The following is a 112,650-nucleotide window of genomic DNA, read 5'->3' as shown; positions in this document are numbered from 1 at the left end:
CTCGATGGCTCGTCTGCTCCACGCGTTCTGACGGCGTGTTCGCTTGATGGACGAACCTGAACCAGTGTTGCCCGGCCTCCCAAAGTCCGGGCCGACGCTCAATGAGTTGCCAATAGGTCGTCACCCCGATCGCTGCCAATCCGGCCGCATACGTATTCAGATTATGCGCTGGCCCTTCGCTGTGGTCTGTGGCGCGGCGGCAACACGCGTTGACAGCGAAGGGCGAAGGGTCTGTGGTCAGGCAAATGGCAGGTCAATGCCGGCGAGAGGAAGGACGGGGCAGGCAGGTGGCGGGGCAGCGTAGGACGACGTCGTTCGACATCGCTCACCTCGCCGGCGTGTCGCAGCCGACCGTCAGCCGGGCCTTGCGCGGCAGCCCAACGGTGAGCGCAGCCACGCGCCAGCGGATCGAGGCGATCGCCAAGCAGCTCAACTACACCGTCGATCGCACCGCATCGGGGCTGCGCACCGGCCACACCCGGACGCTGGCGCTGTTGCTGTTCAAGGACGCAGCGCCCGGCGGGTCGCTGATCAACCCGTTCTTCCTGTCGATGCTGAGCGCGATGATGACCGCCTGTGCCGAGCATCGCCACGATTTGCTCGTCTCGTTCCAGGAAATGACCAGTGACTGGCACGTCGATTACGAGGACAGTCACCGCGCCGACGGGATGATCCTGCTCGGCTATGGCGATTATGAAAGCTATCGCTGGCGGCTCGACCAGCTGGTGTCGCGCGGCACGCATTTTGTGCGCTGGGGTTCGGTGCGGCAGGGGCAGCCGGGGCTGACGATCGGGTCGGACAATGTCGCCGGCGGGCGCATGGCGACCGAGCATCTGCTGGCCCGGGGCCGCCGGCGGATCGCCTTCCTGGGCGATGCGACCGATCACCATCCCGAGGATTCGGATCGCTATCGGGGCTATGTCGAGGCGCTGGCGGCGACGGGGATCGTGGCCGACCCGGCACTTCAGGTGATGGCGCTGGCGAGCGAGGAGGACGGCGCACGGGCGGCGGCCGAGTTGTTGGCGCGCGACCTGCCGTTCGATGCGGTGCTGGCGGCGAGCGACGTCGTCGCGCTGGCGGCGATGCGCGTCTTTGCGGGGGCAGGGCTGGCGGTGCCCGAACAGATCGCGGTGGTCGGGTTCGACGATATTCCCGCCGCCGCCATCGCCCACCCGTCGCTGACGACGGTGGTACAGGATACCGGCCTTGCCGGACGCACATTGGTCGAGACGCTGATCGCGCGGATCCGCGGCGATGCGGCGCCGGGCGTCGTGCTGCCGACGCACCTGGTGGTGCGCGGGTCGACCGGAGGGATTTGACACCTATGCTCGATCGTTCGTCCGAGAAGCCGCGTCAGGGCGCGCTCGGCCTGTGGAATATCTCGTTCGGCTTCTTCGGCATCCAGATCGGCTTCGCGTTGCAGAACGCGAACATGAGCCGGATCTTCCAGTCGCTGGGCACCAGCCTCGACGACCTGCCCGCGCTGTGGGTGGCGGCGCCGCTGACCGGGCTGCTGGTGCAGCCGGTCATCGGCCACATGAGCGACCGGACGTGGCTGGGCCGGCTGGGCCGTCGGCGACCCTATTTCCTGGCGGGCGCGGTTCTTGCGGCGCTGGCGCTGGTGGCGATGCCCGAGGCCAAGGCGCTTTGGTTCGCGGCGATGATGCTGTGGCTGCTCGACGCGTCGCTCAACGTGTCGATGGAGCCGTTCCGCGCCTTCGTCGGCGATATGCTGCGCAAGGACCAGCACGGCGTCGGCTATGCGGTGCAGACCGCGTTCATCGGCGCGGGCGCGGTCGTGGGCTCGATCTTTCCCTGGGTGCTGGAACGGCTGGGCGTCGCCAACGATGCCGCACCGGGGCAGATTCCCGATACGGTGCGGATCGCCTTCTGGTTCGGCGGCGCGGCGCTGTTCGCGGCGGTGCTGTGGACGGTGGTGACGACGCGCGAATACGCGCCCGACGAGATGGCGGCGTTCGACGGGGCGGCGGATCATGGCGGGGCCGAGACGCTTCGCCTGCTCGCGCTGCGGACCTATGGCGCGAGCGTCGGCTGGGCCGTCGCGGGCGTAGCCGTGCTGGCGCTGGTTCGTGCCTTCGCGCTGAAGCAGGAGATGTACCTGCTCGGCGCGCTGCTGATCGGCTATGGCGCGGCGAGCGGGATCGCGATCGCGCGGGCGAAGGGCGGCAAGGGCGCGGGCATGCTCGGCCATATCGTCGGCGACTTCGCGGGCATGCCGCCGATCATGAAGCGGCTGGCGCTCGTCCAGTTCTTTACCTGGTCGGCGCTGTTCATCATGTGGATCAACACCACGCCGGTGGTGACGCAGTATTTCTTTGGCGCAGCACCGGGCACGGCGGCGTTCCAGCGGGGCGCCAACTGGGTCGACGTGCTGTTCGCGACCTACAACGGCGTCGCCGCGGTGGCGGCGCTGACGCTGCTGCCGTGGCTGGCGCGACGGATCGGGCGGGCGCGGACGCACTTGCTGGCGCTATTGTGCGGTGCGGCCGGCTTCGCGAGCTTTTTCGTGATCCGCGATCCGCAGCTGCTGATCGCCAGCGAAATCGGGATCGGCATCGCCTGGGCTTCGATCCTCGCCATGCCCTATGCGATCCTGGCGAGCGCGCTGCCGCAGCGGAAGCTGGGCGTCTATATGGGGCTGTTCAACGTCTTCGTCGTGGTGCCGCAACTGCTGGTGGCGACGGTGATGGGGCAGATCATGAAGGCGTTCTTCCCCACCGAGCCGATCTGGACGATGGCGTTCGCGGCAGCGGTGATGGCGGCAGCGGCGCTCGCGATGCTGCGGGTGCGGGAAGATTGATCCTGAATTCGTCATCTCGGCTCAAAGTCGGGGTGACGGGTGCTACCGCGTCAGCACGACCGTGGCCGCCAGGCCGCCGCCGGGACGGTTGGTGAGGGTGACGTCGCCGCCCGCCTCGCGTGCGATGGCGCGGGCGAGCGCCAGGCCAAGGCCGATCCCGCCGGTATCGCGGTTGCGCGAGGTTTCCAGGCGGGTGAAGGGATCGAAGACGTCGTCCAGGCGATCCGGCGGAATGCCGGGGCCGTCGTCCTCGACGACGATCGCGACACGGCGCGGCGACGGTTCGATCCGCACGATGGCGCCGCCGCCATATTTCACTGCATTCTCGATCAGGTTGCGGACCGCGCGGCGCATCAGCGACGGGCGGATGCGCAGCGGCAGGCGATCCGCCTCGACGAACTCGACCGGCGCACCGAGATCGCGGAAGTCCTCGACCACCGCATCGACGAGCGCGGCGAGATCGGTTTCGGTCATCGGCTCACTCGGCCGGCCGAGCCGCGCGAGCGACAGGATGTCGTCGAGCGTTCGGTTCATCTCGTCGACGGTGTCGGCCATCCGCGCGCGGTCGGTGTCGTCGTCGACCGATTCGATCCGCACGCGCAACGCGGCGAGCGGCGTGCGCAAGTCGTGGCCGATCGCGCCGAGCATCCGGTCCTTCTCGTCGAGCATCGCGCGCACCCTGAGGGTCAGCGCGTTGAAGGCGGCGATCAGGCGGGCGATGTCGTCGGGTCCGTCCGCCGATAGCGGGGCAGGGGGATCGCCGGCGCCGAACTGCTCGGCGGCGGCGGTCAGCTGGCGCAGCGGCAGCGACAGCCGGCGCGCGATCCACAGCACCGGCAGCAGCAGCACGACGAACAGCACCCCGGTTTGCCCGGCGAGCCGCCAGACGAGGCCGGGGTCGCGCCGCACCCACGGCAATCGTTGCACCAGCCATTGTCCGCCCGGCCGCTGCAGCGCGATCACCAGCGTCGCGCCGTTCTCTTGCAGCCAGGCTCGGCGCCTCGCCGGCAGGCGGCGTGCAAAATCGTCGGATTGGTCGAAGGGCACGATCGCCGTGTCAATGCGGCCGACGGGAACGCCGCTTTCGATCAGAGCGCCGCGCAGCGTGCTCGCGATCGCCGGCTCGTCGGGAGCGTGGACACGCACGGGGCTGGCGGCAAGCAGGCGGACGCGGCCGCGGTCGGTGCGGATCGGGCGGCCCTGCGCCATGCGCTCGATCGCGTCGACGAAGCGGGTCGCGGCGGGGCCGGCGACCTGTTCGAGCGCGATCTGGCGCCGCTCGCGCAGGAGCATTGCGAAGTTGATCGCCTGCGCCACGAACAGCGCGAGCGCGACCAGCAGCGCCATCTGTCCGGCCAGGCTGCGCGGCCAGATGCGGATCACAGGCGGGTGACTTCGGCGGCGAGCGTATAGCCGCCGCCCCACACCGTCTTGATGATGTCGGGGTTCTTGGGATCGGGCTCGATCTTCTTGCGCAACCGGCTGACCTGGTTGTCGATCGCCCGGTCGAACGCCGCCGCCTCGCGTCCCTGGGTCAGATCGAGCAGCTGATCGCGGGTCAGCACCTGGCGTGGGCGCGTGACCAGCGCGAACAGCAGGTTGTACTCGCCGGTCGACAGCGGCACCGACACGCCCTCACGATCGACCAGCGCGCGCTCGCCGGTCTTCAGCACCCAGCCGGCGAAGGCGTAGCTGCCGCTTTCGGGCGCATGCTGGCGGCTGCCGCCCGCGGTCAGGCGGCGGAGCACGACCTTGGCGCGGGTCGCCAGTTCGCGCGGGCTGAACGGTTTCACGACATAATCGTCGGCGCCCATCTCCAGCCCGACGATACGGTCGGTTTCCTCGGCCTTCGCGGTCAGCAGGATCACCGGCGTGTCGCTGCTCGCGGCGATGTGGCGGCAGAGCGACAGGCCGTCCTCGCCCGGCATCATGATGTCGAGGATGACGAGGTCGATGGCGTAGGCGGCAAGGCGGGTGCGCGCGCTTTCCGCATCGCCCGCCTGGGTCACGCGAAAGCCCTGGCGCGTCAGATACTGCGCCAGCGGCTCGCGGATCGAGCGCTCGTCATCGACGAGGAGCAAGTGCGGCGTGTCGCCCATCGCCTCGGCGCTTAGCATGGATCGGCTCCACGAAAAGGGGCCGGGCGGGCGAAAGGGCCCCGCCCGGCACTCGGTTACTGGCCCGGCGGCGGCGTGTTGCCATCGGCCCCGGAGCGCCCGTCGCGCTGGGCGCGGCGCATGGCCGCGAAGTTCGCCATCTCGGTGGCATCAAGCTTGCCGTCGCGATTGGCATCCATCCGGTCGAAGCGGGCGGTGGCGCGGGCCTCGTACTCGGTCTTGGTGATCGCGCCATCGCCGTTGGGATCGGCCTGGCGCCCCATGCCGGGGGCGCGCTTGTAGCCGCCCGGCGGCGGCACCGCGCCGTCCTCGCCGTTGGCGCGGCGGCTGCGCATCGCCGCCATCTCGTCGGCGCTGATCGTGCCGTCGCGATTGGTGTCGAGCCGATCGAAGCGCGCGTCGGCCTGGGCGATCACTTCCTGGCGGGTGACGACGCCGTCGCCGTTCGTGTCGGCGCGCATCATCATGCCACCGCCGCGCGGGCCGCGCGGCATGTCGGGCTGCTGCTGCGACTGCGGCGCGGTCTGCGCCGAGCAGGCCGCCGCGGCGAGACCGCTGGCGGCGAGCGCGAGGGAGAGGATGGTCTGGCGCATGGGAACTCCGGTCAGCCGGGATGATCCCCGGTCGATCGGCATTTGGGCGATGGCCGTCGCGCAGGTTTGTCGGGCACGCGGGAATTTGTCGCAGATTGTCGCTGCGTTTCATCCTCCTCCGCCAGGGGAGGTGGCTTGCGCAGCAAGACGGAGGGGGCGGAAAGCGACCAGCTATCGAGAAGCTCGTGCTTCCTCCCCCTCCGTCACGCCTTCGGCGCGCCACCTCCCCCTGGCGGGGGAGGATTATTTACCCGAAGATCGCGACGCTCTGCATCTGTTCGGCCACCGGTTCGCCCGCGGCGTTCCAGATCGCCATCGACTGGCTCGAACTGCCCTCGCGCGCATAGTCGGTGCGGGCGCGCAGCAGCCACCAGCCGTCCTCGGTCCTGGGGGCGGGGCCGAGGAGGTTGAGCTGCCACGTCATCGAACTGAGCGGCACCGGCCTGCCGACCAGCTTCAGCGCCGCGGGGGGAAGGCAGTCCGCGACTGCGATCAGCTCGACCATCGGGTCAAGGCCGTCGCGATCAGCGAGGCGGACCCAGCGCAGCCATTCGGCGGGATCGCCGCCGTCGCGCTTGTCGACCAGCTCGAAATTCTGCGTGAAGGGCACCTGTGCGGTGCCGCGATAGGTGCGGTCGTCGGGGCCGGGACGGGGGAAGTCGGGGCGCTCGCCGGTGGCGTGGTCGAGCATCGAGGGCACCGCGCCCATGAAGACGAAGGTCGCGCGCAACCCGAGCCCCGCGTCGCTCGTCACATCGGCCTGGACGAAGGCGGCGTTGCGGCCGCGGCGCAGGCGGGTGGCGGTGATCGTCACCGCGCCCGACAGCGGGCCGATGAAGGCGACCAGCGCGGAGCGGAGCGGGGGGAGGTCGGCGTCGCTATGCTGCGCAGCATGAAGCGCGAGCGCAGACGACAGGCCACCATAGGCGGTGCGTCCCTGAAGCCAGTTATCGGGAATGTGGCCGCGCCATGCATCCTCGCCAATGGGCTCGAGCGCATCGATGATCGACGTCAGCGTGGTCATAGCGTCCCCTCCGCCAGCGCATCGCGCAGTTCGCGTTTCAGCACCTTGCCGATCGCGCTGCGCGGCAACTCGTCCGTGGCGTGCAGTGCCGCCAGCCGCTGGGTGCGGCCGAGGCGGTCGTTGGTCCAGGCGAGGACGGCGTCGAGCGGCACCTCCTCGCGCAGTACGACGATGCCGACCGGCGTTTCGCCCCATGCCTCGCTCGGCACGCCGATGACGGCGGCATCGGCGACCGCGGGATGCTGGCGCAGCACGGCCTCCAGGTCGGACGGGTAGATGTTGAACCCGCCGGAGATGATGAGATCCTTCTTGCGGTCCATCAGGATCAGGAAGCCGTCCTTGTCGAACCGGCCGACATCGCCGTGGCGGATGTAGCGGCGGCCCTCGGCGTCATACCATTCGGCGTCGCGGGTCGCGCCCTCGCGGCCATGATAGCCGTTCATCATCGCCGGCGAGCGGCCGACCACCTCGCCCATCTCGCCGGGGGGCACCTCGTTACCGTCCTCGTCGATCAGGCGGATCTCGTGGCCCGGCATCGGCTGGCCGACGGTGTGGAGCTTGTCGGGATGCGCCGTCGCGTTGAGGCCGCACGATGCGCCGCCCTCGGTCATGCCGTAATATTCGACGAGCAGGCCGGGCCAGCGCGCGACGACGTCGGCCTTGAGCGCCGCCGAGAAGGGGGCGCTGGTCGAGGTCTTGAAGCGGAAGCTGGAGAGGTCGAAGCCGTCGAAGTCGGGCAGCGCCATGATCCGCTGGTACTGGACCGGCACCAGCATGGTGTGGGTCGCCCGGTGCGCCTGCGCCAGTTCGAGATAGCGGCGGGCATCGAACTTGCCCATCAGCACGACGGTGCCACCCCAGCCGAGCGTCGGCAGGAAGCTGACCAGCGTCGTGTTCGAATAGAGCGGCGTCGCGATCATCGTCACCGCGTCGGCGAAGCCGGCGGCGGCATTGCGCGAAAGATGCTGCCAGCGCATCGCGTGGCTCTGGACGATGCCCTTGGGCGTGCCGGTGGTGCCCGACGAATAGATGATGTTGAAGGCATCCTCGGGGTGGATGTCGGGCTCGCTGGGCCTTGCGCCCTCGGGGGCGAGCCATTCCTCGAACGCCGGCGTGTCGAGCCGGATCGCGCGCGCCGTCAGCGGCTCGTCGGCGAGGGTGGTGGCGTTGACGGCGTCGAGGAACACCAGCGGCGCAGCGCTGTCGGCGATCATCGCGGCGATGGCGCCCGGCGTCGCGCTCGGCGACAGCGGGGTGGCGACGCAGCCGGCGCGCAGCGTGCCCAGGGAGACCGCGGCATAGTCGACGCTGGGTGCCGCGACGACCGCGATCGGTGTGCCGGTGCCGATGCCGTCGCGCTGCAGGGCCGCCGCGACCCGACTCATCCTGGCATCGAGCTGCGCATAGGTCAGCGTACGCGTCTCGTCGGCGACCGCCGTCTTGCCGCCACGCTCGGCGGCGTGGGCCGCGATCAGTTGCGGCAGGGTGGCGAAGTCGCTGGCGAGCAGATCGGCGGCTGTCATCGCCGCCACGGCTAGGCGAAGCCGGGCACGAATGCCATACGCGATCTTCGAAAATGCTGGAAGGAACGAGGATGGCGGACGCGATGGACGGCACGGTGGCGATCGTCACCGGTGGTGGCACCGGGATCGGCGCGGCGGTGGTCCGGCGGCTGGCGGCACGGGGCGTGCGCTGCGTCGTCAACTATGCGCACAGCCGCGACGAGGCGGAAGCGCTGGTCGCCGACATCGGCAACGGCAGCATCGCGGTGCAGGCCGACATCGTCGAGGATGCCGCCTGCCGCGCGCTGGTCGCGGCGGGGGTCGACCGCCTCGGCCGGGTCGACTTCCTCGTCAACAATGCCGGACGCACCAAGCATGCGAACCACGAGGATCTCGACGCGCTTGATGCCGAGGATTTCGTCGACATCTATCGCCTGAACACGATCGCGCCGTTCCAGATGGTCAGGGCCGCCGTGCCGCATCTGCGTGACAGCGGGATGGGCGCGGTGGTCAACGTGGCCTCGGTCGCCGGCGTGTTCGGGATGGGATCGTCGGTCGCCTATGCGGCGTCGAAGGGCGCGCTCGACACGATGACGCGCAGCCTGGCTCGCGTGCTGGCGCCGCAGATCAGGGTCAACGCGGTCGCGCCGGGCTATGTCGGCACCGGCTGGTTCGAGAAGAAGCTGGGTGCGGAGCGGTTCGCCGCGCTCAACGAGCGGATCGCTGCCGCGACGCCGATGGCAATCGCAGCGACGCCCGAGGATATCGCCGAACCGATCGTGATGCTGCTCGATCCGGCGACGCGGGTCATCACCGGCGAGACGGTGTTGCTCGACGCCGGCGCGCATCTCGATGTCGGCCTGTCCCGCCGCCCGGGCCGGGAGCATTAGGCGGACTCGTCTTGGTGCTTTGCATCGCGAGCCGGACGTGCGATGATGAGCCATACCCGATGTTCGGAAAATGACACGGTGGGAGAGAGTGATGGCGAGCGTCGCGGCGATCGACGAGACGGAGACCTTTCGCGCCGAGGCGCGCGACTGGCTGGCGGCGAACTTCCCGGCGAGCCTGAAGGGCACCGACAATGCCATGTCGGCGATCGACGGCCCTTCCGAGGAGACCGCCGACCAGCGCGCATGGCGCGAGGCGATCGGCGAGAAGGGCTGGGGCGTGCCGATCTGGCCGCGCCAATATGGCGGCGGCGGGCTGAGCCGTGCCGAGGCGCGCGTGCTGCAGGAGGAGATGGCGCGGATCGGCGCCTATAATCCGATCGGCGGTATGGGCGTGATGATGTTCGGGCCGACGCTGCTCGAATATGGCACCGAGGCGCAGAAGCAGGAGCATATTCCTGCGATCGCGAAGGGCGAGGTGCGCTGGTGCCAGGGTTATTCGGAACCCGGCGCCGGCTCCGACCTGGCGGCGCTGCAGACCTTTGCCGAGGACAAGGGCGACCACTACCTCGTTAACGGGCAGAAGACGTGGACGAGCGGCGGGCAATGGGCCGACAAGTGCTTCGCGCTGGTGCGGACCGACAAGTCCAAAAAGCATGAAGGCATCAGCTTCCTGCTGATCGACATGGATGCGCCGGGCGTCGAGGTGAAGCCGATCCGGCTGATCTCGGGCTCGTCGCCGTTTTGCGAGACGTTCTTCACCAACGTGAAAGTCCCCAAGGAGAATCTGGTCGGGCGCGAGGGCGAGGGCTGGACGATCGGCAAGCGGTTGCTCCAGCACGAGCGATCGAGCCTGTCGGGCGGCGGCGGATCGGCGGGGCGGCTGCTGGCGGGCAAGCCGGTCAGCGAGCTTGCCAAGGAATATCGCGGTACGGATGGCGAGGGGCGGCTCGCCGATACCGACCTGCGCTCGCGGATCGTCCGCCACGAGATGGACCAACGCGCCTTCATGATGACGCTGCGCCGCGCCGCGCTGGAGGCGAAGACCAACCAGGGGCCATCGGCGGCGACGTCGATCATGAAAAACGTCGGTGCGCGGATCACCCAGGACAAGGCGGAACTCGGCATCGAGATCATGGGGATGAACGGCCTCGGTTGGGAAGGCGAGGGGTTCAGCGAGGCGGAGCTGAACCAGACGCGCACCTGGCTGTGGGGCAAGGCGGTGTCGATCTATGGCGGATCGAGCGAGATCCAGAACAACGTCATCGCCAAGCGCATCCTGGGGATGCTCGACCATCAATGACCGTCCGTTCGTGGTGAGGAGAGGCTGAGCGCAGTCGAAGCCTCGTCTCGAACCACATGTCCTTCGAGACGCCGCTTCGACTTCGCTCAGCGGCTCCTCAGGACGAACGGAATTGCGAGATCAAAGGAAAAATCATGGCCGTTCTCAACGACGAACAGGTGATGCTGCGCGATATGGCGCGCGAGTGGGCGGACCATGAATCGCCGGTCGCGGCATTCCGGCGGCTGCGCAATGCGGCGACGGGTGTCGGCCACGATCCGCAAGCGTGGAATTCGGTCGGACAGATGGGATGGGCCGGCGTGGTCGTGCCCGAAGAATATGGCGGTTCGGCGTTCGGCTATCTGTCGCTGGGGTTGGTGATCGAGCAGCTGGGGCGCAATCTATCCGCGACGCCGCTCGCATCGACCGGTCCGGCGGCGACCGCGATCGCGATGGGCGAGGACGAGGGCGCGAAGGCGGAATGGCTGCCGCGGATCGCCGATGGCTCGGTGATCGCGACGCTCGCGATCGACGAAGGGCCGGTGCATGGCGACCAGGCCTACTCCGCCCGAGTCGAGGACGGGCGGCTGAGCGGCACCAAGGCGTTCGTGGCCGAGGGCGACGGGGCCGCCCTGTTCGTCGTTGCGGCGACGGACGGGCTATACCTGGTGGCGGACGGCGAGGGCGTCAGCCGGCGCACGCGGGCAATGGCCGACGCGCGCAGCCATGCCGACGTCGTGTTCGACGGCGCGCCGGCGATCCGGCTGGGCGGGCCCGAGCTGACCGCCGCGATCGTCGACCGGGCGACGATCCTGATTACCGCGGAGATGCTGGGAATGGCCGAGGCGGCCTTCGCCACGACCAACGACTATCTCAAGACGCGCGTCCAGTTCGGCCAACCGCTGTCGACATTCCAGGCGCTGCAGCATCGCATGGCCAAGCAGTTCACCGAGCTGGAGCTGATGCGATCGGTGGTCGAGGGCGCGCTGGAGGCGATCGATGCCGGCCGGTCGGATATCGACCAGACCGCCAGCCTGGCCAAGGCGGTGGCAAGCGAGACGCTGAAGCTGGTCAGTCGCGAGATGGTGCAGCTGCATGGCGGAATCGGCATGACCGACGAGCATGACGCCGGCTTGTATCTGAAGCGGTCGGCGGTGCTCGAGGCGATGTGGGGCAATGCCGCCTATCATCGCGATCGCTTCGCCCGGCTCAACGGCTATTGAGGGCTCTTCATTGCCGCTGTGGCAGGGGTGACATTCGCTTTTGGTAGAGGCTGGGAATAGGCCCATTCATGTCGGTCGTGCCGACCCGTGCGTGGTGACACGAACGGGGGCGAGCGTCCGTCAGCCGATTTGCCAGCGTCGCTGCCCTAGCTCGATTTGGCGTTGTCGAAGACAGGGTTTGGCCGAAACGGTTTTTCTGTCTGCGCGTGACATGGTGGCCACACTCCTACGCAGTTCGAGCAAACCGCCGTTTTCGACGCTTGACGTTTGGGGCATGCGCCTGTCTATTCGAGCCAACGGTACGGGAACGATCGAGCTTCCCGGCCGATCAGGGAGAGTGAGATGGCCAAGACCAGCTTCCTAGCCGCGTGCGCGCTGTCGGCGCTGGTGATCGCGGCGCCGGGATATGCGCAGACGCAAACGTCGACCTCGACGGGCGTCAGCCCAGCGAACCCGGCGCCGGCGACGCAGGACGCGTCGGTCGATGCGACGCAGCAGGCCGCCGACAACAACAGCCCCAGCGGCGCCGACATCGTCGTGACCGCGCAGGGCCGTGCCCAGGCGCTGGCCGACGTGCCGGTCGCGATTTCGGCGATCACTGCCGACACGCTCGCCAATTCGGGTGCCAACGACATCCGTCAGCTGAACCAGCTGGCGCCGTCGCTGCTGGTGTCGTCGACCGGTTCGGAAGCCAACGGCTCGGCGCGCATCCGCGGCATCGGCACGGTGGGCGACAATCCCGGCCTGGAAAGCTCGGTCGCGGTGTTCATCGACGGCGTCTATCGCTCTCGCTCGGGCATCGGCCTGAACGAACTGGGCGAGATCGACCGCGTCGAAGTGCTGCGCGGTCCGCAGGGCACGCTGGGCGGGCGCAACTCGTCGGCGGGCCTCATCTCGATCATCAGCAAGGCGCCGTCGTTCGACGCGATCTCCGCCGGTGGCGAAGCGACCTACGGCAATTATGATTTCTGGCGCTTCATGGGCAACGTCAACGTGCCGCTGGGCGACCGCGTCGCCGCGCGGGTCGACGGCGTCTACGTCAAGCGCGACGGCTTCTATCGCGACTCGATAAACAATACCGACGTCAACAACCGCAACCGCTACTTCCTTCGCGGCCAGTTGCGGCTGGAGCCGACCGACGACATCAACATCCGCCTGATCGCCGACTATACGAAGCGCGACGAGCGTTGCTGCGGCGCGACCTATGTCGATCGCACCGTCAACCCGTACATCGGCAACCTCAACGAGCCGGTGACCTCGGTAAACGCGGGCCTGGCGGCGGGCAGCGCCGGCAACAACATGGTCAACGTGCTGCGCGATCTCGGCCAGCCGCTCAACCTGATCAATCGTCCCGGCTACAGCCGCGAGCTGTCGGTCAGCCCGGGCCGCAGCTATGCCGGTCAGACCAAGGATTACGGCTTCTCGGGACAGGTCGACTGGAATTTCGGCAACACCAAGCTGACGTCGATCACCGCCTATCGCGACTATAAGTCCGACCAGGGATCGGACACCGACTATAGCCGCGTCGACATCCTGTATCGCGCGGCCGACGGCAATTCGTCGCGGCAATTCAAGACCTTCACCCAGGAACTGCGGCTGAACGGCTCGCTGTTCGGTGACAAGCTCGACTGGCTGATCGGCGGCTTCTTCGCCAACGAGGATCTGCGCGTCACCGACAATCTGCGGTTCGGCAGCCAGTATGGCCGCTTCGCGACCTGCCGTGCGATCTCGGGCGGTGGCCTCGCCGCCTTCTACAACCCGGCATCGGCGGGCTGTATCTCGGCACAGGGCCGTGCGGCGCTGCCGGCGGGCGCGCTCGCGGCGTCGGGCATCAACGCGGCAACGGGCGCGGCGCTGCTGGCAGCGTTCGACCGTCTCGACAGCATCAACGATCGCGGCTCGACGCTCGACGTCTACAACCAGAACAGCCGCAACTACGCGCTGTTCACGCATAACATCTTCCACCTGACGAGCCGGCTCGATCTGACGCTGGGCGTTCGCTACACCAACGAGCGCAAGAAGTTCGACGCCCGGTTCGGCAACGACAACACCGCCTGCGTCGCCAACCAGCAGGCGCTGTCGGCCTTCCTGGCGACGCCGCTGGCGGCGACCGCCGCGGGCATCATCGGCCTGTCGTGCCAGGGCAACTCGACGGCGGAGCTGAACGGCGTTGCGATCAACAGCCGCCGCAACGAGGACCAGTTCACCGGCACCGGCATCCTGTCGTGGAAGCCGATCGACGACCTGCTGCTCTACGGCAGCTTCTCGAAGGGCTATAAGGCAGGCGGGTTCAACCTTGACCGGTCGGCGCTGAAGCTGCCGATCGCCTCGTTCGCGTCGTTCGGCGGCGGCAGTGCCCAGGCCGGCGCGCAGGCGCTGGTCGGGGCGCTGCAGTTCGCGCCCGAGACGGTGAATTCGTTCGAGATCGGCGCGAAATACGCGACCGGCCCCTTCACGCTCAGCGCCGCGGCATTCCGCCAGGATTTCAAGAACTTCCAGCTGAACACCTTCGACGGCAGCGTCTTCATCGTCCAGAACATCAACGGTTGCTCCGACAGCCTGGGCGGTGCCGATCGCGACCAGAGCAAGTTCACCGCGGCGTCCAACTATAATGCGGCGGCGGGCACGTCGGGCTCCTGCGCGTCGGGCAGCGTCGGCTATGGCGTGCGGGCTCAGGGCGTCGAGCTCGAAGCCTCGCTGGTGCCGGCGCGCAACTTCCGCGTGGCGCTGGGTGCGACGTTCACCGACACCAAGTATCGCGACAACCTCGTCGGCACCGGCGCCGGTGCGCCGCTCAACCAGTCGCTGCGCAAGCTGCCGGGATCGGAGCTGTCGAACGCGCCGCGGATCGTCACCACCACCTCGGCGTCGTGGACGCCGGATATCGGCAGCTCGGGCCTGTCGGCGCTGTTCTACGTCGATAGCCGCATGACCAGCGACTATAACACCGGCTCCGACCTGTTCCCGCAGAAGATCCAGGACGGCTTTGCGCTGGTCAACGCCCGCATCGGCATCCGCGGGCCGGACGAGCGCTGGGCGATCGAAGTCTGGGCGCAGAACCTGCTCAACCAGAACTATGCGCAGGTGGCGTTCAACTCGCCGTTCCAGGAAGGCGGCGTGTCGGCGGCGTTCCAGGATCCGCAGTATCCGGGCGGTCGCCAGCTGTTCTCGCAGTATCTGGCCGAGCCGCGGACCTATGGCCTGACCCTGCGCGGTCGGTTCTAAGGCTTAAAGCTATCCTCACCCTTCGCCGCCTGCGGCGGTATTTTCCCTCTCCCGTCGGGAGAGGGAAGGAGGCGCGAAGCGCCGGGAGGGTGAGGGCAGCGTCGTCGTCCAACGCTTCTGGGGAGAAGCGGCACGTTACCGGGGGCGTACGGAGGAGCATCATGCCGGCCGCCACCCGTCCCGAGATCGACGCCACGCTGGCGCTGCGCCGCCGCGGGCTGACGCTCGCGCTGCTGACGATCACCTATTTCTTCAGCTACATGGACCGGCAGATCCTCGCGATCCTGCTGGAGCTGATCAAGGCCGACCTGAAGCTGGACGATACCCAGCTCGGGCTGCTCTCCGGCCTGGCCTTCGCGCTATTCTACGCGGTGCTCGGCATCCCCGTCGCGCGGCTGGCCGATCGAACCAGCCGGCGCGATATCATCGCGGTCAGCCTCGCGATCTGGAGCGCGATGACCGCGGCGTGCGGGCTGGCGCAGAACTTCGTCCAGCTGCTGCTCGCGCGGATCGGCGTCGGCATCGGCGAGGCCGGGTCGAGCCCGCCAAGCCATTCGATCATCGCCGACCTGTATCCGCCCGAAAAGCGGGCCGGCGCGATGGCGATCTATTCGCTGGGCGTCGTGCTGGGCGCGGGCGTCGGCACCTTCATCGGCGGGACGGTCGCGCACGCCTATGGCTGGCGAGCGGCGATGCTGGCGATCGGCCTGCCCGGCGTGGCGCTGGCGATCATCGTCCGGATGTTCGTCGTCGAGCCCAAGCGCGGCCTCTCCGATGTGCAGCGGGTGGAAGACCAGCAGCCGGTGCCGAGCCTTGGGCAGGGTTTCGCGTCGCTATGGCGCAATGCCGCGGCGGTGCATCTGGTGATGGGCGTCACCATCACCTCCCTGGTCGGCTATGCGACGACGGGCTGGGGGCCGAGCTATATGCAGCGGTCGCTGGGGCTGTCGCTGCTCGACGTGTCGCTCTACGTTGCGCCGATCGGTACGCTGCTGGGCGCGGCGTCGGCGGTGTTCGGCGGGCGGCTCGCCGATCGGCTGGCGGCGCGGCACGGCATCCATGTCCAGAGCTGGGTGGTGATGGGGATGAAGGCGCTGGCGGTGCCGCTGGTCGTGGCGTTCATCCTGGTCGACGATCCGCTGCTCGCGATTGCGTGCTACTGGGCGTCGCTGCTGTTCGCCAATTCCTATCTCGGCCCCAGTTTCGCGCTGATCCAGGGACTGGCGCCGCTGCGGCTGCGTGCGCTGTGGGCGGCGATAACGTTGCTGGTCATCAACCTGCTGGGGCTGGGGCTTGGGCCGATGCTGGTCGGGATCGTCAGTGACGCCCTGCGGCCGAGCATGGGGGCGGATTCGCTGCGCTATGCCTTGCTGGCGGTGTATGCGCTGACGCCGCTGGCGCTGTTTCATTACTGGCGGGCGGGGGTGTTGCTGAAGCGGGCTGGGTAGCGCTCGTCAGGTTCAAAGTTCGTTCGTGCTGAGCGAAGTCGAAGCACAGGAGCCAGGCGTTGCCGCTCGCGGCATGTCCTTCGACTTCGCTCAGGACGAACGGACGTCGGGGGGGTGGATCAGCCCGCCGCGCGATCGTCGAACAGGCCAAACAGTAGCGTCGAGGCATACATGGCGACGGCGCGCTCGCGGGGCATGGTGCTGGCCCATTTGCGCATGTCGAAGGCGGCATTCTGGAGCGCCATCAGCGCTTGCGCCGCGACCAGCGAGTCGACGGGGCGGATCGATGCTTCGGCGATGCCGTCCATCATCGTGCCGGCAAAGCGCCGCGCGATGCGGTTCGAGCGGTCGACCATCGCGGTGCGGACCCCCGCCGGCAGTCCCGAGAGCGCGGTGGTGCGCAGCAGCGGCGCGCGCTCGGCGAACTGGACGTCGAGGAGGGTCGCGATCGTGCTCGACAGGCGATGCCAATGGCTGCCCCCCATCGTATCGGCACGGCGCTGAGCGGCGCCGATCGTATCGAAACTGCGCGCGTAGCAGGCGATGACGAGATCGTCCTTCGCGTCGAGATGGTGGTAGAAGCTGCCCTTAGTGACGTTCAGCTCGCTGGCGATCCGCTGGACGCTGGCACCGCGATAGCCAAGTTCGTTGATGAGCCGCGTCGCTGCCAGCAGGAACGCCTCGCGCCCGCTGTCGCCGTCGCCGTGATCGAGGTCGATCGGCGTCGGCGCCCATTCGGCCCTCGGCCCGGCGATACCGTGCGCGAACACGTCCATCAGCCGCGCCTCGACCCGGTCGTACTGGTCGGGATCGTAGCGGTTGAGCCAGATCGGCAGCCAGAAGGTGTTTTCGAGCAGGACGTGCGCGCGGGCGCCGTACAGGTCGGTATGCGCGCGATCGGGTGCGGGACCCCAGAGCGCGCGGGTGCGGCGGAACACCTCGCGCCAGCCGGCCATCAGCCGCCCGCGCACCGGATCCTCGGTCGCGCGCAGATCGGACAGGACGGCGAAGGCGCGCTCGTCGCCCGCCTGGATACGCGCCAACCGCTGCATGTTCAGCGACAGGAAGCGTTCGACGCGCGCGCGTGGGCTGGGTTCGGCCGCGGCATCGTCGAGCATCGCCAGCAGCGTGTCGAGCGTGTGCTCGAACGCCGCCGCCGCCAGGTCTTCCTTGCGCTTGAAGTAATAGGTGACGCTGGTGGTGTTGAGGCCGACGCGGCGCGCGACATCGGCGAAGGTCATGCCCTTCGCGCTTTGTTCATTGATCGCCTCGGCCGCAGCGGCGAGGATGGCGTCACGCTTCGCCCGAAAGCGCTTCGTCCCCTGTGCCTCGTCGCCGGCCAGCCCCTCTGGTCCGCCCATGAAGGGCACCCTATCAGCTTCGTTTCGAAGAAACAGTGTTTTTTGCGGAGCCCCGCGGATCGCCGCAAAAAGGCGATGAGCGATGCGTGAGAGCGCTTTACCGAAAACGCGGTACGGTCTAGACCCCGATCGAAACCGGAATGGGAGAGGATGCCATGGACTTCACGCTGAGCGAGCGGGAGACCTTTTTCCGGGATCGCGTGAAGGCGTTCATCGACGCCGAGATTCGCCCCCGCCAGCATGATTTCGATGCGCAGGCGCACGAGGGCGACCGGTGGAAGGTGATCCCGGTGATCGAGGAGGTGAAGGAGAAGGCCAAGGCCCAGGGCCTGTGGAATTTCTTTATGCCGCCGCATTCCGGCCAGCGCCATGTCGACGACAGCTTCGAATTCCGGGGCACGCAGCTCACCAACCTCGAATATGCACTGTGCGCCGAGGAAATGGGCAAGATCGGCTGGGCGTCCGAATGCTTCAACTGCTCGGCGCCCGACACCGGCAATATGGAGGTGCTCCACCGCTACGGCACCCGCGCGCAGAAGGACCGCTGGCTGACGCCGCTGATGGAGGGGAAGATCCGGTCGGTCTTCCTGATGACCGAACCGGCGGTGGCGAGTTCGGACGCGACCAACATCGAGACGCGGATCGAGCGCGACGGCGATCACTATGTCATCAACGGCCGCAAATGGTGGTCGTCGGGCGTCGGCGACCCGCGCTGCCAGGTCGCGATCCTGATGGGCAAGACGAACTTCGAAGGCTCGCGCCATCAGCAGCAGTCGATGCTGCTCGTCCCGATGGACGCGCCGGGCGTCAAGATCGAGCGGATGCTGTCGGTCTATGGCTACGACCACGCGCCGCACGGCCATGGCCAGGTCTTGCTCGAGAATGTTCGCGTGCGCGCCGACGAGGCGATGCTGCTGGGCGAAGGGCGCGGGTTCGAGATCGCGCAGGGTCGGCTCGGGCCGGGACGCATCCATCACTGCATGCGCACGATCGGCATTGCCGAGGAGGCGATCGAGGCGATGGCCAAGCGGACGCTGAGCCGTGTCGCCTTCGGCAAGCGCATCGCCGACCATTCGGTGTGGGAGCAGCGGATCGCCCGCGCCCGGATCGACATCGAAATGACTCGGCTGCTGTGCCTGAAGGCCGCCGACATGATGGACAAGGCGGGCAACAAGGCCGCGCAGCTCGAGATCGCGATGATCAAGGTGCAGGCGCCCAACATGGCGCTGCAGATCCTGGACGATGCGATCCAGGCGCATGGCGGCGGCGGCGTCAGCCAGGATTTCAAGCTGGCGCACGACTGGGCCGCGGTGCGCACGCTGCGCTTCGCGGACGGGCCGGACGAGGTCCACAACCGGGCGATCGCGCGTAACGAGTTCGGCAAGTGGGGCGACTGGAAGGCCGAGCTGCCGATGCGCGATCCGCAGATGCAGCGGTAACGACAACACCCTCACCCTTCCGGCGCGTTCCGCGCCTCCCTCCCTCTCCCGCCGGGAGCGGGGGGGCCGCCCGACGCAGCCGGGCGGGAAGGGTGAGAGCGGGAGGAGATATAGAATGAAAGCCGCCGTCCTTTTCGAACCCAAGACACCGCTGTCGATCGAAAACGTCCAGATCGACAAGCCCGCCCCCCGCGAGGTGCTGATCCGCACCGTGGCGGTGGGTGTGTGCCGGTCGGACCTGCATTTCGTCGATGGCGCCTATCCGCATCCGTTGCCGACGATTCCCGGCCATGAAGCGGCGGGGATCGTCGAGGCGGTGGGCGAGGGTGTGTCGACGGTGAAGGTCGGCGACCATGTCGTCACCTGCCTGTCCGCCTTTTGCGGCCACTGCGAATATTGCGTCACCGGGCACATGTCGCTGTGCATCGACCCGGGCACCAAGCGGCCGCGCGGGTCGGCGCCGCGGCTGACGATGGGGGATCGGCCGATCGCGCAGATGCTCAACCTGTCGGCCTATGCCGAGATGATGCTGGTGCATGAGCACGCCTGTGTCGCGATCGATCCCGACATGCCGCTCGACCGTGCCGCGATCCTGGGCTGTGCGGTGACGACGGGCGCCGGTGCGGTGTTCAATGCGGCGCGCGTGGTGCCGGGCGAGACGGTGTGCGTAGTCGGTTGCGGCGGTGTCGGCCTTGCCGCGGTCAACGCCGCCAGGATCGCCGGTGCGAGCAAGGTGATCGCGGTCGATCCGGTCGGCGACAAGCGCGACCTGGCGATGAAGCTCGGCGCGACGCACGCGGTGGATGCGACGAGCGCGACCGCGGCGGACGAGGTGGTCGAAATCAGCCGCGGCGGCGTCCATCATGCGATCGAGGCGGTCGGGCGGCCGCAGTCGGCCGAGACGGCGGTCAAGGTGTTGCGGCGGGGCGGCACGGCCACGATCCTGGGGATGATGCCGCTCAGCGAAAAGGTCGGGCTTTCGGCGCTCGACCTGCTCGCCGACAAGTCGGTGCAGGGCGCACTGATGGGGCGCAACCATTTCCCGGTCGACCTGCCGCGGCTGGTCGATTTCTATCAGCGCGGGCTGCTCGACCTCGACACGATCATCGCCGAGCGGATGCCGCTGGAGCGGATCAACGACGCGTTCGACGAGCTGCGCAAGGGCGACACGACGCGGACCGTCATCACCTTCGGGTAAGGGCTACAAAGGTGGAGACGAGGGGATGAGCGAAGCCGCGGCCGGCATGGTCGGCACCGTTGCGGTCGAGGCGAAGGACCAGCTCGATTTCACGCGGCTGGGCCAGTGGCTGGAAGCGAATGTTCCAGGCTTCACTGGGCCGTGGAGCTACACTAAGTTCGCGGGCGGCCAGTCGAACCCGACCTATCTCGTTACCGCGGCGAGCGGGCGCTATGTGCTGCGCCGCAAGCCGTTCGGGCCGCTGCTGCCCTCGGCGCATGCGGTCGATCGCGAATATCGCGTGATCGCCGGGCTGCATCCTACCGGCTTTCCCGTGCCGCGCCCGTTCGGGCTGTGCGAGGACGACGGCGTCATCGGCACCAGCTTCTATGTGATGGAGATGGTCGAGGGGCGGACGATCTGGGACGGGTCGATGCCCGACTTGGCGCCGCCCGAGCGGCGCGCGCATTACGAGGCGATGGTCGATACGCTCGCGCAGCTGCACGAGACCGATTATGTCGCGGCGGGGCTGGGCGAGTACGGCAGGCCCGGCAATTACTTCGAGCGCCAGGTCGCGCGTTGGACGAAGCAGTATCGCGCCGCCGAGACAGAACGCGTCGAGCCGGTCGAGCAGTTGATCGAGTGGCTGCCGCGGACGCTGCCCGAGCAGACGCGCACCTCGATCGTCCATGGCGACTACCGCGTCGACAATATGATCTTCGCGCCCGATGGCCCGCGCGTCGTCGCGGTGCTCGACTGGGAGCTGTCGACGCTGGGCGATCCGCTGGCCGATTTCTCGTATTTCCTCATGAGCTGGGTGACCGAGCCCGAGGGGCGATCAGGGGTGTTGGGCATGACCGGACCCGAGACGGGGATCCCGACGATCGACGAGATGGTGACGCGCTATTGCGCGGCGACGGGGCGCGACGGTGTGCCCGACCTCAACTGGTATTTCGCCTACAATCTCTTTCGGCTGACCGGGATCGTCCAGGGGATCAAGCGGCGTATTCTCGATGGCAATGCGTCGAGCGCGGTGGCGGAGAAGACGGTGACGAAGCTGCCCGCGCTGGCGGCGGCGGCGTGGGACTTTGCAAGGAAGGCTGGGGCGTGATGGGGACCGACGCAATCCTCCCCCGGAGGGGGAGGGGGACCGCCGCGCAGCTGTGGTGGAGGGGTAGTTCGCCTCGGATGGTGTCGCCTGGGGTGAATACCCCTCCACCAGCCTTCGGCTGGTCCCCCTCCCCCTCCAGGGGAGGAATGGCATGAGCGGCCTCTTCGACCTGACCGGCAAGGTCTGCGTCGTCACCGGTTCGTCGCGGGGGATCGGCAAGGCGTCGGTCGAGGCGCTGGCGGCGCAGGGGGCGAAGGTGGTCGTCTCCAGCCGCAAGCAGGACGCGTGCGAGGCGGTCGCGGCGGAGATCAACGCGCAGCAAGGAGAGGGCACCGCGATCGCGGTCGCCGCGAGCCTGGGCGACAAGGCGCAGCTTCAGCGGCTGGTCGATGCGACGATCGCGGCATTCGGTCGGATCGACGTGCTGGTCTGCAACGCCGCGTCGAACCCTTATTACGGGCCGCAGGCGGGGATCAGCGACGACCAGTTCCGCAAGATCCTCGACAACAATATTGTGGCCAACCACTGGCTGATCGCGATGGTCGCGCCTGCGATGCGCGAGCGGCGCGAGGGATCGATCGTCATCGTCTCGTCGATCGGCGGGCTGCGCGGGTCGGAGGTGATCGGCGCCTATTGCATCAGCAAGGCGGCCGACATGCAGCTCGCACGTAACCTGGCGCACGAGTTTGGGCCCGACAACGTCCGCGTCAATTGCATCGCGCCGGGGCTCATCAAGACCGACTTCGCTCGGGCGCTGTGGGAAGACGAGGACCGCGTCGCCGAGCGTAACCGCACCACCCCGCTGCGCCGGATCGGCGAGCCGGACGAAATCGCCGGCGCGGTGGTCTATCTGGCGGCACCGGCGAGTGGGTTCATGACCGGACAGGTGATGGTGATCGACGGCGGGGTGACAATCTGATCCTTCTTCACCGTTCGTCCCGAGCGAAGTCGAGGGACGTGTTGCGGATCAGCCGCACGGTGTCTCGACTTCGCTCGACACGAACGGAGGGGTGAGTGGCCCGTTTCGACAGTAAATCGATCATCGTCACCGGCGCAGGCTCGGGCATCGGCCGCGCCGCCGCGCAGCAATTCGCGGCCGAGGGTGGACGCGTCGTCGTCGCCGACGTGACCGAGGGCGCCGACGAGACCGTAGCGATGATCGCAGACGCCGGCGGCATCGCGCGCGCGATCCGCATGGATGCGGGCAGCGAGGAGGACGTCGCGCGAACGATCGCGCTCGCCTGCGACGCCTTCGGCGGGCTCGACGTGATGTTCGCCAATGCGGGCATTTCCGGCGGAATGGCCAACATCTTCGACACCGACGTCGCGCTGATCACCGAGGTGCTGCGCGTGAACCTTATCGGGCCCTATCTCGCGATCAAGCACGCCGCGCCGCGGATCGCCGAGCGCGGGCGGGGGGCGATCGTCCTGACCGCCAGCGTCGCCGGCATCCGATCGGGTGCGGGGTCGCCGGCCTATTCGGCGTCGAAGGCGGGGGTCATCAACCTGGCACAGGTCGCGGCGCAGCAGCTGTCGGGATCGAACATCCGCGTCAACGCGATCTGCCCCGGCCTGACCGAGACGGGAATGACCAAGCCGACGTTCGACTACGCCCGCGACGCAGGCAAGATGGACCGGGTCGGCCGGCTCAATCCGCTGCGCCGGGGCGCGCAGCCTGAGGAGCTGGCGAAGGTCGCGCTGTTCCTGGCATCCGACGACGCCAGCTATGTCAATGGCCAGGCGATCGCGGTCGACGGCGGACTCTCGTCGAGCCATCCGGTCACGCGGCAGGAATATGGCAAGACGGCTGTCTGAGTGACTTGAAGCGGCAACGCGGCGCGCGCAGGATCGCGCCATGCCGCTTCGACTCGCCGCGCTCGCCTTCGGTCTCACCCAATCGGCGACGCCGGTGCCGCCGCCGATCGTCACCGCGCCGCCGGTGCCCGAGCGGCAGCTGTTGGCGTGGATGCCCGGCACCGTCACGTGCGCCGGCATGGCGGTGCAGGCGGTGCGGATGCGGCGACCCTATCTGGCGCTGATCTATCCCTTCGCCGATCAGCCCAAGCCGGTCGATTATCGCTTCCGCCTCGATGCGAGCGGGCGGCCGCTGTCGATCGAGCGGGTGGTGACCGCGGGCTATGTCCCCTATGCCGACGACATCGGTCCCTCGCTGGCGGCATCGCGCTTTTCGGCGGGCGGCGAGCGCAAGGACTGTCGGATCAGCTATACCGCGCGGCGGACCAGTTATGCCGACACGCCGGTCGACGACCTGATCTCGTACACGCTCAACCCGATCGAGGGACGGTTGCCGCGCGAGGGCTGGGCGGCGATCTTTCCCGCGACGGCGACCTGCGACAAGGCGCCGCGGCCGGCGCCGCTGAACCAGGTGTTCCCGGACTTCGACAAGGTGGCAGCAACGCCCGGCGTGCGCGACTGGACGATGCTGGCCTATGATCTCGATGCCGGGGGCAAGCCGACCGGGGTTCGCGTGCTGACGGGCACCGGGAATGCGGCACTCAACGATGCGGCGAGCGTGGCGCTGGAGCAATCGCGCTATACCAATGGTCCCAAGACCGGGTGCCGCTTTCCCTATTACCGCGTGGCGGGGGTGCTGGAGGCGCCGGTCCCGCCCGAGAAGGAGAGCGTCTGGCCCGTCGGTGCGACGTGCCCGCGCGAGATCGGGTGGGCGAAGCGACCGCCGCTTCGCTATCCCGATCCCTATCGCAAGCGGTCGATCGAGGGATGGGCGCTGATCGGCTTCGACGTCGCGCCCTGGGGCGGGACGGGAGCGATCACGGTGCTCGCCAGCGAGCCATCGGCCGATTTCGGTGTTGCGGCGACCCAGTTGATCCGCGAGGGCGTGGTGGCGGTATCGAAGACGGGCTTCACCGGCTGCGTCGAGCGGGTGCGGTTCGCGATGGGCAAGCCGGGGATGACGCCGAATACCGACGGGGATTGATCGAAGCGGATCGTGTTACGTCGGTCCTCACCCTTGCCGCCTTCGGCGGCTGTTCCCTCTCCCGGTGGGAGAGGGAGGGAGGCGCGCAGCGCCGGAAGGGTGAGGGTCGGATAGATCCTACACCTCGCGCTTGCGGATCAGTCCTTCCTGCGCGACGCTGGCGACGAGGCGGCCGTCGCGGGTGAAGATGCTGCCGCGGTTCATGCCGCGGGCGTGGCCGGCCCAGGGGCTGTCCATCGCATAGAGCAGCCAGTCGTCGGCGCGGAAATCCTCGTGCAGCCAGATCGAATGATCGAGGCTGGCGCACTGCATGCCCTTGGTCGTGAAGCCTACGCCATGGGGGATCATGCTGGTCCCCATCAACGACATGTCGGAGGCATAGGCGAGCACCGCACGGTGCAGCGCGGGATCGTCGGGCAGCGGCGCCACGCAGCGAAACCAGCTTTGGTGGAAGGGCTCGCCCTTGACGGGTTGCAGCCAGTTGCGCGGGCGGACGGGCCGGATCTCGATCGGACGCGGGCGCAGGAAGGCGTCGCGCATCTTCTCGGGGATCGCGTCGATCGCCTTGGCGCGTAGCTGCTGCTCGGTCAGCAGGCCGTCGGGCGACGGCACCTCGGGCATCGCGTCCTGGTGATGAAGCCCTTCCTCGGGGGTCTGGAACGAGGCGGCCATGTTGAGGATTGGCTGGCCGCGCTGCATCGCGATGACGCGGCGGGTGGCGAAGCTCTTGCCTTCGAAATCGCGGACGACACGATAGATGATCGGGAAGTTCTCGTCGCCCGGCCGCATGAAATAGGCGTGGAGCGAGTGCGCCGCCTTGCCCTCGGTCGAGCGTTGCGCGGCCTGAAGCGCCTGGGCGATCACCTGGCCGCCGAACACGCGGCCGACGCCGCCGGGCTGGCGGGCGCCACGGAACAGGTCGGTATCGATTTCCTCGACGTCGAGCAGGGTCACGAGCGAGGCGACGAGTGTTTCGGGCGGCGTATCGTGCGGGGTGTTCAGGTCCATCGATCCTCCGGTGTTTCCCGCACGGGGGAAGGGCATGCTGAAGTCCTCCCCGCGCACGGGGAGGGGGACCGCCCGGCACAACCGGGTGGTGGAGGGGGCGTTCGGCAGGCGATAACGCTTGTGGAGAGCCCCCTCCACCATCGCTTCGCGATGGTCCTCCCTCCCCGTGCCGGGGAGGATCGAGGTTCGTCAATATCCTGCGGCGATGGCCAGTCGGTCGGCGTGGAAGTTTGCGTCGCCCCACAGTTCGGACAGGACGCGCGCGCGCTTCATGTAGAAGCCGACGTCATATTCGTCGGTCATGCCGATGCCGCCGTGCATCTGGACGCTTTCATTCACGCTGAGCGTCGTCGCCATCGCCGCCATCGCCTTGGCGACCGACACCGCCTCGTCGGCCTGGGCGTCGCCGGCGTCGAGCAGTTGCTGGGCCTTCAGCACGGCGGCGCGGGCCACTTCCATCTCGCTGTACAGGTGGGCCGCGCGATGCTGGAGCGCCTGGAAGGTGCCGATCAGCGTACCGAACTGCTTGCGCTCCTTGAGGTAGCCGACGGTCATGTCCATCGCGCCGCCGCCCACGCCGAGCAGTTCGGCCGAGGCACCGGTACGACCCGCGCGGAGCAGGCGGTTCAGCGGGTCGGCCCCGGCGTCGACCTCGCCGATCACCGCGTCGGCATCGACCTCCACGCCATCGAAGGTCAGGCGCGCGGCGATGCTGGAATCGGCGAGGCGCTCGGCATCGGCGGAGAGCCCGGCCGCGCCCTTGTCGATGGCGAATAGGGTGATGCCGCTCTCGTCATGCTCGCTGCCGGCGGTGCGCGCGGCGACGATGACGAGGTCGGCGACATGACCATGGCCGACGAAACGCTTGGCGCCCGACAGCTTGAAGCCGTTGCCCGAGCGTTCGGCCTTCATCGCGATGCCGGTGCCGTGCTTGGCGCGTTCGTCGATCGCGAGCGCGGCGACGGTTTCGCCGGCGATGATGCCGGGAAACCAGCGCTCGGCCTGGGCGCTGCCCTTCAACGCCTCGACCGCGGCGACGGCGGTGGAGAGGAAGGGCGAGGGCGAGAGGTTGCGGCCGATCTCCTCAAGCACCACGCCGGCCTCGACATGGCCGAGGCCGAGGCCGCCCTGATCCTCGCCGATCAGGATGCCGGTGAAGCCCATCTCGCCGAACTGTTTCCACAGGTCGCGGCTGAAGCCGGTGGGATCGTCGGCATCGCGCAGGTCACGCAGGTGCGAGACGGGGGCGGCGTCGGCGACGAAGTCCTTCGCGGTGTCGCGGAGCATCGTCTGTTCGTCGTTGAGGTAGAGAGGCATGGGAGAGCTCCGAAATCAGAAGACCTCCGTTCGTCCTGAGGAGCCACTGAGCGCAGTCGAAGTGGCGTCTCGAAGGATATGTGGTTCGAGACGGGGCTTCGGCTTCGCTCAGCCCCTCCTCACCACGAACGGCGGGGGGCAAGCGAATGGGACGGAAATCAGCTTGGCAACTCCAGAATCCGCTTGGCGATGATGTTGAGCTGGATCTCGCTCGTCCCGCCCTCGATCGAATTCGCCTTGGTGCGCAGCCAGGCGCGCGGCGCGGCGCCGGTATTCGAGCGCTCACTCTCCCATTCCAGCGCGTCGGAGCCGCCGGCCGCCATGATCAGCTCGTGGCGATCCTTGTTCAGCTCGGTGCCGTAATATTTCATCATCGAGGGCTGGGCAGGATGAGCGCGGCCGGCCTTCAGCTCGTCGATGAACTTTTCCGACTGGGCGCGGAAGGCCTTGGTCCGTACCTCGAACTTCGCGATGGCGGCGCGGAGCAGCGGGTCGGCGAGGCGACCCTGCGCGTCGAGGCCGACCGTGGCGATCGCGCCGATGACCAGCGGGTTTTCCCCCTGACCGCCGAGGCCCATGCCCGAGATCATCTCGCGCTCATGGCCAAGGAGATATTTGGCGACGTCCCAGCCTTTGTTCTCGTCGTGGATGCGGTTCTTCTTGGGCACCTTCACATTGTCCATGAAGGTTTCGCAGAAGGGCGAATAGCCGCTGATCAGCAGGATCGGCTTGGTCGAGACGCCGGGCGTTTCCATGTCGAACAGAACGAAGCTGATGCCGCCCTGCTTGGTCGTCTTGTCGGTGCGGACGAGACAGAAGATCCAGTCGGCCTTGTCGGCGTAGCTCGTCCAGACCTTTTGCCCGTTGACGATATAATGGTCGCCCGCGTCCTCGGCGCTGGTGGCGAGGCCGGCGAGGTCGCTGCCGGCGTTCGGCTCCGAATAGCCCTGGCACCAGCGGATCTCGCCGCGCGCGATCTTGGGCAGATGCTCCAGCTTCTGCTCCTCGCTGCCGTATTTCAGCAGCGCCGGCCCGAGCATCGAGATGCCGAAGCTGTTCAACGGGTTGCGGGCGTTGATGCTGCGCATCTCCTCACGCAGCACCTTGGTTTCGGCAGGCGAGAGGCCGCCGCCGCCATATTCCTTCGGCCAGTCGGGCACCGTCCAGCCGCGTTCGCCCATCGCCTTCAGCCAGGCGTCCTGCGGCGGGTTGGCGGCGGCGTCATAGTGGCGACCGCCCCAGCACACGTCCTTCTCGCTGCGGATAGGTTCGCGCATTTCGGGTGGGCAATTCGCCTCCAGCCAGGCGCGGGTGTCGGCTCGGAACTGGTCGAGGTCGGTCATGGTCAACTCCAGGCAAACTCATGCGCCGCGCGGGCGGCGGCGAGGGCGGTGCGGTCTTGGTAAAGGTCGGCGATCACCTGGACGCCGATCGGCAGGCCGTCGCCGTCGCGTCCGATCGGCACGCTGGTGGCGGGCAGCATCGGGAAGGTGGCGAGGCCGGGGAAGGCGAACTGGCGCAGGAACGGCGTGTCCTCGCCATCGATGTCGAGGCGGCGCAACGGCAGCGGCGTGTCGTCGTGCGGGAAGGCGGTCATGCCGACGACGGGGGCGATGACGGCGTCGTAGTGTTCGAACAGGCGCCGCCACTGGCGCTGGATGCGCGCCTGCTCGTCGTGGAGGTGGAGCCACGTGGCGAGCGTCGGCGGCTCCTTGCCCGGCTGGGGCGGCATGCGCACCCACATGGCGATGTTGAGCAGCTGTTCGTAGCCCGCGGTCTGGCGACCGAGATCGGGGATCAGGTCGCTGACGGTGTCGACGGTGGCGCCGCTCGCGCGAAAATGATCCGCCAGCGTCGCGATTGCAGTCGTGATCGAGCGCTGGACCGTCGCCTTGGGCGCCCGGTCGAGGATCAGGATGCGCCACTGGTCGCCGTGGCGCCTGGCCGGGGCGAGGGGGTGATCGGCGACGACCTGTAGCGCTGCCTCAAGGTCGTCGGCATCGCGGGCGAGCGGGCCGATGACCGACAGCACCGACCTGGCGAAATCGGTGCCCGGGAAGAAATGACCGTCGGTCGGCAGCACGCCATAGGTCGGCTTGTGCCCCCAGACGCCGTTGAACGCGGCGGGCACGCGGATCGAGCCGCCGATGTCGGAGCCGAATTCGAGCGGCACCATCCCGGTCGCGAGCGCTACCGCCGAGCCACCCGACGAGCCGCCGGCGACGCGGCTTGAATCGATCGCGTTGAGCGTGCGCCCGTAGATCGGGTTGTTGGTCTGGATATCGGCGAGCATCGGCGGGACGTTGGTCTTGCCGAGGATGATCGCGCCCGCCGCCTTGAGGCGCACCACCGCGACGGCGTCGTCCTCAGCGACGAAATCGCGGAAGCGCTCGATGCCGAACGTGGTCGGCAGGCCGGCGACGTCGAAGCTTTCCTTGATCGTCATCGGCACGCCGAGGAGCGGGGCGTCGAAGCCCTGCGCGATGCGAGCGTCGAGCGCGCGGGCAGCATCGCGGGCGCGATCGAAGTCAGTGACGACGATCGCGTTGACCGCGGGGTTGGCGGCCTCGATCCGGGCGATCGCGGCGTCGGTTTCGGCGAGCGCGGTGGTGGCGCCGGTGCGGACGGCGGCGGCGGTGGCGAGGGCGGTGGGGTAGGTCATCGCCCGATCCTCCCCCGCCAGGGGGAGGTGGCGCGCGAAGCGCGACGGAGGGGGAGGACGCCCGGCGCCGTCGAGAGGGCGCGGCTTACCGCCCCCTCCGTCAGCCTTCGGCTGCCACCTCCCCCTGGCGGGGGAGGATCGGGCGTCATACTCACTTCAGCTTGCCGCCGCTCGCCGCGGCGTCCTGCAGGCTCTTGGCGGGGGTGAAGCCGTGCTTTTCGAGGCCGTCGACGATCTTGCCCAGGCCCTCGCTCTGCGCCCAGAACATCGGGCCGCCGCGATAGACCGGCCAGCCGTAGCCGTAGATCCAGACGACATCGACGTCGCTCGCGCGTTGCGCCTTGCCCTCTTCGAGGATCAGCGCGCCCTCGTTGACGAGCGGATACAGCGTGCGCTCGACGATCTCTTCGTCGCTGATCTGGCGCGGGGCAGGCGCGCCCGACTTCTGGCGGAAGTCCTCGATGATCTCGGCCACCCGCGGCGACGGCGAGGGGTTACGCTTGTCGTCGTAGTCGTAGAAGCCGGCCTTGGTCTTCTGGCCCCAGCGGTTCTCCGCAGCGAGCGCGTCGCGGATGCTTTCGATCCGGGTGGGATCGCGATGCCACCCGATATCGACCCCGGCGAGGTCGGACATCTGGAACGGCCCCATCGGCATCCCGAACGCGACATGCACCTTGTCGACCTGCTCGGGCGTCGCGCCTTCCATCAGCAGCTTCATCGCCTCGACCTGGCGCGGCATCAGCATGCGGTTGCCGATGAAGCCATAGGTGACGCCGGCGACGACCGCGACCTTGCGGATCTTCTTGGCGAGCGCCATCACCGTCGCCAGCACGTCGAGCGCGGTCTTCTCGCCGCGGACAACCTCGAGCAGCTTCATCACGTTGGCGGGCGAGAAGAAGTGCATGCCAAGCACGTCCTCGGGCCGCTTGGTCGAGGCGGCGATCTCGTCGATGTCGAGGTAGCTGGTGTTCGACGCCAGGATCGCGCCCGGCTTCACGATCGCGTCGAGCTTGCCGAACAGCTCCTTCTTGACGTCCATATTCTCGTAGACCGCCTCGATGACGAGGTCGCAATCGGCGAGGTCCTCCAGTTTGAGCGTCGGCGTCAGCGCGCCCATCGCCTGTTCGACCTGCTCGGGTTTCATTCGGCCCTTGGCGGCGGTCGCTTCGTAGTTCTTGCGGATGATGCCGGTGCCGCGCTCCAGCGCATCGGCCTGCATCTCGACGATCGTCACCGGGATGCCCGCCGACAGGAAGTTCATCGCAATGCCGCCGCCCATGGTGCCGGCACCAATGATACCGACCTTGCGGATGTCGCGCAGCTTCACGTCGGCGGCGACGTCGTCGATCTTCGCAGCCTGGCGTTCGGCGAAGAACAGGTGGCGCTGGGCGGCCGACTGGGTGCCCATCATCAGCTTCATGAACTGTTGCCGCTCGAAGGCGATGCCGTCTTCGAAGCTGGAGCCGTCGGTCGCCTTTTCGATGCAGGCGATGTTGGCGGCGGGCGCGTCGAAGCCGCGGAAGCGGCGGGCGTTTTCCTTCTTGAACGCCTCGACCGCAGCGGGATCGGCGGTCGCGGTCTTCTGGCTGGCGCGGGGGATAGGGCGCTTCGCCTTGATCTCGCGGGCGAAGGCGATGGCGTCGGCTTCGAGCGAATCCTCGCCGACGAGCTTGTCGACCAGACCGGCATCGAGCGCCTTCTTCGCCGAGATCGGATCGCCCTTGGCGGTCAGTTCGAGCGCGAGCTGGACGCCGGCGATGCGCGGCAGCCGCTGGGTGCCGCCCGCGCCGGGGAGCAGGCCGAGCTTCACCTCGGGCGTGCCGAGCTTCGCCGAGGGCACGGCGACGCGATAGTGGCAGCCGAGCGCGACCTCGCAGCCGCCGCCGAGCGCGGTGCCGTGGATCGCGGCGACGACGGGCTTGTCCGACGCCTCGATCATGTCGACGACGGTCGGCAGGCCGGGCTCGACGAAGGGCTTGCCGAATTCTGTGATGTCGGCGCCGGCGAAGAAAGTCTTGCCGTCGCAGCGGATCACCATCGCCTCGATCGAGGCGTCGTTGACGCCTTCCTTGATCGCGGCCTCGAGCCCCTGGCGGACGGCGGCGCCGAGCGCGTTCACCGGCGGGTTGTTCGAGCTGATGACGAGGATCTCGCCATGGCGTTCGGTGCGGATGGGGGAGGTCATGGTCGTTTCTCCGTGGGTCAGTTGAGCGCGGCGTAGATCATCGTCTTCAGCTCGCGCCGTATGGGATAGGTATTGCTGGGCGACAGCTGGGTCATGAACACCATGTGCAGCCGTTCGACCGGGTCGATGAAGAAGGCGGTCGAGAACATCCCGCCCCAGTAATATTCGCCGACCGACCCCGGCATCATCGAGCGCGCGACATCGATCGTCACCGCGAAGCCCAGGCCGAAGCCGGTGCCGGCGTTGGTCGTCTCGCTGAACAGCGACTTGGACATGCTGGCGAGATCCGCGCCACCGGGCAGGTGGTTCGTCGTCATCAGATCGCGCGTCTTGCGACCGATCAGGCGGACGCCATCGAGCTCGCCGCCGTTTTCGAGCATCCGGCAGAAGCGGTGATAGTCGAGTGCGGTCGACACCAGCCCGCCGCCGCCCGACAGCAGCCGCGGCCGCTGGCTCCAGGCGGACGCGGCGCCGCGATCGAACAGCACGCGGCCCTTCTGCGGGTGGAGCGTCCAGCAGTCGGTGAGGCGGTCGAGCTTGTCGGTGGGCACCTGAAAGAAGGTGTCGTCCATGCCGAGCGGCTGGAAGATCCTGGTCGCGAAATAGGCGTCGAGGTCCATGCCCGACACCCGCTCGACCACCGCGCCGAGCACGTCGGTCGCGACCGAGTAGTTCCAGCCTTCACCCGGCGAGAATTCGAGCGGGATCCTGCCGAGCGCGGCGACGAAGCCCTGAAGATCGAGATTGTCGTGCCAGGCCTCGATCTTGCCCTCGCGATAGGCGGCGTCGATGTTGCTGCGGTTCTGGAAGCTGTAGGTGAAGCCGGCGGTGTGGCGGAGCAGGTCGACCATCCGCATCGGTTCCCCGGTCGGCCTGGTCACGAACGGCACCCCCGCGCCGCCGCCGTTGTAGACGCCGAGGCCCTTCAACTCGGGCAGGACGTGGTGGACCGGGGTGTCGAGCGCGACCTTGCCCTGTTCGACCAGCATCATGAACGCGACCGAGGTGACCGGCTTCGTCATCGAGGCGATGCGGAACAGCGAGCGATCGTCGATCGCGGAGGTGCCGTCCTCGCGCGCAGCGCCCTGGCTCGACAGATGGACGATCTCGCCATCGCGCGCGACGAGCAGCTGGGCGTGCGGCAGCAGCCCGGTGTCGAGGTAGCGCTCCTTCACGAAGGCATCGATCGCCGCCAGTCGACCGGCGTCAAACCCATGCGCGCCAGGCTCTGCGATGGTCATCCCCGTCCCATACCCCGATTTCGAATTCGTCATCGTCCTATCGCCTTGAGTGGCGCGTAAATCAACTGTAACCTTGCGTGCAAGGCGGCAGACGCCAAACCCGGTATTCTGAAACCGCATCAGGAGAGACGCCTTTGGCCAGCGAACCGATCATCGCCCTTCCCGCAGGCTGGCCGGCGATGTCATTGGCCGACGCGACGGCACGGCTGACCGCACCGGGCATGAAGTTCGAAATGGAGATGGCCGACATCAACGGGGTGTCGACCCGCGTGTGGAAGAACGCGCCGCCCTCGCTGCGCTGGCTGGTCGAGGCGTCGCGCGGGCACGGCGCCCGGGATTTCACCGTCTATGAAGGCGAGCGGGTGACTTTCGAGGCGCATTTTCGCGCAGTGGTCGCCCTGGCCCACCATCTGGTCGAGCTGGGGGTGGGGAAGGGCGACCGGGTCGCGATCGCGATGCGCAACCTGCCCGAATGGCCGCTCGCCTTCTTCGCGGTCACGGCGATCGGCGCGATTGCGGTCCCGCTCAATGCCTGGTGGACCGGCGGCGAGCTGGAATACGGCCTGAGCGACTCGGGCGCACGCGTGCTCATCGTCGATGCCGAGCGGCACGCGCGCCTGCGCGACCGTTATGATTCGCTGCCGGCGCTGGAGCATGTCCTGGTCGCGCGCGTCGATGCGCCGCCGACGGGCAAGGCGCGCGCGCTCGACTCGGTGGTGGGGCCGACCGGCGCTTGGGGGGAGCTGCCCGACCGGCCGCTGCCACCCGCGACGATCGCGACCGACGACGATGCGACGATCTTCTACACCAGCGGAACCACCGGCGCGCCCAAGGGGGCGCTGGGGACGCATCGCAACCTGATGACCAACATCCTGTCGGGGGGCTTTTCCGCGGCGCGCGCGTATCTGCGGCGCGGCGAGATGCCGCCCGAGCCGACCCCGCGCGTGCTGCTGACGGTGATCCCGCTGTTCCACGTCACCGCCTGTTCGGCGACGATGATGGGGGTGCTCGCGACCGGATCGACGATGGTGTTCATGCGCAAGTGGGACACGGTCCGTGCGATGGAGCTGATCGAACGCGAGAAGGTGAACCTGACCGGCGGCGTGCCGACGATCGCCTGGCAGCTGCTCGAGCATCCCGACCGCGGACGCTACGACCTCTCCAGCCTGGAGGCGATCGCCTATGGCGGGGCGCCCTCGGCGCCCGAGCTGGTGCGGCGCATCTACGAGGAGTTCGGCGCACTCCCCGGCAACGGCTGGGGGATGACCGAGACGATGGCGACGGTGACGAGCCATACGGCCGAGGATTATCTGAACCGGCCCGACAGTGCGGGTCCCCCGGTCGCCGCCGCCGACCTGAAGATCGTTGCCGAGGACGGCGTTACCGAGCTGCCCGTCGGCACGATCGGGGAGCTGTGGGCGCGCGGGCCGATGATCGTGAAGGGCTATTGGAACAAGCCCGAGGCGACGGCGGAGACGTTCGTCGACGGCTGGGTACGGACCGGCGACCTCGCCAGGATCGACGAGGAGGGCTTCGTCTTCATCGTCGATCGCGCCAAGGACATGGTGCTGCGCGGCGGCGAGAACATCTATTCGATCGAGGTCGAGAACGTCCTCTACGCGCATCCCGCGGTGACCGACTGCGCGCTGGTCGGCATCCCCCATCGCACGCTGGGCGAGGAGCCCGCGGCGGTGGTTCATCTGTGTCCCGGCTGTCAGGCGAGCGAGGCGGAGCTGCAGGCGTGGGTGCGCGAGCGGCTGGCGGCGTTCAAGGTGCCGGTCGCGATCCGCTTCTGCGCCGAACCGCTGCCGCGCAACGCCAATGGCAAGATACTGAAAAAGGATCTGAAGGCGCTGTTCGCCGATCGGGTGAGCGCGGCGGCATGACGAACCGCCGCGCCGTCCGTCCCGGAAGCCACGGGCGGACGACGCGGCGCGCCCCCCTAATCGGGCCCGGACGACCGGTCGATGGCGATCGGCAAGCCGGGCGCCGTTTCCAGCGCCGCACGGCATGCGATCACCATCGCCAGGCGGCGGCGAAGCGACACGCTACGCAGCCGAAAGGCCATGGGGATAGCCGATGGCGGTGCGCTGAAACCTCCCTCGGCCATGACCTCTCTCCGGGACGGCCTCTCCCCCGACAGGCCGTCTGCCCGGTTGTAGGTCCAGTGTGCGCGATGGCGCCTCTCCCAAAAGGGATAGGGCGGTCAAAAAATCGTGGGAGCGGGTGCGCCTAGCCCGCCGAGGAGGCGGACGAGATCGACCTGACGGGCGACGCCGGTCTTGGCGAACACCGCCTTCAGATGCGTGCGGACGGTGCCGCTGCCGATCCCGAGGGCGGCGGCGGCATCGGCGATCGGGGTGCCGCTGGCCAGCAGCCGCGCGACGCGGGCCTCGCCGGGGGTCAGGTCGAACATCAGGCGCAGGAGATCGGCACTCGGGATACTGGCGTTGTGCGCGTCGGCGATCATTAGCAGCACGCCGTCCGATCCGCAGAGCGCCCGGACGCTGCCGACGATCGGGAGGATATGGATGGCGAAGACATCGCCGGGCGCCTCGCCATGGATCGGCACCGTTCGCACGGTCCCCCGCGATGCGTTGCCGGTAATCGCAATACGCAGCTGCTCGGCCAAAAAGGGGTCGGCGAAGCGCAGGCCGCCGAGCGTCTCGACCATCCGATCGCCCATCCGCGCGCCGAATCGATCGTTGACCGAGCGCAAGCGGCCGCCCGCCGACACGACTGCCGCCGCGACGCCGGCGAGCGCCAGGCTGTCGACCACCAGCTGCGAGCGGTCGGGGCGAAGCGCGGACAGGCTGATCGCGCGGGCGAGATGCGGGCGCAGCCTGTCGAGGAAGGGAATCGCCGCGCACGACCGCCCGTGATCGGCGAAGCCTTCGACCGCAAGATGGACGGCATGGTCGCGCGTCCCCTGGATGACCGTCCCGGTGCCGGCGTAGAGGCCGCGCGGATCGAGGAATTCGGCATGGACGGGGAGGGCCGCGATCTCGGCCGGCGTGCGATAGTCCACTTCGGCGCGGAAGCCCGGCCACTGGTCGGCGATGAGCGGCGCGGCATGTTCGGGATCGGCGCCCCATCCCTCGGCAAGATAGGCGGCAACGACGTCTTCCAATCGCGGCGACGCGACAATCTCGACCCCGACGGGCGACCGGGTGACGATCGTCGCGCCCACCGCGCCGACGCCGTCCGCGATGCGTTGCAGGACGGCGGGCCATTGCTCGACCGCGACCGAGGCTTCGTAAATGTCGTCGATCAGCCGTGATTCGGCAGGCATTGGTGGACTCCGGTCGGTAAGCAAAACCTGACCGGCGGGCCGATCAAGTCAAGCGACGGTCGCCGCGAAGCATCGCTGGCGGGCGGTGATGCGTGAGGATAGGGTGATGCGATGACCGATGGACGCATAGATCCCGACACGCAGCTCGACGGGCTGCCCGATACCGTCCTCGGCGTGCCGGCGGGATTGCCGACCGACGAGGCGCTGCGCATCGCGATGCGGCGCGACCGGCTGCTGGCGGCGTTGACGCTGACGGCGGGCATCGGCCTAGTCCTGGCGACTCCGTTCGCGTTGAAGGCGGGGGCGGAATTCTTCCTGCCGGTGACGGCGTCGCTGGTCATCGCGATCGCGCTGGTGCCGGTGCTCGAATGGCTGGAACGCCGGGGCTTGCCCTCACCGATCGCCGCGCTGCTGTGCGTGGTAACGTTCCTGATCATCGCCAACATCGCGATCGCCGCGATCGTGGTGCCCGCGACCGATTTCTTCCGGCTGCTGCCGTCGCGAATCAGCCGTATCCAGGAAAACCTGTCGCCGCTGCTCGATCTCTATTCGACGCTCGAAAAATCGGTGAACAAGATGCTGCGCCAGGTCGCCTCGACTCCGGTCGTCCGGCCGCAGGCGGCGGCGGTGGCGCCGCCGAGCTCGATCGTCGAGCTGGCCGCGACCTCGGCGCCGGCGGTCATCATCCAGCTGCTGTTCGCGGTGCTGACGGTGTTCTTCTTCCTGTCGGGCTGGTCGAAGATGCGGCGGCGCACGATCACCGGGCGGACCAGCTTCGACGGCGCGATGGCGACCGCGCGGGTGATCCAGGACGTCGTCGACGACGTCTCGGCCTATCTCGGCACGATCACGCTCATCAACGTCTGCCTGGGCCTGTCGGTGGCGCTGGCACTGTATTTCATCGGCATGCCCTATCCCTTGATGTGGGGCGGCATCGTCACGCTGCTGAATTACGTGCCGTATTTCGGACCGGTGCTGGGCGCGTTCCTGCTCGCGGTGGGTGGGCTGATGACGTTCAACGACATCTGGCTGGCGCTGCTGCCGCCGGCGATCATGTATGGCTTCCACCTTGTCGAGGCGAATGCGATCACGCCGCTGATCGTCGGTCACCGGCTGACGATCAATCCGGTGATGATCCTGATTTCGTTAAGCTTCTGGGGCTGGGTCTGGGGCACGGTCGGCGCCCTGCTGGCGGTGCCGCTGCTCATCATCCTGCAGACCGTGCTCGATGCGGCGGGCAAGCCCGACATCGCCGGCTTCCTGTTCGAACATGGCACGCTCGTCCAGCAGCGTGGGCGGCGGAAGGGTCCGGAAGAAAGTGTCGGCGAGGGCGGTTGACAGGGGGGGGCGCGTCGCATAGTTGGCGCGCCTCAACGCTTCAAGCGGGTGTAGCTCAGTTGGTTAGAGCGCCGGCCTGTCACGCCGGAGGTCGCGGGTTCGAGCCCCGTCACTCGCGCCACAGCGCAGTCTGAAAGACGCGCTGGCGAAGGTTTCAGAGATATTGGTGGACCGGGTAACGTGCCCGCGCGCGGTGGCCCTTCGAGACGCCGCATCGACGTCGCTCAGCGGCTCCTCAGGGCGAACGGATGGGAGGCTGGCTGCCTTCTGACGGAGCTGCGGCATGAGCCCGCGTTTCATCCGCCTAACGCCAGTGGCCGGTCTCCATCCACAGCAGCACCGGCTTGAGCGGCAGGATCCAGACGATGCCGGTGACGACATAAAAGGCCAGCTGCGCCAGCCCCGGCCATTCGCCGACGACGCCTGACAGGCTGACGACCAGCACGCACCACAGCAGGATGAGCGCGAGGATGCCGATCGCGCCGACGGGCTTTCGCCAGCTGGGTCCGTTGTTCATGGCGTGATCCATTCCTTGTCGGTCGCGATGGCGTGGAGGGGCATGTCCCACGGGTCGGGGGTCAGCCCGTCGTGTTCCTGTATCGCCCAGGCGATGCCGATGCGCCAGGCGGCGGGATGGGCGGCGAAGGCGCGGTCGTAATGGCCCGCGCCCTGGCCCAGCCGGTTGCCGCGGCGATCGAAGGCGACAAGCGGCGTCAGGATGATGTCGGGCGCCAGCTCGGCGGCATCGGCGGCGGGCTGGCGCAGGCCGAAGGGGCCGGGCTGAAGCGCCGAAGTCCCGACCTGACGGAGGAAGCGCATCGGGCTGGCGCGATCGACGACGTGCGGCAGCGCGATGATGCAGCCCGCCACCGTCGCGGCGTCGGCGAAGGGCGCGGGATCAGCCTCGCTGCCGATCGGGATGTAGGATGCGACGACGAGGCCCGGCGCCAACCGTTCGTGGAAAACACTGGGTACGGCGAGCGTGCCCGACCGGTCGCCGTCATCGCGGAGGCCGCGCATGCGCGCGCGCAGCGCCCGTTTGTCGGTCATGAATGGAAGGGGCGGGTGGCGGGACCGCCGTGGCCGTGTGCCGGGTTATCCTCTGACGCACGGTACGTCAGGTGGGGACCATGTGCGTCGGGCCAGGGCCCGGGCAGGGACAGCCCCCTTGGATGATGAATAGCCTCAGGGATAATAAAGGCTCGTACCGGGCAGAACCCGCCGGGCATCTATCTAGGCACTCGCCGGCTTGTTCTCAAGGGCGTCGGCGAGGCTTTCGAGCCGGTCGGCGATTCGCGCGAGCGCGGTTTCGCTGAGCGCTGCGCCCTCCGGCGGGCGGGTTTCCGCCTCGTCGAGATCGTCGGCGAGCATCAGCGCCACGAACAGCATCGTCCGCTCTGCCCCCATGCCGCCGGCGGCGCGCTGCGCCGCCTGCCACTTGGCGTCGATTATCTGGCCGAGCTGGCGGATGCGATGCTCGCCGCCGTCCTTGCAGGCGATGGAATGGGGGCGGCCGCCGACCGTGATCGTCACCTCGGCCATCAGCCGCGCTCCTCGCCGGCGATCACCGCGTCGAGTGCGGTGACGGCTTCGGCCATCCGCTTGCGCAGGACGGCGTGGCGTTCGGCCAGTGCGTTCGCCGCCGCGTCACGGCGCAGGACGGCGTTCTCGATCCGGGCGAGCGCGGCGTCGATCCGGTCGCCCGCGGATGCTTGTTGTGCCATATCGGCGCGATAGCACCGCATGCCCGTGCGGCAAGCCGCATTTGCCCCGGCAGTGCGGTTGACAGGAGAGGCCGTGCCCCCGCAAAGGCGAGCCGCCCGGCGCCAGCGCCAATCGCTTGCGGTGCCGTATAATCATGCAGCGAGGAGTAGTCGGATGACGAAGGTGGCGATCAACGGCTTCGGGCGCATCGGACGCCTGGTGGCGCGGGCGATCCTGGAGAAGCAGGACACGACGCTGGAGCTGGTGGCGATCAACGACCTCGCCGATGCGAAGGCCAATGCGTGGCTGTTCAGCCGCGACAGCGTTCACGGCCGCTACCCCGGCGATGTCCATGCCGAGGGCCAGGACCTGGTCGTCGACGGCAAGCGCATCCGCGTGACGGCCGAGCGCGATCCCGCCAACCTGCCGCACAAGGAACTGGGCGTCGAGCTGGTGCTGGAGTGCACCGGCTTCTTCACCGACCGCGACAGCTGCCAGAAGCACATCGACGCCGGCGCCAAGAAGGTGCTGATCTCCGCCCCCGGCAAGAACGTCGACCTGACCGTCGTCTACGGCGTCAACAACGACAAGCTGACCGCCGAGCACACCATCGTGTCGAACGCCAGCTGCACCACCAACTGCCTGGCGCCAGTCGCCAAGGTGCTGAACGATGCGATCGGCATCGAGCGCGGGCTGATGACGACGGTGCATGCCTATACCAATGACCAGAAGATCCTCGACCAGATCCACCCCGACCTGCGCCGCGCGCGCGCCGCGGCGATGAGCATCATCCCGACCACGACCGGCGCCGCGCGCGCGGTGGGCGAGGTGCTGCCCGAACTGAAGGGCAAGCTCGACGGGTCGGCGGTGCGCGTGCCGGTGCCGGACGGCAGCCTGGTCGACCTGACCTTCACGCCCAAGCGCGACACGACGCGCGAGGAAGTGAACCAGCTGCTGAAGGCTGCGGCCGAGAGCGGCCCGCTCGAAGGCGTGCTGGTCTATTCGGAGGATCCGCTGGTCTCGACCGACATCGTCCACACGCCCGCCTCGTCGACGGTCGACGGGCTGGAGACGGCGGTGATCGACGGCAAGCTGGTGCGTGTCGTCAGCTGGTACGACAATGAATGGGGCTTCTCGAACCGCATGGTCGACACCGCGACCGCGATGGCGAAGTTCCTTTAAGATGAAGGACCTGCGCCTGGATGCTGCGGTGACGTCCGCACCGTCCGGGCGGATCGGCGTACTGGCGGGGATCGCTCGCCATGCCTTTCCGAAGGCGCCGATGGAGCTGGTGGAGGCGGTCGAGGTGACGGTCGACGGCGGCATCCATGGCGACTTCCGCGGCGCGGTGAAGCCGGGTGGGCGCGGGCGGCGACAGGTGACGCTGATCGAACGCGGCGACTGGGACGCGGCGATGGCGGAGGTCGGCCATACCATTGCGTGGCAGGAGCGCCGGGCCAACCTGTTGGTCGACGGGCTGGATCTGCCGCAGGTGCCGGGCGTTCGCTTGCGCATCGGGCGCGACGTCGTCGTCGAAATCACCCGGGAAACCGACCCGTGCGAGCGGATGGAAGCGCTCGCGCCCGGATTGCGGGCGGCGCTGACGCCGGACTGGCGCGGTGGGGTGTGTACGCGCGTCCGTCAGGGTGGCCATATCGCCGTGGGCGATGAGATCAGGATCGAGGAAGCATGACCAAGCCGTTCAAGACGCTCGACGATATGGGCGACATCCAGGGCAAGCGCGTGCTGGTGCGCGAGGATCTGAACGTGCCGATGGCGGACGGCGCGGTTACCGACGCGACGCGGTTGCGCGCAACGGTGCCGACAGTGACCGAACTCGCCGACCGCGGCGGGATCGTGCTGGTGCTGGCACATTTCGGCCGCCCCAAGGGTCAGCCCAATCCAGACATGTCGCTGGCGATGGTGACCAAGCCCTATGAGGAGGTGCTGGGTCGTCCGGTGCGTTTCGTCGATTGGGAGGGTGCGGAGGCGGCGGTGGCCACGATGCAGCCCGGCGACATCGCCGTGCTCGAGAACAGCCGCTTCTCTGCCGGCGAAGAGAAGAACGACGCCGATGTCGTTGATCGCTTTGCGAAGCTCGGGGACCTATACGTCAACGACGCCTTCTCGGCGGCGCATCGCGCGCATGCCTCGACCGAGGGACTGGCGCGGCAGCTGCCGGCGTTCGCAGGGCGGGCGATGGAAGCGGAGCTCGACGCGCTGGAAAAGGCGCTGGGCAAACCCGAGCATCCGGTTGCGGCGGTGGTCGGCGGTGCCAAGGTGTCGACCAAACTAGACGTGTTGAAGCATCTGGTCGGCAAGGTCGATCATCTCATCATCGGTGGTGGCATGGCCAACACCTTCCTGGCCGCGCGCGGCGTCGATGTGGGCAAGTCGCTGTGCGAGCACGACCTGACCGGCACCGCCGACGAGATCATGGACGCGGCCGATCGCGCCGGCTGCACCGTCCACCTGCCGTATGACGTGGTGGTGGCCAAGGAGTTCAAGCCAAATCCGGCGACGCGCACCGTCAACGTCCACGAGGTGGCGGCGGACGAGATGATCCTCGACGTCGGTCCCGCCGCGACCGAGGCGCTGGCCGATGTGCTGAAGAATTGCCGGACGCTGGTGTGGAACGGGCCGATGGGCGCGTTCGAGACCCCGCCGTTCGAGGCGGCGACGGTCGCGCTGGCGAAGACCGCGGCGGCGCTGACCGCCGACGGCAGCCTGGTATCGGTGGCGGGCGGCGGCGACACCGTCGCGGCGCTCAACACCGCCGGCGTCGCCGACGCGTTCACCTTCGTCTCGACGGCGGGCGGCGCCTTCCTGGAATGGATGGAGGGCAAGGAGCTGCCCGGCGTCGCCGCGCTGTCACGATAATCGGGCTTCAATGAAAGAGCGGATGGTCCGGCCGCATTCGGGGAGAAGATGATGGTTTCGCAACATGATGTGATGATGGCGCAGATGGTCAGCGGCGCCGGTTTCATCGCCGCGCTCGACCAGAGCGGCGGTTCGACGCCGGGTGCGCTGAAGGCCTATGGCGTGGCGGAGGGCAGCTGGTCCTCCGACGCCGAAATGTACGAGCTGATCCACAAGATGCGGGTGCGGATCATCACCGCGCCCAGCTTCAACGGTGCCAAGGTATTGGCGGCGATCCTGTTCGAGAAGACGATGGATGGCCAGGCCGATGGCGTGCCGGTGCCGACCGCGCTGTGGAACCGCGGCGTGGTGCCGTTCCTGAAGATGGACAAGGGCCTGGAGGACGAGGCCGACGGCGTTCAGATGATGAAGCCGATGCCGGGCCTCGACGAGCTTCTGGCGCGCGCCAAGGGGCTTGGCGTGTTCGGCACCAAGATGCGCTCGGTGGTGAAGGGGGTGTCGCAGGGCGGCATCGCGCGGATCGTCGAACAGCAATTCCAGATCGGCGAGCAGATCATCGGCCACGGCCTGATGCCGATCCTGGAGCCCGAGGTCTCGCTGAAGATGGAAGGCCGCGCCGAGGCGGAGACGATCCTGCACGACGAGATCCTCAAGCATCTCGACGCGATGACCGGCGATCGCCGCGTCATGCTGAAGCTGACGATCCCGGCCGAGGCGGATCGCTATGCCGACCTGATCGGTCACCACCGCGTCGCGCGCGTCGTCGCGCTGTCGGGCGGCTATTCGCGCCCCGACGCCTGCGCGGCGCTGGCGAAGAACCACGGCATGATCGCGAGCTTCAGCCGCGCGTTGCTCGAGGATCTGCGCGACGGACAGAGCGACGAGGAGTTCGACCGCACGCTCGGTGCCGCGATCGACGAGATCTACACCGCCTCGACGGTCAAGAACTGATGGACGACGCTGCCCGGTCGGGGATCGGGCAGCGCTTCTCCTATCATCGCGCGGTCGCGCCGATGTTGTGGGTGCTGGTCCTGCTGGGATGCGGCGAGCTGGTCGTGGTACATCTGCTGCTGGCGCTGTGGCATCCGATGGTGGCGTTGGTCGTGTCGCTGCTCACGCTGCCAGCGCTTGTCTGGCTGGTGTTGGGCATTCGGGTGATGAAGCGGCGGCCGGTGCTGATCGACGGCGGGCGGCTGGTCATGCGGGTGGGCACGATCCGCTCGGTCGAGGTGCCGCTGGACCAGATCGCCGGGTTGCGGGAGGCGTGGACCGCCGCCGATCTCAAACGGCGGCAGGTGCTCAACCTGGCGCTGGTCGCCTATCCGAACGTCGTTGTCGACCTGGCCGGGCCGCTGTCGGGCAAGCGCGGGATCGTGGCGATCGCGCATCGGCTCGATGAACCGGTGGCTTTCGCCGCGGCGATCAAGCGGGTAGTCGCATCGGCATGACTGACGACCCGCTCGGCCCGCTCGATCCCGATTTCGCCGCCAACTTCACGCGCGACCTGTCGCGGCCGCCGTGCCAGCTGTACCTCGTCTCGCCGCTCGACGTGACCGGCGGTTTCGCCAACCGGCTGGCGCGGGCGCTCGACGCAGGGCCGGTCGCGGCGTTCCAGTTGCGCGTGAAGGACATCGACCAGCATCAGGCGGCGAAGCTGGCGGAGCCGCTGCAACGGATCTGCGCGGATCGTGAGGTCGCCTTCATCGTCAACGATTCGATCAGCCTCGCCAAGCGTCTCGGCGCCGACGGCGTCCACCTGGGCCAGGACGACGGCGATCCGCGCGAGGCGCGGGCCGAGCTGGGGCCGTCGGTGCAGATCGGCGTTACCTGCCACGACAGCCGCCACCTCGCGATGGAAGCGGGCGAGCGCGGCGCCGACTATGTCGCGTTTGGCAGCTTCTATCCGACGACGACCAAGGAGGTCAGCCATCATCCCGAGCCGGTCATCCTGTCCTGGTGGTCGGCGGTGTTCGAGCTGCCCTGCGTCGCGATCGGCGGGATCACGCCCGCCAATGCCGCGCCGCTGGTGAAGGCGGGTGCCGACTTCCTGGCGGTGAGCCATGCCGTCTGGGGTGGTGACGAGGCGGCGGCGGTGCGGGCATTCAACGACGTGATGGCTGCATAACCGCCGGATACTTGGCGCCGTTCGGCCGTTGATGCGCAAGCGTAACGGTAGAGGCTGACCCATGTTCTGGAAGACGAGTATCGCCGCCCTGACGATCGGCGCCGCGGCCTTGCCGGCGGCGGCTCAGAACCGGCCCGCTTCCCCGACGATCGATCGCTCGATCCTGCACGTTCAGGTGATCCTCGACCATCTCGGTTTCGGGCCGGGCATCCTCGACGGCAAGGGCGGCGCGTCGCTGGTGCGTGCGCTGAAGGGCTTCCAGGAGTCGCGCAACCTGCCGATCACCGGCAAGATCGATGCCGTGACGCTCAAGGCGCTCTATCCGTACCGGGCCATGCGCCCGACGGTGGTGGCGGCACTGACGCCGCTGGCGTTGGCGGGTCCGTATATCAATCCCTTGCCCAAGGACATGGAGGAGCAGTCTAAGCTGCCGTCGATCGCCTATCGCAATCCGATGGAGAAGCTGGCGGAGATGTTCCACACCACGCCGCAGGTTCTGCTGGCGCTCAATTCGCCACAGACGCGGCTCGCGCCGGGGGTGAAGGTGGTCTTTCCCAACGCGCTGCCGACCAGTCGCGCCTATGATCCCACGTTGCCCGATCACTGGCGCCAGACGCTCGACATGCTCAACGTCGATGCCAATCAGCCCAAGGCGGACCATATCGTCGTCGACAAATCCGACGGCACCTTGCGGGTACTGGACAAGCAGGATCGGCTGATCGCGCAATTCTCGGCGACGATGGGGTCCGAGCATGATCCGCTGCCGCTGGGGACGTGGAAGATCAACGGCGCGGATTACAACCCCAAGTTCCATTATAATCCGGCGCTATTTTGGGATGCCGACAAGAGCGACGATAAGGCGATGCTGCCGCCGGGGCCGAACGGGCCGGTCGGGGTGGTGTGGCTCGACCTGTCGAAGGAGCATTACGGTATCCATGGCACGCCCAATCCCGAGCTGATCGGTCGCAGCGAAAGCCATGGCTGCATCCGCCTGACCAACTGGGACGTGGCGCGGCTGGCGATGATGGTGAAGCCGGGCACCAAGGCGGTGTTCCAGGCCTGAGACGATGACGAAGCTTGGCTGGGGCATCCTGTCGGTCTTTCTGCTGATCGTGGCAGCCTTCGCGGCGACGACGCGGTTTGGGACGGCCGATCGGACGCGGGGCGGTGACCGGCCGGTCGCCGAGCCGCCGGTCGGCGAAGAGGGGCAGGCCGGCACCCTGGCAATACCGGTGCGCGGGGTGACGGAGGCTGCCCTGCAGGACAGCTGGAACGACGCGCGTGGGGGCGGCACGCGCGGGCATCACGGCACCGACATCATGGCCGCGGGCGGAACGCCGGTCACCGCGGCGGCGCCGGGACGCGTCGAGAAGCTGTTCGAGAGCAGCCTGGGCGGTACCACGCTCTATGTGCGTTCGCCCGACCGGCGCTGGATCTATTATTACGCGCATCTTGCCGGCTATGCCCCCGGCGTTCACGAGGGGCAGACGGTGCGAACGGGCGATCCGCTGGGCTTCGTCGGCGATTCGGGCGACGCCGGACCGGGCCATTACCACCTGCATTTCGGGGTGCAGCGGATGCAGCCCGGCGAGCGCTGGTGGGAGGGGCAGGACGTCAATCCCTACCCACTTCTTGCCGGAAAGCCCGCCAGCCGCTAGGAGCGCCGCACGGCGCGTGCCGGTCGCGCGCCACGGCTCTTTCCAACAGGTTCATCCCATGAAGATCAGCGGCGTGGACATCCGTCCCGGCAACATCATCGAGTACGAAGGCGGCATCTGGCGCGCGGTCAAGATCCAGCATACCCAGCCCGGCAAGGGCGGGGCCTATATGCAGGTCGAGCTGAAGAACCTGCGCGACGGCCGCAAGAACAACGTCCGCTTCCGCTCGGCCGAGACGGTCGAGCGCGTCCGCCTCGACACCAAGGATTTCCAGTTCCTGTTCGCCGAGGGCGACAACCTGGTCTTCATGGACAAGGAAACCTACGACCAGACGACGCTGCCGCGTGACCTGCTCGGCGATGCCGCCGCCTTCCTGCAGGACGGCATGGACGTCGTCATGGAGCTGTATGACGAGGAAGCGATCTCGGTGCAGCTGCCCGACACGATCGAGGCCACGATCGTCGAGGCCGACGCGGTGGTGAAGGGGCAGACCGCCTCGTCCAGCTACAAGCCCGCGGTGCTCGACAACGGCGTGCGGGTGATGGTGCCGCCGCATATCGCCAGCGGTACGCGGATCGTCGTCGACGTGTACGAGGGTACGTACGTCCGCCGCGCGGATTGATCTGACCTACTCCCCTCCCTGCAAGGGAGGGGCTGGGGGTGGGTGCGAGCGGAGCGAGCCGCGGCGTCCGCCACCAGCGTTGTCGCCGGTGCTCAAGCACCGGCACCCACCCCCGACCCCTCCCTTGCAGGGAGGGGAGGAGTCTTCGAATGCCTTCCCATTCCGGCCTCATCACCGTCATGGACCGTGCCGCGCGCAAGGCGGCGCCGCGGCTGCGTCGCGATTTCAACGAGGTCCAGCAGCTCCAGGTCAGCCGCAAGGGCCCGGCCGACTTCGTGTCGATGGCCGACAAGCGCGCCGAGCAGACGATCTTCGAGGAGCTGTCGAAGGCGCGGCCCGACTGGGGCCTGCTGATGGAGGAGCGCGGCGAGGTGGCGGGCGATCCGTCGAAGCCGCGGTTCATCGTCGATCCGCTCGACGGCACGACCAATTTCCTCCACGGCATCCCGCACTTCTCGATCTCGATCGCAGTGGAAGAGCCGATGCCGTCGGGCAAGCGCGAGATCACGACGGCACTGGTCTATCAGCCGCTGACCGACGAGAGCTTCTGGGCCGAGAAGGGCCGCGGCGCCTGGCTTCAGGACGCGCGGCTGCGCGTGTCGTCGCGGCGCGACCTGGCCGACAGCCTGATCGCGACGGGCATTCCGTTCCTTGGGCATGGCGACTTCGCGCAGTGGAGCCGGATCTTCGGTGCGGTGGCGCCGGAAGTGTCGGGTATCCGCCGATTGGGATCGGCGGCGCTCGACCTGGCCTGGGTCGCGGCGGGGCGCTTCGACGGTTTCTGGGAATCAGGGCTGAGCCTGTGGGACGCGGCGGCCGGGCTGCTGCTGGTCAAGGAAGCGGGCGGCTTCGTCACCGACTTCCGCGGTGCCGACCGTGCGATGGAGCGCGGCGAGTATCTCGCGGCGAACGACGGGTTGCATTCGAAGCTGCACAAGCTGGTGGCGAACGCGCTGCGGTGATTCTTTTCGTCCTCCTCCAGCAAGCTGGGGGAGGAGTGTTGCACACGATCGTTGCGAGTCATTCTCACGGGCTGCAACGCTTGCCCCGTGGCACCCTCGCGCTTAAAGCCGCCCCATTCCTTTCGCTCATGCGAGAAGCCCTTTGGTCGACCTGTCGCAATATCTGCCGATCCTCCTGTTCCTGGGGGTGGCGCTCGCCCTGTCGAGCGCGTTCGTGTTCCTGCCGATGCTGGTCGGGCGCCTGACCGGCGCGCACAAGCCCAACGAGCAGAAGCTGTCGGAATATGAGTGCGGCTTCCCCGCGTTCGAGGATCCGCGCAGCCAGTTTGACGTGCGCTTTTATCTCGTCGCCATCCTGTTCATCATCTTCGATCTCGAGGCGGCGTTCCTATATCCTTGGGCAGTCAGCGTGTTCTCGCTCGGCTGGACCGCGTGGATCTCCATGATGATCTTCATCGGCGAGCTCGCCCTCGGGCTCGTCTACGCCTGGAAGAAGGGCGCTCTGGATTGGGAATGATGATGAACGAAGGCCATTCCGGCCCCGTCGAGCTGCAGCGTAGCGCCGGTGCCGGCGCAGTGGTGCCGCCGGATCAGGGCTTTTTCGACAGCCTGAACGGCGAGCTTACCGACAAGGGCTTCCTGGTCACCTCGGCGGAAGACCTGTTCCAGTGGGCACGCACGGGCTCGCTGTGGTGGATGACGTTCGGCCTCGCCTGCTGCGCGGTCGAGATGATCCACGTGAACATGCCGCGCTACGACCTGGAGCGCTTCGGCGCCGCGCCGCGCGCGAGCCCACGCCAGTCGGACGTGATGATCGTCGCCGGCACGCTGTGCAACAAGATGGCGCCGGCGCTGCGCAAGGTCTACGACCAGATGTCGGAGCCCAAATACGTCATCTCAATGGGTAGCTGCGCCAACGGCGGCGGCTATTACCATTACAGCTATTCGGTGGTGCGGGGCTGCGACCGGATCGTGCCGGTTGACATCTACGTCCCCGGCTGTCCGCCGACCGCCGAGGCCCTGCTGTACGGGATCATGCAGCTGCAGCGGAAGATCCGTCGTTCGGGGAGCATCGAGCGATGAGAGCGCCGGCGCCTGCCTATGCGACGAACCTGAACGACGCGACCGTCGACGCGATCAACGCCGCGCTGGGCGGAGCGGTGATGGAGGCGCGGGTGCGCGTCGGCGAGGTCCAGCTCTTCGCCGAGCGCGACAGCATCGTCGAGACGCTGACGACGCTGCGCGATACGCCGGGTCTGGAATATCAGCAGCTGATGGAGATGGCCGGCGTCGACTATCCCGAGCGCCCCGAGCGCTTCGAGGTGGTCTATTGCCTGCTGTCGCTGACGCGCAACCATCGCATCCAGGTGCATGTCTCGACAGACGAGGTGAAGCCGGTGCCGTCGGTGACGGGCGTATGGCCGGTCGCCGGCTGGCTGGAGCGCGAGATCTACGACATGTACGGCGTGCTGTTCGCAGGTAACGCCGACCTGCGCCGGATCCTGACCGATTACGGTTTCCGCGGCCATCCGCAGCGCAAGGACTTCCCGCTGACGGGCTTCGTCGAGCTGCGCTATTCGGAAGAGGAGAAGCGCGTCGTCTATCAGCCGGTCAGCCTGGCGCAGGACTTCCGCACCTTCGACTTCACCAGTCCGTGGGAGGGCGCCGAATATGTCCTGCCGGGCGACGAGAAGGGCATGCTGCCGCAGGCCAAGGGCGCGCAGACGCCGCTGACCGCTGACCAGATCGCCAAGGCCGGCGCGGCGCAGAGCGTCGCGACGCCGCCGGCCGCCTCGAGCGAGGCCTATGGCAAGAAGGACGCGCAGAGCACCGCCGAGACCGGTGCGGGCAAGCCCGGCCCCGATGGCGGCGAGCCCAAGCCGGCCAACCCCGATGTCGTCCCCACCAAGGGCGGAGGGCAGAACCAGTGAGCGATACCGTCGTGACCGACACCGCCACGATCGACCCGTATGTCGACCAGCTGCTCGGCAAGACCGATGCGGCCGACCCGACGATCGGCGACGTCACCATCCAGAACTACACGATCAACTTCGGTCCGCAGCATCCCGCGGCGCACGGCGTGCTTCGGCTCGTCATGGAGCTGGACGGCGAGATCATCGAGCGGATCGATCCGCACGTCGGCCTGCTCCATCGCGGCACCGAGAAGCTGATCGAATACAAGACCTATGCGCAGGCGATCCCCTATTTCGATCGCCTCGACTATTGCTCGCCGGCGTGCATGGAGCACAGCTTCGTGTTGGCGATCGAGAAGCTGCTCGATCTCGAGGTGCCGATCCGCGCGCAATATCTGCGCGTATTCTTCGCCGAGCTGACGCGCATCTCGAATCACATGCTGAACCTCGGCAGCCACGTTATGGACGTTGGCGCGATGACGCCGAACCTGTGGATGTTCGAAATCCGCGAGGATTGCTACGGCTTCCTCGAGCGCGCGACCGGCGCGCGGATGCATCATAATTACTTCCGTCCCGGCGGCGTGCATCAGGACGTGCCGCTGAAGCTGCTGACCGATATCGCCGACTGGCTCGACACGCGGCTGCCGCGCCTGTTCGAGGACGCAATCAGCCTGGTCGCCGACAACCGCATCTTCAAGCAGCGCAACGTCGATATCGCGACGGTGAGCCGCGACGACGCGATCGCCTGGGGCTTCTCGGGCCCGATGATTCGCGCGGCGGGCATCCCCTGGGACATCCGCAAGTCGCAGCCCTACGACGTGTACGACCGCATGGACTTCGAGATCCCGGTCGGCACGCGCGGCGATTGCTACGATCGCTTCATGGTGCGCGTCGAGGAGGTCCGCCAGTCGGCGCGGATCATGAAGCAGTGCCTGGCCGAAATGCCCGAGGGGCCGATCGCCAGCCTCGACCGCAAGGTGGTGCCGCCCAAGCGCGCCGAGATGAAGCAGTCGATGGAAGCGCTGATCCATCACTTCAAGCTGTACACCGAGGGGTATCACGTGCCCGCCGGCGAGGTTTACGTCGCGACCGAAAGCCCCAAGGGCGAGTTCGGCGTGTTCCTGGTCGCCGACGGCACCAACAAGCCCTATCGCTGCAAGATCCGCCCGACCGCGTTCAGCCATCTCCAGGCGATGGACTTCATGAGCCGCGGCCACATGCTGGCGGACACGACAGCGATCCTGGGCGCGATGGATATCGTGTTCGGGGAGTGTGACCGGTGAGTGACGTCACCCCGGATCTGATCTACTCGGTGCTGCAGAAGCTGCAGTCCGACGTGTCGGAAATGAAGTTCGATATGCGCGACCTGAAGGTCCGCATGACGATGGTCGAAGAACATCTTGGCAGTTCGATCATCGCGATTTCCGGCGTGAACAGCCGGCTCGACCGCTTGAACGACCGCGTCGAGCGTATCGAAAACCGCCTAGACCTTACGGATCACGCCTAATGGCTGACACCCCCCAGATCCCCGACGAAACCGAGGTGCGCGCGCGCTGGGGTGCGTTCGCGTGGACGGACGAGAACAAGGCGAAGCGCGATGCCGTGCTGGCGCGCTACCCCAAGGGGCGCGAGCAGTCGGCGTCGATCCCGCTGCTCGATTTGGCGCAACGCCAGGTCGGGGCCGAGACCGACACGCAGGGCTGGCTGCCGGTGCCGGTGATCGAGTTCGTCGCGCGCGAGATCGGCGTGCCGTACATGCGCGTGTACGAGGTCGCGACCTTCTACACGATGTTCAACCTGGCGCCGGTCGGCCGCTACCACGTCCAGGTCTGCGGCACGACGCCGTGCATGCTGCGCGGGTCGGACGATGTGCTGGCGGCGTGCAAGAACAAGGGCCTTATCAAGGGCAAGACCACGCCCGACGGCCTGTTCACGCTGACCGAGGTCGAGTGCATGGGCAATTGCGCCTCGGCGCCGATGGTCCAGATCAACGACGATAACTTCGAGGATCTTTCCTACGACCGCACCGTCGCGCTGCTCGAGGCGCTGGAGCGGGGTGAGCATCCCAAGGCAGGGTCGCAGGAGCCGGGCCGTCATACCGTCGAGCCCTATGGCGGGCCGACGACGCTGACCGCGATGGTGAACGAGAACCACGATTACAGGCCCGAATGGGGCCAGACCGCGAACGCGGGAGCGGAGGCATGAGCGCCATCACGTCCCTGACCGACAAGGATCGGATTTTCACCAACCTCTACGGCTATCAGTCGTGGCGGCTCGATGCGGCGCGCGCGCGCGGCGATTGGGACAATACCAAGGCGCTGCTCGAGATCGGGCAGGACAAGATCATCGACACGATCAAGGCGTCGGGGCTGCGCGGGCGCGGCGGGGCGGGCTTCCCGACCGGCACCAAGTGGAGCTTCATGCCCAAGGAGCCGAAGCCCGATCGGCCGAACTTCCTGGTCATCAACGCCGACGAGTCCGAGCCGGGCTCGTGTAAGGATCGCGAGATCATCCGCCACGATCCGCACAAGCTGATCGAAGGCGCGCTCGTCGCCGGCTTCGCGATGCGGGCGCGGGCGGCGTATATCTACATCCGCGGCGAATATATCCGCGAGGCCGAGGTGCTGTTCGCGGCGGTGCAGGAGGCGTATGACGCTGGCCTGGTCGGCAAGAACGCCTGCGGTTCGGGCTACGACTTCGACGTGTTCGTCCACCGCGGCGCCGGCGCGTACATCTGCGGTGAAGAAACCGCGATGCTCGAGAGCCTGGAGGGCAAGAAGGGCCAGCCGCGGCTGAAGCCGCCGTTCCCGGCAGGGGCGGGGCTCTATGGCTGCCCGACGACGGTCAACAACGTCGAGAGCATCGCCGTCGCGCCGACGATCCTGCGCCGCGGTGCCGAGTGGTTCTCGAGCTTCGGCGCCGAGAACAACAAGGGCACCAAGCTGTTCCAGATCAGCGGCCATGTCGACAAGCCGACGGTGGTCGAGGAGGCGATGTCGATCAGCTTCCGCGAGTTGATCGAGAAGCATTGCGGCGGCATCCGTGGCGGCTGGGACAATCTGCTCGCGGTGATCCCGGGCGGGTCGTCGGTGCCGCTGGTGCCGGCGAAGGAGATCATCGACTGCCCGATGGACTTCGACGGGCTGAAGGGCGTCGGTTCCGGCCTAGGCACCGCGGCGGTCATCGTCATGGACAAGTCGACCGATATCGTCCGTGCGATCAGCCGCTTGAGCTACTTCTACAAGCACGAGAGCTGCGGCCAGTGCACGCCGTGCCGCGAAGGCACCGGCTGGATGTGGCGCGTGATGGAGCGGATGCGCACCGGCGAGGCCGAGATCGCCGAGATCGACATGCTCCAGCAGGTGACCAAGCAGGTCGAGGGTCACTCGATCTGCGCGCTCGGCGACGCTGCGGCGTGGCCGATCCAGGGTCTCATCAAGCATTTCCGGCCCGAGATGGAGCGTCGCATCCGCGAACGCGCCGGAACGATGGGCGGTGATCTCGCACCGATGCAGGAAGCGGCTGAGTAATGCCTAAGTTGAAAGTAGACGGGATCGAAGTCGAGGTGCCGCAGGGCGCCACGGTGCTTCAGGCGTGCGAGGCGGCGGGCAAGGAAATTCCGCGCTTCTGCTATCACGAGCGGCTGTCGATCGCCGGCAACTGCCGCATGTGCCTGGTCGAGGTGAAGCCCGGGCCGCCCAAGCCGCAGGCGTCGTGCGCGCTGCCGGCCGCGGACAATCAGGAAGTCTTCACCACCACGCCGATGGTGAAGCATGCCCGCGAGGGCATCATGGAATTCCTGCTGATCAACCACCCGCTCGACTGCCCGATCTGCGACCAGGGCGGCGAGTGCGACCTGCAGGACCAGTCGATCGCCTATGGCCGCGGCCATTCGCGCTTCGACGAGAATAAGCGCGCGGTCACCGACAAATATATGGGTCCGATCGTCAAGACGGTCATGACCCGGTGCATCCAGTGTACCCGCTGCATCCGGTTCGCCGAGGAAGTGTCGGGCGTGGAAGAGATCGGCGCGATCTATCGCGGCGAGAACATGCAGATCACCAGCTATCTCGAAAAGGCGGTGACGAGCGAGCTGTCGGGCAATGTCGTCGATCTGTGTCCGGTCGGTGCGCTGACCAGCAAGCCCTATTCGTTCGAGGCGCGGCCCTGGGAGCTGAAGAAGACGCTGACCATCGACGTGATGGACGCCGTCGGCACCAACATCCGCCTCGACAGCCGCGGCCGCCAGGTGCTGCGCTGCGTGCCGCGGATCAACGACGACGTGAACGAGGAGTGGGCGACCGACAAGACGCGCCACGCGATCGACGGACTGGTGCGCCGGCGTCTCGATCGCCCGTTCATCCGCAAGGACGGCAAGCTGGTCGCAGCGTCGTGGGACGAAGCGTTCCGCGCGATCGCTGCGGTCGATCACGGCGGCAGCGTCGCGGTGGTCGCGGGCGACCTGGTCGATTGCGAGACGATGTACGCCGCCAAGGCGCTGGCGCGTTCGCTGGGCTCGTCGCTGCTCGAAGGGCGGCAGACGGGGATGGACTATGACACGTCCAGCCTGGCGGCGGTGAATTTCAACACCACGATCGCGGGCGTCGAGCGCGCCGACGCGATCCTGCTGGTCGGCACAAACCTGCGCTGGGAAGCGCCGCTGGTGAACACCCGCATCCGCAAGGCGATCAAGAAGGGCGCTAAAGTCTTCGCGATCGGTCCCGAGGTCGACCTGACCTATCCGGTCGAATGGCTGGGCGACGACCTGTCGGTGCTCGGTAGCCTGCCCGACCAGGTGGGCGAGCTTTTCGGCAAGGCCGAGCGGCCGATGGTGATCGTCGGCGGTGCGGCGCTGAAGGGCGCGCACGGCGCGGCGCTGGAGCTGGTCGATAGTCTGAACCTCGTCCGCGATGGCTGGAACGGTTTCAACGTCGTCCATATGGCGGCGGCACGGATGGGCGGGCTGATGCTCGGGTACGCGCAGAAGGGCGGCATCGCCGACGTGCTGGGCGCGAAGCTGGGCTTCTTCCTGGGCGCCGACGAGGTCGACTACAGCCGCTTCGCCGGGTTCAAGGTGTTTATCGGCCACCACGGCGACAAGGGCGCGCATCACGCCGACGTGATCCTGCCGGGCGCCAGCTATGCCGAGAAGTCGGGTACCTGGGTCAACCTGGAAGGGCGCGTCCAGCGTGGCGAGCGTGCGGTATTCCCGCCGGGCGACGCGCGCGAGGACTGGGCGATCCTGCGCGCGCTGTCCGAGGTGATGGGCGCCAAGCTGCCGTTCGACAACCTGAACGGGTTGCGTGAGGCCATGTATGCCGAGGTGCCGGCGCTGCGCGAGCAGGGGCTGGTGTCGTTCGACTGGCAGGTGCCGGCGATCGGCGGCGGCGCGAACGGGCGCATCGAGCGCTATCCGATCGCCGACTTCTATCTGACCAACGCGATCTGCCGGGCGAGCCCGACGATGCAGCGCTGCTCGGCCGAGCTGATCCACGGCGAGGAATTCGCGGAGGCCGCGGAGTGACGAGTTTCTTCAACACCACGGTCGGGCTGCCCTATGGCTGGGCCTGGTTCCTGGCGACGATTGTCGGCATCCTCATCATCGCGCTGCCGCTGATGCTGGCGGTGGCGATGATCATCTACGCCGATCGCAAGATCTGGGCGGCGATGGCGCTGCGCCGTGGCCCCAACGTCGTCGGGCCGTTCGGCCTGCTCCAGTCGTTCGCCGATGGCCTGAAGGTGTTCCTGCAGGAGACGATCGTCCCCGCGGCGGCCAACCGCGGGCTGTTCCTGCTGGCGCCGATCATCACCTTCACCGTCGCACTGATCGTGTGGGCGGTGGTGCCGTTCCAGTCGGGCGTCGTGCTTGCCGACATCAACGTCGGACTGCTCTACGTGCTCGCGGCGTCGTCGCTCGGCGTCTACGGCATCATCCTGTCGGGCTGGGCGTCGAACTCCAAATATCCCTTCTACTCGGCGCTGCGTGCCGCCGCGCAGATGGTCAGCTACGAGGTCGCGATCGGCTTCGTGCTGATCTCGGTGGTGCTGTGGTCGGGGACGTTCAACCTGTCGGGCATCGTCATGGCGCAGAAGGGCCATGGCCTGGGCATCGTCAACGGCTTCTGGATCAACCCGCTGCTGTTCCCGATGGCGATCGTGTTCTTCATTTCGGCACTCGCCGAGACGCAGCGCGCGCCGTTCGACCTGACCGAGGCGGAGTCGGAGCTCGTTGCGGGCTACCAGACCGAGTACAGCTCGATGAGTTTCGCGCTCTTCTGGCTGGGCGAGTATGCCAACGTCATCCTGATGTGCGCGCTCAACGCGACGCTGTTCTGGGGTGGCTGGCTGCCGCCTATCGACTGGGCGCCGCTTTACGTCGTGCCGGGGATCATCTGGCTGTTCGCCAAGATGATGTTCTTCTTCTTCGTGTTCAGCTGGGTGAAGGCGACGGTCCCGCGCTATCGCTACGACCAGCTGATGCGGCTGGGGTGGAAGGTGTTCCTGCCGCTGTCGCTGTTCTGGGTGTTCCTGGTGTCGGGGTACCTGATGTATCAGCGGGTGCCGATGTGAACGAGACTCGTCGCTCGGCGCTCTGGCGCCGCGCGCTCGCGGGTGTGGTTGTCGGATTGACGGTCGTCGCCATCGACCGGGTTATGGGGTTTGGATCGTGACGGTAGGTCAACTCGTCAAGTCGTTCACCTTATGGGAATTCGTGAAGGCGCATGCCCTCACGCTGAAGTATTTCTTCAAGCCCAAGGCGACGATCAACTATCCCTTCGAGCGCAACCCGGTGAGCCCGCGGTTCCGCGGCGAGCATGCGCTGCGCCGCTATCCGAACGGCGAGGAGCGCTGCATCGCGTGCAAGCTGTGCGAGGCGGTGTGCCCGGCGCAGGCGATCACGATCGAGGCTGAGCCGCGCGACGACGGCAGCCGCCGCACGACGCGCTATGACATCGATATGACGAAGTGCATCTACTGCGGCCTGTGCCAGGAGGCGTGCCCCGTCGATGCGGTCGTCGAGGGGCCGAACTACGAGTTTTCTACCGAGACGCGCGAAGAGCTGATCTACGACAAGGCGAAGCTGCTCGACAACGGTGACCGCTGGGAGCGCACGATCGCGGCCAACCTTGCCGCCGATGCGCCATACCGTTAATGCCGCGCCACTCGATTCAGGGCTGAGGGGGCCGACACTACCGTGATCCAGGCCTTGGCCTTTTATCTGTTCGCGATCGTCGTGATCGTATCGGGCGCGATGACGATCTCGTCGCGCAACCCGGTGCACTCGGTGATGTGGCTCATCCTGGCGTTTTTCAACGCGGCGGGGCTGATGGTGATCGTCGGTGCCGAGTTCATCGCTATGCTGCTCGTCATCGTCTACGTCGGCGCGGTCGCCGTGCTGTTCCTCTTCGTCGTGATGATGCTTGACATTGAGGTCGCCAGCATTCGGGCGGGCGTCGCGCGCTATGCGGCGATCGGCCTGGCGCTGGCGGTGGCGCTGGCGGCGGAGATGATGATCGCGCTGGGCGCGTGGAGCGCCGGCAAGATCGACCTGACCCGCCGTATCGCGCCGGTCGATGCGACGGTGCCCAACATCCAGGCGATGGGGAACCTGCTCTACACGCGTTACCTGTTCGTGTTCGAGGGCGCCGGGCTGGTGCTGCTGGTCGCGATGATCGGCGCCATCGTCCTGACCCATCGCGATCGCAGCGGCGCGCGCTATCAGAATATCGCCCGCCAGAACGCGCGCCGTCCGCAGGACGCGACGCGCAACGTCAAGCCCGAGATCGGGCAGGGGGTTCAGCTGTGACCATCGGTCTCGTCCATTACCTGGTCGTCGCGGCAATCCTGTTCACCATGGGGGTGCTGGGCATCTTCGTGAACCGCAAGAACCTGATCGTCATCCTGATGGCGATCGAGCTGATCCTGCTGGCGGTGAACATCAACCTCGTCGCCTTCTCCGCCTATCTCCACGATCTGGTCGGGCAGGTGTTCGCGATGTTCGTGCTGACCGTCGCCGCGGGCGAGGCGGCGATCGGGCTCGCGATCCTCGTGATCTATTTCCGTGGCCGCGGCACCATCGCGGTCGACGACGCGAACCGGATGAAGGGGTAACCGGTGCATTCGATCCTCATCATCTGTTTCCTGCCGCTGCTGGCGGCGGCGATCGCGGGGCTTGGCAACAAGTCGATCGGCTTCGTGCCGGCCAAGGCGATCACCACAGGCGCACTGTTCGTCGCCTGCGCGTTGTCGTGGCCGATCTTCATCGGCTTCATGTCGGGCAGCCTGTCGGCGACGGTCGTCCCGGTCTTCACCTGGATCCAGTCAGGCGACATGAATGCCGCCTGGGCGCTGCGCGTCGATGCGCTGACCGCGGTCATGCTGGTCGTCGTGACCAGCGTCTCGGCGCTCGTCCATCTCTATAGCTGGGGCTATATGAGCGAGGACCCCGATCAGCCGCGGTTCTTCGCCTATCTGTCGCTGTTTACCTTCGCGATGCTGATGCTGGTAACGGCGAACAACCTGATCCAGATGTTCTTCGGTTGGGAAGGCGTGGGTCTCGCGTCGTACCTGCTGATCGGTTTCTGGTTCCGCAAGCCGAGCGCCAATGCCGCCGCGATCAAGGCGTTCGTCGTCAATCGCGTCGGCGACCTCGGCTTCATGCTCGGCATCTTCGCGACCTTCCTGGTGTTCGGCACGATTTCGATCCCCGAGATCCTGGCCTCGGCGCCGGGCATGGCGGGATCGACGATTGGCTTCCTTGGCCATCGCTACGATACGTTGACCGTGATCTGCCTGCTGCTGTTCGTCGGCGCGATGGGCAAGTCGGCACAGCTCGGGCTTCACACCTGGCTCCCTGACGCGATGGAGGGCCCGACCCCGGTGTCGGCGCTAATCCATGCGGCGACGATGGTGACCGCGGGCGTGTTCATGGTGTGTCGCCTGTCGCCGCTGTTCGACACCTCGCCGGTCGCGCTTCATGTCGTCGCCTCGATCGGCGCCGCGACCTGTCTGTTCGCCGCGACGTGCGGGCTGGTGCAGACCGACATCAAGCGCGTGATCGCCTATTCGACCTGCTCGCAGCTCGGTTACATGTTCTTCGCGGCGGGCGTCGGCGCCTATGGCGCGGCGATGTTCCACCTGTTCACCCACGCCTTCTTCAAGGCGCTGCTGTTCCTCGGTGCCGGCTCGGTCATCCATGCGATGCACCACGAGCAGGACATGCGCTATTATGGCGGCCTTCGGAAGGAGATCCCGGTCACCTTCTGGGCGATGATGATGGGCACGCTGGCGATCACCGGTGTGGGCATCCCGGGCGTCTACGGTCTACCGATGATCGGCTTCGCCGGCTTCTATTCGAAGGACGCGATCATCGAGGCGAGCTGGGCGGCGGGCGAGCCGGGCGTGTGGTTCGTCGGCGTCCTGGTCGCGGCGATCACCAGCTTCTATTCGTGGCGCTTGATGTTCCTGACCTTCTGGGGTCAGCCGCGCTGGGCCGCATCGGAGCATATTCAGCATGCGGTTCACGATGCGCACGGCCATGGGCACGACCACGCTCATGACCATGATCACGCGCATGCGCATGCCATGGCGCACGACGCGCATCACGCCAACGAGGCGCATGGCAACCCGGCGCATGCCGAGGATGGCGGCCATTCGCCGTCGGCGCATGGCGCGTCGCCGGACGAAGTGAAGGATGGCACCGGCGGCTATCATCCGCACGAAAGCCCGCTGCCGATCCTGATCCCGCTGATCGTCCTGTCGATCGGTGCGATCGCGGCGGGCTGGGCCTTCCACGCCTTCTTCATCGAGCCGTCGGCCGGCGAGGAATATTGGAAGGGTGCGCTCGCGTTCCACGAGCATCTGATGCACGCGATGCACGAGGTGCCGGTGCCGATCAAATTGTCGGCCTTCGTCGCGATGCTGCTCGGGCTCGGCACCGCCTGGTATGCCTATATCGTCAACACCCGCTTTCCGGCGGCGGTCGCGGACCAATTCAGCGTCCTTTACCGCTTCCTGCTCCACAAATGGTATTTCGACGAGCTCTATGACCTCCTCTTCGTCCGTCCTGCCTTCGCCATCGGCCGTCTGCTCTGGCACAAGGGCGACGAAGGCACGATCGATCGCTTCGGCCCCAACGGGTCGGCGTGGCTGGTCGCGGCGGGCAGCCGGCTCGCCGGCAAGCTGCAATCGGGTTATGTCTATACCTATGCATTCGTCATGCTGATCGGGCTCACCGCCGCGGTCACCTGGGCGATCGCGGGCTAAGGGGCGGGTCGATGGAGAATTTCCCGATCCTTTCGATCATGCTCGTCGTGCCGGCGCTGGCCGCCGCGGCGTGCCTGTTCCTGAGCGACGAGAATGCGCGCCGGCTGGCGCTGGCGGCCACGCTGGTTGACTTCGTTCTCGGCTGCGTGCTGTGGGCGGGTTATCAGATCGGCGGGCCGCAGTGGCAGTTCGTCGAATATGCGCCGGTGTTCGGTCGCTTTGCCTGGGCGCTGGGCATCGACGGCTTCGCGCTGCTGTTGATCATGCTCAGCGTGTTCCTGATGCCGATCTGCATCGGGGCGAGCTGGCGCTCGATCACGACGCGCGTGCCCGAATATATGGCGGCGTTCCTGTTCACCGAGGTGCTGATGATCGGCACCTTCGCGGCGCAGGACCTGTTCCTGTTCTATGTGTTCTTCGAAGCCGGCCTGATCCCGATGTACCTGATCATCGGCATCTGGGGTGGCGCGAACCGGATATACGCGTCGTATAAGTTCTTCCTCTACACGTTGCTCGGCTCGGTGCTGATGCTGATCGCCATGCTGTACATGGCGAACAAGGCGGGCACGACGTCGATCCCGGCGCTGATGGCGTACGACTTCCCGCCGCAGGCGCAGACGTGGCTGTGGCTGGCGTTCTTCGCTTCGTTCGCGGTCAAGATGCCGATGTGGCCGGTCCACACTTGGCTGCCCGACGCGCACGTCCAGGCGCCGACCGCGGGCTCGGTGATCCTGGCGGGCGTGCTGCTGAAGCTCGGCGGCTACGGCTTCCTGCGCTTCAGCTTGCCGATGCTGCCCGAGGCGTCGGGCCAGCTGACCTGGCTGGTGTTCGCGCTGTCGGCGGTGGCGGTGATCTACACAAGCCTCGTCGCGCTGGTGCAGAGCGACATGAAGAAGCTGATCGCCTATTCGTCGGTCGCGCACATGGCGATCGTGACGATCGGCCTGTTCGCGTTCAACCGGCAGGGGATCGAGGGCGCGATGATGGTGATGCTGGGCCATGGCCTGGTATCGGGCGCGCTGTTCCTGTGCGTGGGCGTGATCTATGATCGGCTGCACACGCGAGAGATTTCGCGTTACGGCGGGCTGGCGATCACGATGCCGCGCTACGCGCTGTTCTTCCTGCTATTCACGATGGCATCGGTCGGCCTGCCGGGGACGAGCAACTTCGTCGGCGAGCTGCTGGCGCTGATGGGGACGTACGAGCGCTCGACGCTGATCGCGCTGCTCTGCACCACCGGGATCATCCTGGGCGCCGCTTACATGCTCTACCTCTACCGCCGGATCGCGTTCGGCGAGGTGAAGTCCGAGGAAGTCGCCGCGATGCCCGACCTGTCGAGCCGCGAGCTGTGGCTGCTCGCCCCGATCGCCGTGGTCGTCCTGTGGATGGGCGTGTATCCCGAGAGCTTCCTGGCGCCGATGCGCAAGGACGTCGCGGTGCTGCTCGCCCGGATCGACCGTGCCGCCCCGCCGAGCGACAGCCAGCCGACGCCGGGTAAGCCGATTGCCGCCGCTGCCGCCACTCTCCACCACGCCGCTGCTACCGAGGGCGCGCACTGATGAGCTACGCCGCCAACCTTGCTATGACGCTGCCCGAGCTGGTACTCGGCCTCGGCGCGATCGCGCTGATGCTGGTCGCCGCCTGGGGCGGGCAGCAATCGACCCGCGCGGTGTCGATCGCCTCGGTCTTCGTTCTTGCCGGTGCCTGCGTGGCGCTGGCGGGGCCGGCATCGAGCGGCGGGGCCGCTTTCGACGGCCTCTATCGCGCCGATGCATTCGCGGCGTTCGCCAAGGTGCTGATCTACGTCGCCTCGGCGGTTGCGATCATCATGGCGCCCGACTTTTTCCGCCGGACGGCGGGTGACGACCTCAAGCCCGAATATCCGGTGCTGATCCTGCTGTCCGCCTGCGGCATGGGGATCATGGTGTCGGCGGCCGATCTGCTGACACTGTACGTCGGCCTCGAGCTGCAGAGCCTTGCGGCCTACGTCCTCGCCAGCTTCATGCGCCGCGATACACGCTCGGCGGAGGCGGGGCTGAAGTATTTTGTGCTCGGCGCACTGGCGAGCGGTATCCTGCTCTACGGCATCAGCCTGGTCTATGGCTTCACCGGCACGACGCTGTTCGACGGTATCGCCGGGGCCTATGCCGCGACGCCGATGAGCGGCGAGGCGAAGTCGCTCGGCCTGCTCTTCGGGCTGGTGTTCATCTTCGCCGGCCTCGCGTTCAAGCTGGCGGCGGTGCCGTTCCACATGTGGACGCCCGACGTGTACCAGGGCGCACCGACCCCGGTCACCGCCTTCTTCGCCTCTGCGCCGAAGGTGGCCGCGATCGGCCTCGCCACCCGCGTGGCGATCGAGGCGATGGGATCGGCCACCGACCAGTGGCGCCAGATCGTGATCTTCGCGGCGCTCGCTTCGATCGTCCTCGGCGCGGTGGCGGCGATCGGGCAGAGCAACGTCAAGCGGCTGCTCGCCTATTCGTCGATCAACAACGTCGGCTTCGCGCTCGTTGGCCTTGCCTGCGGAACGCCCGAGGGCGTGTCGGGCGTGCTGACCTATATGGTCATTTACATCGTGATGACGCTGGGATCGTTCCTGGTCGTGCTGCAGATGCGCGACGAGACGGGCGAGCCGGTCGAGAGCATCGCCAGCCTGTCGGGCCTGTCGCGGACGCGCCCGGGCCTGGCGGCGGCACTGGCGATCTTCATGTTCAGCCTGGCGGGCATCCCGCCGCTGTTCGGCTTCTGGGCCAAGTTTGCGGTGTTCGATGCGGCGGTGAAGGCGGGGCTGTTCCCGCTCGCCGCGGTCGGTATCGCCGCCTCGGTGATCGGTGCCTATTATTACCTGCGCATCGTCAAGACGATGTACTTCGACGATCCGGCACCCGCGTTCCCGCGCAGCGAGAATAAGGTCGAGGGCGGGCTGATCGCGCTGTCGGCGGTGTTTGTGTCACCGCTCGGCTATCTGCTGATTCCGGCGCTTGGCGTCTGGACGACGGCGGCGGCGAAGGCGCTGTTCTGACGCGGATTGTTTCGGTCGAGGAAACGGGATCGACCAACGCCGACCTGTTGGCGTTGGCGCGAACCGGTGCCGAGGAGGCACTGTGGCTGAGCGCAGCCCGGCAGACGCAGGGGCGCGGTCGCCAGGGCCGGGCCTGGAGTTCGCCCGCGGGCAACGTCTCCGCAAGCACGCTGGTGCGTTTGCGGCCGAGCGATCCGCCCGCGCCGACGCTGGCGCTGGTGGCCGCGGTAAGCGTCGGCGATGTCGTCGGGACCTTCCTCCGTTCTGCTCCCGGCGGTAGCGATGGGTTGGCGATCAAATGGCCCAACGACCTGCTGCTCCACGGCGCAAAGCTTGCCGGCATCCTGCTGGAGCGAGCCGATGATGCGATCGTGATCGGGATCGGCGTCAACCTGGCGCAGCATCCCGCGCTGTCCGATCGGCCGACGACCAGCCTTGCCGCTCACGATGTCGGCGTCGATCCAGCCGTGTTCGTCGAGACGCTGGCCGAGGCTTTCGCGCGGTGGCTCCAGCGCTGGCGCTGGGAGGGGCTTGCGCCGATACGCGACCGCTGGCTCGCGATGGCGCATCCGATCGGCACCGCGCTGACGGCGCGATTGCCCGATGGCCAGGCGATCGACGCCCTGTTCGACGGGCTCGACCACGATGGCGCGCTGATCCTTCGCTTGGCGGGCGGCGAGCGGCGTGTCATTCACGCCGGCGACGTGTTCCTGATCTGACAAGGACGGCAGATGCTGCTCGCGATCGATGCCGGTAACACCAATGTGGTCTTCGCGCTCGTCGACGACAGCCGCGCCATCCGCGGCCGCTGGCGCATCGCGACCGATCCGCGGCGCACGGCGGACGAATATGCCGTGTGGCTCGTCCAGCTGCTGGCGCTGGAGGGGTTCGAGCGATCGGACGTGACCGGCGTCATCGTCGCGACGGTCGTGCCGCGGGCACTGCACAACCTCCAGGTACTGGCGCAGAAATATTTCGGCACCGACGCGCTGATCGCCGGGCGAGCGCCGGTCGAGTGGCGCATGGCGCTCGACGTCGACGAGCCGCAGAGCCTGGGCGCCGATCGCGCCGTCAACACGATCGCGGCGCATGCGCTGCATCCCGGCGACCTGATCGTCATCGATTTCGGCACCGCGACGACCTTCGACGTCAGCGACTTCCAGGGGGCCTACAAGGGCGGGATCATCGCGCCGGGGATCAACCTGTCGCTCGACGCACTGGTCACGGCGGCGGCCAAGCTGCCACGCATCGCGATCGAGGCGCCGGCGACGCCCAGCGTCGTCGGGCGCAACACCGTCGATCAGATGCACATCGGCATCTATTGGGGCTATATCGCGATGATCGAGGGGCTCGTCGCGCGCTTGAAACGCGAGGTCGGGCGGCCAGTGACGGTGATCGCGACGGGGGGCCTGGCGACGCTGTTCGAACAGCACACCGATGCCTTCGATATCATCGAGCCCGATCTGACGATCCAGGGACTGGCGATCATGCACGATCGAGCCCATATGATGCCGTGACTTTTTCGCGGACGCCGGGGCCATTGCGAGCGCCTCGCCCGCTTCCCACACGATCCCGATCGAACGGGACCAAAGGAATTCCATGACGACACCCAAGAACGACGAACTTCTCTTCTGCGCCCTCGGTGGCTCGGGAGAGATCGGCATGAACGTCAACCTGTACGGCCATGCCGGCCGCTGGCTGATGGTCGATTGCGGCATCACCTTCGCCGATCCCGCCTATCCGGGCATCGACGTGATCCTGCCCGACCTCGCCTTCATCGAGGATCGGCGCGACGCGCTGGCCGGCATCGTCATCACCCATGGTCACGAGGACCATATCGGCGCGCTGCCCTATCTGGCCGAGGACCTGGGCGTTCCCATCTATGCCTCGCCGTTCGCAGCCGGGCTGATCCGCGGCAAGCTGGAGGAAGAGGGTAACGCCAGCCGCGTCACGCTGCGCGTGGTGCAGCCGGGCGAGCGCTTCGAGGTCGGGCCGTTCGCGGTGACGATGGTCGAGCTCGCCCACTCGATCCCGCAGCCCAACGCGCTGCTGGTCGAGACCAAGTCGGGCCGCGTGTTCCACACCGGCGACTGGAAGCTCGATCCCGATCCAGTGATCGGCAAGCCGTCGAGCGCCGAGGCACTGACCGCGATCGGTGACAAGGGCGTCGACGTACTGGTGTGCGATTCGACCAACGTCTTCAATCTCGAAGCATCGGGTAGCGAGTCGAGCGTCCGCCGCGGGCTGGCCGAGACGATCGCGAAGGCCCGGGGGCGCGTTGTCGTGACCACCTTCGCCTCGAACGCCGCGCGGCTGCAGACACTGGCCGATGTCGCCGCGGAGACGGGGCGCAAGCTGTGCGTCACCGGCCGGTCGCTCGATCGGATCATCCGCGTTGCTAAGGCGTGCGGCTATTTCAAGAATTTCCCGGAGCCGCTCGATCCCGAGGCGGCGATGCGGCTGCCGCGCAACAAGTTGCTGGTCGTCGCGACCGGCGGCCAGGGCGAGCCGCGCGCGGCACTGGCGCGGATCGCAGAGGGTACGCACCCCATCGCGCTGGAATCGGGCGATACGGTGATCTTCTCGTCGAAGCAGATCCCCGGCAACGAGGTCGCGATCGGCCGCATCCAGAATATCCTGGCAAGCCGCGGCGTCGAGATGGTCACCGAGCGTCAGGCGCATGTCCACGTGTCGGGTCACCCGGGCCGACCGGAACTGGCGCAGATGTACAAATGGATCCGACCGACGACGCTGCTGCCTGTCCATGGCGAGATGCGCCATCTGATGGAGCAGGCACGGTTCAGCCTGGCGGAAGGCATCGAGCGGACGCTGGTGCAGACCGACGGCACGCTCGTTCGCCTCGCCCCGGGGCCGGCGGAAAAGATCGGCCATGTCGAGGTCGGGCGGCTGGTGCTCGACGGCGATGTGATCCTGCCGGCCGACGGCACGACGATCAACGAACGGCGCAAGCTGGCGTTGAACGGCCAGATCTCGGTCGCGATCGCGCGACGCGGCGGCAAGCTGGTCGGATCGCCGCAGGTGCGGGTCAACGGCGTGCCGGTCGAGGAAGACCGTGCGACGTTCATCGAGGAAGCCGCCGAGGCTGCTGCCGAGGTGATGCGTCAGCCGCCGCGCGATACCGACAAGCTGCGCGAGGCATTGCGGCTGGCAGTACGGCGGACGGCGACACGCTGGACCGGCAAGAAGCCGGTCGTCGACGTGCTGCTGATCGACGCGTGAGCTGAGCGATGAAATGGACGTCGCTGCTGGCGATCTATGTCCTGTTCTGGGCGTTCTCGGTCTTCCTCGTCCTGCCCTGGGGCGTGCGGACGACGCATGAGGCGGGGGGCGATTACGTCACCGGCCAGGCCGAGAGCGCGCCGCACGACTTCCGGCTAGGGCGCGTGGCGATCCGCGTGACGATCGTCGCCAGCGTTCTGTTCGCGATTTTTCTGCTTAACTACCATTTCGAGTGGCTGACGCCCGAGACGATCAATGTGTTCGGGCGGCGGCAGATCGGGGCGGAGTAGCGCGCTCCGTTGCACTGGAATGTCGAGCCTCGCCCGACGTGGCGGCGTGGTCCGATTTGGCCTGCTCCAGAAATGAGAAGAGGTTGCCGGGCAGCGTTTCCACGCGCCCGACAACCCCTAAACATGGTCAGCGGCCGGAGAGCTCCAGCCCGGGAGACCATGAGGCCTCTGAACCTCTATAACCGTCTGCGTTGATTGGGGGAAAATACCCCCCGCAGCTGATCGGCGAGGTTAGAAGCCAGTCCCCCGAACGAACTGAACCGACCCCATTGCTGAACCATGAGACATCGGATCACCTCCTTTCGCTTGTTGATAGCCAGTGCCCGTTTCCAGGCACCACCAATGTGTGACACCGGGGGACTGCTTACAAGTCTTGTAATGCGCAATGTTTTAGCCGAGCATTGATGCTTCGCGTCACGCGGATCAGCGGCAATCCTCGATCACGCGGCCCACCTCGGCATAGGCGGGCAGGACCCAGCGCCGCGCTGCTTGCTCGAGCACGAACCGTCCGCGGCTGAACGCGATCGCGTCGAGCAGCGGATCGGTAGCAGCGAGCCGGGCCTGGATCTCGCCAGCGGGCGATGCTGCCAGCGCGATCGCCCGCGTCGTGCTCGACGTCCGTACCGTCAGCGCGCCGGGCAGGGCGCCGAGCAGCGTCAGCACGACCTGTCCCGCCTTGCATCCGATCCGGGCGGCAATCGGCTGGCCGGCGACGCCGAAGGTCGCGGCGCGGGTGGAGGGCGCATAGGTCCAGCTGCCCGGCAACGCCGGCCAGTCGCGCCAATCGTTCGACGGCGGGGGCAGGGCGACGCTGGTCGGAGCAGGCGGTACGGCGACGGGCCGGGGTGCTGGCGGTGCCTTGGGCGGCGCCACGCACCCGGAGACGAGCAGCAGGGCGATGAGGGGAAGGGTTGCGCGCATGGCGCAAGGCTATGGCCCAGCATGCCAGACCGCTCAACCATCGTGCGGGCGCGCGGCGCCGTGTCACGCCGAATGGAACCGGGGGCCGCGCCCGCCTGTTGCCCCCGCCAGTAGTTAATGGAGAGCAAGCTATGGCGACCGAGGCCGCGCCCACCCAGATTTTGATCCAGGCAACCATCAGCGGCGCAATGAAGGTCGAGAGCCGCGATGGCGACAGTGTCGGTCACGTCCATGCCTTCATGGTTCACAAGGGCTCCGGCCGCGTGACGCATGCGGTACTCAGCCTCGGCGGCTTCCTGGGCATGGGCAAAAGCTTCTATCCGCTGCCCTTCTCGCTGTTGAGCTTCGATCCGGTACGCGACCTGTATGTCGTCACCATCGATCGGCGCATGCTGGAGGGCGGGCCGAGTTGGGCGAACAACGCGCCGGTATTCGACCAAGCCTATGCCGATCGCGTCGGGAGCTATTATCAGGTCCGCAGCGAAGACCTGTCGTTGGGCTGATAGCGTACCGACAGGCACCGGCGGGGCAGCGGCGCGTTGACTGTAGGCATATTCACGAAGGACCGCTCATGACGCTCGCCAACCCCGTTCGCTACACCCCCGACGTCGAGGAGATCGCGGCCGACGAGCAGCGCACTGTGCAGCAGCTCAACGAAAGCTTCGACACGATCCTGGAGACGACGGCGGAGGATTATGGCCATGCCGTCCGATCGGTCCATGCCAAGGCGCATGGGTTGCTGCGCGGCCGGCTGACGATCGACGAGGGTCTGGCGCCCGAATTGGCCCAGGGATTGTTCGCGACGCCGGGCGAGCATCCCGTGCTGATGCGCATGTCGACCAACGCCGGCGACATCCTTGATGACGCCATATCGCTGCCGCGCGGGCTTGCGATCAAGGTGCTCGACGTCGATGGCGAGCGGCTGCCCGGCGCGGAGGGGCGGACGCAGGACTTCATCATGGTCAACGGCAAGGTTTTCCAAGCCAAGACCGCAGAGGCGTTCGCCAAGAACCTGAAGCTGCTGGCGGCAACGACCGACAAGGCGGAAGGCGCGAAGAAGGTTCTGTCCACGGTCCTGCGCGGCGTCTCGTCGGCGCTGGGCGCGGTCGGTATCGAAAGCGCGACGATCAACACGCTGGGCGGCGCGCCGCACAGCGAGCCCTTGGGCGAGACCTATTACAGCGCTACGCCCTTCCGCTACGGCGACTTTATCGCGAAGTTCAGCCTGGTGCCCTATGCCGGCGAGCAGCTTCGGCTCGAGGGCAAGACGATCGATCCTGCCGGCCGTCCGAACGCGATCCGCGAGACGGTGCAGCAGGAGATGATGTCGATCGACGCGGCGTGGGAGCTGCGCGTCCAGCTGTGCCGCGATCTGGAAGCGATGCCGATCGAGGATGCGACCGTGGAATGGGATGAGGAATTCAGTCCCTTTCAGCGCGTCGGCATGATCCATGCCGATCATCAGGACAGCTGGTCCGACAAAAATGTCACATTGATCGACGAGAAGACGCGGTTCAGCGTGTGGACCGGGCTGGCGGCGCATCGGCCGCTGGGTAGCATCAACCGGGCGCGTAAGGACACGTACAGGCATTCCGCCGACTTCCGCCAGGCGCGGAACCGCTGTCCGATCCACGAGCCGACGGGTGACGCGACCGGCGGCTGAGCCGGTGGATTTGCGTGCCCGGACCGGCTAGCCCCCGCCCAACGATAGCGAGAGGATAGGGCGATGCCGGGCGTGTGGTTCGACGAATTGTCGGTGGGGCAGCTGTTCCAGCATCCGATCCGGCGGACGGTGACCGAGATGGACAACGTCCTGTTCTCGTCGCTGACGCACAATCCCGCGCAGCTCCACCTCGATGAGGAATATTGCCGCGAGCACACCGAGTTTGGGCAGCGGATCGTCAACAGTTGCTTCACGCTGGGGTTGATGGTCGGCATCTCGGTCGGCGACACGACGCTCGGCACGGCGGTGGCGAACCTAGGGTGGGACGAGGTGCGCTTTCCCAAGCCGCTGTTTCACGGCGACACCGTGCGGGTCGAAACCGAGGTGATCGAACTGCGCGAATCGCGGTCGCGCCCGGATCAGGGGATCGTGACGTTCCGCCACCGGGCCTATAACCAGCACGGCGACCTGGTGGCGGAATGCAAGCGATCGGGCTTGCAGCGCAAGCGGCCGGCCGGCTGATGGATCAGCCCGTTAGCAGCACCGTGGCTTCGTAGGTCAGCGCCGACACCAGCCCGGCGGCAGGCAGCGTCACGAACCAGGCGAATACGATCCGGCTGGCGATGTTCCAGCGCACCGCCGACAGCCGTCGCGCCGAGCCGACGCCGACGATCGCGCCGGTGATGGTGTGCGTCGACGACACGGGAATGCCGCCCATCGTCGCCATGAACAGCGTGATCGCGCCGCCCGTCTCCGCGCAGAACCCCTGCGCCGGGGTCAGCCGGGTGATCTTCGAGCCCATGGTGTGGACGATTTTCCAACCGCCCGACATGGTGCCGAGCGCCATCGCCGCCTGGCACGAAATGACGACCCAGAAGGGCACGTGGAACTCGCCGCCGAGCATGCCCTGGGAGTAGAGCAGCACCGCGATGATCCCCATCGTCTTCTGCGCGTCGTTACCGCCATGGCCGAGGCTGTAGAGCGCGGCCGAGACGAGCTGGAGCTTTCGGAAGCGCTTGTCGACGCCCATCGGCGTCAGTTTGAGGCTGGTCCACGCCACCGCCAGCACGAGCAGCAACGCGAGCATCAACCCGATCGCAGGCGACAGGAAGATCGCCGCCACCGTCTTGGTAACCCCGACCCACACCACCGCGTCGAACCCGGCCTTGGAAATACCGGCACCCAACAGCCCGCCGATCAGCGCATGGCTGGACGAGGAAGGAATGCCGAACTGCCAGGTGATGATGTTCCAGGTGATCGCGCCGATCAAGGCGCCGAAGATCACCTGCGCATCGATGATGTTGGCATCGACGATGCCCTTGCCCACCGTCTGGGCGACATGGAGTCCGAAGACGGCGAAGGCGATGAAGTTGAAGAAGGCGGCCCAGAGCACCGCATGGTGCGGCTTCAGCACGCGCGTCGACACCACCGTGGCGATCGAGTTCGCCGCGTCGTGCAGGCCGTTGAGGAAGTCGAACAGCAATGCCACGCCGATCAGCGCGACAAGGGCGGTCAGCGAGAGTGTCATCTCAGGCGTGATCGATCACGAGACCCTGGATCTCGTTAGCGATGTCCTCGAAGCGGTCGACGATGCGCTCCAGATGGCTGTAGAGCTCGCGCCCGACCATGAAATCCATCGGCTTGTCGCGGTTGGCGACGAACAGCGCGCGAAGACCCGCGGCGTGATAATCGTCGGCCTTGCCCTCCAGTTCGACGAGCCGAGCGGTCAGCGCATGAAGGCGCACGTCGTTGTTGCCGAGCGAACGGAGTAGCGGGATCGCCTCTTCGGTCACCTTGGCGCACTCGACGGTGATCTCGACCATCGCGCGCATCTCGGGCTCGAACGTCGTGACGCCGTAGAGCTCGATCGTCTTGGCGGTCTGGTTCATCTGGTCGATCGAATCGTCCATGACCCCGATTAGATCGGTGATTGCCGACCGGTCGAACGGCGTGACGAATACGCGGCGCACGTCCTGAAGGACGTCGCGGGTGATGTCGTCGGCCTCATGCTCGCGGTCGACGATCTCGGCGATCAGCGCCGGAATGTCGCTGTTGCCGGCAAACAGCCGTTGCAGCGCGTTGGCCCCCGCCACCAGCGTGGCGGCGTGAGCCTCGAACTGCTCGAAAAAGCGCCCCTGTTTGGGCATCAGCGCCTGGAACCAGGCCACCATCGAATTTACCCCTCGTTGATCGCGCGGCTCCATCGGTCCGAGGCGGGCGTCGCGCAAGGCCGAAATGGGCCGTGCGGGCGTCCAGCCCTGAAATGCCCGAAACCGGCGATGTCGCTCAACCTTCCCAAGCCGAACGATGTTACAGGCGCGTGACATCGCTCGTTGGTATATCGATACTAGATCAACGGCGCCCTCGACAGAAGCGAATGTCGCAGGCAACGGGGACGCCCATGAGCCTCGTCCAGCGGCTGCGTGCCGATACCGCCGCCGACCATGATCGGGTCGATGCCCGCTATGCCGGGTTCGAGCTGAGCGATCGGCGCGATTACGCCCGCTTCCTGATCGCGCACGCCCGCGCGCTGCCTGCCGTGGAGGGGGCGCTGGCGACGCGGGCCGGACTGCCGCCGTTTCGCGAGCGCACCAGCCTGCTGGCGGCGGATCTCGCCGATCTGGGCGAGCCGATGCCGGAACCGTTCGACATCGGCCTGGCCACCGACGCCGAAGCATGGGGCGCGCTCTACGTCATCGAAGGGTCGCGGCTGGGCGGGGCGATGCTGGCGCGGCGGGTGCCGGCGGCGTTGCCGTCGCGCTATCTGGCGGCGAAGCACCTGGCGGGCGAGTGGCGGGCGTTGATCCAGGCGATCGACATGGCGCCGATCGATCCGGTGGAGGCGGTGGACGCCGCGCGGCGCGTGTTCGACCTCTATCGGCGCGGTGCCGACGTCACCCCGTAACGCCGGTCAGCCAAGCTCCTCGATCGGCGCGGTGAGCACGACGCGGAGGCCCGGTACATTGTCCTCGAAGGCGATCTCGCCCGACAATCGCTCAACCATCGCGTTCATCATCCGGCTGCCGAAGCCCTCGCCGCTGCCCTTGCCGCGTCCCTCGTCGGCGACGACCAGGCGAAGTCGGCTACGAAACTGGTCGAGCGTGATCTGCAGCGGCCCCGCGGCGCCGTCATAGGCGTATTTGGAAGCGTTGATGACCAGCTCGGTGAGGATCAACCCTAGGTCGATCGCGCGATCGGTGGGCACCAGCAGCGGCGCCGCATCGACGCGGATGCGCGCCGCCCAGTCGGCGCCGAGCGATTCCTTCATGTCGGCGACCAGCTCATCGACATAGCGGCCGACGTCGATGCTCTCGACCTGGTCGTCGCGATAGAGGCGGCGGTGGACGAGGGCGACGGCGGAAAGCCGCGCCTGCGCCTCGGTGAGCTGATCGGCGACGGGGCCCGCGCCCGCCGCTCGCGCCTGAAGCCGCAGGAACGCGCCGACCAGCTGGAGGCTGTTCTGCACGCGGTGGTTCACCTCGCGCATCAGCACGTCCTTCTGGCCGAGCAGCGCATCCTTGTCAGCGAGCGTCCGTTGCAGCGCTTCGTTGAGGCGGCGGACGTGAAGGCGCTGGGTCGCGTCGTGGAAATGGCGGCGCAGGCGATGCGCGGCCTCGACCTCTTCCAGCGTCCAGCGGCGCGATTGGCCGCGAACCAGCTCGGTCCAAGATTCGAACGAGGCCCGCGGGGTCAGCGTCTCGCCCTGCTTCAGCGCGGCCGCCTTGTGCGGATTGCCCGCCCACTCGACCTCCTGAAGCTGCTCGGCGCGGAACCACAGCACCACCGCGCCGTCGTCGACCATCGGTACGGCAAGGAGCCCGCTGGCATGCGCCCGCTCGGCGAGCGCATTGGGCCACAGCGCCTCCAGCCGGTGAGTCACGACGGGCTCGCCGCCACGCCCGCGCACCCATGCCGCCAGCTCGGCGATGAAGGCGGCGGCAGGGCAGGTGCCGTCGGCGAGGACGCGATCGCCCACCACCATCGCCAGCCCGTCGGCGCGCAGCATCTGGCGCAGCTCGGCCTTCACCGCCGGAAAGGTGCGCACCAGATCGTCGCGCTCGAGCTGCGGGATCACGACGTCCTCGACGCCGCGCAGGCGCAGCCGCTCGCGGTAGGACTCCGCCTCCTCCTTGGCGCGGATCTGGCGTGCCAGCCCGCTCGCCAGCGTCGCCGCGGTGGCGCGGACGTCGGGCGGCAGCAGTCGTTCGGTGCGGTGGTGGCAGGCGATCAGCCCCCACAGCATGCCGTCCTTGACGATCGAGATCGACGCCGACGCGCTGATCCCCATATTCGCCATATATTGAAGATGGATCGGCGACACGCTGCGCACGGCGACATCGCTGAGGTCGAGGCCCGCGAAGCTGTCCGGCCGAAGCGGGGCGGGGGTGTAGTGGATCGTCGGGATCGCGCGGGCACGGTTGCGCACGTAGAGGGCGCGGGCCTGGCGCGGGATGTCGCTGGCGGGGAAATGATGGTGCAGGAAGCTGCCGAGCGCGGGATCGCGATCCTCGGCCACGACGCGCCCGGCATCGTCGTCGAGGAAGCGATAGATCATCACCCGATCGAACCCGGTCAGCTGGCGAAAGGCGATCGCGGCACGATCGAACAGCGATTGCAGGTCGCCTGCACGCTCAAACCGGTGGACCGTCGCGTCGAGCCAGGCGATCGTCGCGGCGGGGGTGATCCCCTCCGCCGGGGTCGGCTCCAGCTCGACCAGGACATGCTCACCGCTGTGGTGGACGGTCGCGGAGAAGCGTTCGGACGTGCCCGCCACGGTGACCGGCAGCGGCGCGGACGCATCGTCGCCGACCAGCTCCACCGTGGTGCCGAGCAGCGTCGCCAGCGGCTGTCCCATCCACGGGTCGGCCAGCCGACCCTCGAGGTCGCCGGCCCCCGCCACGACGGTCCCGTCGCGCGACGCGACCAGCAACAGGCCATGCGGCTGGATCGCGCCGGGAATGTGGATCGGTTCACGATCGCACGCAGTCACGTCGGCAGTGGGAAGGGGAGCGTGCATCAGGACATCCGGCAGTCAGCATTCGACCATGCGCGAGCCCGCCTGAACTGGCAATTGATCGTCGTCATAGCCTATGTTCCCGTTCGTCCCATGTATAGGCGTTAGCGGCACCCTTTGATGAGGCGGTGCGTTCGGGGTCGCGATGATCAAGCTGTTCCATGTCAGTGACGTGCATTTCGGGGCGGAGGATCCCGACGCGATCGCCTGGTTCTCGTCTTGCGTGGCGGCGGAGAAGCCCGATGCGGTCATCATGACCGGCGACCTGACGATGCGGGCGACGCGGGCCGAGTTCAAGCAGGGCGGCGACTGGCTGCGCAGCCTGGGCGTGCCAGTGACGCTGGAGGTCGGCAACCATGACATCCCCTATTACTGGGACCCGCTGCGCCGGCTGTTCGCGCCGTATCAGCGCTATGCCGCCGTCGAGAAGATGATCGAGCAGCCGCTCGACGTGCATGGCGTGACGGTGGTGCCGCTGAAGACGACGGCGCGGGCGCAATGGCGGTGGAACTGGTCGAAGGGGCGGGTGAGCAAAAGCTCGCTGCGCCGCGCGCTGGCGCTGATCGAGGAGACGCCGAAGGACCATCTGATCCTGGTCGCGGCGCACCACCCGCTGATCGAGGGGCCGACCAAGGGCACCGCCAAGACCCGGCGCGGCGACGAAGCGCTGGACGCGCTGGCGGCGGCGGGCGCGCATGCGGTGCTGTCGGGCCATGTCCACGACCCCTTCGACGTCCCGATCGACCGCGACGGGCGGATCATCCGCATGGTCGGGGCGGGGACCCTGTCGCGACGGACGCGGCATACGCCCGCCGGGTTCAACGAGATCCGGGTCGAGGGACTCGGGTTCGAGACGATCGCACGGACGCAGGACGACAAGCCGGCGGTGGTGATTACCGAGCGTTGAGGCGCGCGAATGTTGAGACTCTTCACACTCGAAAGCGCTTCTCTCGGCGTCTTCGGGTATCCGTATACCCGAAGTTCCTGAAAGTCGCACCGACCCGCGTGCGCGCGCGGGGAAGGGGGCGAATCACATTCTTGCCAAGTCCGGCCGAGGCCGATCGCGACATGACAGTTCAAAGAGCGGGGGGACGATCTCAAATTTTGATCGTGTAGGAAAGTCTGCGGTCGATCAGGTGGCGACTGCGGATCTTTGTCGCATCGGGACGGAGCAATTGGGAACGGGCCTGCGCCGCGCGATGCTGGCCGACACGGCTGAAACGCAGTCGACCTGTTACGGATGCTCTATGGGCAGGCCGTCAAGATTTTGGAAGGATTGCAATGCTGCCAAGCCCCGGTTGCGTCGATTGGTACGCCGGCTTCCTTTCGCTCCGAATAGCGATCGACCAGTCGCGCGGTATGCGGACGCAACAGCACCGTGAAGCGCACCAGTTCCTCCATCACATCCACGATGCGGTCGTAATAGCTTGATGGCCTCATGCGGCCGGCATTGTCGAACTCGTCGAACGCCTTGGCAACCGACGACTGGTTGGGGATCGTCACCATCCGCATCCAGCGGCCCAGCACGCGTAAGCTGTTGACGCTATTGAACGACTGCGATCCGGCCGACACCTGCATGACCGCGAGCGTGCGGCCCTGCGTCGGGCGCATTCCGCCCATGCTGAGCGGCAGATGATCGATTTGCAGCTTCATGATGCCGGTGATCTGGCCGTGACGTTCGGGGCTGCACCACACCTGCCCCTCCGACCACATCGACAGCTCGCGCAGTTCATGGACGGCAGGATGATCGTCACCGGGATATTGGTCCGGCAGCGGCAGCGTCGCCGGATCGAAGATGCGCGTTTCGCAGCCGAAGAAGCGGAGCAGCCGGGCCGCTTCCTCGATGCACAGGCGCGAATAGGATCGCTCGCGTAGCGACCCGTAGAGCAGCAGGATGCGGGGCGGCGGATCGCCAGCGCCCAGTCCGAGAGCGGGTCGATCAAGCGCATAGCGCCGATCGAGTGCTGGCAAATGGTCGGGGTCGGCAAGGTCGCGGAGAGGCATCAGGCAATCCCAATTCGCAGCGCGAGCGCCGCCAGCGTGATGAGCAGGACGGGCACGGTCAGCGTGACCCCCACCCGGAAATAATAGCCCCATCCAATGCGCACGCCCTTCTGCCCCAGGACATGCAGCCACAGCAGCGTCGCGAGCGAGCCGATCGGGGTGAGCTTGGGACCGAGATCGCAGCCGATCACGTTGGCGTAGATCATCGCTTGCCTGACCGCCCCGGTCGCGTGCGTCGCGTCGATCGACAGCGCCCCCACCAGCACGGTCGGCATGTTGTTCATCACCGACGACAGGACCGCCGCGATGACGCCCGTACCCAGCGCGGCACCCCACACGCCACCTTGCGCGGTGCGATCGAGCAGCGCCGCCAGATGATCGGTCAGGCCGGCGTTCCGCAGGCCGTAAACGACGAGATACATGCCGAGCGAGAAGATCACCACCTGCCAGGGCGCGCCGCGAAGCACCTTGCCGGTCTGGATCACATGGCCCCGCCCCGCGATCACCAGCAGCAGGATCGCGCCGGCAGCGGCCACGGCGCTGACCGGCATGCCGAGCGGTTCGAGCAGGAAAAAGCCGGCGAGCAGCAGTGCAAGAACGATCCATCCGGCGCGGAAGGTCGCGGCATCGCGGATCGCGTCACGCGGCGCGCGCAGTGCCCCCACGTCATAGTCCGCCGGTATGTCGCGCCGGAAGAACAGCACCAGCGCGCCCAGCGTGGCCGCGATCGACACGAGGTCGACCGGCACCATCACGGCCGCATATTCGCCGAACCCGATCTTGAAGAAGTCGGCCGACACGATGTTGACGAGGTTCGACACGACCAGCGGCAGGCTGGCGGTGTCGGCGATGAACCCCGCCGCCATGACGAACGCCAGCGTCGCCTTGTCCTTGAACCCCAGCGCCCGCAGCATGGCGATGACGATCGGCGTCAGGATCAGCGCCGCGCCGTCATTGGCGAATAGCGCCGACACTGCCGCCCCGAGCAGCACGATCAGGACGAACAGCCGACGACCATGCCCCCCGCCCCAGCGGGCGACGTGCAATGCCGCCCACTCGAAGAACCCGGCTTCATCGAGCAACAAGCTGATGACGATGATCGCGACGAACGCGGCGGTCGCGTTCCAGACGATGCCCCACACCACCGGTACGTCGGACAGCGTGACGACGCCCGCGAGCAGCGCCACGACGGCCCCGCCCAACGCGCTCCATCCGATCCCGAGACTCTTGGGTTGCCAGATGACAAGCGCGATCGTCGCGACGAAGATCAGGACGGCAAGGAGCATCAGGCGACGCGCTGGCCCGAGGCATCGACTAATTGCTCGCCGTCTTCCTTCGCGAACGCGCCGAGCTGGTCGCTCGGCAGCAGGTCGAGGACGGCTTCGGATGGCCGGCACAGCTTCACGCCGAGCGGCGAGACGACCAGCGGCCGGTTGATGAGGATCGGATACGCGATCATCGCGTCCACCAGCGCCTCGTCGGACAGCGACGTGTCGCCCAGGCCCAGCTCCGCATAGGGCGTCCCCTTCTCGCGCAGTAGCTCGCGCGGCGTCATGCCGGCGCGGTCGATCAGCTCGACCAACAGCGCGCGCGAGGGCGGGGTCTTCAGATACTCGACCACATGCGGCTCGATGCCGGCATTGCGGATCAGTCCAAGGGCGTTGCGGGACGTGCCGCATTCGGGGTTGTGATAGATGACGATATCGACGGCCACGGAGCGTCCTTTCAGCAGCAGGGGGTAAGTTCGGCGACGAGGGGCGCGCACAGTTCCGCGTTGCCCGCGCAGCAGTCCTTGACGAGGAAGAGTGTCAGCGCGCGCAGGCCATCCAGATCGGCCCGGTAGACGATTGAGCGGCTATGCCGTTCGAAGCGGACCAAGCCGGCGCGCGCGAGGATGCCGAGATGCGCCGACATGGTGTTCTGTGGCACGCCGAGCTGGCGGGCGATGTCGCCAGCCGCCATCCCGGTCGGTTCGCGGCGAACCAGCAGGCGAAACACGTCGAGGCGAGTCCCTTGCGCTAACGCACCGAGCGCAGCGATAGCCGAGTCTTTCTCCATATATCTAGCATAACAGATATATGCCGCGGTGCCACCCTAATTGGCTCATGCCGGATCAGGTGGTTTTCCGTCCGACCAGAATGACCGCCTGAGGCGTGGAAGCGTTTCAAACTTACAAAAAAGCCGCCGCCCGGCATCCCGGACGGCGGCTCTTTCGTGTCGGGCTACCCCCGAACCTCAGGCGATCACTCGCCCGTGTTCAGATACTCGCCGGCGGCCTCGTCGCTGCCGTCGCCCGAGGGGACGACGCTGGCGAGGGGATCGTCACCCGTGCCCGCGTCGTCGCGGCGCGAGCGCTGCTCCTCGGCGGCGCGCAGCTCGGCCGCGCTCTCCGGGGCGACGATCGCCGCCTGGAGCGCGCGCTGCTGGGCGCGGAGCGCGACGTCGCGGCTGGTGGCCGCGACACGGAGGCGGTTCATGCCCGCACCCGTACCCGCCGGGATCAGCCGGCCGACGATGACGTTCTCCTTCAGGCCCATCAGCGTGTCCTGCTTGCCCTGGACCGCCGCCTCGGTGAGGACGCGGGTAGTCTCCTGGAACGACGCGGCCGAGATGAACGACCGGGTCTGCAGCGACGCCTTGGTGATGCCGAGCAGCACCGGCTTGCCCTGCGCGGGCTGCTGGCCCTTCTCGAGCTTCTCGTTGGTGGCGTCCATTTCCTCGCGATCGACCTGCTCGCCCTTCAGCAGCGTGGTGTCGCCGCCGTCGGTGATCTCGACCTTCTGCAGCATCTGACGAACGATCGTCTCGATGTGCTTGTCGTTGATCTTCACGCCCTGGAGACGATAGACCTCCTGGATTTCCGCGACGAGATACTCGGCGAGGGGCTCGACGCCCATCGTCTCGAGGATGTCGTGCGGGTTGGGCGAACCGCCGATCAGGTTGTCGCCACGCTTGACGTAGTCGCCTTCCTGAACGTCGATGACCTTCGACTTGGGCACCAGATACTCGACGACGTCGCCGCCATCCTCGGGCTGGATGCCGATCTTGCGCTTCGCCTTGTAATCCTTGCCGAACACGACGCGGCCCGAGACCTTGGCGATGATCGCCGCCTCCTTCGGGATACGCGCCTCGAACAGCTCGGCGACGCGCGGCAGACCGCCGGTGATGTCGCGGGTCTTGGCGGATTCGCGAGCGACGCGGGCAAGAACGTCACCCGCCTGGACGGTGGCGTTGTCCTCGACCGACAGCACCGCACCCGGTGCCAGCATGTAGCGCGCAGCCTCGCTCTCGTCCGAACCCGTCAGGGTCAGGCGAGGACGAAGATCCTCCTTCGACTTGGTCGAGGTGCGATACTCGATGACGACGCGCTGGGCGATGCCCGTGGCCTCGTCGGTCACCTCGGTCAGGGTCTTGCCCTCGAGCAGATCCTGATACTTCACGACACCCGCGGTTTCCGTGATCACCGGCATGGTGAACGGATCCCACTCGGCCATGCGATCGCCCTTGGTCAGCACGTGACCGTCGTCGAACATCACATACGCGCCGTAGGGGATACGGTGCGTCGACAGCTCGCGGCCGTCCATGTCCTCGATCACGATCTCGCCCGAGCGGCTGAGCACCACGCGGCGACCACGCTGGTCGAGGATGACGCGCAAGTCGCGGAACACGGCGGTGCCGTCGACCGGCGCCTCCAGGTTCGACTGCTCGTTCAGCTGCGCCGCGCCGCCGATGTGGAAGGTACGCATCGTCAGCTGCGTACCCGGCTCACCGATCGACTGCGCCGCGATGACGCCGACCGCTTCGCCGATGTTCACCGGCGTACCGCGGGCGAGGTCACGCCCGTAGCACTTGCCGCAGACGCCGATCTTGCTTTCGCAGACCAGCGGCGAGCGGATCTTCATGCCCAGGATGCCCAGCGCCTCGATCTGCGCGATCATCGGCTCGTCGAGCAGCGTGCCCGTCGGGATGACGACCTTGCCGGTCTTGGGATCGACCACGTCCTCCATCGTCGTGCGGCCGAGGATGCGCTCGCCCAGCGATGCGATGGTCGAACCGCCCTGGACGATCGCCTTCATCTCCAGCGCGCGCTCGGTGCCGCAATCCTCCTCGACGATGACGCAATCCTGCGACACGTCGACGAGACGGCGGGTCAGGTAACCCGAGTTCGCCGTCTTCAGCGCCGTATCCGCCAGGCCCTTGCGGGCGCCGTGGGTCGAGTTGAAGTATTCAAGGACGGTCAGGCCCTCCTTGAAGTTCGAGATGATCGGCGTCTCGATGATCTCGCCCGACGGCTTGGCCATCAGGCCGCGCATGCCGGCCAGCTGCTTGATCTGCGCTTGGCTGCCGCGAGCACCGGAGTGGGCCATCATGTAGATCGAGTTGATGGGCTTCTCACGGCCCTTCATCGGCCCGTCCTCGTAATGGCGGACGGCCTTGATCTCGTTCATCATCGAGTTGGCGACCTGGTCGCCGCAACGGCTCCAGGCGTCGATCACCTTGTTGTACTTCTCCTGCTGCGTGATCAGGCCGTCCTGATACTGCTGCTCGAAGTCCTTCACCTGGTCGCGCGTCTCGTCCACCAGCGCATCCTTGTCGGGCGCGATGATCATGTCGTCCTTGCCGAACGAGATGCCCGCCTTGAACGCGTGGCGGAAACCGAGCGACATGATCGCATCGGCGAACAGCACGGTCTCCTTCTGGCCGGTGTGACGATAGACCTCGTCGATCACGTCGCCCACGTCCTTCTTGGTGAGGAGGCGGTTGACGATCTCGAACGGGACCTTGTGGCTCTTGGGCAGGGTCTCGCCGAGCAGCATGCGGCCCGGGGTCGTCTCGTAGCGCTTGAGGTAGGTCTGGCCCTTCTCGTCGGTCTGCGGCACGCGGCTGATCACCTTGGTATGCAGCGTGACGGCGCCGGCGTTGAGCGCCTGATGCACCTCGGCCATGTCGGCCAGCAGCATGCCTTCGCCCGGCTCATTCTCCTTCATCATCGACAGATAATAAAGGCCAAGCACCATGTCCTGCGACGGCACGATGATCGGCTTGCCGTTGGCGGGCGACAGGATGTTGTTGGTCGACATCATCAGGACGCGCGCTTCCAACTGCGCCTCGAGGCTCAGCGGAACGTGGACGGCCATCTGGTCGCCGTCGAAGTCGGCGTTGAATGCGGAGCAGACCAGCGGGTGGAGCTGGATCGCCTTGCCCTCGATCAGCACCGGCTCGAACGCCTGGATGCCCAGGCGGTGGAGCGTCGGCGCGCGGTTCAGCATGACCGGATGCTCGCGGATCACCTCGTCCAGGATGTCCCAGACTTCCTTGCGCTCCTTCTCGACCCACTTCTTGGCCTGCTTCAGGGTCATCGACAGACCCTTGGCGTCGAGGCGCGCGTAGATGAACGGCTTGAATAGCTCGAGCGCCATCTTCTTGGGCAGACCGCACTGGTGCAGCTTCAGCTCAGGCCCGGTCACGATGACCGAACGGCCCGAATAGTCGACGCGCTTGCCGAGCAGGTTCTGGCGGAAGCGGCCCTGCTTGCCCTTCAGCATGTCGCTGAGCGACTTCAGCGGACGCTTGTTGGCGCCGGTGATCGTGCGACCGCGGCGGCCGTTGTCGAACAGCGCGTCGACCGCTTCCTGCAGCATGCGCTTCTCGTTGCGGACGATGATGTCCGGCGCGCGCAGCTCCATCAGCCGCTTCAGGCGGTTGTTGCGGTTGATGACGCGGCGATACAGGTCGTTGAGATCCGACGTCGCGAAGCGGCCGCCGTCGAGCGGCACCAGCGGGCGAAGCTCGGGCGGAATGACCGGGATGACCTCGAGGATCATCCACTCCGGCCGGTTGCCCGATTCCAGGAAGCTCTCGACGACCTTCAGGCGCTTGATGATCTTCTTGGGCTTCAGCTCCGACTTGGTCGTCGCCAGCTCTTCCAGAAGGTCGCGCTTCTCGCCCTCGAGGTCGAGGTTCTCGAGCATGATGCGGACGGCCTCGGCGCCGATGCCGGCCGAGAAGGCGTCTTCGCCATACTGGTCCTGCGCGTCGAGCAGCTCGTCCTCGGTGAGGAGCTGATACTTTTCGAGCGGGGTCAGGCCCGGCTCGATCACGATATACGCCTCGAAGTAGAGGACGCGCTCGAGCTGCTTTAGCTGCATGTCGAGCAGCAGGCCGATGCGGCTCGGCAGCGACTTCAGGAACCAGATGTGCGCGACCGGGGCGGCGAGCTCGATATGGCCCATCCGCTCGCGGCGAACCTTCGAGACGGTGACCTCGACGCCGCACTTCTCGCAGACGATGCCCTTGTACTTCATGCGCTTGTACTTGCCGCACAGGCACTCGTAATCCTTGATCGGACCGAAGATGCGCGCGCAGAACAGGCCGTCACGCTCGGGCTTGAACGTGCGATAGTTGATCGTCTCGGGCTTCTTGATCTCGCCGAACGACCACGAGCGGATCTTGTCCGGCGATGCGATGCCGATCTGGATCTGGTCGAAGGTCTCGGGCTTCGCGACCGGGTTCGCGAAAGGGGTCATCTCGTTCATAACTTGTCCTCGTGTGCGAGGGAAAACCAAAACTGCCGTTCGTGCTGAGGAGGCATTGAGCGAAGTCGAAATGCCGTCTCGAAGCACATGGGTCGTGAGACCCACCGTGTCCTTCGAGACGCGCCTTCGACTGCGCTCAGTCGCTCCTCAGGACGAACGGAAAGGGCAAGATCATTCAGCCGCCTCGGCCAGCCCGTCGTCTTCCTCCATGGTGCGGAGGTCGACGTTGAGGCCGAGCGAGCGCATTTCCTTGACGAGCACGTTGAAGCTCTCGGGGATGCCGGCCTCGAAGGTGTCGTCGCCCTTGACGATCGCTTCGTAGACCTTGGTGCGGCCGACGACGTCGTCCGACTTCACCGTCAGCATCTCCTGCAGCGTGTAAGCGGCGCCGTACGCCTGGAGCGCCCACACCTCCATCTCGCCGAAGCGCTGGCCGCCGAACTGCGCCTTGCCGCCCAGCGGCTGCTGAGTGACTAGGCTGTACGGCCCGATCGAGCGTGCGTGGATCTTGTCGTCGACGAGGTGGTGGAGCTTCAGCATGTAGATGATGCCCACCGTGACCTTGCGGTCGAACTTGTCGCCCGTCCGGCCGTCGAACAGGTCCGACTGGCCCGACGTGTCGAGACCCGCCAGCTCCAGCATGTCCGACACGTCCTTCTCGACTGCACCGTCGAACACCGGAGTGCCCATCGGGATGCCGTTCTTCAGGTTCTGCGCCAGCTCGATGATCTCCTGGCCGTCGCGGGCCCGGATATCCTCGAGATAGTGATCACCGTAGACCTCCTCGAGCCGGTTCTTGACCGCGTCGGGCATCGCGCCCGCCTTGGCATCCGGGTTGGCCTCGCGCCACTCTTCGAGCTGCGCCGCAACCTGCATGCCGAGGTTGCGGGCCGCCCAGCCGAGATGCGTCTCGAAGATCTGACCGACGTTCATGCGGCTCGGCACGCCCAGCGGGTTGAGCACCAGGTCGACCGGCGTCCCGTCGGCGAGGAACGGCATGTCCTCCTGCGGCAGGATGCGGCTGATGACGCCCTTGTTGCCGTGACGGCCGGCCATCTTGTCGCCCGGCTGCAGCTTGCGCTTCACCGCGACGAAGACCTTGACCATCTTCAGCACGCCCGGCGGCAGCTCGTCGCCCCGCTCCAGCTTCTCGCGACGATCCTCGAACTTCTCGCGGATCAGCTTGGCGGCGTCGTCATACTGCGCCTTCACCGCTTCCAGGTTGGCCTGGACGGCGTCGTCCTGCACCGCGAACTTCCACCACTCGTGGCGGTCGACGCTGTCCAGCACGTCCTGGGTGATCTCCGAGCCCTTCTTGACGCCCTTGGGGGCGCCGGTCGCGACCTGGCCGATCAGCATCTCGCGCAGCCGCGACCAGGTGGCGCGGTTGAGGATGGTGCGCTCGTCGTCGGAGTCCTTGCGCAGACGCTCGATCTCCTCGCGTTCGATCGCCAGCGCGCGCTCATCCTTGTCGATACCGTGGCGATTGAAGACGCGGACGTCGACGATCGTACCCGACACGCCCGGCGGCAGGCGAAGCGACGTGTCGCGCACGTCCGATGCCTTCTCGCCGAAGATGGCGCGGAGGAGCTTCTCTTCCGGCGTCATCGGGCTTTCGCCCTTCGGCGTGATCTTGCCGACCAGGATATCGCCCGGCTCGACCTCGGCACCGACATAGACGATGCCCGCCTCGTCGAGGTTGCGCAGTGCTTCTTCGCCGACGTTCGGGATGTCGCGGGTGATGTCCTCCGGCCCGAGCTTCGTGTCGCGGGCCATCACCTCGAACTCGTCGATGTGGATCGACGTGAACACGTCGTCCTTCACGATCCGTTCGGAGATGAGGATCGAGTCCTCGTAGTTGTACCCGTTCCACGGCATGAACGCGACGAGCGCGTTGCGGCCGAGCGCGAGCTCGCCGAACTCGGTTGAGGGACCGTCGGCGATGACGTCGCCGGCGTCGACCACGTCGCCCACCTTCACCAGCGGACGCTGGTTGATGCAGGTCGACTGGTTCGAACGCTGGAACTTCATCAGGCTGTAGATGTCGACGCCCGACTTGCCGGCGTCGATCTCACCCGTCGCGCGCACCACGATACGCGACGCGTCGACCTGATCGACGATGCCCGCACGCTTGGCCGAGATCGCGGCGCCCGAATCGCGCGCCACCGTCTCTTCCATGCCGGTGCCGACGAACGGCGCCTCGGCCTTGACCAGCGGCACCGCCTGGCGCTGCATGTTCGAGCCCATCAGCGCGCGGTTGGCGTCGTCATTCTCCAGGAACGGGATCAGCGACGCGGCGACCGACACCAGCTGCTTCGGGCTGACGTCCATCAGCGTGATCGTTTCGGGCAGCGCCATCAGGAACTCGCCCGCCTGACGCGCGGAGACCAGCTCCTCGACGAAGCGGCCATCCTCGTCGGTGGCGGCCGACGCCTGCGCGACGGTGTGCTTCTGCTCCTCCATCGCCGACAGGTACACGACCTCGTCGGTCACCTTGCCGTCGATCACCTTGCGATACGGCGTCTCGATGAAGCCGTACTTGTTGACGCGGGCGAAGGTCGACAGCGAGTTGATGAGGCCGATGTTCGGGCCTTCCGGCGTCTCGATCGGACAGATGCGGCCATAGTGGGTCGGGTGGACGTCGCGAACCTCGAAGCCCGCACGCTCACGCGTGAGGCCGCCCGGCCCGAGCGCCGAGACGCGACGCTTGTGCGTCACTTCGGAGAGCGGGTTGGTCTGGTCCATGAACTGTGACAGCTGCGACGAGCCAAAGAACTCGCGCACCGCGGCGACCGCGGGCTTGGCGTTGATCAGGTCGTTCGGCATGACCGTCGACACGTCGACCGACGACATGCGCTCCTTCACCGCGCGCTCCATGCGCAGCAGGCCGACGCGATACTGGTTCTCCAGCAGCTCGCCCACCGAACGCACGCGGCGGTTGCCGAGGTTGTCGATGTCATCGATCTCGCCCTTGCCGTCCTTCAGGTCGACAAGGGTCTTGATGACCGACAGGATGTCCTCGGTACGCAGCGTCGTCACCGTGTCCTCGACGTCGAGGTCGAGACGCATGTTCAGCTTGACGCGGCCGACGGCCGACAGGTCGTAGCGATCGGGATCGAAGAACAGGCCGGCGAACAGCGCCTCGGCTGTCTCCAGCGTCGGCGGCTCGCCGGGGCGCATCACGCGGTAGATGTCCGACAGCGCCTGCTCGCGCTCCTCGGCCTTGTCCGCCTTCAGCGTGTTGCGGATCCAGGGGCCGGTCGCGACATGGTCGATGTCGAGCAGCTCGATCGAATCGATGCCCGCCTTGTCCAGGCTTTCCAGATTGTCTGGGCCGATCTCGTCACCCGCCTCGACGTAGATCTCGCCGGTCGAGGTGTTGATCAGGTCGAACGCCGAATAGCGGCCGTAGATCTCCTCGGTCGGGATCAGCAGCTCGGTCAGGCCGTCCTTGGCCGCCTTGTTCGCGGCGCGCGGGCTGATCTTCTGGCCGGCGGCGAACACCACCTCGCCCGAGCTGCCGTCGACGATGTCGTAGGTCGGCTTCACGCCGCGCCAGTTCTCCGGCTGGAACGGGATCTTCCAGCCGCCGTCGCCGCGCACGAACGTCAGGCGGTTGTAGAAATAGTTGAGGATCTCCTCGCCGTTCATGCCCAGGGCATAGAGCAGCGTCGTCACCGGCAGCTTGCGCTTGCGGTCGATGCGGACGTTGACGATGTCCTTGGCGTCGAACTCGAAATCGAGCCACGAACCGCGGTAGGGGATCACGCGCGCCGCGAAGAGATACTTGCCGCTGGCATGCGTCTTGCCGCGGTCATGGTCGAACAGCACGCCCGGGCTGCGGTGCATCTGGCTGACGATGACGCGCTCGGTGCCGTTGATGAAGAAGGTGCCGTTCTCGGTCATGAGCGGCATGTCGCCCATGTAGACGTCCTGCTCCTTGATATCGATGACCGACTTGGCCTCGGTATCGGGATCGACCTCGAACGCGGTCAGGCGCAGGGTGACGCGCATCGGCGCGGCATAGGTGATGCCGCGCTGGCGGCATTCCTCGACGTCGAACTTCGGCGGCTCGAGGACATAGTCGTCGAAATCGAGATAGGCGGTGCCCGCGAAATCCTGGATCGGGAAGACGCTGCGCAGCGTCTTCTCGAGGCCCGAGACGTGGCCGGTGCTCTTGTCCGAACGCAGGAACTGCTCGTAGCTCTCGCGCTGGACCTCGATCAGGTTCGGCATCTGCACCACTTCGTGGATGTTGCCGAAAACCTTACGGATGCGCCGCTTGCGCGTGCCGCGCTTCTCCGTGCGGGCGGTGCCGCCGTCGATCGCCTTGGTCGCCATGGGTAATGTGCCTCGTCAGCCAGAATGTCTCGAGCGCAGGACAAGCGACGCAAAAAAGCCGATCGCAAATCCTGCGTCGGCTTGATAGCGTCGTGACCGCGGCATCCTATTCGTACGGGGCACTGCGCGACGGCGCCCCATGTCCCGGATGCTGTGGTGAGGACCGGCATATAAGGGTGGGGCAGGGGAGCGTCAACCGCCGGGAACGCTTTGCCGTGGAACCGAATTAACCATGTCGTGTTCTCGGTCACGGTGTCCAAGCCAACCACGTAACGGTGGAGTGGGGCTCGCGCTTCGGCTGAGAAGGGCGGGCCCCGTGCCGTTAAGGGCCGCCTCGTTTCAAATCGTCGCCCCCACGCCCCCGTTCATCGCAGCGATTGTGTCTCTCGGCGCGGCTGCTCTATCGGCGGTCGGCGATGGTTCCGACGCTTCTCGTCCTCGCGCTGGTCGCGCAGGAAGCCCCCTCCGTATCGCCGACCCCAGCGCCTGCCGCCACCGCGGTTCCGATCCCGGCAGCGCCGGTGATCGTCCTGCCGGCGCCGACGCCGACCGCAACGCCGACGCCGCGGTCGACACCCACTCCCCGCGCCGAGCCCACGCCGCGCGTCACGCCGACGCCCGAGCCGGCGTCCACGCCATCCCCCAGTGAGGGCGAGACGTCGGAGGCGCCCCCGCGCGCCCCAGCGCCGACGCCGTCAGCCGATGCCCGGCCGACACCGCAACCCGTCGCGACGCCGGCCCCCGCCGTCACCGCTCCGCTGGAGCCGCAGGCAGTCGAGGCGAGCGGTTGGGCGTGGTGGTGGCTGGTGATCGCCGCGATCGCGGGCGCCGCGGTATCCGCCGTCGTCCTGCGGCGACGCCCGGGCGTGGTCGGCAGCGAGGAAGCGTTCGTCGAGCCGGCCGCCGTACCGCCGCCACCGCCCCCCGCACCCGAGCCGGTCCCGCCGGTCCCGATCGCCGCGCCGCCCACCGCGCGCCTCGGCTTCGTGCTGCGCCCGACGCGCGCCGGGCTCAACCTGCTGTCGGCGGTGGTCGAGGCCGAGTTGACCGTGACCAACGTCGGGCCGGAAGCGGCGCAGGACATCCGCGTCGCGGCGACGCTGACCAGCGTCCACGACGGGCACGAGGCGGTGCTCGCCGCGGTCATCGCTGGCGAGGATGGACGGCCGGCGGTGCCGCCCTTTGCGCTCGCGCCGGGCGAGACGCGGACGCTGCGGGTCGTCGCCGCGCAGCCGCGCGATGCGATCCGGCCGGTGTCGGCGAACGGCCGGCCGATGCTGGTGCCGCTGGTGGCGATCAACTGCCGCTACCTCGCCGCCGGCGAGCGGCGCCAGGCGGCGCAGTCGTTCGCGGTGGGGATCGAGCGGGCCGATTCGCCCAAGCTCGCGCCGTTCTGGCTCGACCAGCCGCCCCGCACCGTGAGCGAGGTGGCGGCGCGGCCGCATACCGAGCGGATCGAACGCTGAGGCGCGTCAGTCGAGCGGGATCGGAATCCTGTTCGACTTGTCGGGCTTCCTGGCAAAGGCGCTCTTGGCGGCGTTAACCAGGCCCTTGACCATCGGGACGATCGGCGGTCCGAAACCGACGAGGCAGCCGCCCTGCCGTGCAGCGCAGGGCGTGCCGTCCGCCCCCAGCGCGCCGATCCCGGTCAGGTTCGGGTTCGACGGCACCGGCCCGCTCGGCACGCGCTCGTCGGGCAGGGGGATGCGCTGGGCATTGGGACTGTCGGCACAGACCACCACGTCGCCCTTGGCGTTGGTTTCCCGGGGACAATCCTGGAGCAGGATCGAGAAGCGCTCGGGCGGCGGGGCCGGTTTGGGCGAAGTCGCCGGCGGGGTCGCCGCCGCCTGCAGCATCAGTAGGGTCGCGGCGATCACGGCGCGATCTTCCGGGTGTCGAGCCCGCCGGTGCGACCGGTGCCGACGGTGACGCCGGCCATGCCGCCGTTGACGAGGAAGGGGCTCATCTCGTCGATCGGGGTGGTGCGGGCGAGCAGCTTGTTGCGTTCGGCCGCGACCGATTGGTGGCGGGGATCGCCCGGCTCGGGGCCGACGAAGGGAACGCGGTAGCGATCGGCGCTGCGCAGGCCGCAGACGGTGACGTCGGTGGTCGTGACGACGCGCGGACATTGCTGCGCGACGCTCGTCATCGCGGCGGCCCGGGCAGCGAAATCGGCGGGACCGTCGGCCAAGGCCAGCAGCAATGCGATCATCGACTCGCCCTCCCATGTAGAGAGCCGCAGCCCTCCGCGATCAGCGAGGTGAATTCAAGCGCTGATGCGCGGTACGTTCAACCGGGGAATGTCGATCGCGGGACAGCGGTCCATCACGACCTTCAGTCCCGCCGCCTCGGCGCGCGCCGCCGCCTCGTCGTTGACGACGCCCAGCTGCATCCACACCGCCTTGGCGCCGACCGCGATCGCCTGATCCACCGCCTCGCCGGCCGCCGCGGGACGGCGGAAGATGTCGACGATATCGATCGGCTCGCCGATGTCGGCGAGGTCGGCGAAGACATATTCGCCGTGGATATGCTCGCCGCCGATCTGCGGGTTGACGGGAATGACGCGATAGCCGTGGCGCTGGAGCATCGCCATCACGCCGTAGGAGGGCCGATCTGGACGGTCCGAGGCACCGACCATCGCGATCACCCGCGCCTCGCCGAGGAGCGAGCGCAGGTCGTCGTCGGCGGTCAGGGGCATGGCGGCGCTCCGCTGGGGAAACTGGTCCGCTCGTGCCGCGTGCTGTACGCGACGGGCACGACCGGTAACAAGATAACGTCGAAGTGCCCGTCCGGTTTCAACGCCGGGCGAGCCACTCGACGAGCCGAGCCGCGATCGGGGCGAAAATCCGGTCGTCCGGGTCCGCTGCGGGCGGGGTGCCGGCATCGGACGCCGCACGGATGTCGATCGTCAGCGGGACGCGTCCCAGGAACGGGATGGCGAGCCGCGCCGCCGCCGCCTCGGCGCCGCCGTTGCCGAAGGGATCGGACGTCTCGCCGCAATGCGGGCAGGTGTAGCCGGCCATGTTTTCGACCAGGCCGATGATCGGCACGCCGGCAGTGTTGAACAGGTCGATCGCGCGGGTCGCGTCGATCAGCGCCAGGTCCTGCGGCGTCGAGACGATCACCGCGCCGGCGGGGCGATATTTCTGCACCATCGTCAGCTGCACGTCGCCGGTGCCGGGTGGCAGATCGAGGACCAGCGTATCGGCCGCGCCCCACGCCGCCTCGACCAGCTGGCCGAGCGCGCCGGCCGCCATCGGCCCGCGCCATGCCAGCGCCTTGCCCGGCGCGACGAGCTGACCCATCGACAACAGCGGAACGCCATAGGGCGTCGGCACCGGATCGAGCGTCTTGTCGTGCGCGGTCGGGCGCGTTCCCTCGACCGCCATCAGTCGCGGTTGCGACGGGCCGTAGATGTCGGCGTCGACCAGGCCGACGCGCCGCCCGGCGCGCGACAGCGCGATGGCGAGGTTGGCGGCGAGCGTCGACTTGCCGACGCCGCCCTTGCCGCTGGCGACGGCGATCAGCGCACGAGCCACCCGTTCGGCGGTGGAGACGACGCGGACTTCGCCGACGCCAGGTGCGCTCGCCGCGGCACGGACGCGGGCTTCCAGCGCCTCGCGCGCGGCGGCGTCGAGGCCGCTGGCATCGATGACGACCCCGACGCGCTCGCCCTCGATGCGGACGGTGGCGCGGTCGCCGGCGACGGCGGCGATCGCGTGGCGGATGGCTTCCTGATCGATCATGCGCGGGCCATAGGACCACCTCGGCTGCTTGCCACTGTTTTTCCGCCACGCGCCTCTTATAAGGGATGTCATGATCCAGCTGCCGGGCCGTCGTTCGCGCCCTCCCGTACTCGCCGTCGAACCGCCCAAGGGCCCGTGGAGCCAAGGTGACGACCCTTCGGGCACCGGCCCGCGCAATCCCTGGGCGGTGCCGCCCGGTGGCCGTCGCGGCGGCGCCAAGCCGAGCGCGCTCGACGAATTTTTGAAGAAGGCGCGCGGCGGCGGCGGCGATGGCGGCGGCGGTGGTGGCTTCGGCAACCTGCCGGGCGGCGCCAATGCGCGTACCTTGTGGGCGATCGGCGCCGGGCTGGTGCTCGTCGCCTGGGTCGGGGTCACGTCGATCCATCCGATCGGGCCGCAGGAGCGCGGCGTCGTGACCTATTTCGGACGCTATGTCGGCACGCTCGATCCCGGCATCCAGGTGACGCTGCCCGCACCGATCGCCAACGTCGACAAGGTCGACGTCCAGGCGATCCGCACCGAGGATTTTCCGGACGGCGGCGGCGAGAATCTGATGCTGACGCGCGACCAGAACATCATCGATCTGGCTTATTCGGTGCGCTGGAGCATTGCCGACCCGGTCGACTTCGCGTTCCAGATCGCCGAGCCGCGCGGCACCGTCCGCGCGACCGCCGAGAGCGCGATGCGCGAGGTGGTGGCGAACGTCACCCTCGACGAGGCTCTGACGACCGGCCGCCAGCAGATCGAGGCCGAGGTGCAGCAGCGCATGCAGCAGATCCTCGACGAATATAACGCGGGCATCCGCATCCAGGGCGTCGGCATCAAGCAGGCCGATCCGCCCGAGCGGGTCAACGACGCGTTCAAGGACGTGACTGCCGCGCAGCAGGAATCGATCGCCTTCCGCAACCAGGCACAATCCTATGCGCAGCAGGTGATCGCCCGTGCCGAGGGCGAGGCGGCGCAGTTCGACAAGGTGTACGAGCAGTATCGCCTGGCGCCCGAGGTGACCCGCCGCCGCATGTATTACGAGACCATGGAAGCGGTGCTGGCGCGCAGCGACAAGACGATCGTCGAGCCGAGCAACGTCGTGCCCTATCTCAGCGGGCAGCCGACGCGGCGCCTCGCCGAGCCGCAGGTGACGCAGCCGCAACCGCAGCAACCGGTCCAGCCCCAGCCGCAATCGGGAGGCGGCCAGTGAACGCCTCGCTATTCCGCAATCCGCTCGCGCTCGGCATCATCGCGTTGTTCGTCGTCGTCGTGATGGCGATGACCTTCGCGATCGTGCCCGAGACCAAGCAGGTCGTCGTGCTGCGCTTCGAGCGGCCGGTACGTACCGTCAATGCCTGGAAGCCCAACGAGATATTCGGGCGCAGTGGCGCCGGGCTGATCGTCCGCATCCCGCTGATCGACCGGCTGGTGTGGGTGAACAAGCGCGTCCTCGACGTCGATTACGACAACCAGCAGGTGCTGTCGTCCGATCAGCTCCGGCTGGAGGTGGACGCGTTCGCGCGGTTCCGCATCACCGATCCGCTGCGCATGGTGGTGACCGCGGGCAGCGAGCAGCGGGTGACCGATGCGCTGCAGCCGCTGCTCGGTTCTGCGGTGCGCAGCGAGCTCGGCAAGCGGCCGTTCGCGACGCTGCTCAGTTCCGAGCGCGACGAGGTGATGAACGCGATCCAGGCGCGGCTCCAGCGAACCGCCAGCCAGTACGGCGTCCAGGTCGTCGACGTGCGGATCAAGCATGCCGACCTGCCGCAGGGCAGCCCGCTCGACAGCGCGCTGCAGCGGATGCGCACCGCGCGTCAGCAGCAGGCGGCGACGATCCGCGCGCAGGGGCAGAAGACGGCGCAGATCATCCGCGCCCAGGCCGACGCCGATGCGGCGAAGGTTTATGCGCAGAGCTTCACCAAGGACGCCGATTTCTACGACTTCTATCGCGCGATGCAGTCCTACCGGCACACCTTCGGTGCGGACGGAGGAACGGAACCGCAGGGGTCGACGTCGATCATCTTGTCGCCCAACAACAGTTATTTGCGTGAATTCGAGGGCCGTGAACGTTGAAACCCAGGCTCTTCGTATCAAGCTAGGCGTTGTGTATTCGTGAGCGACATTCAACCGGCGTTCAGCCGTCGTCGCTCACGAATGTAAACGACAGGCTCAATCGAGAGGACTATCCCCACGTGCGTTACGCCTACGCTATCACCGGTGCCCTTCTCCTCGGCGGCGCGACCGCGACGCTGGCGCTCCAGCCGACGACGGCGCAAGTCGCGCAGAACGAACCCGGCGCGATCCAGGCGATGACCCCGCGCGCCGGCGCGCCGATGAGCTTCGCCGACATGGTCGCGCGGCTCCAGCCGGCGGTCGTCAATATCTCGACCAAACAGACCATCGTCCAGCAGCAGCAGGCGAATCCGTTCCAAGGCACGCCGTTCGGCGAACTGTTCGGTGGCATGGGCGGTGGCGGTGCGCCGGTGAAGCGGCAGGGCGCCTCGCTGGGATCGGGCTTCCTGATCTCGCCCGACGGTTATGTCGTGACCAACTATCACGTGATCTCGCCAGGCGCGAAGGGTGCGACGGTCGACTCGATCACGGTCACGCTCAGCGATTTCAAGGAATATCCGGCCAAGGTCATCGGCAAGGACCAGGACTCTGACTTGGCGCTGCTGAAGATCGACGCCCGCAACCTGCCGTTCGTGAAATTCGGCGATTCGTCGAAGGCGCGCGTCGGCGACTGGGTGGTGGCGATCGGCGAGCCCTATGGCCTCGGCGGCACAGTGACCGCGGGCATCATCTCGGCGACCAATCGCGTGACCGGGCAGGGCGGCGCCTACGATCGGTTCATCCAGACCGATGCTTCGATCAACCAAGGCAACTCGGGCGGACCGATGTTCGACCTGAACGGCAACGTGATCGGCGTGAACTCGCAGATCTTCAGCCAGACCGGCGGCAACATCGGCATCGGCTTCGCGATCCCCGCGGCCATCGTCAAGCCGATCATCGACACCTTCATGAAGGGCGGCACGATCAGCCGCGGCTATATCGGCGTGACGCTGGGCGGGCCAGTCGACAGCGATGCGGCGGCGGCCCTGGGCATTCCGCCGAACCAGGGCGAGCTGATCTCGGGCGTCACCCCCGATGGCCCGGCGGGCAAGGCGGGAGTTCGTGCCGGCGACGTGGTGATCCGCGTCAACGGCCAGGCGGTGACTCCCGACCAGACGCTGTCGCGCCTGATCGCGACGGTGCCGCCGGGATCGACCGCGCGGCTTGACATCCTGCGCAACGGCAAGCCGGTAACGGCGAACATCAACGTCGTCACCCGGCCGTCGAACGACCAGCTGGCGGCGATGAACGGCGGCGACGCGCAGGGCTTTGGCGCGGATGATGACGATGGCGACGGCACGACGCAGGGTGTCCCGGCGCGTGGTGGATCGCTTGGCCTCGCAGTGCAGCCGCTGACGCCCGCGATCGCCCGAGCCGTGGGTGTCGATGGCTCGGTCCAAGGTGTTGTGATCGGCTCGGTCAGCGATTCCAGCGATGCGGCCGGAAAGCTGCGCCGTGGCGACGTCATCTCGGCGGTCAATGGAACGCCGGTGCGCTCTGCCGCCGACCTTAATCAGGCGGTAGCTTCGGCCAAGGCACTCAATCGCACGTCGGTGTTGCTGCTAGTCCAACGTGGGCGCGGTGCGCCGCAGTTCGTCGCAGTGAAGATCAGCGGGTAAGGTCCGCGGCCTAACGGTGAGAAAGGGCCGTCGCTTCGTCGAAGCGGCGGCCCTTTTCATTTCTCCTTGCCGACGCTGCGCGCTAGTCTTCGTCGCGATCACGGCAAGGAGGCGAGATGACCGACGGCATCTTCATCGGTAGCACGGCAGGGGATGCCGCCAAGCCGCAGGTGCTCAACCTGAAGCGGGCGAACCGTCACGGGCTGATCGCCGGGGCGACGGGCACTGGCAAGACGGTGACGCTGCAGGGGATCGTCGAGGGCTTTTCCGCGGCCGGCGTGCCGAGCTTCGTCGCCGACGTGAAGGGTGACCTGTCGGGGTTGGCGATGGCCGGGTCGGCGCAGTCGAAGCTGCACGACACCTTCGCCAAGCGTGCCGCCGAGGTCGGCGAGACCGACTGGCAGTATCGCGACAATCCCGTTCAGTTCTGGGACCTGTTCGGCGAGCAGGGCCATCCGATCCGCACCACCGTCAGCGAGATGGGGCCGCTGCTGCTCGCGCGGCTGATGGACCTCAACGAGGTGCAGGAGGGCGTGCTGACGATCGCCTTCCACGTCGCCGATCAGGACGGGCTGCTGCTGCTCGACCTCGACGACCTTCAGGCGATGCTGAGCGAATGCGCCAACCGCGCCGACGAATTGACGACGACCTTCGGCAATGTGTCGAAGCAGTCGATCGGTGCGATCCAGCGCTCGCTGCTCCAGCTGCGCAGCCAGGGGGGCGAGCATTTCTTCGGCGAGCCGGCGCTCGACATGAAGGATTTCATCGGTTTCGACGACAAGGGGCGCGGGATCGTCAACATCCTCGCCGCCGACAAGCTGATGGCCAGCCCGAAGCTCTATGCCACCTTCCTGCTGTGGCTGCTGAGCGAGCTGTTCGAGAACATGCCCGAGGTGGGCGATCCCGATAAGCCGAAGCTCGTCTTCTTCTTCGACGAGGCGCACCTGCTGTTCGACAACGCGCCGCCGGCGCTGCTCGAAAAGATCGAGCAGGTGGTGCGGCTGATCCGGTCGAAGGGGGTGGGCGTTTATTTCATCACCCAGAACCCGATCGACATTCCCGATACCGTCGCAGCGCAGCTGAACAATCGGGTCCAGCACAAGCTCAACGCCTTCACGCCCCGCGACCAGCAGGCGGTGCGGGCGGCGGCGGATACGTTCCGCGCCAACTCGGGGGTCGACGTCGCGACCGCGATCACCGAGCTGGCGATCGGCGAGGCACTGGTGTCGTTGCTCCAGCCCGACGGCTCGCCCTCGCCGGTCGAGCGGACGCTGATCAAGCCGCCCGAGAGCCGCGTCGGCCCGGTGACGCCCGCCGAGCGCAGCGTACTGATCCAGACCGACGCGATCGGCAATAAGTACGACACGCTGGTCGATCGCGAGTCGGCGGAAGAGATGCTCGGCGCCAAGGCGCAGCAGGCCGCCGCCGCCGCCGCCCAGGCGAAGGCGCAGACCGATGCGGAAAAGGCCGCAGCGGCGCAGGCCAAGGCCGATGCGCTCGCCGCGCGCGAAGCGGCCAAGGCCGAGGCGGCCCGGCAACGGGAAGAGGATCGCCAGGCACGGCTCGACCGGCAGGCGCAGCGCGATGCCGAGCGCGAGGCGGCGAACAGCCCCTGGGCGAAGATCGCCGGATCGGCGACGCGCGCTGCCTCGTCGTCGATCGGACGTCAGGTCGCGAACGAGATCGGCAAGCAGGTGTTCGGGAGCGGAACGCGTCGCCGTTCGTCGTCGGGCGGGCTGGTCGGCGGGTTGCTGCGCGGCGTGCTCGGCGGATTGCTGAAATAGACGGGAGCAGGACGATGAGCTGGGATCATGTAGAGGCGACCGACTGGCTGGCGGTCGGCGAGGCGCAACTGCCCGAGACGATCGCGCTGCGCCGGGCGATCCACGCCGAGCCGGAGATCGGGTTGCATTGCCCGCTGACGACCGAGAAGGCGAAGGCGGCGCTCGCCGGTCTGCCGCTGGAGATCCGCGACAGTCGGTCGACCACGGGGTTCGTGGCGGTCCTGCGCGGCGGTGCGGCCGGGGGCGGGCAGGGCAGCAACGGGCGCACCGTACTGCTGCGCGGCGACATGGACGCGCTGCCGATGAACGAGGAGACGGGGCTCGACTTCGCCTCAACCATTCCCGGCCGCATGCATGCGTGCGGCCACGACTCGCATACGGCGATGCTGGTCGGCGCGGCCAAGGCGCTATGTGCGCGCCGCGACGGACTGCCCGGCACGATCGTCTTCATGTTCCAGCCCGGCGAAGAGGGGCATCACGGCGCCCGCTTCATGATGGAGGACGGGCTGCTCGCCGACCCGGCGCCCGAGGCGGCGTTCGCGCTGCACATCTCGCCCAACATGCCGTCGGGCGTGCTGGTGAGCCGGGCGGGTCCGCTGCTCGCGTCGGCGAACACCGTTCACGCGCGGATCACCGGCCGCGGCGGGCACGCGGCGATGCCGCACGAGAATATCGACCCGGTGCCGATCGCGGCAGAGATCGTGACCGCGCTCCAGACCTTCATCGCGCGGCGCATCCCCGTGCAGGATCCTGCGGTGCTCTCGATCACCTCGCTTCATGCGGGCGGCACGGCACACAATATCATCCCCGACACGTGCGAGATGCTGGGCACGCTCCGGACGTTGTCGGAGGCGACCCGCACGACGATGTTCGAGGCGTTCGAGCGGATCGTCACGGGCATCGCCGCGGCGCATGGCGCGACCGCCGAGGCGTGGATCGACGATGGCTATCCCGTGACGATGAACGACCCGCGCGCGCTCGCGGTGATGAAGGGCTGCGCGGTCGCGATCGGCGGCGAGGACGCATACCATACCATGCCGGCGCCGATGATGGGGGGCGAGGATTTCAGTTATGTGCTGCGCGAGGTGCCGGGCGCGATGGGCTTCATCGGCGTGGCGCCCGACGGCACCGACTGGCGCACCAACCCGCCGCTTCACAACACGAAGATGACGATCGACGAAGCGGTGATGGCGCGCGGCATCGCGATGCACTGCGCGATGGCGACGCGGTATCTGGAGCGTGGGTTCGATTGAGCCCAGCCGATCCCCTAAGTGGCACACTGCGTTTAGTGGCCGCGACGATGACGGGTGCGATGAAGCCGTGGTGGGTCATCGGCAGCGCAGCCGTGGCGCTACATGGTGCCCCTACCGACGTTGGCGACGTGGATATCCTCATCGATATCGAGGACGTGCCACGCGTGTTCGATGCGCTCGATATACCCGTCGAGGCAGGACGGCCCGATGCCCGGTTCCGTTCCGACGTCTTCAGCCGCTGGGATGCGGCGCCGTTGCCGGTCGAGTTGATGGCAGGTCTGTGCCTCCGCGATCGGAGCGAGTGGGTGCCTGTCTCGATCGGATCGCGGATCGGGCTCGGCGGCGTTTATGTGCCTACCCGAGCCGAGTTGATCGACCTGCTCCACCGTTTTGGCCGTGCCAAAGACCTCGACCGAGCCGAAGCGCTGGGCGCTACTTCTTGATCAGGCCAATCTCCACTAGCCGTTCGTGCAAATAGTCATGCGCGGTGATCGGCTGCGGGTAACGGTTCGGATTGTCCGGCGTCACGCAGCCCGGCAGCGTCTCGATCAGAAAATCTGGCGCAGGGTGGAGGAAAAAGGGCATCGAGTAGCGCGAATGGCCGCGGCGCTCGGGCGGCGGGTTGACGACGCGGTGGGTGGTCGAGGGCAGGACGTTGTTGGTCAGTCGCTGGAGCATGTCGCCGACGTTGACGACCATCGCGCCCTCGGGCGGCTTGATCGCAAGCCAGCGGCCGGTGTTGCGATCGAGCAGCTCGAGCCCGGCCTCTTCGGCGCCAAGAAGCAGGGTGATGAGGTTGATGTCCTCATGCGCGCCGGCGCGGACGCCCTCGGCATCGACCGGGATCGGCGGATAGTGGAGCAGGCGCAGCACCGAGTTGCCGTCCTTGACCGCCGGGTCGAACCAGTCGGGCGCGAGCTTCAGGTGGCGGGCGATCGCCGACAGCAATCGGTCACCGGCGCGATCGAAGGCAGCGAACAGCTCGATGAAGGTATCCTTGAACCCCTCCGGCCGCGCCGGCCAGATGTTCGGCGCCATGTTGCCCGCAAAGCGATGGCCCTCGGGCAGTTCGCGGCCGACGTGCCAGAATTCCTTGAGGTCGACGTGCTTGGCGTCCTTGGCGATCTCGGTCTTGAACGGCGTGTAGCCGCGCGCACCGCCGCCGCCGGCCACGAAATAGCCGCGCTTTTCCTCCTCGGGCAGCGCGAACAGCGCCTCGGTTTCCGCCCAGGCGCGGTCGATCAGCGGCTGGGGAACGCCATGGTCGGCGACGATCGCGAAGCCGAACCGCTCGAACGAACCGCCGAATGCCGCCGCGAACGCATCGGGATCGCGTTCCTGATCGGACAGGCTGAGGACGGGGACTTCGGCGGAAGGGGTGTCGAGCATGATTGCGTGTCCGAACAACGGGAAAGGATCAGTATAGGCGCACGCGGCCTGCGCCTCAATGCACCCGGCGTCATACGTATGTCGCGCACGGCCGGGGTTACGCTGCGCCGCAACAGCCGCTAGCGAAGACGCATGACCCAGCAGCCAGAAACCCAGGCGCCGGCCGTGGCCGGTGCGCCGATCGGCTTCGTCGAGTTCGTTGCGCTGGTGGCGGCGCTGATGTCGCTGACGGCACTGGGGATCGATTCGATGCTGCCGGCGCTGCCCGCGATCGGGGAGGCGCTGAACGTCGACTCGGACAATCATCGCCAGTTCGTCGTCACCGCCTTCGTCGTCGGCTTCGGCGCGGCGCATCTCATCCATGGACCGCTCGCCGACCGGTTCGGCCGACGAAGGGTGCTGCTGTGCTCGATGGCGGGCTATGCGGTGGCGAACGCCGCGGCGGCAATGGCGGGCAGCTTTACGCTGCTGCTGATCGCCCGAGTCGTCGGCGGGGCGCTGATCGCCGCGACGCGGGTGGCGACGGTGGCGCTGGTCCGCGATTGTTTCCACGGGCGGGCGATGGCGAAGGTCATGTCGATCGCGTTCATGGTCTTCATGCTGGTGCCGATCCTGGCGCCGAGTTTCGGCCAGGGGGTGCTGCTCTTCGCCAACTGGCGCGGGATCTTCTGGGCGATTTCGGTGGCCAGCCTCGTGGTGTTCACCTGGTTCTACCTGCGCATGCCCGAAACGCTGAAGCCCGAGGACGCGCTACCGCTGTCGGTGGGGCGGATCGTCGGCGGGTGGGAGGTGACCGTCCGCGATCGCTGGTCGCTCGGTTACACGCTCGCCTCGGGCATGCTGCTCGGCGCCTTGTACGGCTATCTCAATTCGGTGCAGCAGATCGTGTCGGAGACGTTCGGCCATGGTAGCTGGCTGGGCGGAATGTTCGCGGCGACGTCGTTCCTGATGGCGATCGCGAACCTGACCAACGCGCGGCTGGTGATGCGGCTGGGCACGCGGCTGATCAGCCACAGTGCACTGACGCTGCTGATCCTGCTGTCGGCGGTCCATCTGACGCTGGCGCTGGCAGGGATCGAGAACCTGTGGACGTTCCTGGCGCTGCAGGCGGTGACGATGGCGTGCTTCGGCCTCGCCACCTCCAACTTCTCGGCGATGGCGATGGAGAATATGGGCCACATCGCCGGCACCGCGTCGAGCGTGCAGGGCTTCGTGAGCGTGCTGCTGGGATCGGGCATCGGCGTGGTCATCGGCCAGGCGTTCGACGGCACGACCCGGCCACTGGAGGCGGGGTTCCTGATCTGCGGGATCATCTCGTTCGTCATCGTCGCCATTACCGAGCGCGGTAGGCTGTATCGGCCGGTCTAAGGAACCCGGGCACCCCCGCCGCCGTTCGCTTCCTAGACAATCGCAGGAGGTAATGATGGGCGGACACCAGGTTCCCGGGATCGGCAGTGGCGACGACGGCTGGGACGAGGAAGGCTATGACGAAAGCCAGCGTGCCGAGATCCTGGAGGCGACCCGCGACGGACCGACCGACGGCGTCGTCCTGACCGATCTCGACCCCGACCTCGGCGACGACGATGTCGAGGACGAGAATATCGACGAACTCGACCTCGATTCCGAAGAAACGGGCGAAGAGGACAGCGAGGCGACGATGCGCGACACCGCCATCGCGGAAGACGACGTCCAGGACGAGTTCGACGACGGCAGCGTCGACGAGGACGAGCTGGGCGACACCGACGATGCGGCGCTTCGCCCGTAATCTCCACTGCCGCTGATCTCGATCAATATCATGGCGCATTCGATCGTGCATCGGCTGGGCATCGATGCCGAGGGAGACGACCATGCGCCATTGGTCCCTGGCGTCGCTCGCGCTGTTGGTCGGTTGTACCGACGGCGAAGCGACGACGGATAGCGCCGACCTGAACGCCGCCGCCAAGCGTGCGGAGCGCGACATCGCCGGCTATGCGGCGGCGAGGCCCGGCGCGTCGAAGCTGGCCGCCTTCGACATGCCGCCCACCGTCTCGGCTCGCTATCGCTGCGGGGCTGCGACGATGACGGTCGAGTTCGACAACGTCGCGCAGAACGCCCGCGTGTGGCTGGACAGGGGCAAGGCGATGACGCTGCGCCAGCAGCCCGCCGCCTCGGGCATCCATTACGCCGCCGGCGGCTATTCGCTGCGCGGCAGCGGGCGCGAGGCGGTGTTCGACGGGCCGGGCCGCCGCGGCGTCGACTGCCACGTCATTCCCTAGCCCCGCCCGAAACGCCGAGCCGCCTATTTCTTGGCGGCCGCCTTGCCGCCCTTCTTGCCGAGCTCGGCCTGCGCCGCCGAGCTCTTGCGGGGGTTCTTCTCGCCGTCCTTCGCGGCCTTGGCGTTGGCGCGCTGGGCGGTGTCGCTGCCCTTGCCCTTCTTCTCGGTCATGCCATCTCTCCTGTCGGGATCGGTCAACGCATGGGAAGCGCGAAGGGTGACGGGCAGGGTGCGGCGTAGGCAAGGCTTGGCCGCGGCAGCGGCGCTGGCGGCGCGCGCGGTCGCCGAGGCGCCGGGCCCCTGCGCGCTGTGCGGCCGGCCGCTGGGTGCCCAGACCGAGTGGCACCATGTCGTCCCCAAGAGCGAGGGCGGGCGCGAGACCGAGCCGGTCCACCCGATCTGCCACCGCACGATCCACGCGACGCTGGCCAACGCCGAGCTGGCGCGGCTCGGCACGCTCGATGCGCTGCGCGGCGAGCCGGCGATCGCCCGCTTCCTGCGCTGGATCGCCGACAAGCCCGCCGACTTCCACGCGCCGACCCGCCGCAGCCGGTAGCCCGATACCCGAAGTTCCCAAAAGTCGCACTCTCTCGCGTGCGCGCGCGAGGGTGCGTCCGTCGCCGTCACGTGCAGTCCGCGGGATCGTGGGGCGGATCGCCGTAGAAATCCTCCGCCCGATAGGGGACGATCTCCGTATCGCTGTCGGTCAGCGCGGCGAGGCTGGCGGGGAAATCGGCGAGCCGCGCCGTGCCCAATTCCTGCAACCCCGGCCAGCGATCGCCGGGACGACCCGCGGGCAGCAGGTGGCCGAGCAGGAACATCAACAGCTTGTCCGACGGCGTGCGGCGCTGGCCGGTGAGGTTGCCGAACTGGTCGAACGTCTCGGTCAGCGTGCCGCGGACCGCGCGCTCATAGGCGAGCGTCGTCAGTCGCGTCGTCGCGATGCGCAGCGCATCGTCCCAGGCGCGCGCGAAGGCGGCGGCGTCGGGCCGCTGGCGCAGGCGATAGGCGGAGCGCGACGTCATCTTCACCTGATTGCAGGCCATGCTGATCGAGCCGGTTTCCGCCAGCGCGATCAGGAATTCGCGCTGCCGCTCTGCCGACCAGCCGCGCCAACGGGTGCGGACGGGGACGGGCTCGAGATCGTCGACGAAGCTGGGGTCGGTTGCCGGCCGGGGCTGGGCGGCCGGCTCGGCACGTTCGCCGATGGCGTGCTTGCTGGGCTTCATGGTCGTGGCTCCTGTCGTGGTCGAAGGAGCCGGACCAGCTATACGGGCTTTGGCGTGTAGGACAGCGTTTGTTTTCGCCTTCGTGCTTGTTGGATGGGGTGCCTGGCGGGCGACGGCTGCGCTTCCGGGGGTGATGATGGTTCGCGCGGAGGCGCGGAGGGTTTCGGGCGCGTGGTGGGGGGTGGGTGATGATGGTTCGCGCGAAGGCGCGAAGGCGCGAAGAGGGGGCGCGTGGTCGCATTCCTCCGTCATTTCCGCGCAGGCGAGGATCCATAATCCTGGCACGGGAGTGAGACCCACAGTGGACAGCGACGATGGATCCCCACCTGCGCGGGGATGACGAGGGTGGCGGGCGCAGGAGACGGCGACGAGGGCGGCGGGCGCCCGGGCATCGGCCCAGCCACCGACCCTCTTCGCGCCTTCGCGTCTTCGCGCGAACCTAACGCCGCGCCTCCGCGTGAACCTCCTTGACGACCAACCGGCTATGTGATGGTATCACAAAACATCACGAAGGAGACACGCCATGCGCCGTTTCGCTCCCACCCGCGCTCTGACCGCCGACGCGGATGCGCCGATCGCGGACCTCAACATCACGCCGCTGATCGACGTGATGCTGGTGCTGCTGGTCGTGTTCCTAATGTCGCTGCCCGCGCTGACGCACGAAGTGCCGCTCGACCTGCCGCAGCCCAACCCCGATCCCGCCAAGCCGCTGGCGATGCACCGCCTGGAACTGACCAGCGCCGGGGCTCTGCGCCTCGACGGGGTCGCGGTCGACGAGGCGGGATTGACCGCCCGGCTGAGCCCGATCGCCACCGACCCGCAAGCCTCGCTGGTGATGCGCACCGACCCCGAGGCGCGCTACGAACGCTTCGACCAGACGCTGGCTGCGGTGAAGCGCGCGGGGATCACGCGGTTGGGGTTTGAGGGGGAGCGGTAGCAACAGCGATGAAATGCTATCTAGGCAGCTTTTGTGCTGCCCGAAATATCGAAGACCTTTGATAGCGCGAAGGCTAAGGTCGCTTCCTCAGTATATCGACGACTGAACTTCATATAGCCGATTAGAGATATCAAGTATGACGAATATACGATCGCAAGTCTGATCGATAGATATCCGCTACCCCGTGGGTCGAAGAAACCTAAGCCACCCCTGTCGAAAAAATAAAACCATTCACACCAAACACAACAAAGAAGCAAAAAGCTAGTAGAGCGAAATAGTCCATAAATGACTAGATAGTTATACATTCGCGATAGCGCAACTGGATGATCATTAGCGCAAGAATACTCTACGATCTTGAACCATCTTGTATCGCTGAAAATCTGGCTTGGGTAGTCGAAGCACCTCTCAAGGCGGCTTTGCACTCGCAATATAATATACGAACTTATTTTACTCTCGTAAAAGTCATAGAAACCAATCCAGTACATCATGAGGTAAATGGGGATCGCGGGAATATGGAATGCGAGGCGAGCCAAATCAATGAACTTGGGATGGTTTCGATAGGACTTTTTCAGTGACTGTTTGATCATCCGCCTCATATGTCCGGGCTCGGAATGTGCTTTTGCTACATCGGCAATGAAGCGAGATGGCTGCCCGACGGTTTGAAATACAAACTGTTCAATAAACGACCCGGCAAGTATCGCAATGCCATGGCCAAGAATATATGTAGCAAATATCAATGCTACTATTGATATTGTAGTGTTGATGATTGGATCATCAAAAGCAGTGAAGAGGGAGGGAAACTTACTCTTTCCGCCGTCCAAAACGTATCTATTGACGAATGGCAAGGAGGCAATGCCGACACCAAAATAGACAACAATATCATAGTTCGCAAACGGAACCTTTACTTTGTCTATCGCTTGAAATCCACCATCGGGCATTGCTTCACTCTTAATTTGCAGGTATGGGCTGCCTCATTAGCGGACTAGATATTACTCCGCTGCGACCCCAGCGCGCGAGAACATGTCCCCCGACTCTTCCGTCCCGTCGTTCGCCACCGCGCCAGTCGCCACGCCCTTGGCCTTCTTGCGCTTGTCGAAGCTGTCCCACACGTCGTTCCACTGGCCGCGGGTCGCTGCCTTCGAATACTCCGTAGCGCGGGTTTCGAAGAAGTTGGCGTGCTCGACGCCGTTGAGCAGCGGGGTGAGCCAGGGGATCGGGTGCTCGTCGATCATGTAGATCGGCTTCAGTCCGAGCTGGCCCATCCGCCAGTCGGCGATGTAGCGGATGTACTTCTTGATGTCCTTGGCGGTCATGCCGTTGACCGGGCCCATCTCGAACGCGAGGTCGATGAAATTGTCCTCGAGCCGGATCGTCGTCTGGCAGACGTCGGCGATGTCGTCCTTCACCGCCTTGGTCAGGCAGTTGCGCTCCTTGGTGAAGGCGTGGAACAGCTTGATGATGCCTTCGCAATGAAGGCTCTCGTCGCGCACCGACCAGCTGACGATTTGGCCCATGCCCTTCATCTTGTTGAAGCGCGGGAAGTTCATCAGCATCGCGAAGCTGGCGAACAGCTGGACGCCTTCGGTGAAGCCGCCAAACATCGCCAGCGTGCGCGCGATATCCTCGTCGGTGTCGACGCCGAAGTTCTGCAGATAGTCGTGCTTGTCCTTCAGCTCGGCATATTCGAGGAAGGCGCCATATTCGCTCTCGGGCATGCCGATGGTGTCGAGCAGGTGGCTGTAGGCGGCGATGTGGACCGTCTCCATGTTGCTGAACGCGGTCAGCATCATCTTGACCTCGGTCGGCTTGAACACGCGGCCGTATTTCTCATGATAGCAGTCCTGCACCTCGACATCGGCCTGGGTGAAGAAGCGGAAGATCTGCGTGAGCAGGTTACGCTCATGCTCGGTCAGCTTCTGCGCCCAGTCGCGGCAGTCCTCGCCCAGCGGCACCTCTTCGGGGAGCCAGTGGAGCTGCTGCTGACGCTTCCAATATTCGAACGCCCAGGGGTATTCGAACGGCTTGTACTGCTTGGAGGCATGGAGGAGGGACATGAGGATTACTCCGGGACGAAGAGGGTGAAGGGGAGGGCCGCGGCGATCATGGCTGGAGGCTCCAGTTCCACATCGCGGTGGCCGAAAAGGCGAGGACGACACCGCCGGCGAGCGCCATGATGCCGACCATGCGGAAGACATAGACCGCGGCGGGGCCGCGCGGTCGCGCGAGTGCGAGCAACAGCCCGGCGCCGACCAGCGCCAGGACCGCGGCGACCGCGTACATGATCGCGACCTGCAGGCTCATGCGTTCATCCTCGCGATGCATCCAATCGTGGGCGTGGCCGTTTCACCGCCGAACCCATCACGAGGAGACGGACGATGCACGACCACAGCAACATCAAGGAGCATATGAAGGTCATCGGCGCCGACGGCGTCCATGTCGGCACGGTCGACCATGTCGAGGGCGAGCGGATCAAGCTGACCAAGAACGACAGCCCGTCGACCGAGGATGGGCAGGGCGCCAAGCATCACTACCTGCCGGCCGGGCTGGTCGCGGAGATCGAGGGCGACACGGTGCGCCTGTCGGCGACCGCGCAGAACGCGGTGGACATGTTCGAAGAGGCCGAGTGAGGCACGGGCGGGCGCGGGTTGCGCGAGCAATCCGCGGACTCGCCGCGACGGCCAGCGGTGCGGGCGGAGCCCGTTCCGACTGACGACGCGGCGCTGCTTTCCCTCTCCCATCGGGAGAGGGAGGGAGCCGCGCAGCGGCGGAAGGGTGAGGGCAGGGCCGGTCATGCGGCGCTGCCCTTTTTCGTGATTTGGCTGTCCTCACCCTTCCCACTCGCCTTCGGCGAGCGGGCCCAGTGCCGGGTGAACAGCGCCCCGCGCTGTTCAGCCCGTGCCGGGGGCACGGACGACCCGTCACTCCTCTCCCGCAGGGAGAGGGAGATTGTATCCACTACGCCTTCGAGATTTTCCATCACGTCGGCGTTGGTGAAGCGGAGGGTGCGGAAGCCTTCGTTGCGCATGAAGGCTTCGCGCTGCGTATCGGTGTCGACAGATGCCGCGTGCGTGTCGCCGTCGACCTCGACGACGAGGCGTTCCGAGAAGCACAGGATGTCGGCATAGAACGGCCCGATTGGCGCTCGGTGGCGCCACTTCAGATCGGGAAACGCTTCGCGTAGCCCCTGTAGCAGGCGGCGTTCAGGCTCCGGCGCGTCGCGGCGCAGGCGGCGGGCACGCGGGACCGCGCCGATCGGCTGGTTCGCATAGAGGCGCATTGTCCTCACCCTTCCGCCGCTTCGCGGCTCCCTCCCTCTCCCACAGGGAGAGGGACCTGGCGCTCCATCACCCCTCTCCCTCCGGGAGAGGGAGGGGCCCGCCCGGCGCAGCCGGGTGGGAGGGTGAGGGCAGGCCATCTCACATGTCCGCCACGCCGTCAGACATCGCCGGCTACGCCGCCGCTGCTGGCCGCCGTGGCGAGTCTTGGGATTGCTTACGCAATCCCAAGCCGCCCGCGCCTCACTGGCAGGCCAGGCACTCGTCATAATCGGTGCTCTCGCCGAATTCATACTTCGGCTTTTCCAGCGTGTTGTCGGTCTCCACCCCGCCCGCGAACCCGGCGCGCTGGACCGACTTCGAGCGCAGGTAATAGAGCGACTTGATGCCCAGTTCCCACGCGCGGAAGTGGAGCATCAGCAGGTCCCACTTCTCGACGTCGGCCGGGATGAACAGGTTGAGCGACTGCGCCTGGTCGATGAACGGCGTGCGGTCACCGGCCAGTTCGAGCAGCCAGCGCTGGTCGATCTCGAAGCTGGTCTTGAAGCAGTCCTTCTCTTCGGTGTCGAGGAAGTCGAGGTGCTGGACCGAGCCGCCATGCTCGAGGATCGAGTTCCAGATCGCGTCGGTGTTCTTCGCCTTCTCGTTCAGCAGCTTCTCGAGATAGGGGTTCTTGACCGCGAAGCTGCCCGACAGCGTCTTGTGGGTGTAGATGTTCGCCGGGATCGGCTCGATGCACGCGCTGGTGCCGCCGCAGATGATGCTGATCGACGCGGTCGGCGCGATCGCCATCTTGCAGCTGAAGCGCTCCATCACGCCGACGTCCGCGGCATCGGGGCACGGCCCACGCTCGGCGGCGAGGGTCATCGACGCCTGGTTCGCGGCGGCGTTGATGTGCTTGAAGATGCGCAGATTCCATGACTTGGCCATCGCGCCCTCGAACGGCAGCCCGCGCGCCTGGAGGAAGCTGTGGAAGCCCATGACGCCGAGGCCCACCGAGCGCTCGCGCGCGGCGGAATAGGCGGCGCGCTCCATGCCGGGCTCGTGACGGTCGATGTAATCCTGGAGGACGTTGTCGAGGAAGCGCATCACGTCCTCGATGAAGACCTTGTCGCCCTTCCACTGGTCCCAGGTTTCCAGGTTGAGCGACGACAGGCAGCAGACCGCGGTACGGTCGTTGCCGAGATGGTCGCGGCCCGTCGGCAGCGTGATCTCGCTGCACAGGTTCGACGTAGACACCTTCAGCCCCAGCTCGCGGTGGTGGCGGGGCATGTTCTGGTTCACATGGTCGGCGAAGACGATGTACGGCTCACCGGTCGCCAGCCGCGTCTCGACCAGCTTCTGGAACAGCGAGCGCGCGTCGACCTTGCCGCGCAAGGACCCGTCCTTGGGGCTCTTCAGCTCCCACTCGGCGCCGTCGCGCACCGCTTCCATGAAGGCGTCGGGGATCAGCACGCCGTGGTGGAGGTTCAGCGCCTTGCGGTTGAAGTCGCCGCTCGGCTTGCGGATCTCCAGGAACTCCTCGATCTCGGGATGCGAGACGTCGAGGTAGCAGGCGGCCGAGCCACGGCGTAGCGAGCCCTGGCTAATCGCGAGCGTTAGCGAATCCATCACGCGCACGAAGGGGATGATGCCGCTGGTCTTGCCGTTGAGGCCGACCGGCTCGCCGATCCCGCGCACGTTGCCCCAATAGGTACCGATGCCGCCGCCACGGCTGGCGAGCCAGACATTCTCGTTCCAGGTATCGACGATGCCGTTGAGGCTGTCGGGCACCGAATTGAGATAGCAGCTGATCGGCAAGCCGCGCCCGGTGCCGCCGTTCGACAGCACCGGCGTCGCCGGCATGAACCACAGGCGGCTGATATAGTCGTAGATCCGCTGCGCATGCGCGGCATCGTCGGCATAGGTAGACGCAACGCGGACGAAGAGGTCCTGATAGCTCTCGCCCGGCAGCAGATAGCGGTCCTTCAGCGTCTCCTTGCCGAATTCGGTCAGCAGCGCATCGCGGCTGTGATCGACCTCGACCGGGAAGGGCCGGGGGCGGATCGTCTTGCTGTCGCTTGCCGGCGCCTCGGCGACGGCCTCTAGGGTGTCGGTGCTCATCTCACGCTCCTGCGCGTCCCTGAAGTCCATCCAAACCGCTCCCGTTTGCTCAAATCGTTCGAATCGGGGCGCAAACCCCTTCTATCATCCGGCGAACCGTCTGGTGAGAACAAAATGCGTACGCCACATCGGCGTTCCGCCTTCATGCGGTCACCACCCGATATGGGGTCGCAGCCGCGTCTCTACCAGAACTTGGGTTCGCCCCTGGACCGTACCGCTACTGATTGTGGCAAAGGTGGTTACCACGCAAGGGGGTGAATCGACGGTTCGATCGCGTGGCGCGGCGATTGCGACGAGCCGAGCTACGCGACGCGTGGTCGATCCACGCTTTCGCCGATCGCAAGCGAAAAGTCGCGGGGGCGAAAAATTTAGCTGTGGATGGGGTGGGGGCGGCAGGCCGCGTTCCGACCGGGGCGGCGCGATAGGAAGGGCTCTTGCGATCGCAACGATATTGGCGAAAAGGGCGAATGCTAACACAGGATATGGTTGTCCGGCGGCGGCGTTTGGCGTGGTCGACGAGTGGGATCGCCATGGCGGTGCTGGCGCTTGCCGGTTGCGGCGATGACGGCGGATCGGGCGGGCAGGTCGTTCAGATCGCGTCGACGCCATCACCATCGCCGACGCCGACGCCGACGCCGACGCCAAGCCCGACGCCCACCCCCGCGCCGGCGGTCGATCCCTATGTCCTGGGGACGCTACGCTATTCGCTGGCGAGCGACATTCCGGCCGACAAGCTTGCCGGAATCCGCGACGCGATGGAGTTCGCGGTCGCGCACACCAACGTGCTCGGCGCGTTCGCTGGCACGGTGTCGGTCGTCTACGGATCGGGGACGCCGACCGCCGACGCCAGCTATCAGGGGCAGATCCGCTTCGGCGGCGCGATCGGCCGCCGGGTCGCGCTGCACGAACTGGCGCACTGGTTCGGCTCGGGCTCGGTCGGCGAATGGCCCGGGCTGGTGACCAACGGCCGCTTCACCGGGCCGGTGGCGAACGCCCGGATCCGTGCGTTCGACGGGGCGCAGGCGGTGCTCAACGCCGACCGGATGCATTTCTGGCCCTATGGCCTCAACTATGATTCGGAGTTTGCCGAAACCCAGCGCAACACTCAGCTGGTGAGTGCGCAGCGAGCCGACATGCGACTTGGTGTCGATGAGACCGCGGCGATCGCGGGCGTTCGCCGCTTCCACAATCGTTCGGGCCAGCTCGTGCTGCAGGGCGCGACGACCGGCGCCACGCCGACCGAGGAGGCCAACGCGCCGGCATCGGCGAAGCAGCAGTGGCGCGTGACCTTCGCGGACGGCTTCGTCACGCTCACCAATGCCGAGAGCGGACTGGCGATCGAGGGAACCGCGTCGGGCGACAATGTCGCGGCGGTGATGGCGCCCGCCAGCGGCGCGACCCGCCAGCAATGGGAGATGATGCCGGTCGGCGAGGGCGGATGGTTCCTGCTGCGCAACCGGGCGACCGGTAATTGCCTGGACAATATCGGCAATCTTGCCGTCGGTGGCGCGGTGCGACTGTGGGGATGCGGTTTTCATCCCAATCAGCAGTGGCAGCTGGTCCGCTGAAAGCCGGATCCTCGCAACCCGTCGCGCGTCGTCAGGCCGATTTCGATCCGGCCTGACGAAGCAGACAGGTCAGCCCCGCGCCGCCACCGCATAGAGCGCGATCGCGGCGGCGTTCGACACGTTGAGGCTTTCGACCTTGGGCGAGATCGGCAGCTTCGCCAGCTGGTCGCAATGCTGTTCGGTGTTGTGGCGCATGCCTTCGCCCTCGGCGCCGAGGACGATCGCGACGCGCGCGTCGCCGAGCGCCTCGCCCAGCGTCTGGGTGGCGTGGCCGGTCAGGCCGATGCGCCAGAAATTCGCCTCCGCCACCTCGTCGAGCGCGCGCGACAGGTTAACGACGCGCACCCACGGCACCGTTTCGAGCGCCCCCGACGCGGCGCGCGCCACCGTCCCCGATTCGGGCGGGGCGTGACGGTCCTGGGTGATGATGCCGAGCGCGTCGAAGGCGGCGGCCGAGCGCAGGATCGCGCCGACGTTGTGCGGGTCGGTCACCTGGTCGAGCACGACCAGCGGCCGGCGATCGTCGGCACCCTGATCGAGCAGGTCGCCGAGCCACACGTCCTCGAGCGGCTCGACTTCGGCGACGAGGCCCTGGTGCGGCGCATCGGCGGGCACCATCCGGCCGAGGTCGGCGACATCGGCGTAGACGACCGGCAGCACCGGCGGCAGCGCGAGATGCGCCAGCGCCTCGCGCGTGCCCCAGATCTTGAGCACGCGCCGTTCGGGATTGGCGAGCGCGGCGGTGACGGCGTGACGGCCCCAGAAGCGGGGCTTGCCGGCGACGCCGGTCGAGGGGCGATGCCCGCGGCGTGCCATCAATCGTCGTCCTGGCTGTAGGCGAAGGGGTCGGTGACGACCGGCTTGGTCGGCAGCGGCATCCGTGGCAGCGGATCCTTGGCGTTGGCGGCGCTGACCAGCACGCCGGCGAGCACCGTCGACGCCTGGCGCATGTCCTCGGCCTTCAGATGGTCGAAGGTGTCGATCGAGGAATGGTGGGTGCGGCTGCCGTAATCGAGCGGATCCTGGATGAACTGGAACCCCGGCACGCCGACCGACTGCATGAAGACGTGGTCGGTGCCGCCGGTCGGGCGGATGACGACGTTGCCCGCACCCATCGAGGCATAGGGCGCCAGCCATTCGCGGAAGATCGGCACCACCGCGGGATTGCCCTCGGCATACAGACCGCGCAGCTTGCCCGAGCCGTTGTCGATGTTGAAATAGGCGGCAAGGTCGCCGTAGCCGGCCTTGGGCGTGATCGGCCAGCGATCGGTGTAGCCGTAATAGCGCTGCATGCCGTTGCCGCCCTTGGCGTCCTCGCTGCCGGCGGGGCCGCGATGCGCGAGATGCTGTTCGACATAGGCCATCGAGCCGAGGATGCCCTGCTCCTCGCCCGACCACAGCGCGAAGCGGATCGTGCGCTTCGGCCGGATGCCGCTGGCGGCGATGATCCGCGCGGCTTCCATGATCATCGCGCTGCCGGCGCCATTGTCGGTCGCGCCGTCGCCCGCCACCCAGGAATCGAGGTGGGCGCCGGCCATGACGTAACCGGCCTTGGGATCGGTGCCGGGGATTTCGGCGATGATGTTATAGGCGTTAGCGTCGCTGTCGTCGAAGCGCACGTCGCTGACGATCTCCAGCGTCGGTGCCGGGCCGATCTTGGCCAGGCGGGCGAGCCGCAGATAATCCTCCTGCGCGATCTGCACCTGCGGCAGCGACGGCGTCTCGCCGACGCCGAACAGATAGCCTTCGCCATGGATCAGCTTGCCGTCGCGATACGACATGCTGGCGACCGCGACCGCGCCCTCGCTCTTCAGGAAGGCATCGAGCTTCTTGGCGTAGTCGAGCCGCTTCATCCGCCGGTCGGCGCTGGCGGGATCGTAGGTCGGCTGGCGATACTGGTCGAGCTTGCCGATGTCGTCGCCGGTCAGGCGCTTGAAGTCGGGCTCGGTGCCATCGCGCGCCGGCTCCGGCTGGGTAATCATCACGATCTTGCCCGACAGCTGGCCGCGATACTTGGCGAAGTCCCGCTCGCGCTCGATTGGCGCGACGACGACCGGCGCGGTGATCGCGCCGTTGGTCGCCGGCGTCCAGGCGACGGGGATGGCGGTCAGCTGGACGACGCGCGGCGTCACCATCCGCACGCTCGACCGTTCGATCGACCAGCCGCGACCGAACGGGAAGCCCTCCTTGTGGACGTTCTTCAGCCCCCATTCGCTGAACTTCGCCTGCGTCCAGCCCTCCGCCTTTCGCATTGCGGGCGAATTGGTCATGCGCGGGCCGATGACGTCGGTCAGGTGCTGCGCGGTGACCATCACCTGGCTGCGGTTGAGGCCTTCGTCGATGATACGGTTCGTGGCCGCACGATCCTGCGCCTGGGCGGGCAAGGCGATCGCGGCGATGGCGGTGGCGGTGAGCAGCAGGTGGCGCATGGTTCCTCCCGAGTGGATGCGTCGTTCTATGTGCGCGAGTGCTATGCGGCGGCGACGATAAGGGCAAGGCGGGCAGACGCGCGTTGACAGCGCGCATTCGCTTCGCCATGGACGCGCCTCGCTTCCGACAAGCGGCCCAGCTGGACAGGTGGCCGAGTGGTTAAAGGCAGCAGACTGTAAATCTGCCCGGGTCTCCCGTACGCTGGTTCGAATCCAGCCCTGTCCACCATCCTTACATCGATGTGTTCCCCGCCCCGGGGGTCCTGCGTGCCGCGGTCGTGCGGCGGCGATCGTTTCGTGTGGGCGTCTGTCGATCCCTGCCGGTCGATTCGCATGATGCGAATCTGGTTAACGTCAGCCGCGATTGGTGCGCCACCGGGGGCCGTTCCCGCTTCGGTACAATCGGCCGCGTTTACCATGATCGCTAACTTCCGACGATCTCATGCGAAAAACCACGGATGTCGGCCTGCCATGATGGTTAACAGTATCGGCGCCATCGACGCCGCTCGGGCCAAATCCCGTCTATTTATCGTTAACTATATTTCGCCGTTGCCGCTCCCATCCATGAACAATATCTGAATGATCACACCG

The 112,650-nt window shown here is 67.1% G+C and carries 104 protein-coding genes, 2 tRNA genes and 1 pseudogene; 65 read left to right on the top strand and 42 right to left on the bottom strand.

The genetic code is table 11. The annotated features are described in order from the left end of the window. Positions 1 to 245 precede the first annotated feature (245 nt). Both GGQ80_RS15820 and GGQ80_RS15815 read left to right on the top strand, forming a co-directional pair. Entirely contained in the window at positions 246 to 1,319 is a 1,074-nt protein-coding gene (locus GGQ80_RS15820; RefSeq protein WP_221364440.1) for a LacI family DNA-binding transcriptional regulator, read from the top strand. 5 nt (positions 1,320 to 1,324) lie between these two features. After that, the gene (locus GGQ80_RS15815) at positions 1,325 to 2,821 is read left to right on the top strand and encodes an MFS transporter (protein ID WP_183986600.1); all 1,497 of its coding nucleotides are present in this window, start codon (positions 1,325 to 1,327) and stop codon (positions 2,819 to 2,821) included. 42 nt (positions 2,822 to 2,863) lie between these two features. Here the strand turns inward: GGQ80_RS15815 and GGQ80_RS15810 are convergent, their stop codons facing one another. The 5 genes from GGQ80_RS15810 to GGQ80_RS15790 form a co-directional block, all read right to left on the bottom strand. After that, positions 2,864 to 4,168, bottom strand: coding sequence for a sensor histidine kinase (locus GGQ80_RS15810; RefSeq protein ID WP_183986646.1), 1,305 nt, complete (start codon positions 4,166 to 4,168; stop codon positions 2,864 to 2,866). A gap of 32 nt (positions 4,169 to 4,200) precedes the next feature. Continuing rightward, a complete protein-coding gene (locus GGQ80_RS15805) occupies positions 4,201 to 4,920 on the bottom strand; it encodes a response regulator (RefSeq protein ID WP_183986644.1) in 720 nt (239 codons plus the stop codon). A gap of 74 nt (positions 4,921 to 4,994) precedes the next feature. After that, complete coding sequence (locus GGQ80_RS15800; RefSeq protein ID WP_183986598.1) at positions 4,995 to 5,531, bottom strand: EF-hand domain-containing protein; 537 nt, start codon at positions 5,529 to 5,531, stop codon at positions 4,995 to 4,997. A gap of 247 nt (positions 5,532 to 5,778) precedes the next feature. Next, on the bottom strand, positions 5,779 to 6,555 hold the full coding sequence (locus GGQ80_RS15795; protein ID WP_183986596.1) for an acyl-CoA thioesterase: 777 nt from the start codon (positions 6,553 to 6,555) through the stop codon (positions 5,779 to 5,781). Then, positions 6,552 to 8,078 carry a class I adenylate-forming enzyme family protein gene (locus GGQ80_RS15790; RefSeq protein ID WP_183986594.1) on the bottom strand — a complete coding sequence of 509 codons (1,527 nt, stop codon included), beginning with the start codon at positions 8,076 to 8,078 and terminating at the stop codon, positions 6,552 to 6,554. Before GGQ80_RS15790 ends, GGQ80_RS15795 begins: the two co-directional genes overlap by 4 nt. Before the next feature lie 71 nt (positions 8,079 to 8,149). Here GGQ80_RS15790 and GGQ80_RS15785 point away from each other — a divergent pair, with 71 nt between their 5' ends. The 5 genes from GGQ80_RS15785 (at position 8,150) to GGQ80_RS15765 (ending at position 16,122) form a co-directional block, all read left to right on the top strand. After that, a complete protein-coding gene (locus tag GGQ80_RS15785; protein WP_246347142.1) occupies positions 8,150 to 8,947 on the top strand; it encodes an SDR family NAD(P)-dependent oxidoreductase in 798 nt (265 codons plus the stop codon). Positions 8,948 to 9,038: 91 nt separating this feature from the next. Then, positions 9,039 to 10,247, top strand: coding sequence for an acyl-CoA dehydrogenase family protein (locus GGQ80_RS15780; protein WP_183986592.1), 1,209 nt, complete (start codon positions 9,039 to 9,041; stop codon positions 10,245 to 10,247). Between the two features lie 134 nt (positions 10,248 to 10,381). After that, the gene (locus GGQ80_RS15775) at positions 10,382 to 11,449 is read left to right on the top strand and encodes an acyl-CoA dehydrogenase family protein (protein ID WP_183986590.1); all 1,068 of its coding nucleotides are present in this window, start codon (positions 10,382 to 10,384) and stop codon (positions 11,447 to 11,449) included. A gap of 342 nt (positions 11,450 to 11,791) precedes the next feature. Beyond that, on the top strand, positions 11,792 to 14,674 hold the full coding sequence (locus tag GGQ80_RS15770; protein ID WP_183986588.1) for a TonB-dependent receptor: 2,883 nt from the start codon (positions 11,792 to 11,794) through the stop codon (positions 14,672 to 14,674). Positions 14,675 to 14,835: 161 nt separating this feature from the next. Beyond that, on the top strand, positions 14,836 to 16,122 hold the full coding sequence (locus GGQ80_RS15765) for a spinster family MFS transporter (RefSeq protein WP_183986586.1): 1,287 nt from the start codon (positions 14,836 to 14,838) through the stop codon (positions 16,120 to 16,122). 119 nt (positions 16,123 to 16,241) lie between these two features. On the opposite strand, the gene GGQ80_RS15760 is transcribed toward GGQ80_RS15765, so the two are convergent. Next, on the bottom strand, positions 16,242 to 17,483 hold the full coding sequence (locus tag GGQ80_RS15760; RefSeq protein WP_183986584.1) for a TetR/AcrR family transcriptional regulator: 1,242 nt from the start codon (positions 17,481 to 17,483) through the stop codon (positions 16,242 to 16,244). A 155-nt stretch (positions 17,484 to 17,638) separates the two neighbouring features. Here GGQ80_RS15760 and GGQ80_RS15755 point away from each other — a divergent pair, with 155 nt between their 5' ends. The 6 genes from GGQ80_RS15755 to GGQ80_RS15730 all read left to right on the top strand — a co-directional run bounded on the left by GGQ80_RS15755 (position 17,639) and on the right by GGQ80_RS15730 (position 24,169). Further along, positions 17,639 to 18,922, top strand: a complete 1,284-nt coding sequence (locus GGQ80_RS15755; RefSeq protein ID WP_183986582.1) for an acyl-CoA dehydrogenase family protein — start codon at positions 17,639 to 17,641, stop codon at positions 18,920 to 18,922. A 115-nt stretch (positions 18,923 to 19,037) separates the two neighbouring features. Continuing rightward, positions 19,038 to 20,120: a Zn-dependent alcohol dehydrogenase gene (locus tag GGQ80_RS15750; RefSeq protein ID WP_183986580.1), complete on the top strand. Its 1,083-nt coding sequence runs from the start codon at positions 19,038 to 19,040 to the stop codon at positions 20,118 to 20,120. Between the two features lie 25 nt (positions 20,121 to 20,145). Further along, complete coding sequence (locus tag GGQ80_RS15745) at positions 20,146 to 21,210, top strand: phosphotransferase family protein (RefSeq protein ID WP_183986578.1); 1,065 nt, start codon at positions 20,146 to 20,148, stop codon at positions 21,208 to 21,210. Between the two features lie 151 nt (positions 21,211 to 21,361). Continuing rightward, on the top strand, positions 21,362 to 22,129 hold the full coding sequence (locus GGQ80_RS15740) for an SDR family NAD(P)-dependent oxidoreductase (RefSeq protein ID WP_183986576.1): 768 nt from the start codon (positions 21,362 to 21,364) through the stop codon (positions 22,127 to 22,129). A 95-nt stretch (positions 22,130 to 22,224) separates the two neighbouring features. Next, entirely contained in the window at positions 22,225 to 23,025 is an 801-nt protein-coding gene (locus GGQ80_RS15735; protein ID WP_183986574.1) for a glucose 1-dehydrogenase, read from the top strand. A 40-nt stretch (positions 23,026 to 23,065) separates the two neighbouring features. Beyond that, positions 23,066 to 24,169 (top strand): energy transducer TonB, encoded by a 1,104-nt coding sequence (locus GGQ80_RS15730; protein ID WP_183986572.1) that lies wholly within the window; start codon positions 23,066 to 23,068, stop codon positions 24,167 to 24,169. A gap of 117 nt (positions 24,170 to 24,286) precedes the next feature. On the opposite strand, the gene GGQ80_RS15725 is transcribed toward GGQ80_RS15730, so the two are convergent. The 6 genes from GGQ80_RS15725 to GGQ80_RS15700 form a co-directional block, all read right to left on the bottom strand. Next, complete coding sequence (locus GGQ80_RS15725; protein WP_183986570.1) at positions 24,287 to 25,177, bottom strand: acyl-CoA thioesterase; 891 nt, start codon at positions 25,175 to 25,177, stop codon at positions 24,287 to 24,289. Positions 25,178 to 25,366: 189 nt separating this feature from the next. Further along, the gene (locus GGQ80_RS15720; RefSeq protein WP_183986568.1) at positions 25,367 to 26,494 is read right to left on the bottom strand and encodes an acyl-CoA dehydrogenase family protein; all 1,128 of its coding nucleotides are present in this window, start codon (positions 26,492 to 26,494) and stop codon (positions 25,367 to 25,369) included. Positions 26,495 to 26,652: 158 nt separating this feature from the next. Further along, positions 26,653 to 27,837, bottom strand: coding sequence for an acyl-CoA dehydrogenase family protein (locus tag GGQ80_RS15715; RefSeq protein WP_183986566.1), 1,185 nt, complete (start codon positions 27,835 to 27,837; stop codon positions 26,653 to 26,655). Between the two features lie 2 nt (positions 27,838 to 27,839). Then, entirely contained in the window at positions 27,840 to 29,156 is a 1,317-nt protein-coding gene (locus tag GGQ80_RS15710; RefSeq protein WP_183986564.1) for an amidase family protein, read from the bottom strand. A gap of 151 nt (positions 29,157 to 29,307) precedes the next feature. Then, positions 29,308 to 31,341, bottom strand: a complete 2,034-nt coding sequence (locus tag GGQ80_RS15705; RefSeq protein ID WP_183986562.1) for a 3-hydroxyacyl-CoA dehydrogenase NAD-binding domain-containing protein — start codon at positions 31,339 to 31,341, stop codon at positions 29,308 to 29,310. Positions 31,342 to 31,358: 17 nt separating this feature from the next. Further along, on the bottom strand, positions 31,359 to 32,582 hold the full coding sequence (locus GGQ80_RS15700; protein ID WP_183986560.1) for a serine hydrolase domain-containing protein: 1,224 nt from the start codon (positions 32,580 to 32,582) through the stop codon (positions 31,359 to 31,361). 179 nt (positions 32,583 to 32,761) lie between these two features. Here GGQ80_RS15700 and GGQ80_RS15695 point away from each other — a divergent pair, with 179 nt between their 5' ends. Next, complete coding sequence (locus tag GGQ80_RS15695; RefSeq protein ID WP_183986640.1) at positions 32,762 to 34,468, top strand: class I adenylate-forming enzyme family protein; 1,707 nt, start codon at positions 32,762 to 32,764, stop codon at positions 34,466 to 34,468. Positions 34,469 to 34,524: 56 nt separating this feature from the next. On the opposite strand, the gene GGQ80_RS18640 is transcribed toward GGQ80_RS15695, so the two are convergent. Next, positions 34,525 to 34,650, bottom strand: a complete 126-nt coding sequence (locus tag GGQ80_RS18640; protein WP_281375468.1) for a hypothetical protein — start codon at positions 34,648 to 34,650, stop codon at positions 34,525 to 34,527. Positions 34,651 to 34,788: 138 nt separating this feature from the next. Then, positions 34,789 to 35,874, bottom strand: coding sequence for a helix-turn-helix transcriptional regulator (locus tag GGQ80_RS15690; RefSeq protein ID WP_183986558.1), 1,086 nt, complete (start codon positions 35,872 to 35,874; stop codon positions 34,789 to 34,791). 111 nt (positions 35,875 to 35,985) lie between these two features. On the opposite strand from GGQ80_RS15690, the gene GGQ80_RS15685 reads away from it, so the two are divergent. Then, positions 35,986 to 37,212: an AI-2E family transporter gene (locus GGQ80_RS15685; RefSeq protein WP_183986556.1), complete on the top strand. Its 1,227-nt coding sequence runs from the start codon at positions 35,986 to 35,988 to the stop codon at positions 37,210 to 37,212. Positions 37,213 to 37,256: 44 nt separating this feature from the next. Further along, a tRNA-Asp gene (locus GGQ80_RS15680) sits at positions 37,257 to 37,333 on the top strand. A gap of 183 nt (positions 37,334 to 37,516) precedes the next feature. Here GGQ80_RS15680 and GGQ80_RS15675 read toward each other — a convergent pair. The 4 genes from GGQ80_RS15675 to GGQ80_RS15660 all read right to left on the bottom strand — a co-directional run bounded on the left by GGQ80_RS15675 (position 37,517) and on the right by GGQ80_RS15660 (position 38,936). Next, positions 37,517 to 37,729, bottom strand: coding sequence for a DUF2842 domain-containing protein (locus GGQ80_RS15675; protein WP_246347140.1), 213 nt, complete (start codon positions 37,727 to 37,729; stop codon positions 37,517 to 37,519). Continuing rightward, on the bottom strand, positions 37,726 to 38,262 hold the full coding sequence (locus GGQ80_RS15670) for a 5-formyltetrahydrofolate cyclo-ligase (protein WP_183986552.1): 537 nt from the start codon (positions 38,260 to 38,262) through the stop codon (positions 37,726 to 37,728). Before GGQ80_RS15670 ends, GGQ80_RS15675 begins: the two co-directional genes overlap by 4 nt. Positions 38,263 to 38,445: 183 nt before the next feature. Beyond that, positions 38,446 to 38,754 (bottom strand): cell division protein ZapA, encoded by a 309-nt coding sequence (locus GGQ80_RS15665; RefSeq protein ID WP_183986551.1) that lies wholly within the window; start codon positions 38,752 to 38,754, stop codon positions 38,446 to 38,448. Further along, entirely contained in the window at positions 38,754 to 38,936 is a 183-nt protein-coding gene (locus GGQ80_RS15660; protein WP_183986549.1) for a hypothetical protein, read from the bottom strand. Before GGQ80_RS15660 ends, GGQ80_RS15665 begins: the two co-directional genes overlap by 1 nt. A 154-nt stretch (positions 38,937 to 39,090) precedes the next feature. On the opposite strand from GGQ80_RS15660, the gene gap reads away from it, so the two are divergent. The 29 genes from gap (at position 39,091) to GGQ80_RS15515 (ending at position 65,894) form a co-directional block, all read left to right on the top strand. After that, positions 39,091 to 40,098, top strand: coding sequence for a type I glyceraldehyde-3-phosphate dehydrogenase (gap, locus tag GGQ80_RS15655; protein ID WP_183986547.1), 1,008 nt, complete (start codon positions 39,091 to 39,093; stop codon positions 40,096 to 40,098). Position 40,099: 1 nt separating this feature from the next. Then, the gene (locus tag GGQ80_RS15650; protein ID WP_425506073.1) at positions 40,100 to 40,609 is read left to right on the top strand and encodes an MOSC domain-containing protein; all 510 of its coding nucleotides are present in this window, start codon (positions 40,100 to 40,102) and stop codon (positions 40,607 to 40,609) included. Beyond that, the gene (locus GGQ80_RS15645) at positions 40,606 to 41,796 is read left to right on the top strand and encodes a phosphoglycerate kinase (protein WP_183986545.1); all 1,191 of its coding nucleotides are present in this window, start codon (positions 40,606 to 40,608) and stop codon (positions 41,794 to 41,796) included. The genes GGQ80_RS15650 and GGQ80_RS15645 overlap by 4 nt, the downstream gene beginning before the upstream one ends. Positions 41,797 to 41,844: 48 nt before the next feature. Next, complete coding sequence (locus GGQ80_RS15640) at positions 41,845 to 42,747, top strand: fructose bisphosphate aldolase (protein ID WP_183986543.1); 903 nt, start codon at positions 41,845 to 41,847, stop codon at positions 42,745 to 42,747. Continuing rightward, a complete protein-coding gene (locus GGQ80_RS15635; protein WP_183986541.1) occupies positions 42,747 to 43,244 on the top strand; it encodes a hypothetical protein in 498 nt (165 codons plus the stop codon). Before GGQ80_RS15640 ends, GGQ80_RS15635 begins: the two co-directional genes overlap by 1 nt. Continuing rightward, positions 43,241 to 43,921, top strand: coding sequence for a thiamine phosphate synthase (gene thiE / locus GGQ80_RS15630; protein WP_183986539.1), 681 nt, complete (start codon positions 43,241 to 43,243; stop codon positions 43,919 to 43,921). Before GGQ80_RS15635 ends, thiE begins: the two co-directional genes overlap by 4 nt. Positions 43,922 to 43,982: 61 nt before the next feature. Continuing rightward, positions 43,983 to 44,984 carry a L,D-transpeptidase family protein gene (locus tag GGQ80_RS15625; protein WP_183986537.1) on the top strand — a complete coding sequence of 334 codons (1,002 nt, stop codon included), beginning with the start codon at positions 43,983 to 43,985 and terminating at the stop codon, positions 44,982 to 44,984. A gap of 4 nt (positions 44,985 to 44,988) precedes the next feature. Then, entirely contained in the window at positions 44,989 to 45,579 is a 591-nt protein-coding gene (locus GGQ80_RS15620; protein WP_183986535.1) for a M23 family metallopeptidase, read from the top strand. A 58-nt stretch (positions 45,580 to 45,637) separates the two neighbouring features. After that, the gene (gene efp / locus GGQ80_RS15615) at positions 45,638 to 46,201 is read left to right on the top strand and encodes an elongation factor P (protein ID WP_183986533.1); all 564 of its coding nucleotides are present in this window, start codon (positions 45,638 to 45,640) and stop codon (positions 46,199 to 46,201) included. Between the two features lie 149 nt (positions 46,202 to 46,350). Continuing rightward, complete coding sequence (locus GGQ80_RS15610) at positions 46,351 to 47,163, top strand: inositol monophosphatase family protein (protein WP_183986531.1); 813 nt, start codon at positions 46,351 to 46,353, stop codon at positions 47,161 to 47,163. 142 nt (positions 47,164 to 47,305) lie between these two features. Further along, positions 47,306 to 47,680 carry an NADH-quinone oxidoreductase subunit A gene (locus GGQ80_RS15605; RefSeq protein ID WP_183986529.1) on the top strand — a complete coding sequence of 125 codons (375 nt, stop codon included), beginning with the start codon at positions 47,306 to 47,308 and terminating at the stop codon, positions 47,678 to 47,680. A gap of 2 nt (positions 47,681 to 47,682) precedes the next feature. Further along, positions 47,683 to 48,246 (top strand): NuoB/complex I 20 kDa subunit family protein, encoded by a 564-nt coding sequence (locus GGQ80_RS15600; protein WP_183986636.1) that lies wholly within the window; start codon positions 47,683 to 47,685, stop codon positions 48,244 to 48,246. Beyond that, positions 48,243 to 49,094, top strand: coding sequence for an NADH-quinone oxidoreductase subunit C (locus GGQ80_RS15595; protein WP_183986527.1), 852 nt, complete (start codon positions 48,243 to 48,245; stop codon positions 49,092 to 49,094). The genes GGQ80_RS15600 and GGQ80_RS15595 overlap by 4 nt, the downstream gene beginning before the upstream one ends. 50 nt (positions 49,095 to 49,144) lie before the next feature. Then, the gene (locus tag GGQ80_RS15590; protein ID WP_221364448.1) at positions 49,145 to 50,359 is read left to right on the top strand and encodes an NADH-quinone oxidoreductase subunit D; all 1,215 of its coding nucleotides are present in this window, start codon (positions 49,145 to 49,147) and stop codon (positions 50,357 to 50,359) included. Further along, entirely contained in the window at positions 50,356 to 50,583 is a 228-nt protein-coding gene (locus GGQ80_RS15585; protein WP_183986525.1) for a hypothetical protein, read from the top strand. The genes GGQ80_RS15590 and GGQ80_RS15585 overlap by 4 nt, the downstream gene beginning before the upstream one ends. Further along, complete coding sequence (locus tag GGQ80_RS15580) at positions 50,583 to 51,281, top strand: complex I 24 kDa subunit family protein (protein ID WP_183986523.1); 699 nt, start codon at positions 50,583 to 50,585, stop codon at positions 51,279 to 51,281. The genes GGQ80_RS15585 and GGQ80_RS15580 overlap by 1 nt, the downstream gene beginning before the upstream one ends. Further along, positions 51,278 to 52,606 carry an NADH-quinone oxidoreductase subunit NuoF gene (gene nuoF, locus GGQ80_RS15575; protein ID WP_183986521.1) on the top strand — a complete coding sequence of 443 codons (1,329 nt, stop codon included), beginning with the start codon at positions 51,278 to 51,280 and terminating at the stop codon, positions 52,604 to 52,606. Before GGQ80_RS15580 ends, nuoF begins: the two co-directional genes overlap by 4 nt. Further along, positions 52,606 to 54,600 (top strand): NADH-quinone oxidoreductase subunit NuoG, encoded by a 1,995-nt coding sequence (gene nuoG, locus GGQ80_RS15570; RefSeq protein WP_183986519.1) that lies wholly within the window; start codon positions 52,606 to 52,608, stop codon positions 54,598 to 54,600. The genes nuoF and nuoG overlap by 1 nt, the downstream gene beginning before the upstream one ends. After that, positions 54,597 to 55,646: an NADH-quinone oxidoreductase subunit NuoH gene (gene nuoH, locus GGQ80_RS15565; RefSeq protein WP_183986518.1), complete on the top strand. Its 1,050-nt coding sequence runs from the start codon at positions 54,597 to 54,599 to the stop codon at positions 55,644 to 55,646. The genes nuoG and nuoH overlap by 4 nt, the downstream gene beginning before the upstream one ends. A gap of 94 nt (positions 55,647 to 55,740) precedes the next feature. Next, on the top strand, positions 55,741 to 56,229 hold the full coding sequence (gene nuoI / locus GGQ80_RS15560; protein ID WP_183986632.1) for an NADH-quinone oxidoreductase subunit NuoI: 489 nt from the start codon (positions 55,741 to 55,743) through the stop codon (positions 56,227 to 56,229). Positions 56,230 to 56,271: 42 nt separating this feature from the next. After that, complete coding sequence (locus GGQ80_RS15555) at positions 56,272 to 56,883, top strand: NADH-quinone oxidoreductase subunit J (protein WP_183986516.1); 612 nt, start codon at positions 56,272 to 56,274, stop codon at positions 56,881 to 56,883. Beyond that, positions 56,880 to 57,188, top strand: coding sequence for an NADH-quinone oxidoreductase subunit NuoK (gene nuoK, locus GGQ80_RS15550; protein WP_425506072.1), 309 nt, complete (start codon positions 56,880 to 56,882; stop codon positions 57,186 to 57,188). The genes GGQ80_RS15555 and nuoK overlap by 4 nt, the downstream gene beginning before the upstream one ends. A 3-nt stretch (positions 57,189 to 57,191) precedes the next feature. Beyond that, the gene (gene nuoL / locus GGQ80_RS15545; RefSeq protein ID WP_183986514.1) at positions 57,192 to 59,342 is read left to right on the top strand and encodes an NADH-quinone oxidoreductase subunit L; all 2,151 of its coding nucleotides are present in this window, start codon (positions 57,192 to 57,194) and stop codon (positions 59,340 to 59,342) included. A gap of 11 nt (positions 59,343 to 59,353) precedes the next feature. Beyond that, positions 59,354 to 60,901: an NADH-quinone oxidoreductase subunit M gene (locus tag GGQ80_RS15540; protein ID WP_183986512.1), complete on the top strand. Its 1,548-nt coding sequence runs from the start codon at positions 59,354 to 59,356 to the stop codon at positions 60,899 to 60,901. Continuing rightward, positions 60,901 to 62,364: an NADH-quinone oxidoreductase subunit NuoN gene (nuoN, locus tag GGQ80_RS15535; protein WP_183986510.1), complete on the top strand. Its 1,464-nt coding sequence runs from the start codon at positions 60,901 to 60,903 to the stop codon at positions 62,362 to 62,364. The genes GGQ80_RS15540 and nuoN overlap by 1 nt, the downstream gene beginning before the upstream one ends. 44 nt (positions 62,365 to 62,408) lie before the next feature. Next, a complete protein-coding gene (locus GGQ80_RS15530; RefSeq protein ID WP_246347147.1) occupies positions 62,409 to 63,083 on the top strand; it encodes a biotin--[acetyl-CoA-carboxylase] ligase in 675 nt (224 codons plus the stop codon). A 12-nt stretch (positions 63,084 to 63,095) separates the two neighbouring features. Then, entirely contained in the window at positions 63,096 to 63,881 is a 786-nt protein-coding gene (locus GGQ80_RS15525; protein ID WP_183986509.1) for a type III pantothenate kinase, read from the top strand. A gap of 82 nt (positions 63,882 to 63,963) precedes the next feature. Beyond that, positions 63,964 to 65,604 carry a ribonuclease J gene (locus GGQ80_RS15520; RefSeq protein WP_183986507.1) on the top strand — a complete coding sequence of 547 codons (1,641 nt, stop codon included), beginning with the start codon at positions 63,964 to 63,966 and terminating at the stop codon, positions 65,602 to 65,604. A gap of 8 nt (positions 65,605 to 65,612) precedes the next feature. Beyond that, positions 65,613 to 65,894: a DUF1467 family protein gene (locus GGQ80_RS15515; RefSeq protein ID WP_183986505.1), complete on the top strand. Its 282-nt coding sequence runs from the start codon at positions 65,613 to 65,615 to the stop codon at positions 65,892 to 65,894. A 423-nt stretch (positions 65,895 to 66,317) separates the two neighbouring features. Here the strand turns inward: GGQ80_RS15515 and GGQ80_RS15510 are convergent, their stop codons facing one another. Next, positions 66,318 to 66,815: a hypothetical protein gene (locus GGQ80_RS15510; protein ID WP_183986503.1), complete on the bottom strand. Its 498-nt coding sequence runs from the start codon at positions 66,813 to 66,815 to the stop codon at positions 66,318 to 66,320. Between the two features lie 131 nt (positions 66,816 to 66,946). On the opposite strand from GGQ80_RS15510, the gene GGQ80_RS15505 reads away from it, so the two are divergent. From GGQ80_RS15505 to GGQ80_RS15495, 3 genes are all read left to right on the top strand, one after another. Further along, the gene (locus GGQ80_RS15505) at positions 66,947 to 67,318 is read left to right on the top strand and encodes a PRC-barrel domain-containing protein (protein WP_183986501.1); all 372 of its coding nucleotides are present in this window, start codon (positions 66,947 to 66,949) and stop codon (positions 67,316 to 67,318) included. Between the two features lie 68 nt (positions 67,319 to 67,386). Further along, complete coding sequence (locus GGQ80_RS15500) at positions 67,387 to 68,478, top strand: catalase family protein (protein WP_183986499.1); 1,092 nt, start codon at positions 67,387 to 67,389, stop codon at positions 68,476 to 68,478. A 63-nt stretch (positions 68,479 to 68,541) separates the two neighbouring features. Then, positions 68,542 to 69,000 carry a MaoC family dehydratase gene (locus GGQ80_RS15495; protein WP_183986497.1) on the top strand — a complete coding sequence of 153 codons (459 nt, stop codon included), beginning with the start codon at positions 68,542 to 68,544 and terminating at the stop codon, positions 68,998 to 69,000. A gap of 4 nt (positions 69,001 to 69,004) precedes the next feature. Here the strand turns inward: GGQ80_RS15495 and GGQ80_RS15490 are convergent, their stop codons facing one another. Both GGQ80_RS15490 and GGQ80_RS15485 read right to left on the bottom strand, forming a co-directional pair. Then, complete coding sequence (locus GGQ80_RS15490; protein WP_183986495.1) at positions 69,005 to 70,006, bottom strand: inorganic phosphate transporter; 1,002 nt, start codon at positions 70,004 to 70,006, stop codon at positions 69,005 to 69,007. A 1-nt stretch (position 70,007) separates the two neighbouring features. Next, positions 70,008 to 70,649, bottom strand: a pseudogene (locus GGQ80_RS15485) (DUF47 domain-containing protein); the annotation flags it as partial. Positions 70,650 to 70,879: 230 nt separating this feature from the next. On the opposite strand from GGQ80_RS15485, the gene GGQ80_RS15480 reads away from it, so the two are divergent. Next, positions 70,880 to 71,383 (top strand): biliverdin-producing heme oxygenase, encoded by a 504-nt coding sequence (locus tag GGQ80_RS15480; protein ID WP_183986491.1) that lies wholly within the window; start codon positions 70,880 to 70,882, stop codon positions 71,381 to 71,383. 6 nt (positions 71,384 to 71,389) lie between these two features. Here GGQ80_RS15480 and GGQ80_RS15475 read toward each other — a convergent pair whose 3' ends face one another. Then, the gene (locus GGQ80_RS15475; protein ID WP_183986489.1) at positions 71,390 to 73,495 is read right to left on the bottom strand and encodes a histidine kinase dimerization/phosphoacceptor domain -containing protein; all 2,106 of its coding nucleotides are present in this window, start codon (positions 73,493 to 73,495) and stop codon (positions 71,390 to 71,392) included. Between the two features lie 142 nt (positions 73,496 to 73,637). On the opposite strand from GGQ80_RS15475, the gene GGQ80_RS15470 reads away from it, so the two are divergent. Further along, positions 73,638 to 74,399, top strand: coding sequence for a metallophosphoesterase family protein (locus tag GGQ80_RS15470; protein WP_183986488.1), 762 nt, complete (start codon positions 73,638 to 73,640; stop codon positions 74,397 to 74,399). Positions 74,400 to 74,737: 338 nt separating this feature from the next. On the opposite strand, the gene arsH is transcribed toward GGQ80_RS15470, so the two are convergent. The 6 genes from arsH to rpoB form a co-directional block, all read right to left on the bottom strand. Then, positions 74,738 to 75,496: an arsenical resistance protein ArsH gene (gene arsH, locus GGQ80_RS15465; RefSeq protein ID WP_183986486.1), complete on the bottom strand. Its 759-nt coding sequence runs from the start codon at positions 75,494 to 75,496 to the stop codon at positions 74,738 to 74,740. Continuing rightward, positions 75,496 to 76,782, bottom strand: coding sequence for an arsenic transporter (locus tag GGQ80_RS15460; protein WP_183986484.1), 1,287 nt, complete (start codon positions 76,780 to 76,782; stop codon positions 75,496 to 75,498). Before GGQ80_RS15460 ends, arsH begins: the two co-directional genes overlap by 1 nt. Further along, positions 76,782 to 77,210 (bottom strand): arsenate reductase (glutaredoxin), encoded by a 429-nt coding sequence (gene arsC, locus GGQ80_RS15455; RefSeq protein WP_183986482.1) that lies wholly within the window; start codon positions 77,208 to 77,210, stop codon positions 76,782 to 76,784. Before arsC ends, GGQ80_RS15460 begins: the two co-directional genes overlap by 1 nt. A gap of 11 nt (positions 77,211 to 77,221) precedes the next feature. Beyond that, positions 77,222 to 77,554, bottom strand: a complete 333-nt coding sequence (locus GGQ80_RS15450; RefSeq protein WP_183986480.1) for an ArsR/SmtB family transcription factor — start codon at positions 77,552 to 77,554, stop codon at positions 77,222 to 77,224. A 185-nt stretch (positions 77,555 to 77,739) separates the two neighbouring features. Further along, positions 77,740 to 82,032, bottom strand: a complete 4,293-nt coding sequence (gene rpoC, locus GGQ80_RS15445) for a DNA-directed RNA polymerase subunit beta' (RefSeq protein WP_183986478.1) — start codon at positions 82,030 to 82,032, stop codon at positions 77,740 to 77,742. A 171-nt stretch (positions 82,033 to 82,203) separates the two neighbouring features. Then, complete coding sequence (rpoB, locus tag GGQ80_RS15440; RefSeq protein ID WP_183986477.1) at positions 82,204 to 86,373, bottom strand: DNA-directed RNA polymerase subunit beta; 4,170 nt, start codon at positions 86,371 to 86,373, stop codon at positions 82,204 to 82,206. A 416-nt stretch (positions 86,374 to 86,789) separates the two neighbouring features. Here rpoB and GGQ80_RS15435 point away from each other — a divergent pair, with 416 nt between their 5' ends. After that, positions 86,790 to 87,839, top strand: coding sequence for a hypothetical protein (locus GGQ80_RS15435; protein WP_183986475.1), 1,050 nt, complete (start codon positions 86,790 to 86,792; stop codon positions 87,837 to 87,839). A gap of 6 nt (positions 87,840 to 87,845) precedes the next feature. On the opposite strand, the gene GGQ80_RS15430 is transcribed toward GGQ80_RS15435, so the two are convergent. The 4 genes from GGQ80_RS15430 to GGQ80_RS15415 all read right to left on the bottom strand — a co-directional run bounded on the left by GGQ80_RS15430 (position 87,846) and on the right by GGQ80_RS15415 (position 90,119). Further along, positions 87,846 to 88,250 carry a hypothetical protein gene (locus GGQ80_RS15430; RefSeq protein WP_343051072.1) on the bottom strand — a complete coding sequence of 135 codons (405 nt, stop codon included), beginning with the start codon at positions 88,248 to 88,250 and terminating at the stop codon, positions 87,846 to 87,848. Beyond that, positions 88,247 to 88,585, bottom strand: coding sequence for a hypothetical protein (locus GGQ80_RS15425; RefSeq protein ID WP_183986473.1), 339 nt, complete (start codon positions 88,583 to 88,585; stop codon positions 88,247 to 88,249). The genes GGQ80_RS15430 and GGQ80_RS15425 overlap by 4 nt, the downstream gene beginning before the upstream one ends. 54 nt (positions 88,586 to 88,639) lie before the next feature. Next, positions 88,640 to 89,071 (bottom strand): CoA-binding protein, encoded by a 432-nt coding sequence (locus tag GGQ80_RS15420; protein ID WP_183986471.1) that lies wholly within the window; start codon positions 89,069 to 89,071, stop codon positions 88,640 to 88,642. A 97-nt stretch (positions 89,072 to 89,168) separates the two neighbouring features. Beyond that, positions 89,169 to 90,119 (bottom strand): Mrp/NBP35 family ATP-binding protein, encoded by a 951-nt coding sequence (locus GGQ80_RS15415; protein ID WP_183986469.1) that lies wholly within the window; start codon positions 90,117 to 90,119, stop codon positions 89,169 to 89,171. A gap of 70 nt (positions 90,120 to 90,189) precedes the next feature. On the opposite strand from GGQ80_RS15415, the gene hflK reads away from it, so the two are divergent. The 6 genes from hflK to GGQ80_RS15385 all read left to right on the top strand — a co-directional run bounded on the left by hflK (position 90,190) and on the right by GGQ80_RS15385 (position 97,318). Next, a complete protein-coding gene (gene hflK, locus GGQ80_RS15410; protein WP_183986467.1) occupies positions 90,190 to 91,317 on the top strand; it encodes an FtsH protease activity modulator HflK in 1,128 nt (375 codons plus the stop codon). Next, positions 91,314 to 92,180 (top strand): protease modulator HflC, encoded by an 867-nt coding sequence (hflC, locus tag GGQ80_RS15405; protein ID WP_343051071.1) that lies wholly within the window; start codon positions 91,314 to 91,316, stop codon positions 92,178 to 92,180. Before hflK ends, hflC begins: the two co-directional genes overlap by 4 nt. Positions 92,181 to 92,299: 119 nt before the next feature. Beyond that, complete coding sequence (locus tag GGQ80_RS15400; protein ID WP_183986465.1) at positions 92,300 to 93,838, top strand: Do family serine endopeptidase; 1,539 nt, start codon at positions 92,300 to 92,302, stop codon at positions 93,836 to 93,838. A 116-nt stretch (positions 93,839 to 93,954) separates the two neighbouring features. Further along, positions 93,955 to 95,622 carry a helicase HerA-like domain-containing protein gene (locus GGQ80_RS15395; protein WP_183986463.1) on the top strand — a complete coding sequence of 556 codons (1,668 nt, stop codon included), beginning with the start codon at positions 93,955 to 93,957 and terminating at the stop codon, positions 95,620 to 95,622. A gap of 14 nt (positions 95,623 to 95,636) precedes the next feature. Next, entirely contained in the window at positions 95,637 to 96,875 is a 1,239-nt protein-coding gene (locus tag GGQ80_RS15390; RefSeq protein WP_183986461.1) for a M20 metallopeptidase family protein, read from the top strand. A gap of 47 nt (positions 96,876 to 96,922) precedes the next feature. Continuing rightward, entirely contained in the window at positions 96,923 to 97,318 is a 396-nt protein-coding gene (locus tag GGQ80_RS15385) for a hypothetical protein (protein WP_183986459.1), read from the top strand. Here the strand turns inward: GGQ80_RS15385 and GGQ80_RS15380 are convergent. Next, on the bottom strand, positions 97,308 to 98,264 hold the full coding sequence (locus tag GGQ80_RS15380; protein WP_183986457.1) for an isopenicillin N synthase family dioxygenase: 957 nt from the start codon (positions 98,262 to 98,264) through the stop codon (positions 97,308 to 97,310). The two genes, GGQ80_RS15385 and GGQ80_RS15380, sit on opposite strands and share 11 nt — an antisense overlap. A gap of 132 nt (positions 98,265 to 98,396) precedes the next feature. Between GGQ80_RS15380 and GGQ80_RS15375 the strand changes: the two genes are divergently transcribed. From GGQ80_RS15375 to GGQ80_RS15365, 3 genes are all read left to right on the top strand, one after another. Further along, entirely contained in the window at positions 98,397 to 99,632 is a 1,236-nt protein-coding gene (locus GGQ80_RS15375; protein WP_183986455.1) for a multidrug effflux MFS transporter, read from the top strand. Positions 99,633 to 99,687: 55 nt separating this feature from the next. Beyond that, positions 99,688 to 100,029 carry a DNA primase gene (locus GGQ80_RS15370; RefSeq protein WP_183986453.1) on the top strand — a complete coding sequence of 114 codons (342 nt, stop codon included), beginning with the start codon at positions 99,688 to 99,690 and terminating at the stop codon, positions 100,027 to 100,029. Positions 100,030 to 100,111: 82 nt separating this feature from the next. Then, positions 100,112 to 100,519, top strand: coding sequence for an MliC family protein (locus tag GGQ80_RS15365; protein WP_183986451.1), 408 nt, complete (start codon positions 100,112 to 100,114; stop codon positions 100,517 to 100,519). Positions 100,520 to 100,542: 23 nt separating this feature from the next. Here the strand turns inward: GGQ80_RS15365 and GGQ80_RS15360 are convergent, their stop codons facing one another. Further along, positions 100,543 to 100,689 carry a hypothetical protein gene (locus GGQ80_RS15360; protein WP_183986449.1) on the bottom strand — a complete coding sequence of 49 codons (147 nt, stop codon included), beginning with the start codon at positions 100,687 to 100,689 and terminating at the stop codon, positions 100,543 to 100,545. 58 nt (positions 100,690 to 100,747) lie between these two features. On the opposite strand from GGQ80_RS15360, the gene GGQ80_RS15355 reads away from it, so the two are divergent. After that, on the top strand, positions 100,748 to 101,074 hold the full coding sequence (locus GGQ80_RS15355) for an HNH endonuclease (RefSeq protein WP_343051074.1): 327 nt from the start codon (positions 100,748 to 100,750) through the stop codon (positions 101,072 to 101,074). 67 nt (positions 101,075 to 101,141) lie between these two features. On the opposite strand, the gene GGQ80_RS15350 is transcribed toward GGQ80_RS15355, so the two are convergent. Next, entirely contained in the window at positions 101,142 to 101,747 is a 606-nt protein-coding gene (locus GGQ80_RS15350; RefSeq protein WP_183986445.1) for a hypothetical protein, read from the bottom strand. 523 nt (positions 101,748 to 102,270) lie between these two features. Between GGQ80_RS15350 and GGQ80_RS15345 the strand changes: the two genes are divergently transcribed. Next, on the top strand, positions 102,271 to 102,684 hold the full coding sequence (locus tag GGQ80_RS15345) for an ExbD/TolR family protein (protein ID WP_183986443.1): 414 nt from the start codon (positions 102,271 to 102,273) through the stop codon (positions 102,682 to 102,684). Positions 102,685 to 102,704: 20 nt separating this feature from the next. On the opposite strand, the gene GGQ80_RS15340 is transcribed toward GGQ80_RS15345, so the two are convergent. Genes GGQ80_RS15340 through GGQ80_RS15330 form a run of 3 tightly spaced genes read right to left on the bottom strand, consistent with a single transcriptional unit; the run spans position 102,705 to position 104,985 of the window. Then, positions 102,705 to 103,622: a hypothetical protein gene (locus GGQ80_RS15340; protein WP_183986441.1), complete on the bottom strand. Its 918-nt coding sequence runs from the start codon at positions 103,620 to 103,622 to the stop codon at positions 102,705 to 102,707. A 51-nt stretch (positions 103,623 to 103,673) separates the two neighbouring features. Continuing rightward, positions 103,674 to 104,738 carry a ribonucleotide-diphosphate reductase subunit beta gene (locus GGQ80_RS15335; RefSeq protein WP_183986439.1) on the bottom strand — a complete coding sequence of 355 codons (1,065 nt, stop codon included), beginning with the start codon at positions 104,736 to 104,738 and terminating at the stop codon, positions 103,674 to 103,676. A 46-nt stretch (positions 104,739 to 104,784) separates the two neighbouring features. Continuing rightward, positions 104,785 to 104,985, bottom strand: coding sequence for a hypothetical protein (locus tag GGQ80_RS15330; RefSeq protein ID WP_183986437.1), 201 nt, complete (start codon positions 104,983 to 104,985; stop codon positions 104,785 to 104,787). 74 nt (positions 104,986 to 105,059) lie between these two features. On the opposite strand from GGQ80_RS15330, the gene GGQ80_RS15325 reads away from it, so the two are divergent. Beyond that, the gene (locus GGQ80_RS15325) at positions 105,060 to 105,311 is read left to right on the top strand and encodes a DUF2171 domain-containing protein (RefSeq protein ID WP_183986435.1); all 252 of its coding nucleotides are present in this window, start codon (positions 105,060 to 105,062) and stop codon (positions 105,309 to 105,311) included. Positions 105,312 to 105,472: 161 nt separating this feature from the next. Here GGQ80_RS15325 and GGQ80_RS15320 read toward each other — a convergent pair whose 3' ends face one another. Beyond that, the gene (locus GGQ80_RS15320) at positions 105,473 to 105,961 is read right to left on the bottom strand and encodes an endonuclease domain-containing protein (RefSeq protein WP_183986433.1); all 489 of its coding nucleotides are present in this window, start codon (positions 105,959 to 105,961) and stop codon (positions 105,473 to 105,475) included. Positions 105,962 to 106,202: 241 nt separating this feature from the next. Then, positions 106,203 to 108,092, bottom strand: a complete 1,890-nt coding sequence (locus GGQ80_RS15315) for a ribonucleoside-diphosphate reductase subunit alpha (protein WP_183986431.1) — start codon at positions 108,090 to 108,092, stop codon at positions 106,203 to 106,205. A gap of 473 nt (positions 108,093 to 108,565) precedes the next feature. On the opposite strand from GGQ80_RS15315, the gene GGQ80_RS18635 reads away from it, so the two are divergent. Continuing rightward, the gene (locus GGQ80_RS18635) at positions 108,566 to 109,630 is read left to right on the top strand and encodes an RICIN domain-containing protein (protein WP_221364437.1); all 1,065 of its coding nucleotides are present in this window, start codon (positions 108,566 to 108,568) and stop codon (positions 109,628 to 109,630) included. Between the two features lie 69 nt (positions 109,631 to 109,699). Here the strand turns inward: GGQ80_RS18635 and rlmB are convergent, their stop codons facing one another. Both rlmB and GGQ80_RS15300 read right to left on the bottom strand, forming a co-directional pair. Further along, a complete protein-coding gene (gene rlmB, locus GGQ80_RS15305) occupies positions 109,700 to 110,446 on the bottom strand; it encodes a 23S rRNA (guanosine(2251)-2'-O)-methyltransferase RlmB (protein ID WP_183986427.1) in 747 nt (248 codons plus the stop codon). Further along, entirely contained in the window at positions 110,446 to 112,059 is a 1,614-nt protein-coding gene (locus GGQ80_RS15300) for a M20/M25/M40 family metallo-hydrolase (RefSeq protein WP_183986425.1), read from the bottom strand. Before GGQ80_RS15300 ends, rlmB begins: the two co-directional genes overlap by 1 nt. 142 nt (positions 112,060 to 112,201) lie before the next feature. Between GGQ80_RS15300 and GGQ80_RS15295 the strand changes: the two genes are divergently transcribed. Further along, positions 112,202 to 112,288, top strand: a tRNA-Tyr gene (locus GGQ80_RS15295). Positions 112,289 to 112,650 lie beyond the last annotated feature (362 nt).

This window comes from Sphingomonas jinjuensis (genome assembly GCF_014197105.1).
GTDB classification, from domain to species: Bacteria; Pseudomonadota; Alphaproteobacteria; order Sphingomonadales; family Sphingomonadaceae; genus Sphingomonas; species Sphingomonas jinjuensis.
Note: the sequence above shows the minus strand (reverse complement) of the source record. Positions and strands in the feature narration are given on the sequence as shown.

What these genes read in the sequence shown, in the direction of transcription:
- GGQ80_RS15365 (WP_183986451.1), top strand. Translation starts at nt 100,112, where the DNA reads ATGCGCCATTGGTCCCTGGCGTCGCTCGCGCTGTTGGTCGGTTGTACC.
- GGQ80_RS15460 (WP_183986484.1), bottom strand. Translation starts at nt 76,782, where the DNA reads ATGCTCCTTGCCGTCCTGATCTTCGTCGCGACGATCGCGCTTGTCATC.
- GGQ80_RS15810 (WP_183986646.1), bottom strand. Translation starts at nt 4,168, where the DNA reads ATGGCGCTGCTGGTCGCGCTCGCGCTGTTCGTGGCGCAGGCGATCAAC.
- GGQ80_RS15700 (WP_183986560.1), bottom strand. Translation starts at nt 32,582, where the DNA reads ATGACCATCGCAGAGCCTGGCGCGCATGGGTTTGACGCCGGTCGACTG.
- gap (WP_183986547.1), top strand. Translation starts at nt 39,091, where the DNA reads ATGACGAAGGTGGCGATCAACGGCTTCGGGCGCATCGGACGCCTGGTG.
- GGQ80_RS15790 (WP_183986594.1), bottom strand. Translation starts at nt 8,078, where the DNA reads ATGACAGCCGCCGATCTGCTCGCCAGCGACTTCGCCACCCTGCCGCAA.
- GGQ80_RS15725 (WP_183986570.1), bottom strand. Translation starts at nt 25,177, where the DNA reads ATGGACCTGAACACCCCGCACGATACGCCGCCCGAAACACTCGTCGCC.
- GGQ80_RS15765 (WP_183986586.1), top strand. Translation starts at nt 14,836, where the DNA reads ATGCCGGCCGCCACCCGTCCCGAGATCGACGCCACGCTGGCGCTGCGC.
- GGQ80_RS15760 (WP_183986584.1), bottom strand. Translation starts at nt 17,483, where the DNA reads ATGGGCGGACCAGAGGGGCTGGCCGGCGACGAGGCACAGGGGACGAAG.
- GGQ80_RS15345 (WP_183986443.1), top strand. Translation starts at nt 102,271, where the DNA reads ATGCGCCGTTTCGCTCCCACCCGCGCTCTGACCGCCGACGCGGATGCG.
- arsH (WP_183986486.1), bottom strand. Translation starts at nt 75,496, where the DNA reads ATGCCTCTCCGCGACCTTGCCGACCCCGACCATTTGCCAGCACTCGAT.
- GGQ80_RS15540 (WP_183986512.1), top strand. Translation starts at nt 59,354, where the DNA reads ATGGAGAATTTCCCGATCCTTTCGATCATGCTCGTCGTGCCGGCGCTG.
- GGQ80_RS15515 (WP_183986505.1), top strand. Translation starts at nt 65,613, where the DNA reads ATGAAATGGACGTCGCTGCTGGCGATCTATGTCCTGTTCTGGGCGTTC.
- GGQ80_RS15435 (WP_183986475.1), top strand. Translation starts at nt 86,790, where the DNA reads ATGGTTCCGACGCTTCTCGTCCTCGCGCTGGTCGCGCAGGAAGCCCCC.
- GGQ80_RS15300 (WP_183986425.1), bottom strand. Translation starts at nt 112,059, where the DNA reads ATGCGCCACCTGCTGCTCACCGCCACCGCCATCGCCGCGATCGCCTTG.
- GGQ80_RS15645 (WP_183986545.1), top strand. Translation starts at nt 40,606, where the DNA reads ATGACCAAGCCGTTCAAGACGCTCGACGATATGGGCGACATCCAGGGC.
- GGQ80_RS15805 (WP_183986644.1), bottom strand. Translation starts at nt 4,920, where the DNA reads ATGGGCGACACGCCGCACTTGCTCCTCGTCGATGACGAGCGCTCGATC.
- GGQ80_RS15620 (WP_183986535.1), top strand. Translation starts at nt 44,989, where the DNA reads ATGACGAAGCTTGGCTGGGGCATCCTGTCGGTCTTTCTGCTGATCGTG.
- GGQ80_RS15495 (WP_183986497.1), top strand. Translation starts at nt 68,542, where the DNA reads ATGCCGGGCGTGTGGTTCGACGAATTGTCGGTGGGGCAGCTGTTCCAG.
- GGQ80_RS15370 (WP_183986453.1), top strand. Translation starts at nt 99,688, where the DNA reads ATGGGCGGACACCAGGTTCCCGGGATCGGCAGTGGCGACGACGGCTGG.
- GGQ80_RS15315 (WP_183986431.1), bottom strand. Translation starts at nt 108,092, where the DNA reads ATGGACTTCAGGGACGCGCAGGAGCGTGAGATGAGCACCGACACCCTA.
- GGQ80_RS15320 (WP_183986433.1), bottom strand. Translation starts at nt 105,961, where the DNA reads ATGCGCCTCTATGCGAACCAGCCGATCGGCGCGGTCCCGCGTGCCCGC.
- GGQ80_RS15795 (WP_183986596.1), bottom strand. Translation starts at nt 6,555, where the DNA reads ATGACCACGCTGACGTCGATCATCGATGCGCTCGAGCCCATTGGCGAG.
- GGQ80_RS15755 (WP_183986582.1), top strand. Translation starts at nt 17,639, where the DNA reads ATGGACTTCACGCTGAGCGAGCGGGAGACCTTTTTCCGGGATCGCGTG.
- GGQ80_RS15595 (WP_183986527.1), top strand. Translation starts at nt 48,243, where the DNA reads ATGAGAGCGCCGGCGCCTGCCTATGCGACGAACCTGAACGACGCGACC.
- GGQ80_RS15600 (WP_183986636.1), top strand. Translation starts at nt 47,683, where the DNA reads ATGAACGAAGGCCATTCCGGCCCCGTCGAGCTGCAGCGTAGCGCCGGT.
- GGQ80_RS15490 (WP_183986495.1), bottom strand. Translation starts at nt 70,006, where the DNA reads ATGACACTCTCGCTGACCGCCCTTGTCGCGCTGATCGGCGTGGCATTG.
- GGQ80_RS15815 (WP_183986600.1), top strand. Translation starts at nt 1,325, where the DNA reads ATGCTCGATCGTTCGTCCGAGAAGCCGCGTCAGGGCGCGCTCGGCCTG.
- GGQ80_RS15770 (WP_183986588.1), top strand. Translation starts at nt 11,792, where the DNA reads ATGGCCAAGACCAGCTTCCTAGCCGCGTGCGCGCTGTCGGCGCTGGTG.
- GGQ80_RS15340 (WP_183986441.1), bottom strand. Translation starts at nt 103,622, where the DNA reads ATGCCCGATGGTGGATTTCAAGCGATAGACAAAGTAAAGGTTCCGTTT.
- GGQ80_RS15395 (WP_183986463.1), top strand. Translation starts at nt 93,955, where the DNA reads ATGACCGACGGCATCTTCATCGGTAGCACGGCAGGGGATGCCGCCAAG.
- GGQ80_RS15385 (WP_183986459.1), top strand. Translation starts at nt 96,923, where the DNA reads ATGACGGGTGCGATGAAGCCGTGGTGGGTCATCGGCAGCGCAGCCGTG.
- GGQ80_RS15670 (WP_183986552.1), bottom strand. Translation starts at nt 38,262, where the DNA reads ATGACCGACAAACGGGCGCTGCGCGCGCGCATGCGCGGCCTCCGCGAT.
- efp (WP_183986533.1), top strand. Translation starts at nt 45,638, where the DNA reads ATGAAGATCAGCGGCGTGGACATCCGTCCCGGCAACATCATCGAGTAC.
- GGQ80_RS15610 (WP_183986531.1), top strand. Translation starts at nt 46,351, where the DNA reads ATGCCTTCCCATTCCGGCCTCATCACCGTCATGGACCGTGCCGCGCGC.
- nuoF (WP_183986521.1), top strand. Translation starts at nt 51,278, where the DNA reads ATGAGCGCCATCACGTCCCTGACCGACAAGGATCGGATTTTCACCAAC.
- GGQ80_RS15350 (WP_183986445.1), bottom strand. Translation starts at nt 101,747, where the DNA reads ATGAAGCCCAGCAAGCACGCCATCGGCGAACGTGCCGAGCCGGCCGCC.
- GGQ80_RS15390 (WP_183986461.1), top strand. Translation starts at nt 95,637, where the DNA reads ATGAGCTGGGATCATGTAGAGGCGACCGACTGGCTGGCGGTCGGCGAG.
- GGQ80_RS15470 (WP_183986488.1), top strand. Translation starts at nt 73,638, where the DNA reads ATGATCAAGCTGTTCCATGTCAGTGACGTGCATTTCGGGGCGGAGGAT.
- GGQ80_RS15505 (WP_183986501.1), top strand. Translation starts at nt 66,947, where the DNA reads ATGGCGACCGAGGCCGCGCCCACCCAGATTTTGATCCAGGCAACCATC.
- GGQ80_RS15580 (WP_183986523.1), top strand. Translation starts at nt 50,583, where the DNA reads ATGGCTGACACCCCCCAGATCCCCGACGAAACCGAGGTGCGCGCGCGC.
- GGQ80_RS15360 (WP_183986449.1), bottom strand. Translation starts at nt 100,689, where the DNA reads ATGACCGAGAAGAAGGGCAAGGGCAGCGACACCGCCCAGCGCGCCAAC.
- GGQ80_RS15685 (WP_183986556.1), top strand. Translation starts at nt 35,986, where the DNA reads ATGACCGATGGACGCATAGATCCCGACACGCAGCTCGACGGGCTGCCC.
- GGQ80_RS18640 (WP_281375468.1), bottom strand. Translation starts at nt 34,650, where the DNA reads ATGGCCTTTCGGCTGCGTAGCGTGTCGCTTCGCCGCCGCCTGGCGATG.
- nuoN (WP_183986510.1), top strand. Translation starts at nt 60,901, where the DNA reads ATGAGCTACGCCGCCAACCTTGCTATGACGCTGCCCGAGCTGGTACTC.
- GGQ80_RS15335 (WP_183986439.1), bottom strand. Translation starts at nt 104,738, where the DNA reads ATGTCCCTCCTCCATGCCTCCAAGCAGTACAAGCCGTTCGAATACCCC.
- GGQ80_RS15745 (WP_183986578.1), top strand. Translation starts at nt 20,146, where the DNA reads ATGAGCGAAGCCGCGGCCGGCATGGTCGGCACCGTTGCGGTCGAGGCG.
- GGQ80_RS15730 (WP_183986572.1), top strand. Translation starts at nt 23,066, where the DNA reads ATGCCGCTTCGACTCGCCGCGCTCGCCTTCGGTCTCACCCAATCGGCG.
- rpoC (WP_183986478.1), bottom strand. Translation starts at nt 82,032, where the DNA reads ATGAACGAGATGACCCCTTTCGCGAACCCGGTCGCGAAGCCCGAGACC.
- GGQ80_RS15420 (WP_183986471.1), bottom strand. Translation starts at nt 89,071, where the DNA reads ATGCCCCTGACCGCCGACGACGACCTGCGCTCGCTCCTCGGCGAGGCG.
- rpoB (WP_183986477.1), bottom strand. Translation starts at nt 86,373, where the DNA reads ATGGCGACCAAGGCGATCGACGGCGGCACCGCCCGCACGGAGAAGCGC.
- GGQ80_RS15775 (WP_183986590.1), top strand. Translation starts at nt 10,382, where the DNA reads ATGGCCGTTCTCAACGACGAACAGGTGATGCTGCGCGATATGGCGCGC.
- rlmB (WP_183986427.1), bottom strand. Translation starts at nt 110,446, where the DNA reads ATGGCACGCCGCGGGCATCGCCCCTCGACCGGCGTCGCCGGCAAGCCC.
- GGQ80_RS15720 (WP_183986568.1), bottom strand. Translation starts at nt 26,494, where the DNA reads ATGCCTCTCTACCTCAACGACGAACAGACGATGCTCCGCGACACCGCG.
- hflK (WP_183986467.1), top strand. Translation starts at nt 90,190, where the DNA reads ATGATCCAGCTGCCGGGCCGTCGTTCGCGCCCTCCCGTACTCGCCGTC.
- GGQ80_RS15690 (WP_183986558.1), bottom strand. Translation starts at nt 35,874, where the DNA reads ATGCCTGCCGAATCACGGCTGATCGACGACATTTACGAAGCCTCGGTC.
- GGQ80_RS15750 (WP_183986580.1), top strand. Translation starts at nt 19,038, where the DNA reads ATGAAAGCCGCCGTCCTTTTCGAACCCAAGACACCGCTGTCGATCGAA.
- GGQ80_RS15520 (WP_183986507.1), top strand. Translation starts at nt 63,964, where the DNA reads ATGACGACACCCAAGAACGACGAACTTCTCTTCTGCGCCCTCGGTGGC.
- GGQ80_RS15695 (WP_183986640.1), top strand. Translation starts at nt 32,762, where the DNA reads ATGTCATTGGCCGACGCGACGGCACGGCTGACCGCACCGGGCATGAAG.
- GGQ80_RS15710 (WP_183986564.1), bottom strand. Translation starts at nt 29,156, where the DNA reads ATGACCTACCCCACCGCCCTCGCCACCGCCGCCGCCGTCCGCACCGGC.
- GGQ80_RS15635 (WP_183986541.1), top strand. Translation starts at nt 42,747, where the DNA reads ATGGACGACGCTGCCCGGTCGGGGATCGGGCAGCGCTTCTCCTATCAT.
- GGQ80_RS15425 (WP_183986473.1), bottom strand. Translation starts at nt 88,585, where the DNA reads ATGATCGCATTGCTGCTGGCCTTGGCCGACGGTCCCGCCGATTTCGCT.
- GGQ80_RS15415 (WP_183986469.1), bottom strand. Translation starts at nt 90,119, where the DNA reads ATGATCGATCAGGAAGCCATCCGCCACGCGATCGCCGCCGTCGCCGGC.
- GGQ80_RS15705 (WP_183986562.1), bottom strand. Translation starts at nt 31,341, where the DNA reads ATGACCTCCCCCATCCGCACCGAACGCCATGGCGAGATCCTCGTCATC.
- GGQ80_RS15450 (WP_183986480.1), bottom strand. Translation starts at nt 77,554, where the DNA reads ATGGAGAAAGACTCGGCTATCGCTGCGCTCGGTGCGTTAGCGCAAGGG.
- GGQ80_RS15375 (WP_183986455.1), top strand. Translation starts at nt 98,397, where the DNA reads ATGACCCAGCAGCCAGAAACCCAGGCGCCGGCCGTGGCCGGTGCGCCG.
- thiE (WP_183986539.1), top strand. Translation starts at nt 43,241, where the DNA reads ATGACTGACGACCCGCTCGGCCCGCTCGATCCCGATTTCGCCGCCAAC.
- GGQ80_RS15675 (WP_246347140.1), bottom strand. Translation starts at nt 37,729, where the DNA reads ATGAACAACGGACCCAGCTGGCGAAAGCCCGTCGGCGCGATCGGCATC.
- GGQ80_RS15500 (WP_183986499.1), top strand. Translation starts at nt 67,387, where the DNA reads ATGACGCTCGCCAACCCCGTTCGCTACACCCCCGACGTCGAGGAGATC.
- GGQ80_RS15475 (WP_183986489.1), bottom strand. Translation starts at nt 73,495, where the DNA reads ATGCACGCTCCCCTTCCCACTGCCGACGTGACTGCGTGCGATCGTGAA.
- GGQ80_RS15740 (WP_183986576.1), top strand. Translation starts at nt 21,362, where the DNA reads ATGAGCGGCCTCTTCGACCTGACCGGCAAGGTCTGCGTCGTCACCGGT.
- GGQ80_RS15785 (WP_246347142.1), top strand. Translation starts at nt 8,150, where the DNA reads ATGGCGGACGCGATGGACGGCACGGTGGCGATCGTCACCGGTGGTGGC.
- GGQ80_RS15715 (WP_183986566.1), bottom strand. Translation starts at nt 27,837, where the DNA reads ATGACCGACCTCGACCAGTTCCGAGCCGACACCCGCGCCTGGCTGGAG.
- GGQ80_RS15525 (WP_183986509.1), top strand. Translation starts at nt 63,096, where the DNA reads ATGCTGCTCGCGATCGATGCCGGTAACACCAATGTGGTCTTCGCGCTC.
- GGQ80_RS15665 (WP_183986551.1), bottom strand. Translation starts at nt 38,754, where the DNA reads ATGGCCGAGGTGACGATCACGGTCGGCGGCCGCCCCCATTCCATCGCC.
- GGQ80_RS15820 (WP_221364440.1), top strand. Translation starts at nt 246, where the DNA reads ATGGCAGGTCAATGCCGGCGAGAGGAAGGACGGGGCAGGCAGGTGGCG.
- GGQ80_RS15380 (WP_183986457.1), bottom strand. Translation starts at nt 98,264, where the DNA reads ATGCTCGACACCCCTTCCGCCGAAGTCCCCGTCCTCAGCCTGTCCGAT.
- GGQ80_RS15325 (WP_183986435.1), top strand. Translation starts at nt 105,060, where the DNA reads ATGCACGACCACAGCAACATCAAGGAGCATATGAAGGTCATCGGCGCC.
- GGQ80_RS15800 (WP_183986598.1), bottom strand. Translation starts at nt 5,531, where the DNA reads ATGCGCCAGACCATCCTCTCCCTCGCGCTCGCCGCCAGCGGTCTCGCC.
- GGQ80_RS15330 (WP_183986437.1), bottom strand. Translation starts at nt 104,985, where the DNA reads ATGAGCCTGCAGGTCGCGATCATGTACGCGGTCGCCGCGGTCCTGGCG.
- GGQ80_RS15625 (WP_183986537.1), top strand. Translation starts at nt 43,983, where the DNA reads ATGTTCTGGAAGACGAGTATCGCCGCCCTGACGATCGGCGCCGCGGCC.
- GGQ80_RS15780 (WP_183986592.1), top strand. Translation starts at nt 9,039, where the DNA reads ATGGCGAGCGTCGCGGCGATCGACGAGACGGAGACCTTTCGCGCCGAG.
- GGQ80_RS15510 (WP_183986503.1), bottom strand. Translation starts at nt 66,815, where the DNA reads ATGCGCGCAACCCTTCCCCTCATCGCCCTGCTGCTCGTCTCCGGGTGC.
- GGQ80_RS15650 (WP_425506073.1), top strand. Translation starts at nt 40,100, where the DNA reads ATGAAGGACCTGCGCCTGGATGCTGCGGTGACGTCCGCACCGTCCGGG.
- GGQ80_RS15480 (WP_183986491.1), top strand. Translation starts at nt 70,880, where the DNA reads ATGAGCCTCGTCCAGCGGCTGCGTGCCGATACCGCCGCCGACCATGAT.
- nuoG (WP_183986519.1), top strand. Translation starts at nt 52,606, where the DNA reads ATGCCTAAGTTGAAAGTAGACGGGATCGAAGTCGAGGTGCCGCAGGGC.
- GGQ80_RS15660 (WP_183986549.1), bottom strand. Translation starts at nt 38,936, where the DNA reads ATGGCACAACAAGCATCCGCGGGCGACCGGATCGACGCCGCGCTCGCC.
- GGQ80_RS15640 (WP_183986543.1), top strand. Translation starts at nt 41,845, where the DNA reads ATGATGGTTTCGCAACATGATGTGATGATGGCGCAGATGGTCAGCGGC.